The sequence below is a fragment of the Gottfriedia acidiceleris genome, assembly GCF_050457485.1.
Lineage (GTDB): Bacteria > Bacillota > Bacilli > Bacillales > Bacillaceae_G > Gottfriedia > Gottfriedia acidiceleris_D.
In genome coordinates this window covers 1-115,343 of sequence record NZ_JBCMJM010000011.1, presented here as the reverse complement: position 1 = coordinate 115,343, position 115,343 = coordinate 1, and the positions used below count along the sequence as shown (strand labels likewise).

The 115,343-nt window shown below is 33.2% G+C and carries 98 protein-coding genes, 1 tRNA gene, 1 other RNA gene and 1 pseudogene (1 of these 101 running past the window's edge); 19 read left to right on the top strand and 82 right to left on the bottom strand.

Features of this window, described 5'->3' with window-relative positions; all coding sequences use genetic code 11:
* The 5 genes from ABEY15_RS12785 to ABEY15_RS12765 form a co-directional block, all read left to right on the top strand.
* A protein-coding gene (locus ABEY15_RS12785; protein ID WP_429890464.1) for a HupE/UreJ family protein crosses the window boundary here: on the top strand, positions 1 to 503 show its 3' portion. The gene continues 718 nt to the left of window position 1, outside the view; 503 of the gene's 1,221 nt are visible here — the last part of the coding sequence; the start codon falls outside the window, past its left edge; the stop codon is at positions 501 to 503.
* Between the two features lie 47 nt (positions 504 to 550).
* Complete coding sequence (locus ABEY15_RS12780) at positions 551 to 745, top strand: hypothetical protein (RefSeq protein WP_429890463.1); 195 nt, start codon at positions 551 to 553, stop codon at positions 743 to 745.
* A gap of 32 nt (positions 746 to 777) precedes the next feature.
* Positions 778 to 1,623: a hypothetical protein gene (locus ABEY15_RS12775; protein WP_429890462.1), complete on the top strand. Its 846-nt coding sequence runs from the start codon at positions 778 to 780 to the stop codon at positions 1,621 to 1,623.
* A 261-nt stretch (positions 1,624 to 1,884) separates the two neighbouring features.
* Positions 1,885 to 3,525 carry a copper resistance protein CopC gene (locus ABEY15_RS12770; RefSeq protein WP_429890461.1) on the top strand — a complete coding sequence of 547 codons (1,641 nt, stop codon included), beginning with the start codon at positions 1,885 to 1,887 and terminating at the stop codon, positions 3,523 to 3,525.
* A 29-nt stretch (positions 3,526 to 3,554) separates the two neighbouring features.
* A complete protein-coding gene (locus tag ABEY15_RS12765) occupies positions 3,555 to 4,187 on the top strand; it encodes a YcnI family protein (protein ID WP_429890460.1) in 633 nt (210 codons plus the stop codon).
* Positions 4,188 to 4,439: 252 nt separating this feature from the next.
* Here the strand turns inward: ABEY15_RS12765 and ABEY15_RS12760 are convergent, their stop codons facing one another.
* From ABEY15_RS12760 to ABEY15_RS12710, 11 genes and pseudogenes are all read right to left on the bottom strand, one after another.
* Positions 4,440 to 5,009, bottom strand: coding sequence for a manganese catalase family protein (locus ABEY15_RS12760; protein WP_429890458.1), 570 nt, complete (start codon positions 5,007 to 5,009; stop codon positions 4,440 to 4,442).
* A gap of 15 nt (positions 5,010 to 5,024) precedes the next feature.
* Positions 5,025 to 5,288: a spore coat protein CotJB gene (locus ABEY15_RS12755; RefSeq protein ID WP_025569246.1), complete on the bottom strand. Its 264-nt coding sequence runs from the start codon at positions 5,286 to 5,288 to the stop codon at positions 5,025 to 5,027.
* 2 nt (positions 5,289 to 5,290) lie between these two features.
* Positions 5,291 to 5,497 (bottom strand): spore coat associated protein CotJA, encoded by a 207-nt coding sequence (locus ABEY15_RS12750; protein WP_429890528.1) that lies wholly within the window; start codon positions 5,495 to 5,497, stop codon positions 5,291 to 5,293.
* A 109-nt stretch (positions 5,498 to 5,606) separates the two neighbouring features.
* Positions 5,607 to 7,088, bottom strand: a pseudogene (locus tag ABEY15_RS12745) (flavin monoamine oxidase family protein).
* A gap of 172 nt (positions 7,089 to 7,260) precedes the next feature.
* A complete protein-coding gene (locus tag ABEY15_RS12740; protein WP_429890457.1) occupies positions 7,261 to 8,238 on the bottom strand; it encodes a ring-cleaving dioxygenase in 978 nt (325 codons plus the stop codon).
* A gap of 209 nt (positions 8,239 to 8,447) precedes the next feature.
* A complete protein-coding gene (gene cydC, locus ABEY15_RS12735; RefSeq protein WP_429890527.1) occupies positions 8,448 to 10,181 on the bottom strand; it encodes a thiol reductant ABC exporter subunit CydC in 1,734 nt (577 codons plus the stop codon).
* Positions 10,182 to 10,195: 14 nt separating this feature from the next.
* Entirely contained in the window at positions 10,196 to 11,899 is a 1,704-nt protein-coding gene (gene cydD, locus ABEY15_RS12730; protein WP_429890456.1) for a thiol reductant ABC exporter subunit CydD, read from the bottom strand.
* The gene (gene cydB, locus ABEY15_RS12725; RefSeq protein ID WP_429890455.1) at positions 11,899 to 12,912 is read right to left on the bottom strand and encodes a cytochrome d ubiquinol oxidase subunit II; all 1,014 of its coding nucleotides are present in this window, start codon (positions 12,910 to 12,912) and stop codon (positions 11,899 to 11,901) included. The genes cydD and cydB overlap by 1 nt, the downstream gene beginning before the upstream one ends.
* Positions 12,909 to 14,303, bottom strand: a complete 1,395-nt coding sequence (locus ABEY15_RS12720; protein WP_429890454.1) for a cytochrome ubiquinol oxidase subunit I — start codon at positions 14,301 to 14,303, stop codon at positions 12,909 to 12,911. The genes cydB and ABEY15_RS12720 overlap by 4 nt, the downstream gene beginning before the upstream one ends.
* A 357-nt stretch (positions 14,304 to 14,660) precedes the next feature.
* Entirely contained in the window at positions 14,661 to 16,841 is a 2,181-nt protein-coding gene (locus ABEY15_RS12715; RefSeq protein WP_429890452.1) for a YhgE/Pip family protein, read from the bottom strand.
* 137 nt (positions 16,842 to 16,978) lie between these two features.
* Positions 16,979 to 17,569, bottom strand: coding sequence for a TetR/AcrR family transcriptional regulator (locus tag ABEY15_RS12710; RefSeq protein ID WP_429890451.1), 591 nt, complete (start codon positions 17,567 to 17,569; stop codon positions 16,979 to 16,981).
* 288 nt (positions 17,570 to 17,857) lie between these two features.
* On the opposite strand from ABEY15_RS12710, the gene ABEY15_RS12705 reads away from it, so the two are divergent.
* Entirely contained in the window at positions 17,858 to 19,285 is a 1,428-nt protein-coding gene (locus ABEY15_RS12705; protein ID WP_429890450.1) for an alanine/glycine:cation symporter family protein, read from the top strand.
* A 66-nt stretch (positions 19,286 to 19,351) separates the two neighbouring features.
* Here ABEY15_RS12705 and ABEY15_RS12700 read toward each other — a convergent pair whose 3' ends face one another.
* On the bottom strand, positions 19,352 to 20,110 hold the full coding sequence (locus ABEY15_RS12700; protein ID WP_429890449.1) for an SDR family oxidoreductase: 759 nt from the start codon (positions 20,108 to 20,110) through the stop codon (positions 19,352 to 19,354).
* Positions 20,111 to 20,140: 30 nt separating this feature from the next.
* Positions 20,141 to 21,664 (bottom strand): DHA2 family efflux MFS transporter permease subunit, encoded by a 1,524-nt coding sequence (locus ABEY15_RS12695; protein WP_429890448.1) that lies wholly within the window; start codon positions 21,662 to 21,664, stop codon positions 20,141 to 20,143.
* A gap of 191 nt (positions 21,665 to 21,855) precedes the next feature.
* Between ABEY15_RS12695 and ABEY15_RS12690 the strand changes: the two genes are divergently transcribed.
* Both ABEY15_RS12690 and ABEY15_RS12685 read left to right on the top strand, forming a co-directional pair.
* Positions 21,856 to 22,437: a TetR/AcrR family transcriptional regulator gene (locus tag ABEY15_RS12690; RefSeq protein WP_429890447.1), complete on the top strand. Its 582-nt coding sequence runs from the start codon at positions 21,856 to 21,858 to the stop codon at positions 22,435 to 22,437.
* A 181-nt stretch (positions 22,438 to 22,618) separates the two neighbouring features.
* Entirely contained in the window at positions 22,619 to 23,839 is a 1,221-nt protein-coding gene (locus ABEY15_RS12685) for a helix-turn-helix domain-containing protein (RefSeq protein WP_429890445.1), read from the top strand.
* Between the two features lie 594 nt (positions 23,840 to 24,433).
* Here ABEY15_RS12685 and ABEY15_RS12680 read toward each other — a convergent pair.
* The 5 genes from ABEY15_RS12680 to ABEY15_RS12660 form a co-directional block, all read right to left on the bottom strand.
* Positions 24,434 to 32,494 (bottom strand): InlB B-repeat-containing protein, encoded by an 8,061-nt coding sequence (locus ABEY15_RS12680; protein ID WP_429890443.1) that lies wholly within the window; start codon positions 32,492 to 32,494, stop codon positions 24,434 to 24,436.
* Positions 32,495 to 33,479: 985 nt separating this feature from the next.
* Positions 33,480 to 33,881 (bottom strand): helix-turn-helix domain-containing protein, encoded by a 402-nt coding sequence (locus tag ABEY15_RS12675; protein WP_429890442.1) that lies wholly within the window; start codon positions 33,879 to 33,881, stop codon positions 33,480 to 33,482.
* The gene (locus ABEY15_RS12670) at positions 33,878 to 34,273 is read right to left on the bottom strand and encodes a TniQ family protein (protein WP_429890526.1); all 396 of its coding nucleotides are present in this window, start codon (positions 34,271 to 34,273) and stop codon (positions 33,878 to 33,880) included. The genes ABEY15_RS12675 and ABEY15_RS12670 overlap by 4 nt, the downstream gene beginning before the upstream one ends.
* A gap of 96 nt (positions 34,274 to 34,369) precedes the next feature.
* The gene (locus tag ABEY15_RS12665) at positions 34,370 to 35,194 is read right to left on the bottom strand and encodes a hypothetical protein (RefSeq protein WP_429890441.1); all 825 of its coding nucleotides are present in this window, start codon (positions 35,192 to 35,194) and stop codon (positions 34,370 to 34,372) included.
* A 149-nt stretch (positions 35,195 to 35,343) separates the two neighbouring features.
* Positions 35,344 to 36,051, bottom strand: coding sequence for a hypothetical protein (locus ABEY15_RS12660; RefSeq protein WP_429890440.1), 708 nt, complete (start codon positions 36,049 to 36,051; stop codon positions 35,344 to 35,346).
* A gap of 990 nt (positions 36,052 to 37,041) precedes the next feature.
* On the opposite strand from ABEY15_RS12660, the gene ABEY15_RS12655 reads away from it, so the two are divergent.
* Complete coding sequence (locus ABEY15_RS12655) at positions 37,042 to 37,167, top strand: DNA translocase FtsK (RefSeq protein ID WP_429890525.1); 126 nt, start codon at positions 37,042 to 37,044, stop codon at positions 37,165 to 37,167.
* Positions 37,168 to 37,353: 186 nt separating this feature from the next.
* Here ABEY15_RS12655 and ABEY15_RS12650 read toward each other — a convergent pair whose 3' ends face one another.
* From ABEY15_RS12650 to ABEY15_RS12615, 8 genes are all read right to left on the bottom strand, one after another.
* A complete protein-coding gene (locus ABEY15_RS12650) occupies positions 37,354 to 41,886 on the bottom strand; it encodes an NACHT domain-containing protein (protein WP_429890438.1) in 4,533 nt (1,510 codons plus the stop codon).
* Positions 41,887 to 42,359: 473 nt separating this feature from the next.
* Complete coding sequence (locus ABEY15_RS12645; protein ID WP_429890437.1) at positions 42,360 to 43,400, bottom strand: YaaC family protein; 1,041 nt, start codon at positions 43,398 to 43,400, stop codon at positions 42,360 to 42,362.
* A 494-nt stretch (positions 43,401 to 43,894) separates the two neighbouring features.
* Positions 43,895 to 44,662, bottom strand: a complete 768-nt coding sequence (locus tag ABEY15_RS12640) for a hypothetical protein (protein WP_429890435.1) — start codon at positions 44,660 to 44,662, stop codon at positions 43,895 to 43,897.
* A 29-nt stretch (positions 44,663 to 44,691) separates the two neighbouring features.
* Positions 44,692 to 45,549 (bottom strand): hypothetical protein, encoded by an 858-nt coding sequence (locus ABEY15_RS12635; RefSeq protein WP_429890434.1) that lies wholly within the window; start codon positions 45,547 to 45,549, stop codon positions 44,692 to 44,694.
* 1,122 nt (positions 45,550 to 46,671) lie between these two features.
* Positions 46,672 to 47,029: a transfer-messenger RNA gene (ssrA, locus tag ABEY15_RS12630) on the bottom strand.
* 213 nt (positions 47,030 to 47,242) lie between these two features.
* On the bottom strand, positions 47,243 to 47,710 hold the full coding sequence (gene smpB / locus ABEY15_RS12625; protein ID WP_025569157.1) for an SsrA-binding protein SmpB: 468 nt from the start codon (positions 47,708 to 47,710) through the stop codon (positions 47,243 to 47,245).
* 91 nt (positions 47,711 to 47,801) lie between these two features.
* Positions 47,802 to 50,240 carry a ribonuclease R gene (gene rnr, locus ABEY15_RS12620; protein WP_429890432.1) on the bottom strand — a complete coding sequence of 813 codons (2,439 nt, stop codon included), beginning with the start codon at positions 50,238 to 50,240 and terminating at the stop codon, positions 47,802 to 47,804.
* Positions 50,241 to 50,306: 66 nt separating this feature from the next.
* Positions 50,307 to 51,047, bottom strand: coding sequence for an alpha/beta hydrolase (locus ABEY15_RS12615; RefSeq protein ID WP_056469924.1), 741 nt, complete (start codon positions 51,045 to 51,047; stop codon positions 50,307 to 50,309).
* 276 nt (positions 51,048 to 51,323) lie between these two features.
* On the opposite strand from ABEY15_RS12615, the gene ABEY15_RS12610 reads away from it, so the two are divergent.
* Positions 51,324 to 51,815: a DinB family protein gene (locus ABEY15_RS12610; RefSeq protein WP_429890430.1), complete on the top strand. Its 492-nt coding sequence runs from the start codon at positions 51,324 to 51,326 to the stop codon at positions 51,813 to 51,815.
* Positions 51,816 to 51,934: 119 nt separating this feature from the next.
* On the opposite strand, the gene secG is transcribed toward ABEY15_RS12610, so the two are convergent.
* The 3 genes from secG to ABEY15_RS12595 all read right to left on the bottom strand — a co-directional run bounded on the left by secG (position 51,935) and on the right by ABEY15_RS12595 (position 53,397).
* A complete protein-coding gene (gene secG / locus ABEY15_RS12605) occupies positions 51,935 to 52,168 on the bottom strand; it encodes a preprotein translocase subunit SecG (protein WP_025569105.1) in 234 nt (77 codons plus the stop codon).
* Between the two features lie 85 nt (positions 52,169 to 52,253).
* Positions 52,254 to 53,183, bottom strand: coding sequence for an alpha/beta fold hydrolase (locus ABEY15_RS12600; RefSeq protein ID WP_429890428.1), 930 nt, complete (start codon positions 53,181 to 53,183; stop codon positions 52,254 to 52,256).
* Entirely contained in the window at positions 53,176 to 53,397 is a 222-nt protein-coding gene (locus ABEY15_RS12595) for a hypothetical protein (RefSeq protein WP_429890427.1), read from the bottom strand. Before ABEY15_RS12595 ends, ABEY15_RS12600 begins: the two co-directional genes overlap by 8 nt.
* Before the next feature lie 206 nt (positions 53,398 to 53,603).
* Between ABEY15_RS12595 and ABEY15_RS12590 the strand changes: the two genes are divergently transcribed.
* Complete coding sequence (locus ABEY15_RS12590) at positions 53,604 to 54,173, top strand: hypothetical protein (RefSeq protein WP_429890426.1); 570 nt, start codon at positions 53,604 to 53,606, stop codon at positions 54,171 to 54,173.
* 240 nt (positions 54,174 to 54,413) lie between these two features.
* On the opposite strand, the gene ABEY15_RS12585 is transcribed toward ABEY15_RS12590, so the two are convergent.
* The 11 genes from ABEY15_RS12585 to rpoN all read right to left on the bottom strand — a co-directional run bounded on the left by ABEY15_RS12585 (position 54,414) and on the right by rpoN (position 69,305).
* Complete coding sequence (locus ABEY15_RS12585; RefSeq protein WP_429890425.1) at positions 54,414 to 56,531, bottom strand: RNA degradosome polyphosphate kinase; 2,118 nt, start codon at positions 56,529 to 56,531, stop codon at positions 54,414 to 54,416.
* Between the two features lie 184 nt (positions 56,532 to 56,715).
* Positions 56,716 to 58,248, bottom strand: a complete 1,533-nt coding sequence (ppx, locus tag ABEY15_RS12580) for an exopolyphosphatase (protein WP_429890424.1) — start codon at positions 58,246 to 58,248, stop codon at positions 56,716 to 56,718.
* A gap of 234 nt (positions 58,249 to 58,482) precedes the next feature.
* Positions 58,483 to 59,730, bottom strand: coding sequence for an MFS transporter (locus ABEY15_RS12575; protein ID WP_429890422.1), 1,248 nt, complete (start codon positions 59,728 to 59,730; stop codon positions 58,483 to 58,485).
* A 600-nt stretch (positions 59,731 to 60,330) separates the two neighbouring features.
* The gene (eno, locus tag ABEY15_RS12570; protein ID WP_429890421.1) at positions 60,331 to 61,626 is read right to left on the bottom strand and encodes a phosphopyruvate hydratase; all 1,296 of its coding nucleotides are present in this window, start codon (positions 61,624 to 61,626) and stop codon (positions 60,331 to 60,333) included.
* A 63-nt stretch (positions 61,627 to 61,689) separates the two neighbouring features.
* On the bottom strand, positions 61,690 to 63,222 hold the full coding sequence (gpmI, locus tag ABEY15_RS12565; RefSeq protein WP_429890419.1) for a 2,3-bisphosphoglycerate-independent phosphoglycerate mutase: 1,533 nt from the start codon (positions 63,220 to 63,222) through the stop codon (positions 61,690 to 61,692).
* Complete coding sequence (gene tpiA / locus ABEY15_RS12560) at positions 63,222 to 63,977, bottom strand: triose-phosphate isomerase (protein WP_335410066.1); 756 nt, start codon at positions 63,975 to 63,977, stop codon at positions 63,222 to 63,224. The genes gpmI and tpiA overlap by 1 nt, the downstream gene beginning before the upstream one ends.
* A 79-nt stretch (positions 63,978 to 64,056) precedes the next feature.
* The gene (locus tag ABEY15_RS12555) at positions 64,057 to 65,238 is read right to left on the bottom strand and encodes a phosphoglycerate kinase (protein ID WP_331225331.1); all 1,182 of its coding nucleotides are present in this window, start codon (positions 65,236 to 65,238) and stop codon (positions 64,057 to 64,059) included.
* Positions 65,239 to 65,481: 243 nt separating this feature from the next.
* On the bottom strand, positions 65,482 to 66,489 hold the full coding sequence (gene gap, locus ABEY15_RS12550) for a type I glyceraldehyde-3-phosphate dehydrogenase (protein ID WP_429890418.1): 1,008 nt from the start codon (positions 66,487 to 66,489) through the stop codon (positions 65,482 to 65,484).
* Between the two features lie 40 nt (positions 66,490 to 66,529).
* Complete coding sequence (locus ABEY15_RS12545) at positions 66,530 to 67,558, bottom strand: sugar-binding transcriptional regulator (protein WP_429890416.1); 1,029 nt, start codon at positions 67,556 to 67,558, stop codon at positions 66,530 to 66,532.
* A gap of 192 nt (positions 67,559 to 67,750) precedes the next feature.
* Positions 67,751 to 67,990 (bottom strand): glutaredoxin family protein, encoded by a 240-nt coding sequence (locus ABEY15_RS12540; RefSeq protein ID WP_429890415.1) that lies wholly within the window; start codon positions 67,988 to 67,990, stop codon positions 67,751 to 67,753.
* Positions 67,991 to 68,003: 13 nt separating this feature from the next.
* A complete protein-coding gene (rpoN, locus tag ABEY15_RS12535) occupies positions 68,004 to 69,305 on the bottom strand; it encodes an RNA polymerase factor sigma-54 (protein ID WP_429890413.1) in 1,302 nt (433 codons plus the stop codon).
* 148 nt (positions 69,306 to 69,453) lie between these two features.
* On the opposite strand from rpoN, the gene ABEY15_RS12530 reads away from it, so the two are divergent.
* A complete protein-coding gene (locus tag ABEY15_RS12530; protein ID WP_429890411.1) occupies positions 69,454 to 72,174 on the top strand; it encodes a sigma 54-interacting transcriptional regulator in 2,721 nt (906 codons plus the stop codon).
* A gap of 64 nt (positions 72,175 to 72,238) precedes the next feature.
* Here the strand turns inward: ABEY15_RS12530 and chbG are convergent, their stop codons facing one another.
* The 11 genes from chbG to ABEY15_RS12475 all read right to left on the bottom strand — a co-directional run bounded on the left by chbG (position 72,239) and on the right by ABEY15_RS12475 (position 80,338).
* Positions 72,239 to 72,955, bottom strand: coding sequence for a chitin disaccharide deacetylase (gene chbG / locus ABEY15_RS12525; protein ID WP_429890409.1), 717 nt, complete (start codon positions 72,953 to 72,955; stop codon positions 72,239 to 72,241).
* Between the two features lie 78 nt (positions 72,956 to 73,033).
* Positions 73,034 to 74,371 (bottom strand): 6-phospho-beta-glucosidase, encoded by a 1,338-nt coding sequence (locus ABEY15_RS12520; RefSeq protein WP_429890408.1) that lies wholly within the window; start codon positions 74,369 to 74,371, stop codon positions 73,034 to 73,036.
* A gap of 71 nt (positions 74,372 to 74,442) precedes the next feature.
* Positions 74,443 to 74,763: a PTS lactose/cellobiose transporter subunit IIA gene (locus tag ABEY15_RS12515; protein WP_029715362.1), complete on the bottom strand. Its 321-nt coding sequence runs from the start codon at positions 74,761 to 74,763 to the stop codon at positions 74,443 to 74,445.
* A gap of 22 nt (positions 74,764 to 74,785) precedes the next feature.
* Positions 74,786 to 76,141 (bottom strand): PTS sugar transporter subunit IIC, encoded by a 1,356-nt coding sequence (locus ABEY15_RS12510; protein WP_429890406.1) that lies wholly within the window; start codon positions 76,139 to 76,141, stop codon positions 74,786 to 74,788.
* A 44-nt stretch (positions 76,142 to 76,185) separates the two neighbouring features.
* Positions 76,186 to 76,488: a PTS sugar transporter subunit IIB gene (locus tag ABEY15_RS12505; protein WP_056469857.1), complete on the bottom strand. Its 303-nt coding sequence runs from the start codon at positions 76,486 to 76,488 to the stop codon at positions 76,186 to 76,188.
* Between the two features lie 442 nt (positions 76,489 to 76,930).
* Positions 76,931 to 77,251, bottom strand: a complete 321-nt coding sequence (locus tag ABEY15_RS12500; RefSeq protein WP_429890405.1) for a PTS lactose/cellobiose transporter subunit IIA — start codon at positions 77,249 to 77,251, stop codon at positions 76,931 to 76,933.
* Between the two features lie 24 nt (positions 77,252 to 77,275).
* The gene (locus ABEY15_RS12495; RefSeq protein ID WP_429890403.1) at positions 77,276 to 78,631 is read right to left on the bottom strand and encodes a PTS sugar transporter subunit IIC; all 1,356 of its coding nucleotides are present in this window, start codon (positions 78,629 to 78,631) and stop codon (positions 77,276 to 77,278) included.
* A gap of 43 nt (positions 78,632 to 78,674) precedes the next feature.
* The gene (locus ABEY15_RS12490) at positions 78,675 to 78,977 is read right to left on the bottom strand and encodes a PTS sugar transporter subunit IIB (RefSeq protein ID WP_429890401.1); all 303 of its coding nucleotides are present in this window, start codon (positions 78,975 to 78,977) and stop codon (positions 78,675 to 78,677) included.
* A 333-nt stretch (positions 78,978 to 79,310) separates the two neighbouring features.
* Positions 79,311 to 79,604, bottom strand: a complete 294-nt coding sequence (locus ABEY15_RS12485; protein ID WP_429890400.1) for a DUF6509 family protein — start codon at positions 79,602 to 79,604, stop codon at positions 79,311 to 79,313.
* 313 nt (positions 79,605 to 79,917) lie between these two features.
* Complete coding sequence (locus ABEY15_RS12480; RefSeq protein ID WP_429890399.1) at positions 79,918 to 80,073, bottom strand: hypothetical protein; 156 nt, start codon at positions 80,071 to 80,073, stop codon at positions 79,918 to 79,920.
* Between the two features lie 192 nt (positions 80,074 to 80,265).
* Positions 80,266 to 80,338, bottom strand: a tRNA-Arg gene (locus ABEY15_RS12475).
* Between the two features lie 814 nt (positions 80,339 to 81,152).
* Between ABEY15_RS12475 and ABEY15_RS12470 the strand changes: the two genes are divergently transcribed.
* Together ABEY15_RS12470 and clpP are read left to right on the top strand one after the other, a co-directional pair.
* Positions 81,153 to 81,839, top strand: a complete 687-nt coding sequence (locus tag ABEY15_RS12470) for a hypothetical protein (RefSeq protein ID WP_429890397.1) — start codon at positions 81,153 to 81,155, stop codon at positions 81,837 to 81,839.
* Positions 81,840 to 82,326: 487 nt separating this feature from the next.
* Positions 82,327 to 82,920, top strand: coding sequence for an ATP-dependent Clp endopeptidase proteolytic subunit ClpP (gene clpP, locus ABEY15_RS12465; protein ID WP_025568718.1), 594 nt, complete (start codon positions 82,327 to 82,329; stop codon positions 82,918 to 82,920).
* 82 nt (positions 82,921 to 83,002) lie between these two features.
* Here the strand turns inward: clpP and ABEY15_RS12460 are convergent, their stop codons facing one another.
* The 27 genes from ABEY15_RS12460 to ABEY15_RS12330 all read right to left on the bottom strand — a co-directional run bounded on the left by ABEY15_RS12460 (position 83,003) and on the right by ABEY15_RS12330 (position 107,407).
* Positions 83,003 to 83,260: an HPr family phosphocarrier protein gene (locus ABEY15_RS12460; RefSeq protein WP_025568719.1), complete on the bottom strand. Its 258-nt coding sequence runs from the start codon at positions 83,258 to 83,260 to the stop codon at positions 83,003 to 83,005.
* A gap of 20 nt (positions 83,261 to 83,280) precedes the next feature.
* Entirely contained in the window at positions 83,281 to 84,231 is a 951-nt protein-coding gene (gene whiA / locus ABEY15_RS12455) for a DNA-binding protein WhiA (protein WP_429890395.1), read from the bottom strand.
* A 39-nt stretch (positions 84,232 to 84,270) separates the two neighbouring features.
* Positions 84,271 to 85,239, bottom strand: a complete 969-nt coding sequence (locus ABEY15_RS12450; protein ID WP_429890393.1) for a gluconeogenesis factor YvcK family protein — start codon at positions 85,237 to 85,239, stop codon at positions 84,271 to 84,273.
* Positions 85,239 to 86,123, bottom strand: a complete 885-nt coding sequence (rapZ, locus tag ABEY15_RS12445) for an RNase adapter RapZ (protein WP_098231993.1) — start codon at positions 86,121 to 86,123, stop codon at positions 85,239 to 85,241. The genes ABEY15_RS12450 and rapZ overlap by 1 nt, the downstream gene beginning before the upstream one ends.
* A 27-nt stretch (positions 86,124 to 86,150) precedes the next feature.
* Positions 86,151 to 86,609 carry an NUDIX hydrolase gene (locus ABEY15_RS12440; RefSeq protein WP_056469826.1) on the bottom strand — a complete coding sequence of 153 codons (459 nt, stop codon included), beginning with the start codon at positions 86,607 to 86,609 and terminating at the stop codon, positions 86,151 to 86,153.
* 497 nt (positions 86,610 to 87,106) lie between these two features.
* Positions 87,107 to 88,054, bottom strand: coding sequence for a thioredoxin-disulfide reductase (gene trxB / locus ABEY15_RS12435; RefSeq protein WP_025568724.1), 948 nt, complete (start codon positions 88,052 to 88,054; stop codon positions 87,107 to 87,109).
* Positions 88,055 to 88,322: 268 nt separating this feature from the next.
* Complete coding sequence (locus ABEY15_RS12430; RefSeq protein ID WP_429890392.1) at positions 88,323 to 89,822, bottom strand: tetratricopeptide repeat protein; 1,500 nt, start codon at positions 89,820 to 89,822, stop codon at positions 88,323 to 88,325.
* Positions 89,823 to 89,987: 165 nt separating this feature from the next.
* Positions 89,988 to 90,488, bottom strand: a complete 501-nt coding sequence (locus ABEY15_RS12425) for an acyltransferase (RefSeq protein WP_429890391.1) — start codon at positions 90,486 to 90,488, stop codon at positions 89,988 to 89,990.
* Positions 90,485 to 91,132, bottom strand: a complete 648-nt coding sequence (gene ppaX, locus ABEY15_RS12420) for a pyrophosphatase PpaX (RefSeq protein WP_429890390.1) — start codon at positions 91,130 to 91,132, stop codon at positions 90,485 to 90,487. Before ppaX ends, ABEY15_RS12425 begins: the two co-directional genes overlap by 4 nt.
* A gap of 13 nt (positions 91,133 to 91,145) precedes the next feature.
* Complete coding sequence (locus tag ABEY15_RS12415) at positions 91,146 to 92,087, bottom strand: nucleoside recognition domain-containing protein (RefSeq protein WP_429890389.1); 942 nt, start codon at positions 92,085 to 92,087, stop codon at positions 91,146 to 91,148.
* Positions 92,088 to 92,114: 27 nt separating this feature from the next.
* Positions 92,115 to 92,927, bottom strand: a complete 813-nt coding sequence (gene lgt, locus ABEY15_RS12410; protein WP_429890387.1) for a prolipoprotein diacylglyceryl transferase — start codon at positions 92,925 to 92,927, stop codon at positions 92,115 to 92,117.
* Between the two features lie 21 nt (positions 92,928 to 92,948).
* Positions 92,949 to 93,890 carry an HPr(Ser) kinase/phosphatase gene (hprK, locus tag ABEY15_RS12405; protein ID WP_429890386.1) on the bottom strand — a complete coding sequence of 314 codons (942 nt, stop codon included), beginning with the start codon at positions 93,888 to 93,890 and terminating at the stop codon, positions 92,949 to 92,951.
* A 283-nt stretch (positions 93,891 to 94,173) separates the two neighbouring features.
* Positions 94,174 to 94,548 (bottom strand): phage holin family protein, encoded by a 375-nt coding sequence (locus ABEY15_RS12400; RefSeq protein WP_429890384.1) that lies wholly within the window; start codon positions 94,546 to 94,548, stop codon positions 94,174 to 94,176.
* Positions 94,549 to 94,743 (bottom strand): PspC domain-containing protein, encoded by a 195-nt coding sequence (locus tag ABEY15_RS12395; protein ID WP_025568734.1) that lies wholly within the window; start codon positions 94,741 to 94,743, stop codon positions 94,549 to 94,551.
* Positions 94,744 to 95,023: 280 nt separating this feature from the next.
* Positions 95,024 to 97,882, bottom strand: a complete 2,859-nt coding sequence (gene uvrA, locus ABEY15_RS12390; protein ID WP_429890524.1) for an excinuclease ABC subunit UvrA — start codon at positions 97,880 to 97,882, stop codon at positions 95,024 to 95,026.
* Between the two features lie 14 nt (positions 97,883 to 97,896).
* Positions 97,897 to 99,882: an excinuclease ABC subunit UvrB gene (gene uvrB, locus ABEY15_RS12385; RefSeq protein WP_429890382.1), complete on the bottom strand. Its 1,986-nt coding sequence runs from the start codon at positions 99,880 to 99,882 to the stop codon at positions 97,897 to 97,899.
* Positions 99,883 to 100,169: 287 nt separating this feature from the next.
* Positions 100,170 to 101,441, bottom strand: coding sequence for a hypothetical protein (locus ABEY15_RS12380; protein ID WP_429890381.1), 1,272 nt, complete (start codon positions 101,439 to 101,441; stop codon positions 100,170 to 100,172).
* A gap of 13 nt (positions 101,442 to 101,454) precedes the next feature.
* The gene (locus tag ABEY15_RS12375) at positions 101,455 to 102,297 is read right to left on the bottom strand and encodes a hypothetical protein (RefSeq protein ID WP_429890380.1); all 843 of its coding nucleotides are present in this window, start codon (positions 102,295 to 102,297) and stop codon (positions 101,455 to 101,457) included.
* Positions 102,294 to 102,983 carry an ABC transporter ATP-binding protein gene (locus ABEY15_RS12370; RefSeq protein ID WP_429890379.1) on the bottom strand — a complete coding sequence of 230 codons (690 nt, stop codon included), beginning with the start codon at positions 102,981 to 102,983 and terminating at the stop codon, positions 102,294 to 102,296. The genes ABEY15_RS12375 and ABEY15_RS12370 overlap by 4 nt, the downstream gene beginning before the upstream one ends.
* Positions 102,984 to 103,376 (bottom strand): GntR family transcriptional regulator, encoded by a 393-nt coding sequence (locus ABEY15_RS12365; protein ID WP_429890378.1) that lies wholly within the window; start codon positions 103,374 to 103,376, stop codon positions 102,984 to 102,986.
* A gap of 211 nt (positions 103,377 to 103,587) precedes the next feature.
* A complete protein-coding gene (locus ABEY15_RS12360; protein WP_025568294.1) occupies positions 103,588 to 103,791 on the bottom strand; it encodes a hypothetical protein in 204 nt (67 codons plus the stop codon).
* 1 nt (position 103,792) lies between these two features.
* Positions 103,793 to 104,089, bottom strand: a complete 297-nt coding sequence (locus ABEY15_RS12355) for a DUF5345 family protein (protein ID WP_429890377.1) — start codon at positions 104,087 to 104,089, stop codon at positions 103,793 to 103,795.
* Entirely contained in the window at positions 104,082 to 104,621 is a 540-nt protein-coding gene (sigY, locus tag ABEY15_RS12350; RefSeq protein ID WP_429890376.1) for an RNA polymerase sigma factor SigY, read from the bottom strand. Before sigY ends, ABEY15_RS12355 begins: the two co-directional genes overlap by 8 nt.
* A gap of 149 nt (positions 104,622 to 104,770) precedes the next feature.
* Positions 104,771 to 105,376 carry a flavin reductase family protein gene (locus ABEY15_RS12345; protein ID WP_429890523.1) on the bottom strand — a complete coding sequence of 202 codons (606 nt, stop codon included), beginning with the start codon at positions 105,374 to 105,376 and terminating at the stop codon, positions 104,771 to 104,773.
* A 16-nt stretch (positions 105,377 to 105,392) separates the two neighbouring features.
* Positions 105,393 to 105,998 carry an alpha/beta hydrolase gene (locus tag ABEY15_RS12340; RefSeq protein ID WP_429890375.1) on the bottom strand — a complete coding sequence of 202 codons (606 nt, stop codon included), beginning with the start codon at positions 105,996 to 105,998 and terminating at the stop codon, positions 105,393 to 105,395.
* 2 nt (positions 105,999 to 106,000) lie between these two features.
* Positions 106,001 to 106,942: a ring-cleaving dioxygenase gene (locus ABEY15_RS12335; protein WP_429890374.1), complete on the bottom strand. Its 942-nt coding sequence runs from the start codon at positions 106,940 to 106,942 to the stop codon at positions 106,001 to 106,003.
* A gap of 21 nt (positions 106,943 to 106,963) precedes the next feature.
* Positions 106,964 to 107,407 carry a MarR family winged helix-turn-helix transcriptional regulator gene (locus tag ABEY15_RS12330; protein ID WP_429890373.1) on the bottom strand — a complete coding sequence of 148 codons (444 nt, stop codon included), beginning with the start codon at positions 107,405 to 107,407 and terminating at the stop codon, positions 106,964 to 106,966.
* Between the two features lie 305 nt (positions 107,408 to 107,712).
* Between ABEY15_RS12330 and ABEY15_RS12325 the strand changes: the two genes are divergently transcribed.
* A complete protein-coding gene (locus ABEY15_RS12325) occupies positions 107,713 to 108,423 on the top strand; it encodes a polysaccharide deacetylase family protein (RefSeq protein ID WP_429890372.1) in 711 nt (236 codons plus the stop codon).
* Between the two features lie 2 nt (positions 108,424 to 108,425).
* Here ABEY15_RS12325 and ABEY15_RS12320 read toward each other — a convergent pair whose 3' ends face one another.
* Positions 108,426 to 109,007, bottom strand: coding sequence for a VanZ family protein (locus ABEY15_RS12320; protein WP_429890371.1), 582 nt, complete (start codon positions 109,005 to 109,007; stop codon positions 108,426 to 108,428).
* 266 nt (positions 109,008 to 109,273) lie between these two features.
* Here ABEY15_RS12320 and ABEY15_RS12315 point away from each other — a divergent pair, with 266 nt between their 5' ends.
* Complete coding sequence (locus ABEY15_RS12315) at positions 109,274 to 109,930, top strand: glycosyltransferase (RefSeq protein ID WP_429890370.1); 657 nt, start codon at positions 109,274 to 109,276, stop codon at positions 109,928 to 109,930.
* A gap of 72 nt (positions 109,931 to 110,002) precedes the next feature.
* Here ABEY15_RS12315 and ABEY15_RS12310 read toward each other — a convergent pair whose 3' ends face one another.
* The 3 genes from ABEY15_RS12310 to ABEY15_RS12300 form a co-directional block, all read right to left on the bottom strand.
* Entirely contained in the window at positions 110,003 to 110,791 is a 789-nt protein-coding gene (locus ABEY15_RS12310; protein ID WP_429890369.1) for an EcsC family protein, read from the bottom strand.
* 291 nt (positions 110,792 to 111,082) lie between these two features.
* Entirely contained in the window at positions 111,083 to 111,967 is an 885-nt protein-coding gene (gene sigJ, locus ABEY15_RS12305) for an RNA polymerase sigma factor SigJ (RefSeq protein WP_429890368.1), read from the bottom strand.
* A 21-nt stretch (positions 111,968 to 111,988) separates the two neighbouring features.
* A complete protein-coding gene (locus ABEY15_RS12300; protein ID WP_429890367.1) occupies positions 111,989 to 113,290 on the bottom strand; it encodes an NAD(P)-binding protein in 1,302 nt (433 codons plus the stop codon).
* 233 nt (positions 113,291 to 113,523) lie between these two features.
* On the opposite strand from ABEY15_RS12300, the gene ABEY15_RS12295 reads away from it, so the two are divergent.
* From ABEY15_RS12295 to ABEY15_RS12285, 3 genes are read left to right on the top strand one after another with little or no spacing between them, the layout of a single operon-like run.
* On the top strand, positions 113,524 to 113,850 hold the full coding sequence (locus ABEY15_RS12295; protein WP_056469746.1) for a PadR family transcriptional regulator: 327 nt from the start codon (positions 113,524 to 113,526) through the stop codon (positions 113,848 to 113,850).
* Entirely contained in the window at positions 113,850 to 114,254 is a 405-nt protein-coding gene (locus tag ABEY15_RS12290; protein ID WP_429890366.1) for a permease prefix domain 1-containing protein, read from the top strand. The genes ABEY15_RS12295 and ABEY15_RS12290 overlap by 1 nt, the downstream gene beginning before the upstream one ends.
* A gap of 11 nt (positions 114,255 to 114,265) precedes the next feature.
* The gene (locus tag ABEY15_RS12285; protein ID WP_429890365.1) at positions 114,266 to 114,898 is read left to right on the top strand and encodes a hypothetical protein; all 633 of its coding nucleotides are present in this window, start codon (positions 114,266 to 114,268) and stop codon (positions 114,896 to 114,898) included.
* Positions 114,899 to 115,343: the final 445 nt, after the last annotated feature.

Below are 115,343 nucleotides of genomic sequence, written 5' to 3'. Positions count from 1 at the left end.
TACTTACCGGTTATGATCATTTACTATTTTTACTTTCACTACTGATTGCAAGACAAAGCTTTAAGCAGTTTGCTAAAGTAATTACTGCTTTTACAGTCGCACATAGTTTGACTTTGACACTAACTGTTTTAGGAATTATTTCAATTCCTTCTTATATCGTCGAACCTGCAATTGCGATTAGTATATGTTATGTAGCGATTGAAAATATCTTCCGTAAAAACATAGGTCATCGTTGGGTATTAACTTTTATTTTTGGATTAATTCACGGAATGGGTTTTGCAGATTTATTAACAGCAATGCATCTTTCAAAAAGTGAATTAGCAGCTGATTTAGTTAGCTTTAACCTTGGAATTGAAGTCGTTCAGCTTTCGATTGTACTTTTATTACTACCACTATTAACACAATTACATCGCTCGAAGTATTCGAGGAATGCCATTATATCTACCTCTACGATTGCTTTTATATTAGGTGGAATTTGGTTATTTGAACGGATCATATCTTAAACAGGAAGAGTGAAACCTTTGCGAAGAATAGCTACAAGCCAATTTAAATGCGAGAACAAGTTGCAGAATCAACCATTTCACAGCAATTTGTGAATGATTCTTGGGTAACAATTACAAGAGTAATCGGAAAAACAAGCTTTAATGGTCAGACAGTCACTAAAATAAACGTTCAACAATCAGAGCCAGCTAAATCTCCAAGTGTTCAATATGTTATCCCGATTGGAACTTCGAATCAAAGCTGAAGCTTAAAAACTAATTTAGAGGTGTTTTTTATATGGTATTGAAGTATGGAAGTCTTTTCTTAGTACTCCTTCTTACATTTTATAGCTTTCATCATTTTTATCGAAATAAAGAGAGATTTCCTAGTACTTTAGAATCATCGATTTCTTTATTGGTCGGTGTATCCTCTGCTACTATTAGTTTCTTAATCATGTTAACTACAAATTATAATTTACTACTGGTTTTCATTTTGAACCTATTGTTAGCCATTTTAATTTTTGTTCTATCGAAGAAACTATTTGGTAAAGGCATTACAGATATGTTAGCATCTCTACTCGGAGCGTTTATCGGGTTTGTCATCGGATATATGACATTCATTTCAAATACAACGTTTGTTATTGTGGATATTCTGTTTATTATTTTTATTTATCTATTGTTATTTTTCGTTGATCGAAAGCTAGTTTCAAATCAAAAGAGTAAGAATAAGAGTGTTCATGCCAGATCATCGAACAGTACTGTTGTATTAACTTCAATCTTACTTATATTTGTCATCATCTTTACCGTTAATTTGAATAAAGTAAAAGTTGGTGTAATTGGGCAACCACAAAAGCAAACTGCAAAACAAGATAATCAAAATGACCTTCAATACGCAACAATTCATGTAACACCATCAGGTTTTAGTCCGAAAAATACAATCTTTAAACCTGCGACAATGACTAAAATTATTGTTGATGTTGATCCAGATGTCGGGGGCAATGCAAGATTGGCCTCTGCTGACTTAGGTATTAACATTCCATTGAAAACTGGAAAAAATATTCTTTTATTAAATAATCCATTAAAAGGAGAATATAACATCTCTTTGGAGCCTTCTAAATCTGTTGGTAAGTTGCTTGTTAAATAAATATTTCAGACTGTTGACAAGCGCTTGCAATCAGTCTGAAAATCATTTTTTTGAACTTTGTCTAACACTGAAATCCACAAGTAATTGGTTTTACTTGTGGATTTTTTTTTGTATAAAGAGTAATACACCGTTGAATAATCTTACTATCTAATCCTAATAAAATTTTAAAATTTATCACATTTCTATCACAATTTTACTTTAGAATTTAGAAGTTGTTTTATTTTCTAATTTACTCCAATAGATATGAGGTGACGTAAAAAAATGAAAATCCGAATTATGGGGTTTTCTTTCTTAATATTATTGATTGCTGCCGCTTTTTTTCCGTCCTTAGCTTCAGCACATGCCTATATCATCAAATCTACACCTAAAGAGAATGAAGTTTTTATAAAATCTCCTCAACGTATTCAAATACAATTTGATGAATCAGTACAGTCTGCATTTCATTCTTTACAAGTTTTAGATGAGGTAGGGAATCGAGTTGATTTGCGAAATGGCAATATAAATAAGAAAAATCATTCAATTTTAGAAGGAAGCTTAAAACCTAATTTACCAGATGGAAATTATCATATTGTTTGGAAGGTAATTTCTAGTGATGGCCATTCAGTAAATGGTGTAATTCCATTCAGAGTAGGAAAAGTTGATGGTTCATCAACAATTTCGAATAAAGCAAGCCAATCCCTACCCAACACAGACGTAATGGGAACCTACTGGATTGAATATATGAGTTTACTTTTATTTGTTGGACTTTTATTTTTTTGTTTATTTATTTACAAAAGCGATCAGAACAATAGAACGATTGCTTTTAAAAATTCCAAAGCCTTAGTGTTAATCTTCTATTTTGGAATTTTATTTAGTGTTCTTTTAAGCCTTTTAGTTGAAACAAAAAACTATACAAATGGTTCATGGCAAAGTATTTTTCACAAAGATTTGCTATTGGAAACAATAAACAGTACAAAATTCGGAAGTGTATGGGTAATCCAAATTCTTCTACTTATTGTTCTAGCTAATTCACTGTATATGGCTTGGAGAAGTGAACAAAAAAGTTCTTTCTATTGGTGGTTAAGTGCTTTATTAATCGGCATTTTCTTACTAATCTCAAAAGCTTTTATTGGGCATGCTTCTATGCAAAATGAATTTTTACCAGTTTTCTTTGATTTTATTCATTTACTTTCTGTTTCGATTTGGATAGGAGGATTAATAGGCATAAGCTATATACTTCCTAAAACGCATAAGAAACATGACGGGAATGAGGTTTACTGGAAAACGATCCAACGATATTCTAGTTGGGCAACAATATCAGTCGTTTTACTAATGGCAACTGGTATTTACGCAAGCTTAAAGTATATACCTAACTTTTACTCTTTATTACATACAACCTATGGCAAGGTTTTATGCGGAAAAGTTATCTTATTTCTAGTCATGCTACTTTTAGGATTGATTCATTTTATCAAAGGAAAACGCAGAAAAAACAAATTAGGAAAGTCAGTTGGGTTTGAAATAAGTATAGGAGTAATCGTTCTAATCCTTTCATCCTTATTAACAAACCTACCAACCGCAATGGAATCACCTGGTCCTTTTAGTAACACAAAGCTAAATAAAGGTTATTCAGTTACATTACACGCTACTCCGAACATAGTCGGTAAAAACAAATTTAACATTAATATAAGAGATAAAAATAATAAGCCTGTGTCTACTATTCAACAAGTTACACTTACCTTTAAAAACACTGACATGAATATGGGAAATAACACTACTCAAGTTAAGAAAACTTCGGCAGGTGTTTATGAAACACAAGGATTTTATACTGATATGGCAGGGCATTGGGATGTAAAAGTCCACATTTTAACGAACTCTCTCGATTCTATAGATGTAGATTTTAAATATATAGTAGGTAGTAAATGATTTTTACATTAAAAGGAGACTAACAAAAAATGAAAAAATTTATTTTAAAAACGTCTAAAATTATCGCTTCAGCATTTGCGATGACAATGATCTTTACTGGGATTGCGAGCGCGCATGTTGTAGTTAATCCTAAAATTTCAACTCCTGGTGCTTGGGAAACATACACAATGAAAGTACCATCTGAAAAAGAAATAGCTACAACAAAAGTTACACTTAAAATCCCTTCAACATTTGAATTTGTTTCATATCAACCTGTCCCAGGATGGAAATTTAGCGAAACAAAAGATGCAAACGGTGTTGTTACATCTGTTACTTGGAGTGCAGAAAATGATGGTATTCTAGCGGGACAATTTCAACAATTCGTATTTATGGCCAAAAACCCAGACGCTGAAGTAAATGGAGCTTGGGATGCATATCAATATTATAAAGATGGCAGTATTGTTGAGTGGACTGGTGACGAAAAATCAGAAGCACCACACTCGATTACGAATATCGTAAAAGACACAATTGTAAAAGGTGAAACTGTTAAAACAACGAAAGATGAAGCGGTTAAGGAAGATACTGACAAATCAAATTCTAGTAATACCTCTTTAGTATTGTCAATTGGGGCAGCTGTACTATCAGTGATTGCTTTACTGATTGCGATTCTTAAGAAGAAATAAGATGTAGATACAATCATTAAATGAGGGTGCCCTAGAGCCCCCTTATTTTTTTATACTGAATGACGAATCAAGTCTCAGCTGCGATTACACCTTAAAAAATCGCAAATAAACTTAATAATTACCCATACTAGTAAAGGTATTATGACCTTAAAACTTGATAAAAAGCACTGTTCAAATACCTCACACTGCTATAAAATTAAAAACCTGTTCCCGATTAAATATAAGGAACAGGTTCAAAATAATATCAATCAACTAAAAAATCTTCCGCTGTTGTCGATCCTCTTTCAGAATTTCTACAGCTTCCCTAAATCTCTGTGAATGAACAATCTCACGTTCTCTTAAAAATCTTAAACTATCATTTAAATCCGGATCGTCAGAAAGATCAATGATCCATTGATAGGTTGCCCTAGCCTTTTCTTCAGCTGCAATATCTTCATACAAATCCGCAATTGGATCTCCTTTTGCTTGAATATAAGCAGTAGTGAACGGCACGCCGTCTGAATTATGGTAGAACAATGCACTATCATGAGATGCATAATGAGTATCTAATCCGGCAGCTTTCATTTGGTCTGGAGTTGCGTCTTTTGTTAGCTTATAGATCATCGTAGCAATCATTTCCAAATGAGCAAATTCTTCTGTTCCGATATCCGTTAAAAGTCCAATAACTTTATCAGGTATTGAATACCGCTGATTCAAGTACCTTAAGGCAGCCGCTAACTCACCGTCTGCTCCTCCATATTGTTCAACTAAAAACTTGGCAAGCATAGGATTACAGGTACTTACTTTAACTGGATATTGTAATTTTTTTTGATAAATCCACATTTATACTCCCTCCTTCTAAACCTGCCATGGCCATGGGCCCTTATGCCAGTTCCAGTTTTGATCTGAATAACTGCCACCAAATTGATATAACGGTCCATATTTTGACTCGAAATTAGCTTCAATTTGTTTTTTATATTGAACATATTGATTAAATTGGTTAATTGCATTTTGATCACCTGGATGAGTATCTAAATATAAGGTTAGTTCTACAAGTACAAAATCAACAGCTTGCAGTTCCTCTAAATCCTGATAATACTCTGGAGGAAGTTGCTCAGTCATTTTTAATCCCTCCTAGATTTATATGGATTTTCATAAAAGTCATAAAACACTTTCCATAAAGTACCTTTTTTCAATGCTTCTTTGTAAGAAAATTGCTCTAGTCCTGGTGGCTGAAATCCTAAATATAAGTGTGGAGGTGTAGAATAATATTTTGTACCAATTGGTGGGCACGGGTCATTTGGGCCATGAAAAACATTCCATGATTTCACAGGGGTAAATTGAAGTCCTTGATTGTTCTCGTTCAAACTGATCACTCCCTCAAATAAAAAGACATCCACTATTTTCACTATATTCAACGAAAATATGAAAAATGAATTTTTATCGTTCAACGAAAGTTCTGCTATTTACTTCAAATGCTGACCGAATGCCAGATTCGATTGCACCTTCTATCCATGCAGGCGCAGAAGATGTATGTTCACCGGCAAAATGAACTCTCCCCTCCGGAGTAGAAATATAAGGCGTTAGCTCTCTATTTTGTTCTGGCTTGAACATAGAAAATGCTCCCCCAGAGTATGGATAAAGAGCCCAACTATGAGTGTAACCTGTAATAAATTCTGTATAAACTTGGTTACCATGGTTCGTGGCCAAATTACTTAAAGCATTCATTATCCGATCATTTTCAGACATACTATCCCAAATTAATGCATCATCTTCCCAAGTATAACTAGCTAAAACAATTCCCGATCCATTTTTACCATTATGATTACTTGGATAATATGCAAATCGGATTGGTAAATCTGTGGTTAATTTCCCACCTAATGTCCCATCTTTCTCCCAAAATCTACTTTTAAATTGAAGCCCAATTTTTGTTGACGGAACATAGTGTAATTCGCGTATTGCCTTCCATTTATCATAAGAAAATGAATTTCTTGGAATCACTTCGATGAAGTTTAATAACGAAAAGGGGATAGTAATAATGGCATAGTTAGCAGTAGTTTGATAAGGCAGATGGCTTGTATAATGATCTGAGTGAATCGTTACTTGATTATTTTCTTGCACGATTTTATTCATTTTTTGTCCAAAGAATAGATTATCCTTCAATTGTGTTAAAAGCTTTTTAGGTAGTTGATCATTACCACCTGTAATCTCATAAAACTTAATTTCCTTTGAAAATAACACAATGAACTCTCTTAAAATAGCCGTAAAGGCAAGCTCAGGAAATCCTTCCATCCCTTGAAGTACTTTTACTTTCTCTACAGCACCAAGCGACAAGGGTGTTCCGATCGGATTATATCTTAAAAATGAATCCATCGAATGCTGATCATAATTTTCAATAATAGTTTTCCAATTTTCATCAGGGTTTTGTTTAATAAAATCCATTGCGGACTTTAGAGACCTTTCAATTAACTGGTCAACATTTACCCCTTTTTCATTGGCCGCTACACGATAACCTAAAATATCAGGATTTTGTTCATATTGCTTCTGTGTTGTTTTTATTCCGTTAACGAAGATAATATCCTCTGACTTCCCATTTACAAATTCATTTACTTTTAAGTTAAATTTATTTATATATTCAAGTACAAGTTTGTGATCAGAAGCAATACGCATTGCACCCAATTCCAACTATTGATCATTAATAAAAGGTGCTCTTTTCGTAAAAATTCGTCCACCCACTCGACCATTTGCTTCTAAAAGCGTCACTTCATGTCCTGCTTCCTTTAATAAAGAACCAGCCACTAATCCCGAAATTCCTGCTCCTACTATAACAATCTTTTTCGGATTATTTGTACTCTCTAGTCCATTTTGTATTAAAGTAACCATTTCATCCTTCGATAAACGCCTACCTGATGTACTATTCATGCTCCCTCTCCTAAAAAATTATTTTAGTTCATAAGATTTTTATTCAGTGGAATATTTCATTAGAATAACAAATCGTTTTATGCATTATTTTTTTCAGGAAATTTTTTACAATTAGATTAAGAGTTCTTTAATAAAAAAACACTCACTTCAAAAGAGTGAGTGCTTTCGGACATTATTCTTTCACAAATTCCTTCGTACTTCTTACAGTATCAATCTGACGTACCATTCCTTCAATTTCATCACGTTTTGGTTCTAAGAATGGAGGTAAAGATAACTTTTCACCAAGTGTCTCATAAGGTTCGTCTCCCATAAATCCAGGGCCATCTGTTGCAAATTCGAATAAGATTTGTGGAGCAACTCTTGCGTATAATGATTCAAAGAAGTGACGATCTACATAGCCAGAGTTTGGTAAACGGAACGAATCAAGACGTTTAATCCACTCTTTTAATACAGATGTATCTTCTACTCGGAATGCTACATGATGAACAGTACCGAAGCCTTGGTAAGCTTGTGGTAATATTTCATTATGCTCCGCAATAATTTGAGCTCCATTTCCTCCTTCACCGACTTCGAATAAATGGAATGAACCTTCTTTATCAATTTCTTTAAATAAAAGTACTTTTTCAATTACTTCTTTAAAGAATGCGAAATTAGCTACACGGATAAAAATTGGTCCAAGTCCTGTTATTGCGTATTCTAATGGGATTGGTCCTTTTTGCCATGGTGTGCCTGAAGTAATCCCTTTATTATGCTCATCTGAAATTAATTGATATTGCTGGTCGTCGAAATCTACGAATGATAATGTTTTCTTACCAAATTGTGTTTTTATTCCTGAGTGCTTTACTTCTAATCTGTCAAAACGCTTCACCCAATAATCTAATGCTACATCAGTTGGTACACGGAAGGATGTTTTTGAAATTTCATTTGTTCCATGTACTCCTTTTTGAATTCCAGGGAAATCGAAAAATGTCATGTCCGTTCCAGCGCTTCCCTTATCGTCTGCAAAGAATAAATGGTATGTTTGAATATCATCTTGGTTGACCGTTTTCTTTACTAAACGCATCCCTAAAACATATGTGAAAAATTCATAGTTTTTTTCTGCACTACTAGTTATAGCTGTTACATGATGGATCCCTTTTAAGCCGTTCATACTAATTCCTCCATATAAATTATTTAGATAAGCTTTTTTATTTTGTGAATCTATTGATGAAGAATACTGAAAAAAATTTATTAAAAATTATTTTGAATTCAAGATATCTCGAATTCGAGATAAATATATCATGTAAATCATTTACCGTCAAATTGTTTTTAATATCTAAAAAAACTCTGGCAATTATGCCAGAGTTTCCGGATAAACATCTATTCAATTACACTAAATGGTCGATCTAGCTCAAAAAGGTTGCGATATCGGTCCTCAGTTTTGAAAAGTTCTCCATGTGAGCCTTTCATAGCGATTTTGCCTTTGTCTAAGAAGAGAATTTGATCAGCCATTTCTGCACCGATTAAATGGTGTGTGATCCATAATAGTGTCTTTCCTTCTAATACTTTAAAGATTGTATGAAGAAGTTTTCGTTCTGTAATTGAATCTAATCCGACAGTTGGTTCATCTAAAATAACCATTGGTGTATTTTGAAGAAGTATTCTGGCCAAGGCAATTCTTTGACGTTCTCCACCTGAGAATCTTACACCGGTTTCTTGCATAGGTGTATGATAGCCTGCTGGAAGTGATGCTATATAATCATGCAGTTCTACCATTTTCGTAACTTCGATTACCTCTTCGTCACTTGCTGCTGGATTTCCTAATCGAATATTATTTATAACTGTAGTATCAAATAAATATGGCTTTTGATTAAGTACAGATACAACTTTCGAAATTTGGTCTCCTAAAACTATACTTTCAATCTCATTTATTTTAACGCTTCCTTCAATAGGGGTCTCTACTCCTTCAATTAGTTTAAGAATAGTTGATTTTCCTGAACCACTCGGACCTAATAAAGCAGTTTTTTTGTTTTCCTCAATTGTAAAAGAAACATTATTTAAGATCGTTTCATTTTCAGAGTAATGAAAAGATACATTTTTAAATTCGATTTTTCGATAATCATCGATATTACCTTCTATACTAGTTAAATTCTGATCACGATTCACTTCTTTAATCTCTTCTAAACGACTAATTGAATCAGCATATAAAGGAACACTTCCAAGAGAATTTGATAGTGGAATAAAAGCTTCTGTTAAAGGAAATAAAACTAAAACAAATGCAGCGATAAAAGTTCTTGGAATTTCTCCAGCTAAACTTTCATTCCCCGCCCAATATAGCATTATTAAAACTAAAATCGCTACAATACATTGAGCAATTAAATCGCGCCGTCTTCTAAATCTTTTTTCCTTGTTTTGGATATTTCTTAACGATTCATCCATTTCTCTATAATTTTTAATAAAGCTACTTTGTTTACCACTAAAAAGCCAATCACTAATCCCCATAACTGCATCAGCTAAATTTTCATATAAATGACTCTTTTCCTTTTTTATTTGGTAAGTTCGCGCCTTTTCAACTAATAATGAAAAATACGGTAAGACACCTACTAAAACAAAGGAAATGACTGCTGTTAATATTGCAAATGGAACAGAGAAGAATCCAAGTGCTACCACCGATATAAAATAGATAAACAATGAAGCAATTCCAGGGAAAATAGTTTTTAAATAAATATCCTGTAAATATTCAATGTCATTTGCTAAAAGACCTAAAATATCTCCTGTTTTAAACTTCGAATTAATCGTAAGTGCATATGGTTCCAGATTACTAAATAATCTTGTTCTCATTCTAGATAAGATTTTTAAAATTGTATTGTGTCCGACTAATCTTTCAACATACTTAGAAGCCGACCTTAAAATACCAAAAGTACGTACAGCTACGATTGGTACATAAATCATTAAAATATTTTCAGGTCTAGTTGCTGCTTTAGAAATTAAATAGCCGGAGGTGTACATAAGAGATGCCGCTGCAAATATAGTCAGTGAACTTAAAAAAATCACACCTATAAATAAACGACGATTTTCTTTTATATATGGTAAGATCCATCCATTTTTATTTATCATCTATTTACCTTCTAACTATGAATTAATCGATAATAATGTCCCTTTTTCATTAATAGTTCTTCATGGGTACCTACTTCAATGATGCTACCTTCATTCATCACAATGATTTGATCCATTTCTTTCATCCAATGTAAGCGATGTGTAGCCAAAAACACTAATTTACCAGAGAATAACTGAAGCATTGTTTGTTTTAATTCAAACTCAGTTTCAATATCAAGATGACTAGTAGGTTCGTCTAACAAAAGAAGCGGACGATTTTCTAGATAAGCTCTAGCAAGCGCGACGCGTTGACTTTGCCCCCCACTTAACGCTCTTCCACCTTCACCTATTTTTTCTTCTAATCCTTTTGGTAATTCTTCTATTAAAGATGTTAAGCCAGCTTGAACAGCTGCATTTTCAATTTCTTCTTTAGTAGCATTAGGTTTATAGAAGCTTATATTATCATTTAATGATTTTGAGAAAATATAAGGACTTTGTGGAATATAGATTAACTGTTTATGCCAATCTTGTATTTGCAGATGCGAAACCTCTTCACCAGAAATTTGGATAGTCCCGTTTGCTGGCTCTAAAAATCCACCTATTAAATCAATAAGCGTTGACTTACCAGAACCACTTTCTCCAACAATCCCGATTTTTTGAAACCCTTTAATACTTATATTTATATTCTTTAAGGTCGTTTGACCATCTTTTTCGGGTTTTACTGATATATCTTTAAACTTAATTTCGCTAGCATGATTCCAATCTGAAATAGGAGCAATTTCTTGAACCTTAAATTCTTGCTCATCTAAAATATCTTGCATTGCTTTCCCAGCTTCTTGACCATTTAATGTAGCATGATAATCAGCTCCAACCTCACGAACTGGTAAGAAATATTCAGGAGCTAAAATTAAAATTGTTAGTGCTGGGCCTAATAAAATTACTCCATCAATCAAACGAAGTCCTAAAAATACTGCAACTGTAGCGATTGATAGCATTGTGAATAAATCTAGTGCAAATGATGATAAAAAAGCTACTTTTAATGTGCCCATCGTTGCTTCTCTGTATCTTTCACTTACACTTTCTATTTTCTTTATATGTTTTCTACTTAATCCAAGAAATTTTAATGTTTCCAGACCACGTAATGAATCAGTAAAATGATTCGATAATATACGGTAAACCTTCCATTGTTTATTTGATTTCTTTTTAGCTGCCAAACCGAGTAAAATCATAAAAATAATAATGATTGGAAATGTTACGATTAGTATAAGTGCAGAAACTTTATCAACAAAGAAAATATAGATCACGATAACTGGTGAGACAATTGCTAAGTTAATCATTTTCAATGGAACAATTTCTAGGTAATTTCTTAGTTGTGTAGTTCCTTCCATAATAAGCGTAACAATATTACCTGTTCCTGATTTCCTTGCAAATCTAGGTCCAAGTTTAAAAAGCTTTTCTAAAACTTTCATTTTCATTTCGGATGAAGCATTATCTGCAAAATGCTCTGAACATTTCTGCTTTATAGTCGAAATAATATAACGACAGATAAATGCAAGGATGAAGAAAATAGTAGCGTATAAAATATCGCTACTATTTTTTCCATTGAACAATCTGACAATAGCTTGTGATAGCATATATGCCTGAATAATAATTGCCGTTACTTGTATAATTGTTAAAAAAGATAGGATCATTAATAAACGATTTATCCCTTTATATTTAATAAGATCTTTTCCCATTAATAAGTCAAATCCTTCTCATCCACTCTTTTTCTAAACACATAATAACTCCAAATTTGGTAACCTAATACGAATGGTAATAATGTACATGCAACTATTGTCATTACTTTTAACGAATAAGGACCAGACGAAGCATTATAAACAGTTAAGTCATACGTACTTTTGATTGAACTAATCATGACTCTTGGGAACAGAGAAGTAAACATTGTCCCGACTGTTAGTACAATCCCAAGTCCTGTCATCGTAAATGACCAGCCATCTCTTTTCTTAAAAATGAATATTGTAGCAAGAATATAAGAGACTACGATTAATAAAATTAGTGGAACTGTTATATATGCTTTTACTCTAAACATATCCGTTTCAAAATATGCCATACCAGTAAAGGCAACTAAGAATAAGAACACTGGCATGATTACCATACGTGCTAGAGAACGTGCACGGTTTCTTAATTCTCCAACCGTTTTTAATGTTAAAAACATTAATCCGTGTAAGAGGCACAGTAGTGTCACCGTTACTCCGCCAACTACTGTGAATAAATTTACGTAATCTGTAAAACCAGCAGATATATTCATATTTTGATCGATTGGCATACCTCTAAGGATACTCGAGAATAATACACCGAATAAAAATGGTGGTAATAAACTTCCGAAGAAAATGACCCAATCCCAAGCTTTTGCCCATTTGGCATTTTCAACTTTGCCTCTAAATTCAAAAGCAACACCACGTCCAATTAATGCCATTAGTACAAATACAAACGGAATATAGTATCCACTAAACATCGTTGCATACCAATTTGGGAATGCTGCAAAAATTGCTCCACCTGCCGTTAATAACCATACTTCATTAGCGTCCCAAAACGGTCCAATTGTGTTTATTAAGATTCTTCTTTCAGTATCATTTTTGGCTAGTAGCTTCGTAGATATACCTACACCAAAGTCGAAGCCTTCTAAGAAGAAGAACCCTATAAATAAAACTGCTACAAGTAAAAACCATAATTCATTTAACTCAATCATACAATTGTCACTTCCCTTTCAAACGGATCGACCGTAGGAACCTTTTCAGTTTCAACATGATGTGTTCCTTTTTTAATTTCTTTCACAAACAGGTAAACTAAAACAACAGCTAAAATTGCATACATAGTTGTAAAAGTTGCGATTGAAAAAATGAGTGATCCTTTTGAAACATTTGGTGATACAGATGCAGCAGTAGTCATTAAACCGAATACAGTCCATGGTTGGCGACCTATTTCCGTCATAACCCAACCAGCTGTATTTGCAATAAACGGTAAAGAAATTAGTAAAATTGATGCTTTTAAGAATAGATTTTTTGATTCTAATTTTTTACGATAGCTAAAATATAGACCTAGCATCGCCATTAAAATCATAACCATTCCTGCTCCTGCCATAATTCTAAAGCTCCAGAAAGTTGTATTAACTGGTGGAATATAATTTCCAGGACCATATAATTTCTCGTACTGCTTTTGTAATGTATTCATACCAGGTACTTTACCCTCAAACTTCTCATAAGCTAGATAACTTAATAAATATGGTACTTCTACCTCGTATTTATTTTCTTTCTTTTTCGAATCAATCAGACCAAAGACCATCCAGCTTGCAGGGTCACCACTGTCTTTCCATAGACCTTCACTTGCAGCCATTTTCATCGGCTGAGTTTTCATTAAATGCTTTGCTTGAGAATGTCCGCTAAATGCGACACCAATTCCTGCAATTAGCGCGAACACCATTGCAAGATTAAACGCTTTTTTAAATAATTCTGTTTCCTGTTTTTTTAAGATTTTATACGCACTTACACCAGCAACAAATAACGCTCCAGTTGCTAATGCTCCAGCAATTGTGTGAGGAAACTCAACTTTAAGTTGTGGATTTGTTATGATTGCTAAGAAGTCGGTCATTTCTGCACGACCATTTTTAATGGCAAAACCTACTGGCTCCTGCATGAAAGAATTGGCTGCTAAAATCCAAAACGCAGACATTAAAGTTCCGAAAGCAACTAACCAAATACACATTAAATGAATTTTTTTATTAAGTTTTTCCCAACCAAATATCCAAATTCCTAAAAATGTAGACTCCATAAAAAATGCTAAAAGTGCTTCAATTGCAAGTGGTGCCCCAAATACATCCCCAACAAAACGGGAATATTCAGACCAGTTCATTCCGAATTGAAACTCTTGAATAATACCTGTCACAACACCAACTGCAAAATTAATTAAAAATAAGTGCCCAAAGAATTTTGTTAACTTTTTATATTCTTCGTTATTTCGAAAAACATACAATGTTTCCATAATTGCTACCATAAATACTAAGCCTATTGAAAGTGGTACAAATAAAAAATGGAAAATTGTAGTGGAACCAAATTGTATTCTTGCAAGCTCTAACACACTCACAGTACATCCTCCTTAGGATAAAAATCATTTCAAAAAAATTTTCATTAAGCTCGAGCAAAACTTTGAACATTTTTTCACAAATAATTCAATAAGTAAATTTCAGAGAACCATTCAATGGTACCTGTTGTTACTTCTAGTTTACTTTTCCAAAGGGGTTTTTGACTTAATCTTTTTTGTCTAAATCGTGTCTATAAATTGTCTATTTTGTGACATAATTCACATTTTCTGTTGAAGTTCTTTTTTTATGATAAAATAGTCGTCACCTTTTTGCTTCTGTATATTAGGACTGATTAAATAGTAAAAAAGGATTGAAATCTTTTTTTATTAGACTTCAATCCTTTTTATTATTTTACCGTTTTAAGCCTCGATTTCACTTAATTGGTTTTTCTTTGATATTTTGACACGAACTGCAAAAGTTACATTTGTTAGGATAATGAATAACGCTGCAAATCCACATAAATAGTAGACTTGATCCCATACAAACCCTTTGCTAACAGAACTAGAGATTAATTCTCTGAATCCTTTTATCGCATACGTCATAGGTAAATATGGATGAATTGTTTGGAAAAATGTTGGTGTTAATGAAATTGGGAAAGTACCTGAAGTTCCTCCAATTTGTAATAACATCATAACAAACACTAAATATTGCCCTATATTTCCTAATGTAACAGTTAAGAATTGTATTAATGAATAGAAGGTCAAGCTAGTGATAATTGTAAACACTACGAATAACCACACGTTTTTCACATCAAGACCCATACCATAAATTAAAACCATATCTGCTACGATCGATTGCATGATTCCCACGAAGATTAGAACGCTATATTTACTAAAGAACCAAGCTAAACCAGTAGTCGGTGCAATAGAGTTCTTTCTCATTGGATAAACTGAAGTGAACATTAACCCACCTGCAAATAGTCCAATAGATAATATATAAGGTGTTAATCCTACACCATATTCTTTTACATTATTTAATTTATGAGAAACTAGCTCTGTTGGCTCTGCAAAGAATTTATCAGTTTCATCACTTGTTTTAACTTTATTTACTTCATCGCCACCATCTTTTAGGGATTTATGAAGTTCAGTTGTTCCTTTTGTTAAATCAGTTGCTCCTTTTAACAAGTCTCCAGACCCACTATATAACTTATTCGTTCCATTAGATAGTTGTTTAGAACCATCATTTAATTGATTGATCCCTTGGACTAATTGGTCCCCACCTGTATTTAATTTACCTAGGCCTAATGAAAGTAACGAACTTCCTTCACTTAATTCCTTTGTACCATTGTATAAATCATTACTTCCTTGAGCTAATTGATTTGCTCCATTAGATGCTTCTTTCAATTTACTATTAAATAAACTTAAATTTGTATTTAATTCTTTTTGTCCAGCAACTAGATTATTTGAACCCTCATATAATTGACCTTGTGCTGCTGCAATTTGATCAACACCAGTTTTAATTTGATTACTTCCTTTTGAAAGTTGATCTAAGCTATTCGAGATTGCTTGTAATTTCTGTAAATCTTCCTTACTTAATGAACCATCTTGCAATCCATTAACAATTGATTTAAGAGCATCATTAGTAGCACCAAGATTCTTATTAAATCCTGCTTCATTTTTTTGCAATTGAGTTGCGCCAGCATAAGATTGTTTTAGTCCAGCATTTAATTGGTTGCTTCCTGCTTCTAGCTTAGAAGAGCCAGCTTCGATTTTATTACCGCCTTCAGCTAGTTGCGATAGTCCATTATTTAAATCACTAGTACCAGCTTTTAATGTACCAGTTCCTTCTAGAAGAGCGTTTAAACCAGTATTTAATTTATTAGCACCATCATTTGATTGTTTAATACCATCTGATAATTGTGTCGCTCCACTTTTCAGTTTTGTACTTCCATTTTCAAATGTGATCATGCTGTCATTTAATTTTTTTAAATTTTTATTTAAAACATCTGTTCCATCTGTTATTTTTGCTGCACCATCATTGATTTTACCTGCACCATCAGATGCTTTTGTCATGCCATCTCCAATATCTTTGAAATTATCAAAAACTGTTTTAGCATATTGTTCTGTAATTTCCTTTGAGATAGTATCATTTACTTCTTTCATTGCATTTGTACCAATTTGTGCGCCTACATAGTTTTTACCCGCATTCGTGTAATAATTTAATTTCATTTTCTGCGGTTTTTCGTCTAATAGCGTAGCTGCATTTTTAGAGAAATTAGAAGGTAATTCGATGACTAAATAATATTTTTCGTCATTTAATCCTTCCATTGCCTGTTTTTTACTTGTAACTTTCCATTTGAATGACTTATTATCTTTCAATCCTTCTACAAAATCTTTCCCTACATTAAGCTTTTTATCATTAAACTCAGTACCCTTGTCATTGTTAACAATTGCGACAGAAAGTTTTTCTGTTTTATTATAAGGATTCCAATAAGCTGATAAGAAAATTAATGAGTAAAGCATTGGTACAAGACCAATCGCAATGATTGTTGCAATTGTCATTGGCTTCTTAAAAATATTTTTCCATTCTTGTTTAAACACATTCTCACTCCCCTTTTAGACCAATTGACCAAATGTGTATTTTGGTCAATTTACTGCAATTAAATAGTTTAATACCCCCTTTTATAAAAAATAAAAGGTCATACTAAACCATCTTCCCGTTAAACTCATTTTCATGTTTATTCAGGATGTTTATTTCCTATTAATCCAAATAAAATTAATTGCACCATTTTATTAATAGCGTCATCGGTAATATGCATTGGATCTTTATCTAGAACACTTTTTTGTAGATTTAGAATCGATATAATCGTCGTAATCATACTTAAACTTAGTATCGGAATTTCTAAATGAAAATTCGTTTCTTTCGCAAGCATTCTTGACTCTATTTCTTCTTCAATTGGTGTTTTACGATAAATCTGTTGGAAGAAAATTTCTGATAATTCAGGATGTCGTAAAGTTTCGCTAATCAAGATCTCAATTTGATTTCGATTTTTTTCCACCCACTTAATCCTTTTCTCAACATATAATCTAAGCAATTCTTCAATTGAAAGTTTACTAAAGTCCTCTTCCATCCAAACGTCTTGAATATCTGGTTTTACACAAGTAATCAATACATCTAGCTTGCTTTTAAAATACTTATAAATCGTCGCTTCGGAAATTTTACTTTCCTTTGCAATTTGATTAATTGTCGTACCATCATAGCCATTTTTCGCAAATAGTTGTATAGAATTTTCTAGAATATGATGTTTTGTTCTTTCTCCTTTATTCACTATTTACCTCCTTAAAAACCGTTTTTAAAAAGGAAACAAATTTCTTCGGTTTAGCATGAAACAAAAAAGTAAGTGTTTATTTACTTTTCTAGTATATGAATCAAATCGGATTTCGTCAACAAAAAGTAAGTGAACACTTACTTTTTTAATCTTTTTTTAATGTTATCTTTTTTTAATCAACAATAATTAAAAAAATGTTGCCTTTGTCAGCAGAATAATTTATTATTACACTTTGTAGTCAAAATTATCGGATAATTTTGCGAATATTCTTACAAAGGAGAGGGATTCATGACGGAATTGGTTTCAGTACTCAACGACTATTTATGGGCTAAATTACTTGTTATTTTATTAGTTTCAATTGGCCTATTTTTAACAGTTTATTTAGGATTTATTCAGTTTAAATTCTTCCCTGAAATGATTCGATTATTAGGTGATGGTCGAAACAGAGACAAAAGCAAAAAAACTGTTTCTTCATTACAAGCATTTATGATCGGAATGGCTGCACGTATTGGTACGGGGAATATTGCCGGTGTTGCAACAGCAGTGGCATTAGGTGGACCAGGCGCAGTTTTTTGGATGTGGTTAATGGCATTAATTGGTTCAGCTTCAGCTTTTGTTGAAAGTACTTTAGCTCAGCTTTATAAAGTGAAAGATGGTTCTTCATGGCGCGGTGGACCGGCTTATTATATGGAAAAAGCATTAGGTAACCGAAAACTAGGTGTTATTTTTAGTATTTTAATTACTTTATCTTTTGGTCTTATTTTTAACGCAGTACAAGCAAACACGATTGCTGCTTCTATCAATAATGAATTTGGTGTAAATACAAAAACAACTGCGATTGTACTGGCTATTATTACAGCACTAATTATTTTTGGTGGCGTACATCGAGTTGCAAAATTCTCAACTGTTTTAGTACCGATTAAAGCTGGGGTTTATATTATTTTAGCTTTATGGGTTATGATTTCAAATTTCGATATTTTACCAAATGTATTTGGTGCAATTTTCTCTGAAGGTATTTTTACGTTTAAACAAATGTTTGGCGGTGTAATGGGTGCTGCAGTACTTCACGGTATTCGTCGTGGATTATTCTCTAACGAAGCTGGTATGGGTTCTGCTCCAAATGCAGCTGCAACAGCTGACGTAACGCACCCTGTAAAACAAGGTTTTATTCAAGCATTAGGTGTAATTGTTGATACATTTATCATCTGCTCGTCTACAGCAATGATCGTATTAGTTTCAGGCGTTTATAAAACATCTGAGCTATCTGGTATTCCTTTAACACAGGAATCTTTACGTGTAAGTGTTGGAGACTTCGCTGCAACATTCGTTGCAATTTCAGTATTCTTATTTGCATTAAGTACAATTATGGGTAACTATTATTATGGTGAATCAAATATAAGCTTCATGAAGCATTCGAAAAAATCAATTTATGTATACCGTTTTGCTGTAATTGGAATGGTGTTATTCGGAGCATTATATAGCGCTGAATTAATTTGGTCTTTAGCAGATATCTTCATGGGATTAATGGTATTAGTTAATCTTTACGCTATTACGCGTTTAGCTAAAGTTGTAAAAGCTCTATTAAAAGATTATGTTTCTCAAAAGAAACAAGGTTTGGATCCTGTTTTCTCTGCTGATAAAATCGATAACTTACCAGGTCGTGATCAGTTAGAGGCTTGGGTTGATGAGAAGGACGTAAAGAAAAACGTTGGATAATACAAAAAAACCATCATTCATTTGCGAATGATGGTTTTTTGTTGTTTATATAAAATTTGTATTAACCTAATAAGCAGTCCAACCTGCATCACCAGTAATCACAGTACCATTAACAAAGCTAGATTCATCTGAAGCAAGGAATAAAGCAATCTCTGCAATCTCTTCTGGTTTACCTACACGTGGATTAACTCCTAATCCTGTTTGAATACGTCCCATACCAAAATGATTGATATTTGTCATGGAAGAACCGATATTTGTTTCGACTCCACCTGGGGCAATTGCGTTGCATCGGATTCCATTCGTTGCATACATGAATCCAGTATTCTTTGTGAAACCAACAACGGCGTGTTTAGAAGCTGTGTAAGCTGCTCCTGCTCTAGCTCCTTGAAGCCCACCTGCTGAAGCTACATTAATAATCACTCCATGTTGTTTCTCTAAAAAGATCGGTAGGACTTTACGAGTTGAGCGCATTACACTTGTTGTGTTTACCGCAAAAACTCTTTCCCACTTATCATCTTCAATATCACCAGCAGGCTCAAAGTTATCCATAATTCCGGCATTATTAACTAGAATATCTACTGTGTCAAAAGTATTTACGGCAGTATCGATTAAGTTTTGAATATCATTTTCGATTGAAACATTGGCCATAACAGCTATGGCATCTCCACCATTTGATTTAATTTCATCAACGGTTACATTTGCTGCTTCTACATTAATATCAGAAACGACTAATTTTGCACCTTCTTTTGCATAAAGGACAGCAATCGCTTTTCCCATTCCTGAACCTGCTCCAGTTACTACCGCTACTTTATTTTGAAGTCTCATCTTTATTCCTCCAATTAGTTTGTATTGTACTTAAGCTTTTACTGTTACCTTTTTTAAATGAGTTGTCGTCTCTTCAGAAGCTGCTTGTTTACCTCTCTTGATAAAGAAGGAAAGTAGTAAGCCGATAATCCCGATTCCGACAATCACAAGATAAGCATCGTTAATTCCATTTATTGAAGCTTCTTTTATAAGTTGAGCTTGAGTTAAACCTTTAGAAGCTGCAGTAGGAATTAATTCCTGTATATGTGTTTTTGTACGGTCTGTCATAACTGTAACTAGAAGTGATGTACCAACTGCTCCAGCAACTTGGCGAATTGTATTCGTAATGGCTGTACCGTGTGCATTTAATTGCTTTGGTAGTTGATTTAAACCAGCAGTCTGTATTGGCATCATCATTAATGCCATACCGATTCGGCGTCCTGTGGACATTAGAACTAGATAAGTGTAGCTCGTCGAGTCCGTTAGGTTTGTAAAGCCAAGCGTTGTTGCGATTGTAATAATCATTCCTACTATTGCTAGCCATTTAGCACCAACGCGGTCGAATAGTCTACCTGTAACTGGCATAAGGAATCCCATTACTAATGCACCTGGTAATAGTAGAAGACCAGACTCAACTGGTGTGTACCCTCGAGCATTTTGTAAATAAAGAGGAAGTAACATCATATCAGCATACATTACCATTGTTACTGCGATATTAATAACTGTTGTTAAAGAGAACATACTAAACTTGAATGCACGCAAATCAAGTAAAGGATTTTGCGAAACCATTTGTCTCCATGCGAAGAGTACAAGTGATAATACGCCAACAACAATCGTACTAATCACTTCTGAATTTGACCAACCTAGACTTCCAGCACGACTAAATCCATAAAGCATTGCACCGAAACCAATTGTAGATAGTGTAACGCTAAGAAGATCAAATTTTGTTTTGATACGATCGGATACATTTCGTAAATAAATGAATCCTAGTACAATCACAAGAATAGCAAATGGAATCATCCCGTAAAACATCGTCTCCCATTTGTAATTTTCCATAATATAGCCTGCAAGTGTAGGACCAATCGCCGGTGCGAAAATAATCGCTAAACCTACCATCCCCATTGCTCCTCCACGTTTTTCTGGTGGAAATAGTGTCAAAATAACGTTTGTTAGCAATGGCATAATAATCCCCGCACCTGCTGCTTGTATTAAGCGTCCCGTTAACAAGACTGGAAAATCAGTCGCTAGTGCAGAAACAATGGTCCCCGCTAAAAATATAATCATAGATGCTTGAAATAGTTCACGTGTAGTAAATCTCTGCATTAAATAAGCAGTTATCGGGATTAACACACCATTTACTAGCATGTATCCTGTTGTTAACCATTGTGCTGTTGCTGCCTTGATATGAAAATCAACCATTAGCTCAGGTATGGCAACACTCATAAGCGTTTGGTTTAATGTTGCCAGAAAGGCACCTAAAATCAAAATGAACATAATTGGTCCCTTTTTTATCGAATTTGTGTCAATTACAGAAGTTTTACTCAATCCCCCATCATTCCTTTCTCTCTTTATCATGGACATAATTTACAAAGTGTTTAATAATTAACATGATATAAATTACATTATAATTCGTTAGTTCATTCTTACAACCGACAATAATTGAAGAAATGTATTGTAGTTATCACACTTTTTAGTTCTGTAGTTAAAACCAAACTTAATAAACACATTTAAAAGAATTGTAAATTTCATGGAAAAGGTGATTTGATTTGAAGGATAAAACAAAAATAGATCCTAGGATCATTCGTACGCGACAATTAATTAAAGACGCTTTTATCGATCTACTTCAAGAGATGGATCTAAACAAAATTACGGTTAATCGAATAGCCGATCGTGCAACAGTTAATCGAGTTACATTTTATCTACATTATCGAGACATACAAGATATGATGGAAAATATGGCAAACGAAATGGGAGAAAAGCTTGGACACATTATGAGAGGGTCAACAAACATTAAATCTATTGAAGAAACTGATTCGGTGAGACTTTTAAACCTGCTTGAACATATAGCTGAGAATGCAAAGTTTTATAAAGTAGTTCTTGCTTCTAAGAAAACTCCGATCTTCACGGAACAATTATTAAAAATCATTACTGAAACAATCACAAAACGAAGAGAAATTGATTCTTTGCACATTAAGACGGATATTCAAAAGGATATTATTATCTGGTACGGTTCATCAGCTCTAATCGGTACAATCGTATCTTGGTTAAGAAATGATATGCCCTATACTCCTCAATATCTTGCGAAACAATTATCCTTACTTTTTAGAATTGGTAATAAGGTCGAATAATAAAAAAAGGAGAAGGGACTATCTACCCTTCTTTTTCCTATTTTACCTTTCCTTAACATATCTTTAAGTATTACTTCACATACTACACGGGTTTTCTAAATATACTATTTTTGTTGTTAAATGTAGAATTTTATTATTAGGTACTATTTTTAACATCATGGAATGGGAGGAGGACTTAGTTATGTATGAAGGAAAAATCATTAAATTTTATCGTGAAAAGTACAAACTAACACAAGAACAATTAGGCAAAAACATTTGCTCCGTTACCCATATTAGTAAAATAGAATGTGCACAAACAAAGTACGCACCTGAAATTATAAATTTATTATCCAAAAGACTCGGAATTGACATGGAATTAGAAGTAGCTAATTTTATGAATATAAAACAGCGATTACTACACTGGCATGATGTGATTATCATGCAGTTATTTGAAGAGATGGATCAAATTTATTATGAATTTGAAATGGAAGAATTAATCCAAATCTCAGAATATAATGATATGTATCAGTTACTAAGAGCGAAATATTTTCTTGCACATGCTAAATGTAATGAAGCATTTAAAATCATAAAAAAGCTACAAAAGAAAGAAGACAAATTAGCTCCATATGAAAGAAATCTATTGAAGCATATTTTAGGCATCTATTATTTGGCAAAGCAAGAATATGGTAAAGTAATCCAGATTTTAAAGTCGATCGATAATACAGTTTATAAAAATCCTGAATATTATTACCATTTAGCTACGGCATACCATACTCTAAGTGCACCTGTGTTAGCATATTATTATGCTGAAAAATCTCATCTGTTTTTTAAACAAATCAATAACTATCTCAGAGTTATTGATGCTGAAATGTTAATGATCATTCAAGTTCAAGGTGACACATTAGATGAAGAGATTATCAGCCGTTTTAAAAATTTGATTAGAAGCTGCGAACTATGTAATGCACCTGATCGAAAAGCAAAAGCTTTGCATAATTTAGCTTATGAATATTTAAGAGGTAAAAAATATAAGGAAGCAAGAAAATATTATAAAGACTCTATGTTACTAAAAGATCCTGAGTCTTTATCTTATTTATTATCATTAGAAGGCTATATCCGTAGCTCTTTTGAAGAAAATTATTCAAACGTAGAAGAGTTAGTTCAAGATGCTGAAGCTGGATTGTTCGTAGCGAAAAAGAATAATTATATTTTATATATCCATTTATTTAAACTTTTACTTTATTTATTAAAATCCAAAGAAAAAGAGTATCATAATTATTTAAATAATAAAGCGTTACCAATGTTTATTAAAAATGGTTTTACTTTTTTAGTGGAGCGTTCTAAGAAGGAATTATTTAATTATTATAAAAAGATGAATTTAAATGAACAGGCAATGGAAATTGCGCAGTTAATTGTCAATGCTTAAGAACTTATATATATTTTATATATTTTGGATAGCTGGCCTCTTCCTGAGTGCCGGCTTTTTATTTTTATTTAACTGTTTTAAGGCTTTTATTATGTTGCGATTTACTTTTACAAAAAAAAGAAGACAAGAATACTTAATTTTATTCTTGTCTTTTATTATTTTTAAGGGAAAGTTTTTTGAAAAAAGTCAATCTAATCGTATCACTTGAGAGAAGGGTGTTTATCGATCTTCTCAATATCTTAAACACCCAATCTAAAATTTTTCATGCTGATTGCTGTATTTCTTTACTTACATTTTAATGACCATAACGCTTGACCAGTCGCTATAGATTTTCTTCGATCCAATCAATTTGTAAGAACGAATTTTGTAATAGTATGTTTTACCTTTACTTAATCCTTTGTTTGTGTATTAGCTTGTTATCACGCTACTTAGGTGAGTATATGAACCTGTTTTTGAAGTTGATTTAACAATTTCATATCCTGTTGCACCTGAACTTTACATTCAGAATCTTTGTACCATCCAGCAAATGTTTGAATTTTCGACAATGATTCAAATTATTTCGAATCATTGTCATCAATTATATTATATTTTATTTCATTTTGGTTGTGTATGTTCTAATACTTTGACCTTTGTTGCAGAACTTTCATTTCCAGTTGAATCTTTTGCATAGATAGATAACTCTGTACCTACTTTTTGTTGTTTAATTTGAATACTAAATATTCCTTTAGAATCCGCTTTTCCTGTTGCAATTACAACATCATTGATTTTTACAGTAATTGTTGCATTTGCTAAAGTTGTTCCTGAAATCTTTGGATCATTTTCATCGATTTTGTTAACGATTGGTTTATTTAGAGACCATTTTGCGTACATTGTTGTGTCACTCGTTACTTTATCAGTTGCAAAATTCCATGGTGTTTGACCTGCAGCATCCTTGTACCATCCAGCAAAAGTGTAACCAGTTCTTGTTGGTACAGTTGGCTGAGCAATCATAGTGTTATAATTTGCTTTTATAGCATCTACTGCACTTCCACCTTGGCTATCAAATTTAACTGTGTACGAGTTAATGTTCCACTTAGCAAATAACTCTGTATCTGCTGTTACTTTATCTGTTGCAAAATTCCATGGTGTTTGACCTGCAGCATCTTTATACCATCCAACAAAAGTATATCCAGTTCTTGTTGGTGCTGTTGGTGCTGTCATTGTTGTGTTATAATCCACTTTCTTTGTTTCTACTAAGCCTCCATCTTGCTTGTTAAATTCTACTGTGAACTTATGAACTGACCATTTTCCATAAATTGTTTTTGCAGAATAAATTGAGTTTGTGAAATCCCAAGGAATTGTGTGATCACTATCAATAAACCATGATAAATCGTAACCGTAAACTACTGGTTCTGTAATACGACGTGTAACGATTTGGTCTTTTACTTCAAATGGTGCCTTATCACCTGTTAATACGAAATGAACGTTGTACCCATTCAAAACTTTTTGTTGAACTGATACATCAGCATAATCCTTCGCACTAATCGTGATATTGAAGTCTCCAACTTTTTTGAAGGCAGACTTATCAATTGTCAGAGTGCCGTTTGTTGCATCGATTTTGTATGTTAATGAATCAATAACTGAACCGCCAACTTTGATACTTGTAATCGCATTTGCCCAATCTTTATCACTAAATTCTAGTGTGATATCATTACCTAAAGCATTATCAGTTGTATCTGGTGATACGATTGATGTTGCCAATGCATATTTAGCATAAAGTGTGATTGGTTTTGTTACAATACTTGCGAAATCGTATGGTGTTGTTAATGCTTCATCACTGTACCATCCCATAAACTTATAGCCTACTTTAGTAGGATCAGTTGGTTTTGTTACACGAGAGTCAACGATGACTGGTGCAACAGAATCACCACCATTTGATTCGAAGTTTACTTGGTAACCGATCAATTGATCGATGACAATTGCATCTCTATAACCTTCAGACGTAATTGTCACATTAAATTTTTGACCAGCCTTGAATAACGACTTATCAAGTGTGAATGAACCCTTATGAGTATTTGAATCATAAGTGATTTTGTAATCCGTTCCAAGTACTAAGTTTTTCGAACCAATACTTACTTGTTTGATATTGTTTTTCCAAATTCCATCGTCCGTGAATGGTAATGTGATGTCGCTTCCAATTACATTTCCTAACACATCTTTTGAAACTGTTGGTGCTGGTTTTACCCACGAAATATATACATTCGTATTATCCGTAATAACCAATGCTTTTGATTGATCAATATCTAAAGCCGCTCCGCTAGTACCTGAAGCGTTTGAATACAATTTTGGCATAATTGTCAGATCGCCATTTACTAATTTAGCCGCAGCTGAATCCATACTAATTCCGTACATTTTTCCATTGATAATACTGTCGTAGAAGAATGTGTCGTTTAGATTCTTTAATGTTCCACCGTTTAAATCAATGTGACGTCTGTATCCTAACTTTATGTCCGGAATTGTAACCGTTTGACCACTAATTGATGTGATTGTGATTTGGTATCCAGCAGTTGGAGTGAAATTGATATACGGTGCTGCACTAAACGCAAACTTCTCCGTTGGATGATCTGCTGCATACTTCTCTGTTGCTGTTGTGAATGAAAATGTTCCATTTCCACTACCATTTCCTGTGAATGTATACGTGCTTGGATCGATTTGCTCTGTTGTTGTTGTCGCTTCTCTCGCTCCATCTGGTTTTAATTTATAATACGTTTTTTCGATTTTTTGAATATCATTTTTACTTGTTAACCAAGAAACATTCTTCGTGTAATCTGGAATTGTGACTTGTAGGTCACCTTCACCAAGGATCCAACCTTTACCACTTACACTAGATGTATTTCCGTCAAATTTTGGCCCGTTAGGATTTGATGGGTCAACAAGTGAATAGTTTTGTGTCACATTCATTTGCCATTTTGCATAAACCGTCTTATCTCCAGTTAACATAGCATTTGAATCAAACACACTCGTATAAGCTGAGTCATTGTACCATCCCATAAATTTGTATCCCGGTCTCGTTGGAGTCGGTGTTGAAGATGAAATATAAAAATCAGAACTATTAGGTCCAGTTTTGTTTCGACTTGGGTTATATGAGACCGCCGTAGTTGGAATCGCTGAACCACCTTGACTATCGAATGATAATGCGTATCCGACAGGTTGTGCAGCGGTAGGTGTACTACTTGTATCACCAGTATATTTCCCGATCGTTACTCCTGGATAAATCGTACCATCCGTACCTGTTGAGTACACAACAAATTGATACGTTTGCGGTAAGTAGTTTGCCCCACCAGGATTAATTAGCGCTGTATTGATTTGAGCTGACGTACCAACTGCCGAATTTGTTTTAAATAACTCTTTATTAAAAATAATTTTACCTGATTGTGTGATGTCATAATACGAACTCGGTACATCAATTGTTCCTGCACTCGCATTATATTGACGCATCGTGATGCGATTAATACCGTTTCGCCAGTTTGCATCATCTGTAAATGTAACCGTTAAATCTTGTCCGATATGCGCCTTTGCTCCGTCCTGTACAAGTGAAATTGTAGGCGTTGAAATTGGGATTTCAGACACTGTAAAGCTTTTCGTTACATCTTGGTACCCAGTTGCTTTGATCGTAACATTGTACGTTCCTGCTGTTGCGAATAATGAACCTGGGAACGTAATTTTTGACGGAACTGTAGTGTAACCTTTTTGTGAGTCAAAATACGTATAACCCTCTTTAATCGTTATGTTACTTGTTACATCTGTAGATCCAAGTAATACTTTCGTAATTGCTTTTCTCCATACTTCATCATCTAAGATGTAACTATTATTTGGTACAAGTGAAATCGTAGCACCATTTTTTAAGTCTTGTAACATTGGCACAGTTGAGGACGATGTAGTTTGTAATGGTCCTGCGAAATTTAATTTAGTCATTACAGCAGATAAGTTATCACCAGCTTTTAAACTAATCGAACCACCATATGTCGTTGTAATATCTGTATCTTTATCAATCGTTAATTGTGGTGATGGTACAGATTTTCCTGAACTGATTGCACTTTGATTTTGTTTTCCAAAGTTTTTGAAAATAAAGTAGAAGTCATTATAATCAATTACTGCCTGTCCAAAACCACCCGGTGCTATCCAACGAATATCCGCATTGCGGTTCGCAGCAAGGAATGCATTTTTAGCAGTTGTACCTGCTGGTACTGGATTGCTTAGAGACGTTAAATCTTTCCAATTATAATATGTTGTGACTTCTGAAACCAAGTCTTTCATATCGATGACATCATCGCCATTTACATCTCCACCTAATAATAGAGGTGTTTGACTTGATGGGAAATCATAGCTACTTCCGGATTGGTACCCATATCGGCTATTCCCAATTGCAGGTGTTTTTTGATAACCTTTAAAATGACCTGGCATCGAAACCTCTACTGAATAAGGTTTGTCACTTACATCTGCAACTACCCCATACGTACCAGTTTGATTACCTTGATATTGAATACTGTTGTTATTATCTGAATTTGGTGAATCTGTTGTAAACGTGTTTCCTTTGTCATCAGTTACAGTTACTTTCCCTAATGATTCTTTCGTGATTCCTGTGAAGCTTCCACTTAAACTGTTTGCCTTGAAGGATTCAGCGAACATACCGCCTGTAATACTTGATTTTGCTGCTTTCACATATGGCCAATTCTTCATAAATGTCGGAACTTTTGAATCGACGCCAGATAAGTTTAATTTTGAATTATAAACAAAATAACCTATTGGTCCAACAAGTGAAGAGTTTGAACTAGAATACGTTACATCGATGTCAAATAAGTTGATGTTTTGATGGTCAGCATCGAGTGCTCCTGTTGCTCCAACATTTGGAATCGTTACATCCGTTGATGTTCCACCATTTCGATTATCATCATACGGTGCTCCAATCGTTAGAGTAGGAGGTGTTATTCCTTTACTATTTAAATAATCTTTATATTCTTGTGAAAGACGGATATTACTAAATGTAAATATATTACTATTCAACGTTAAACTTCCGCCTGTCATACCTAAAGCATATTTTGCCGCAATTTTACCATTGAATGGCTTATCCTTTTGAACAACTGTTTTTCCTTGGCCTTCAAGCGACTGGTCTACTCCACCTGTTGATTGTAACGTCAGATATGGGGAGCCTTTTTTAATAAAGTAATACATTTGTTGTGTCGAGTTAACATCGCCAGCCTGTGCATAGTCTGACGGATAGAGCCAAAATTCGCTTCCTTGTGGCGTAATATCTTCTTTAGAAATACCAAAATTGAAACGACCTTCTGCATCTGTACGGAAAATCTTACTCACAAATGGTCCATCTTGGTATCCCCAAACCAAATTCAACCCTTGGTCAACAGGAGCTTGTTTATTTGGATCTTCAATGTCTCGTACCGATGTCTCACCATTATTTTTCATTCGATCGACGTTTGAATCATAAACCTTACCATAGAATTTTTTGATTTCTTGTCCTGGTTCCCAACCTGTTGGATCAATTTCATAAATTCCTGGTTGAGAATCTTGATCCATTGTAAGTGTTGGTGCTTGGTAATCGACATAAAGAGTATCTTCTTTTTTGTATTGTTTTCCATTTGCGTCTGTCGCGATCATCTCAATGGAGTAAGCACCATCTTTGATGACAGCTGGTGTTGATGAAATACCTGATTGATCCAACGAGCCATTGTAGTCTTTTGTAAACGGTAGGTAATTTCCTCCACTTAACATGTAGTAAGGACCATATACAACTCCTGGCCCTGCTCCATTAATCGGCATAGCATTTTGAATAACACCTAAATATTTACCGTCTTGATCTTTTAATAAGATATAAAGACTTTCCATTGCACTGTTCACAGAGAATGTATAACCTGATGCTGGTGCGCCCATATTCGGGTTATAGTTTCCTGTGTATCTTTCTAAACCAGTCATTGCCTTAATATCAACTTTAAAATTAAGGCCTTTTTCAGAAATCGTAATCGTGAATGGAAGTCGGTAGTGTTCTGTTGCATCATTTGCATTGACTAAATTTACATATCCTTCGTACGTCCCATCTTCAGCATTTGAAGGAACCGTAATTTTTGCCGATGCTTTAACTGTGTTTCCTCCATCAACTGTAATGCTTTGTGCGTTTGAACCATTTACTGACACATCAATTTTCACATCATTTCCAGTTCCAGGTCCAACTTTATTTGATTGAGCAAATTTTGTTGATAGAAACTCAGTGCTAACTTTAAATGTTTTGCTTCCAGTTCCTGAATTGCTCACGTTAAAGTCCTTTGATTGAACAACATCATCCGAACCATTTGTTGCGCCTTCTCCGCGTCCCTTAAATCCAAAATTTAGACTTCCAGTGATATCGTCAACTTGGACGATCTGATCTGGACCATCTGAGCTATCAACAGTATTGGTTTTATCTAAAACTTGAATTTTGATATTAGCATGAACTGCTCGGTATGCATCAACACGGCCCGCACCAACTTGGTATACACTGTATGTTTTTGAATCCGTATTAATATCTTTTGCTGTATTCATTAACGCAGTTTTTACATCTGCCGGCGTGTAATCAGGATGTGCTGCTAACACTAGTGCACTAATACCTGCTACATGTGGCGTAGCCATTGATGTACCGGACATCGATTCGTATGAATTTTTATAATCTTTTTTCTCATTTGGTTCCCACACATCATATGGAACAGTTGAAAATATATCTACACCAGGTGCTACAATATCCGGTTTAATTGTCCAGTCTCTTACTGGTCCTGTTGAACTAAAGCTTGCAAGTTCATCCCCTTTTACAATCGTTGGAGCATCTAAAATTGTAGGGAATGTAATACTTGCCGTTTCTGGTTTTGCTTTAATTGCATCAACAAGTGCTTTTCCTTGTGCATTTGTTAAGGAAATTGAATAAATATTATCCATATTCACACCTAGGAAACTTGGAATGTACCCGCTCGTTTCAGTATCATCCCTATCATTCCAAATCAGCATTCCTTTAGCTCCTGCAGCTTTCGCATTTGCCATTTTAGTTGACAAATAATCACCACCGCGTTTAACTAATGCAATTTTACCGGCCATATCTTTACCTGAGTAATCATCTGGCGTCCCTGAACCAACATCAACTATTGGTAATGTTTGGCCTTTAAACTCATTATCTGCTTGTGAAAAGTCTTTTCCAAATAAATGCGCTGGGTACGAAGTTGTTCCAAACTTTACTGTTAATGCCGCAATTTCTTCTTGAATCGAGCTTGCACCAACTGTGATCGCTAATGGAGAACTTCCTGGTGATCCAACAGTCGCTTGACCTGGTCCTGCATTTCCTGCAGCTACCGCACAAACAACTCCTTGTAATGTAGCGTTGTTTATTGCAACACTTGTTGGGTACAATGGATCATTAACGTTTGCACCTAGTGAAAGATTAATTACGTCCATATCGTCTTTTACCGCTTGATCAATCCCATTAAGTACGGAATCTGCTGTTCCACGTCCACCTGGACCTAATACACGGTAACCATGGAGTTCAACATCTGGCGCAACACCATTTGCCGAGTACCCTGCATTGTTAGACGTTGTGTTCGCTGCAATTGTTCCAGAAACATGCGTTCCATGCGATGTTATATAACTTTTATAGTTTGATGGTGGCGGACCTATTAGTGGATTTGGATTTTCTTTATCATTTAACCAATCCTGGTAGGTTGTTTCCATTGGATCATGGTCATCAACATACGTGACATTTCCATCACCATCTACTTCTGAATTGACAAAATCGTGTCCTTCATAAAGATGACCGTTCGCATCATGTGTTACTTTATATAAATCAGGATGATTGTAGTCAATCCCCGTATCAAGGACGCCTACTTTTACTTTTTGCCCAGCACGAGGACCAGACTTGATTACTCCAGTTGTTCCTTCTGCTTGCAGTTTGTCTGCTCCGACTGTTTTCAGACCTTCAGTCATTTTTCCAGTTGTTGCTTCTGCTTGTGTAGCCGCTCCTTCATCTACATTAAAATCCATCACTGGCCAGACAGAAGCCACTTCTTGATTCTCCGCTATCTTCGTCACGAGGTTTGTTGGTACAGATAATAAAACCCCATTAAAACTATCCTTATATTCCTTATTAATTTTTATATCCAAATTTACTGGTTTTCCACTGATAACTTGTGAAGTTGGTTGTGCATTTACAAACTTTTTAAAGTTCGCATGTGATGCCTCTACTTTATTTTTTGCTGCTGAAAATTCAGATGCGAAAGCTTGTGTATTTGCTGTCGCTCCACCTTTTTCTAACGAATCTTTGATGATTTGGATTTTTGCTGGGTCAGTTTTAAATTGAACAATAACATCAATGTTTCCACCTTTACGTAAATCCTTTTGATCAACACGGATTTTTTGTGTGTTATCCGCTCCAGTTAACTTATTAATGTTTGCTTTTTGTTCTGGCGTCAAGCCTGCCAGAATTCGGTTCACTTCATCTGCTGTAAATTTTCCATTCGATGGACTGTTTTGATCGATATTCGACTCTGCATGTGCAAGTATAGCACTTTGAGGTAATACAACATTTAGTAACATTGCACTACTTAAAGCAACAGCCGATAACGTTCGTTTCTTTTTCTTCTTGCTCATAATTCTCCCCCTACAAAAGTACTGATTCCGAATAAGTATTTAAGTATTTAAAATATTCAAACACTAATCTACAAATTAATCATACTGTAAAAAATCAGTAAACTATATTGGGGGAATTTGCAGTAAAATGTCATCAACTGGCGAAAAAAAACGTCTCATTATCTATAAAAAGAAACTAATTTAATAGTTTTTAACGGCTAGAAGATCAGTTTTCATCCTATAATTAGTTCCAAGTCAAATTTGGGGGAATTTTCAATATTTTATAAAACTTTTCGACTTAGCTTATGGGTTCAACATTTTTTCCATTATTAAAAATTACTAATGACAATAATAATTTATTTATAGCCTTAAAATATAAACGTTTGTTTGCTTGTCCTGTTATTAAGAAGGGAGAAATAATTTAAAAATATCGAACAATAAATAATAAAAATCCACTTAAAACACTGATTCAATGTTTTAAGTGGATTATTTTATACCTATAAACATGTGATTTGAACCATAATCTTGCCATTTATTTACCCATAACTTTGCCAACCCTTGGTATTAAAAATATTATTAGTGGTTTAATATGTAATTAATTCAATTTGATTGGATTTAATAATCAAGTATATATATTTAATTGATAATTTATTAAACTTTAGGCAATTATATGATTCAATAAAATAGTTCTATTTCTTTTTTCCAGATTTCTCTAAGTACCGGATTACGTAGACAATTTGGAGAAGGTAATATTTTAATAAGAGCTACTTGACTAGCGTATATCCCTTCTTTATGCAATTTTAAAACAGCATTTCTAACTTCATTCTTGAGTCTTTCATCATTATTCCTTTTTAATTCTTTTTTATAAGAAGAATACCTTTCTACAACTTTCAATGATAAATCAGGATAATATTTTTTTGCATCACTAATACTAATAAAAATTTATCGGAAAACTGTTGTAAACCTATCGGTGGTAATATTTCCAATGCAATTAATAGGCTCTTTTCTATCTTGTTTTTTTATGGTTTAATATTTTTTCATTTTGCTTTAAATAAATATCACTAATCTTTTTAGATAAAATCGGAAAATTTTTTTTTGCTGTTCTTTCATCAAAACTATGTTCTCTTGAAAGTTTAAATAGTCCATTATTATAATTATTGTTTATCACATATTCTAAATCTTTTAATTTTATTCCACTTCTCACCATAGAGGGTTTTTGAAAGTTAATATTTATATCGAGATCTAAACAAACCAACTCATAGATTGATAGATTTAATTTTTTACAAATTTGAAATAGTGACTGCAAAGTAGGTTTTCTAGTACCTTTAATCCAAAATTGAATCACTGCTCTATTCACATCTAAATAACTAGCAAACTGGATATTGCTTCTAAAATTGTTCTCTATCATAATTTTTTTAATACTGCCCCTATTTTCAAATTAGTAGGCAACACATTTATTTTTGGTGCATTTGTTAATAAAGACTTAAATGAATTTATCAAAAAGCATTGATATTCAGTTAAATTAATAGTATTTTTTTCGTAATTGCTACCAAGCCACGTAAAGCAATATTGACAATGACCAACTGAATAATCTCTATGTAAGAATTGTAATTTTTTATCACATTTCGGGCATCGATCTTCTAACTTAACCTGATGTTTATCGCAAAATTCAATATCTTTAATGGACCAGATAAGTGGTTCATATATCTCATCGCCTTTGATTTTTAGTTCCTCTAAACAAGATGTACACCATTTTCTGTAATTATTAATTAAGTTGCTTGAAAATAAACCCTTCCACATATTCAACGTTAAAAAACCTATATCTTTTCTATTTGTTAATTCAGATCAGCTCCCAAGGAATTGTTATTATTTTACTAATTTAGACAATAAATAAACTTAATTAGACAGGTCTATGGCACATGAAACTTCATAATTGGAATCAGGTCGTTTAAAATATTTGAAGTTTTTTATGTTGCTAGATAAGTAACCTAATCCAATGACCATATCACATAATTGATTTTTAATAATATCTTCTTCGTCAATCTCTTTTAAATTATAGTCAAACTTGATAATCGAAAAAATATTATTAGTTGATAAGGTAAAGCTAATAACCTCACCAAAAGTCGATTTCTTTATATTATCTGAAACTAATACAAGAATAAATAAACCAAAAGACAACTGAGTAATACCATCATTCACTGCATCAGCTATATATTTTACTTCTGATGAAGTTCCTGTAAAAAATGAAATGAAAATTATTAAATACAATATGAAAGAACCAATATTTAAACATTTTTCGGGTATAAATTTCGGGAAAACCTTTATGAACACTTCTCTTAATGCAAAAATAAATGGAATCATTTGAGCAAACGCTGTAATTTTAAAATACCCTTGTATAAAAGGTAAAACAAAGTAAACGGCTACCCATATAACCAAAGTAGGTATAATGTAACCTACAATTATCACTCTTATCCAATTTATTTTGCTTATACGTAATATTTTAAATTGTAATATAAGTATTGGATACATTAGAGCAATAATAATAGGAATTTGTTTTAACTGAAGAGGTGATTCAGTTAATCGGTTAATTTCTTCAGAAGTAGTATGATAAATATAATCATATAATGATACATACAGATTAAAAGTACCCATTACTATAAAAAAGGTCCCCAGTAAACCAAAAAATAAAGTATTTTTATTGAATATTATTTTTTCAAACACTTAAAAGCCTCCATTTATTTACAATATTTTACCATCTGATAACTACGATTAAAGTATATAAGAATACAAAAGAATGTAAATGAATTTTTAAAAATTATTTTTTCATACAAAAAACCACTAATGCATGTAGCATGAGTGGTCTACTTATATTAATGTTGATGACGAGGACAACGACTATTCCATTCCTTTAACTTACTGTATGGTATTTTAGCAATACAACCATCCATAATACATTTTATGTATTTTTTATCCGTAGTAATTGATTGTGTTTCGCTTTTATGAACAATATCGTTTACATTCATTTTTAACGCTGGATATTTCTTATCAATTATTTTTGACTGACTTTCTTTTGAGCATCCGAATCTACATGCGCCACATGAACATATAAGCCACTCACAATTTGAGCATGTACTATAAATAAAAGAATTCAAGAAAGCTCCACAACTCCAACATCTAGTATTTCGTATTTTACCTTCCTGATATAAATTAGTCATCTTTTCAAAAATACCAGAGTCTTTTAATTTCTTATCTATTGCTTGTCTTTCCTCTAAGCTTTTTTGAATTAATTTTTCCTTTTTCTTTTGGTCTGCATCAAAATCTTGTTTTGTTAACTCAGGTATATATTCCATAGTAAAATGATAACCTTTAAATAATGATTCCCTTTTTTTTACAATAGCGTACCCTTCAACTTTTTCTTTTGATGGAGTTGAACCTAGCAAACCCTCATTTGAATAAAATTCAATTCGTTCTTTAATTACATTATATATTAATTCTACGATATTTCCTTCATGAGTAAGGAGTGCAGATTTATTATTTTGCCCTTCCTTAATTGAGTTAACAAGTTTGTTAAATTTCACTATTAGATACCTCTCATTCAAACTACCTAATTTAAATATTTACACTATTCTTAATATTTTTTTTTTTAGATTATTTGTTATTTCGAATAGAATACTCGTAACATAATAAAAACCACTAATACATAAAGATTTTTGCATTAATGGTCTATTTAATTATTAATTAATTATTACATTTGGTAAAGAACTTTTTATTCAATAACGACTTTATTCTGTATAAAAGTTAATCGATTACGAATAATAACTGCGCCAATTTCTTTATTATTTCCACTTAATAACCAAAATGTTAATGCTTAAAGCTATTGCAAAAAAATCAAAACAACCTATTAAAAAGAATCTTACTAATTATCTCTAGGATTATATTATTTAAATAACCCTTCCGATTACAAAAAAAATCAACATTAACTTCAGGAATTGTTCAACTACCGCAGCGAATATTTGCAAAATCTCACAAATACTCCAAGAGATATGAATGAACAATGTATGCATTGTAAATCGTAACTCCAAAGTACAATACTCCTATTCTTTTCATGGTGGTATCCCCCTCTGATTTTTAATTACTTAGTAAAATCCTAACCATATTTATTCTACTTACTAATCAAAGAGTCATGTCTTAGTTAATTATCTTGCCCCAATAACAAAATCGGCTTTTCAGCCGACCACATTGTTCAAATAAAGCTCTCATTAGTTGAACAACAAATAGGAAACGGTTCTTTTTAGTTTAAAGAGTTAGATAATTAAGGAGTTTCCTATCCTTTTCTTCTCTAATACCTCTACCGTTTACTTTCCTAGTTTCACCATCAAAATATACTGTAATATCTCCTATCAAATTATTATCATTCACTTTAATTGAAGAACAGAAAATTACTCAAAAAATAAATGAAGCTGAAAAGATATTACAACTTACAGTAGTGGAAAATGCAGAAAAGACAAATGGGAATGATGAACTTTTGGAAGATGCAATTAATTTAGTGAAAGAAGAAAAAGGAGCTTCTGTGTCTTTATTATAAAAAAAGATTTAGGATTGGATACACAAGAAAAGCTCGACTTATCGATCGTTTAGAACAATTGAATATTATTGGATCTTACGAGGGAAGTAAAGCGAGGGAGGTACTATAAATAAATTAAATAAAAAACAGGACCTGGTTTCCTCCATGTCCTGTTTTTTAAGTTGAAAGGTATTAGTAAAAACTCCCTGATAGTTATTTAGATTGGCTTCCGAGAGGTCGTCTGACAATATTATTGTATCTTTACTTCTAATATTAATTATATATCAAAAGGATGACGTGATTAGATGTTATTTACTTATTCTTCTAACCTATCATTTGGTTCCTCTATAAACCACATCTCGCCATCTATCCTATTATCTATATGGGTAAATATCCCACTGTAAACTAGTCGACCAAAGAATTTGCTTGCCATACTAGTAAAAAGTTGTTTTTCTCCCCCAATAAGCCAAATCAATTGAAAGTTATTTTCTTCTAACCAATCGTTTAATAACTCAGAATTTATTAGTGCAAATGATGGCCCAGTATTTTTTGCACTTGGATCTATAAAAGCCAAATTACCTTTTCCATCTACCCATTCTCCAAATTCATTCTTTTTTAATTTTAAATCTAATTCACTTAATAAATATTTATTTGGTAAGTATAATGAAATTGATTTTTTTATAGATTTATCTGTACTGCCAGACTCCCAATCATACTCATTTGTTGGAACTAAAAATTTGACGTTTATTAATTCTCTCCAATTATCATTAGAGTTCGGCTGATTCCAATCAATCATTTCTTCATAACATGGATGCCATGGATATTCTTTTATAAATCCCTGATGTCCTGTCGATTTTGGTTTTGAAATATCTGGATCACATAAATTTTTACCTTTAAGTTCATTAATAAGTGTATTTACATCATTTTTGTGTACAATACAAGTATTAATCCTAAACCAAGCATCTTGACCAGGTATGTTGTTTTCGTCTTTTTCTGCTTTCTTACTCCCTTTAGCAAAACCTCTTAAAACAGTCCATTTTTTATTATCAATAGGATTTGTCCTTATTATTAATTCTTTAAATGAAGGAATGTTTGTCTTATCCCAAAGCCAAGACTTTTGGTGTTGTAAATTATCATCAACAAATGGAAAATTAAAAGGTTGCCACCAAATATTACTGAATTCATCCCAACCGGAATCACCAGTTTCACGTAACCACATGGTTGGATCCAAATCACGAAGATGAATTTGCCATGGACCCCAATACTTTGAATCATCAACATCACTATAACCCCTGTCTACCCAATACAAGTTATCAGACATTATAGCTAATAATTCATGAAAAGCAATCCATTGATATTTTTTTCCTATTCTTTCAACCCTTGAAGATGATCTATCATTATTTTTTAAATATAATCTCTCAAAATCTGCGAATAAATTTGATTCCCACCCCAATTCATACGCTCTTTTACATACCCACCTTTGTGCCCATTTTCGACTAAACTTTGCAGGCCTTTCATTAATACCTAACCCACTTACCCACCTGAAATATTCTAAATGATTTTCATCTAAACTAGCTTTTACATCTTCTTTTAGAACTTCCCAATCATCTTCCATTTTTATCTTATTATCTTCAAAATTATTTTCATTAACTTTGAGAGACTCCAAAAACTCTTTAAGATTAAACTGTTCATTCATATTTTTTTCTATTTGTTTATTTATGTGTTTTATGTATCTATCTTTTAGTTCCTCAGGTAGTGTTTTAGCGAATTTGAGATGTATCTCATATGAACTTTCAGGCTTTTCTTCAGCAAGTGGCGTTGGTGACCAATCATGTACACAACCCATAGAGTACTTCCCAAAATCACCTAAATAACCAATTACTGAGTTCTTGATTGCAGATGATAATTCATTGACTACTAATTTTTCTATATCCTTTTTAGATGGATTTTCAATTGGCCAATCACTACTATAGGGAGGTCTAAACACCTCTGGGTTTATATCACTAAGGAAAAGCCCCTTATTAAATGCAAGTTCTAATACCCCCCTTGCATAATCTCGCATTAAAATATGTGGATATGGTTTTCTATTTTCAAATACATTTGCAAATACACACATTGCAATTTCTTTAATTATTTTTTCATTGTTTATAGCACAAACAGCCCCGTAGATAGCAGCATATAACCTTTCAACTAAATATGGATCATCACAGCTATTATAATTAGTTATTAGATACTCCACTAATTGAGGTGAATACGATAAAATCCTTGCTAATGATTTCGTAGATTGATCACGAACTCTTCGGTTTGTAGTAGTAGTCAACCACAGTAATGTTATTGCAGTAAGTCGTAATCTTTCTGTTTCCACTTCATTTAAATTTGCCTTAAGAGACCAATCAATTATTGTTCTAACTATAGACTCAGAATTCTCCTCATTTTCTTCCCAATCACTAACGGCAACATGCGTTGACCAAAACGCATCTCGCTCGACTAACTTCATACGTTGTAAGTTTTTATTCAAAAAGTCAGCATTCCATGGGTGAGCTGGTTCAGTAGATAACATTAATAGCTTATCAATCGACTCTTTATGAACTCCATAACTTGGGATCATGTTAAGTAGTTCAACAGTTCTATCTGTAAATGAATCAATTGCTCTCCATTGAATAACGTCTGTAAATGAACTAGAAAATAACCAATCATAGTTAAATGAATCTTCGTCAATAAAATCAATAAATTCTCTTTGTAGTTTTTCAGGGAAACCTAAACCTAGTGCCTCAATAATTCCCGATTTATTTGGACCATTTTTTATCAACTCATTAATAAGGCCCTCGTCCACAAAACAAATTTCTATTTCATTCTTGTTAATTTGGTCTATAATATATTGCGCAATGAAATGATCACTGAATCTTTCATAAGTAAAACGAAGAACTTCTACTCCACGTCCATTTGGTTCTGGAATTATATCTAATGATAATAGTCCTTCATCAATTAATAAGGAAGTCAAACTATCATCACTTTGAGGATTGGTATCATGCTTATTAATTTTCATTAACGCCTCTGAAACAGTAATCCCAAACAAGTTATTAGGATACAGTGATTCCACAAATTCATTTAAGGCATTTTTAACTACCATTTGACCAGAGATATATTTCTTTTTCCTGTTTATTATTTTTTCAACACTGTCTAAATAAAAATCAAATAGCTTACTCTGCCCATGTAATCCCTTTGGAAAAGATGTATATCCATTTACTTTTAATGCTTTGCAGCAAGTTTTTAAAAATAACGGATTACTAAATTCTGGTAATGTTATTGGAGCACTTGGCTTCGATATTCCTTGATTAGCTAAATAAATCATTGCTGCCCTGTGTTCATATCCCTTGAACCCTGTATGATTTATTCGAGTTAATCGGTGTTCCGATAATTCAGGAATTATATAATTTGCATATGTACTGCGACAGCTTAGTAATATAGAAAGATGAGGATAATTAGATATTTCTGCAAGTAAAGGAGAAAGATGATGTATCCATTCATCCTTGTGGTTACCTTCATTTATTGCATCAATTATTATTAGCGTTCTAGTTTTTTTAGCTTCACCTGCGGCATCTAAAGCACCTAGCACTTGTTTATATGATCCTCCTCGGATATCTAATTGATCTAAAATAAAATTAAATGGGTTACCTCCGGAATATTGTTGTCCTAGTAAAAAAAGTGTAGGTAATGAATTTTCTAGCCTTTTAAGAGTAAGATCACATAACAAGTGAGATTTCCCAATTCCAGCTTCTCCTAAAAGGACTGCTGCTTTACTTGTCATCGCTTGAGCAGCTTTACCAAATAAAAAAGACTTCATTTCAACGAACTTGTTCTCTATTTGTTGGAATTTATTATTAAATTCTCTCCATTGATTTTTTAGTTCTTTCCCCTGTTCCTTTTCCAAAATGCTATAAATACTAGAACTACATTTTTTAAAAATACTTTCTAACTTACTATAATTTTCTTTAATATTATTAAAATTAGTAAAGTCTCGTTCTAACGAAATAAGTAACTCGTTACTCATTTTTTCGAGTTCTTCATATAATTCAGTCCAAAAAACCTCATTTTTAGGAAAATTTCTATTGCTAAAAAAATCCATATCAAGCTTTTTTAAAATATTTTCAATTATACTTCTATTTTCCATTAATCGATTGTTCCATTCTGGACTTAGCCCCAAACCATCAAACTGAGCAGAAATCGATAAATGAACGTGATTTTCAGGTGTAAAACGTTCTCCCAAAGCTTCTCTTGAATTTAAAGCTAATTTATTAAGTAATTGTGGGTGAATTACTGGTTCATTAAACCAATATAAAGATCTTCCAGCAAAATGTGAATCATCGGTCTGAAGCATTAGACTAATCTCATGCTTACACCAGTATAAAAACTCAACATCCATCCCCTTTGCTTTTGCTTTTAAATTCCACTTCTTTACATGTTCTTCCCATTTTACCCAGGCAGATTGTACTAGCTTTCCAGATTTAGATAACTTTCTACTATCTGTCCAATCTCTCGGCAGACAAACATAATATTTTGTTAATTTAGGGTGTTTTTCCAAAGCGGTAGTAACTGACTTAGAAATCTGACTCCATTGGTCATCTTCCATCCTATCTGGAAAATATTTAGCCTGCCACGCGTGTTCTGAACCATCATGGAGCTTCCAATAACATTCAACCCCTGCATCCCCTCCGGCCCCCTCTTTCCTTACAAAATAAGAGGCATTTTCAGGTTTTTTTAAGTGCGCAAGCTGACAGATTAATTCTTCAAATCCATTATCCTGACTTCCATCAAAGCTTCTAATTTTAGAAAAATCTAAATCTATCAAAATAAAGTTCCTCCTTATAAAAAATTAAAACAAATATATAATTTTACTGGTTTATATAAAATACATTTTGGATATAACTTCCAATACATTATATCAAATTTCCAAATAAGCAAAAAAGAGTACGCTTATCATAATATCGATTATTTAAATTCAAACTCATCTATAAATTATCCATGTTTGCATAAAATAAGATGTACATTAAAAAAATAGAACATTCACTATCTGTAAACAGTTCTCTTTTGTGGTACCACAACTATAAAAGCAAGTTCGTATAAAAACAATATAAAAAGCAGTGGAATTCACATACGAATTCTCACTGCTTTTAATGTCCTTCAAATTTTAGTTATTCTTTTGAAAAAAAGATTATGAGTATTAAACTAACAATAAATTGAAGTATGTAGCTCTTTGAAATAACTAGAGATTTTTTTTCAGTCAATTGGCGTTTTGGCATGGAATCACTTCTTAAATAATCATTAGATTCCTCTACGTGGAACTAAAAATTCTTCCCCTGTAATTTCAGAAGCAATTTCATGAATAAATTGATAAGGAGCACTTTTTATAAATTCTGATAACAACCAATTTTGTTGGCTATTTAAATGTTTTGATAAAGTAATTGGCTCATATCTAGATAATTCACTCAATCTATGCATAGCTGCAAAAGTAATTGGTAACGAACTCAAAGGGATACTCTCCTTGATATTTGTTCGTTTTATATACCACCTACTAGATGAGCCAGCAATGTATTGTACATTCTTTCTAACTTTTTTATGATAGTTTATAAACTTAGTAGTTGTAACAGTTTGATTACCTTTCCATTTAGAGCGACCTTTAAAACGAACTATAAATTGATCTTCGAAATTGACATCTCTTTCAAAGAAATTATCTATTTTGTTTAGGGTATGTTGAGTTGCATATTTATCATCTATTTCGGCACTAAACCAACATTCACTCGATTTTTCTTTCTTAACAAAGAATACATCATCTAAAGGAATAAATAACTCTTTACTCGCCTCAGATGTATACGTTAAACAGTATGTACGATGAATATAAACGAGATTTCTCAATAAATCTTTCAATGTATATTCAACTTTAGAGTCTCCTGAAGGTGTAACATCGTCAAAACACCTACATAAAGCCGGCATAATGCCACCTGATTTCAAAATAATCATTTCATTACTCAAGGCAAGCTTAGATTTTTTCCGATAGCCTGAAATCCCATGCATATCTGAAAAATTAATCCCTCGAATCAATAGTAAAGTTTTAGTTGCATTTAAGAAGCAGTAGTAAGAGGTCAAAGGGGCTGAAGTTAACGGTAAAGATAAGGTTGCTTCATAAAACTGTTTAGCTTGTTGCCAATAAAAAAGTGCATCATTACTATTATTATTTCTCTTAAGCCATAGTTCTACATATTCCCAAGGGTCACTAACCAAGATACTCTTACTATTAAACTGGGGTTCATTATAAGATTTTTTTATAGTTATGTTTCTACGATTTATTTTAATAGTGCTAGCCATTAATATCCCCCTAAAAAAACATCCGTTCGATTATTTTATTATAAGTGAATGGATGTTGAACTTCCATATTTAAACAACTTTTTTATCTTTTAAACGATTATTCATCAAATAGGATTCGATTATTCGACACCTGCGACTATATAACTACTATGGAAGTAAGTTATAAACTTCCATTCACTGTGGTGAATAATCGATTCATGGTTGGCTAACGCATGCGTTACTTTAAGTATATTATTTCGCAATTTTTCAGAATAATAATCAATTCTTTTAATTTTCGTGGGGATATCCAACAATAAATAATAAATATTAAGGACTCATAAGTTAAAGTTTTTTTGTCCGAGGAAAAATAAATGTTAGACTGGTACTGAGAAATAAACAGCTGCATACTAGAACTCCAAAAAAAGTCTTTGACTGGAGTTATATTGGGCCAAACCGTCCTTTTATTTTTGAAAAACACGTTACCCTTTAAAAAGCTTTTTTGCAAAACAATTACTTTACTTATTATTGCGATTAATTCTATTAAAGTTGTCATTTGCATGATGAATGCTTGTCATAAGTTGTGTTAAAGGAGTGAAATCATATATACTTTGTTTTGAAAAAGCCATAAGACCAATTTCTTTTAGAAAAAAATATGCTTGAGGATCATTTTTTTCTGCACTTGGTACAATAAATGTCCAAGCGTAACCTCCAAATATAATTATGTAAGTCTTACTATTAAATTGTCCAACTCTTCTATATGTATTTCCATTAGAAATTATTCCATCACATTTGAAATCACTGTCTTGTGGGTTTACTAAAGAAATGCCTACAACCGGAATAACATTTTCTTTCGGTGCTTGTCCACTTTTAATTGATTCAACAATCAGGTTTTCTACACTTTTCTCTAAAGTAATACCCGTGTGAAAATTTTGAGCAATATGTGCTCTCCATAAGACAGATAATAGAAAAATTTTGAATTTATTGTAATCTAATCCTACCCAAATTTCCTTTTCATAATCGATAAATGTTCGAATATGCAACCGAGCCCTAATAACTTCAATACCATATTTGTCATATTTATTACCAATTAGATTACTATCACATTCTGTACATAATAGTTCTTCTCTCTGTCCTTTTTGCATAAGAGTAAAAGCGTCTCTAGACTTTGATGTTAAAAACAATCTTCTTTTATCATCATAAATATTCTTATAAAATCCTTCGGGAACTATATGGGACTTAATAAGTTTTTTTTCTTCACCACATAATCTGCACTTTTGTAACATTTGAGTCTGTTCCACCTTTACCGAAAAAATTAATCAATACGCCTTCCTGTTTTAACGTGAATAAATGTTGACAGTGATTTTTTTAGCATCCATTTTTCAAGTTTTTTGTAACTGTAGGTGTGATAATTTTTGTAAATATCAATGCTTGGTATAGGTATTAATAACTTATTTTCTCCGTCTTTAACTGAAACAAAACGGGTACCTATATTTTCCTTCTTAACATCTGTTATATCTATTTGTTTGCCTTTGTGACATAAAAGAATTTCATTTATAACGTCACCTAAATTTACACCTTTCTTCACAAGATACTGAGCATCCTCTTTTTTCCAACTACTACTGTTCAGCAGCCTATTTCTATTATTTTTATTAAAAACATAGTCTAATACAGTGTCAGACCAAACATTAGTTGTACCTTTTAAAGAAAAACTAGGAAAATCTATATTTTTAACATCTAAATCTTGCATTGATTGAAACATTGTAAACACAGCAACTTGACTGGGAATTTTCAGCTGTTTAATTAATTCATTAGTATATCTAGAGAAAGCTTTTTTTAAATTATTTTCATCCCAACTATCGCGATATTTCCCATTGTGTTCAATTAACCATTTTGCTTCGAACATTCCAATTTTAACAGTTTTTAAATTTTGATTTTCAAAAATAATTATGCCATCGGCACCTAAAGTCCTTTCCGGGCCAGCAGGCATTTTTACAGTGTAAATGCCAAAATCGGAAATGCTCATTTTTTCCTTTTCTCTTTTTAAGTTAGAAGTAAGATCAGTTAAATATGAGTTTTCATCTAGAGATAAGTCATTTCTAGTAAGTGAATCAGCTTTATAAAACAACTCTACTATTTTTTTACGTACATCGTCAGAAATAAATTTAGCCAAATTAAAAACCTACCTTTTAAAATATTCTAAGAAAACAAATGTATTCACAATATTCTACATATAAATTCATATTTTGCAAATATAGTATAATAATTTGATATTTTAATAGGAAGGTCAATCTTTTTAGGAAACAAACAAAAAAGGATATCTAGAATTAATAAGAATTTATTTCTTTAGTGATAAGCATAAACCAAGTTTTTGTATTACGATCTCGATAGTTAGCTTAATTATATATATAGGGAGGAGTCTATATGGAAAAGAAATATGCGATTAAACCATTGTATCCCGATTGGCATAAGACAGATGATTATTTTAAAATGCAATCCAACTTGAATTAGAACATAAAGATTGATGGAAAACAAATGAAGTAACCAAAGATTTAAATAAATATATAATACAAAGCTGACTATCGGAAGCAATCTAACCAAAAAGCTAATATGGATGTCAATACTAATTAGACCTTCTTAAGGTGAACAAGTTTATATATAATTGGGCTTAAGTAGCCAAGTGTCGAGTAAATGCGAATAGTTGAATGATTTTAAAAAACAACTCGCCAATTCTGTGACGAGTTGTTTTAAGGCTATTATTTAAAGTTTGTTACTTTGGTGTAAAGTGATTTCTTATTTACTGTTTAATATATTCTCTGTCTTCAGAGTACTGTGCTGCTTCATGGGTTCTATTTCCTTTGTTTGAAAGGACTTTATTAAAACTATTCATCACAGATAAATAATTTGTAGTGGGAGTTTTTACGAAATGGAAACAAAATTCCATCACCATTTTTTCTTTTTTCAACTTTTTCTCTAATTCCCTAGATACAAGATCACTTCGAACACTACGACTCCAATCTTCTTTTCTTTATGAACTATAAAACACTTACATATTTGTGAAGTTATTCAGTTAGTTTAAGTGAAAAACTTCACAAAAGTGAATTAATCTTAAATTAATTTCTGTAAAATTCGATACTATATTTAAAGGGGGCCGATTCATCTATATTTGTCTATATAATTTATTAATTAACTACTTTCAAAGTTGCTTCTGCATTTTTTGAAGCATATCTTTGCCGAATAGGCAAAATTATGGTTCAAACCACAAAACATAAAAAAACCACCAAACAGTATGTATTGGTGGAGACGGTGGGAGTCGAACCCACGTCCAAGAATATCGGCACTTAAGCTTCTACGAGCGTAGTCACTGTATTAGAATTTCGCATACCATTCAGCCCAATGACAGGCTTCCTGATAGCTAGTCTGATTAATCTCTTCCTTTCCCCTCAGACGGCGAGGTCCGGCGTAGCCCACTAATGAGTGAACCCCTCTAAGCTATGCACATGGGCGATACATAGGAGGAGCCTTTAGTGCAATTAAGCAGCTAAAGAGAAATTGTTGTTTTTGCCAGTTATTGGCTTTTGCGTTTTAACGAGGCCGACCCCTCGACTCGCAACTTAAGCTCGAACTACCCCTGTCGAATCCGTAACGTCCCCATATAAAATGCTCACAAAACTTATTCAGTTCTGTTCGCTATGAGTGACTTACGAAGCATAAAGCAAAGGCTTCATAATCTATAAAAACTGCACATCGTGCAATTTGTGTTGCTGATTAACTTACAAACTTATTATAGCATAATGTGTCCAAGTTGCAATTAACAATTGTTTCTAAAAGTAAAACAGAATTCCAATGCTTCAACATTTATCCAATTAGATTCGTTGACGATCCCTGAATGCACGCTCTACTTCGCGTTTTGCTTCTTTTTTCTTTAAATCATCACGTTTATCATATTGTTTCTTACCTTTACCTAATCCAAGTAATAGCTTAGCATAGCCATTTTTTAAATAGATTTTTAATGGAACAAGAGTATAACCTGTTTCCTTTGTATAACCAATCAATTTCACGATTTCTTTATTATGTAGTAGTAACTTTCTAGTACGTAATGGTTCATGATTGTATCGATTACCTTGTTCATATGGACTAATATGCATATTATGAAGCCACACTTCTCCGCCTTGAACACGTGCAAAGGAATCCTTTAAATTAGCTTTTCCAGCACGTAATGATTTTATTTCAGTACCTTGTAAAACGATACCTGTTTCATACGTTTCTTCGATAAAGTAATCATGATAAGCTTTTTTATTTTGAGCAATTACTTTCCCTTCACCTTTTGGCATAAATAACACCTCTCTATCTTTACTTATTTTACCATAAATTATGTTTGTATACATAAAGCAGTGGACAATTTTGTCCACTGCTTTTTACTTACTATCGTTTTTTATTACCTTTTGCTACTTTTTCGTAAAAAGGCTTGTTCTTTTTGCTCTTACTTTTGCTTTTCGTTGGATTAAAACGATCATCGCGTTTATTTCTCGATGATTTACCGCCACGTCCACTATCTCTCTCTTCATTTCGAGGTGAACTATCTCCTCGTCCTCCTCGAGAACGGCCACTGCGAGAGCTGTCCCCATTTCGATCTGAAGACCCTCTGCCGCGTCCACCTCGTCCTCTGCCACCGCCAGAGCCACCACCAAGGTTAACTGGTCCTCTACCGCCACTTCTACGAGGTTTGTTCGATTTCATGCCAACAATTTCAAAATCGATTGCTCGTTCTTCTTTATTAACATTAACTACTCGAACTGATACTTCATCACCGATTCTGAAGATTTTCCCAGTTCTTTCACCAATCATCGCGTACGTACGCTCATCATAGTTATAGTAGTCATCTGATAAATCAGCAACTCGAACTAAACCTTCAATTGTATTTGGCAGTTCAATAAACATACCGAAATTCGTTACAGAGCTAATAATACCTTCATATTCTTCACCAATTTTATCAAGCATGTACTCTGCTTTTTTCAAATCATCAGTTTCTCTTTCTGCTTCAACAGAGCGACGCTCCATATTAGATGCATGCTCAGCGATAGCAGGTAATTTGTCATCCCACTCACGCTTTGTCTCATTATCCATTTTTCCTTCAATTAAATATTTACGAATTAATCGATGGACAATTAAGTCTGGATAACGACGTATTGGCGATGTGAAATGAGTATAATACTCCGCTGCTAATCCAAAATGGCCAAGATTATCAGCCTCATATTTCGCTTGTTTCATTGAACGAAGCATAACTGTTGAAATGACTGTCTCCTCTGGTTGCCCATGGACCATATCTAGAACTTGTTGCAACGCTCTCGGGTGAATATCATTTCCAGCACCTTTTACTGTATAACCAAATGATGCAATAAATTCAAAGAATCGTTGTAACTTTTCTTCTTTCGGATCCTCATGAACACGATACATGAATGGTACATTTAGCCAATGGAAGTGCTCAGCAACTGTTTCATTCGCTACTAGCATAAATTCTTCAATTAGTTTTTCAGCAGTTGAGCGCTCACGAATGACGACTTCAGTTGGATGACCATCTTCATCAACTAATACTTTTGATTCTTTAAAATCAAAATCGATTGCTCCACGAGTCATTCGTCTATTACGTAAGATTTTCGCTAACTTGGCCATCTCCTCAAACATTGGGACTAACGGATCGTAATGTTCACGTAATTCGGCATCTTGCTCATCTAATATTTTATTTACATCGCTATATGTCATTCGTTCAGTTGTTTTAATGATACTTTCAAAAATTTCATGCTTAACAACTTCACCTTTTTGGTCAATTTCCATTTCACATGAAAGTGTAAATCGATTTACTTTTGGATTTAATGAACAAATTCCGTTGGATAAACGATGCGGAATCATCGGTATAACTCGATCAACTAAGTAAATACTTGTTCCACGATCATGAGCTTCTTGATCAATCGGTGAGTTATCTGTCACATAGTATGAAACGTCTGCAATATGTACCCCTAACTTGTAATGACCATTTTCAAGCGCTGTTACTGTAACAGCATCATCTAAGTCCTTTGCATCCGCTCCATCTATCGTTACAATTTGTTCATCACGAAGGTCGCGACGAGTACCAATTGCTGATTCGTCAATCTCATCCGGTACAGCATTTGCTTGATCCATTACTTCCTTAGGGAATTCTTGCGGTAAATCAAACTTATGAATAACAGATAGAATATCAACACCAGGATCATTTTTATGTCCTAGTACTTGGACTACAATACCCTCTGCATTTTTCCCATTCTCAGGAAACTGAGTAAGTTCTACAACAACTTTGTGACCTTCCACAGCGCCTTGAGAATTACTCTTTGTTATAAATATATCACTTCCGAATCGCTTATCATCAGGAATTACGAAACCGAAACTTTTCTGAGCCTGGTATGTACCGACCATTTTCGTTTGACCACGTTCAACAATTTTTACAATTGTCCCTTCTCTACGTGCATCACTTTTTTCTTTTGTAATACGAGCTAAAACGATGTCTCCATGTAAAGCACCATTTAAATCTGATGGTGAAATAAATACATCTTCTGCCCCTGTTTCTTCTGGAATGACAAAAGCAAAGCCTTTCGCATGGCCAGTTAATTTACCTCTAACTAAATTAGATTGATCAGGTAAACTGTATTTATTATTTCGAGAACGTACAATATAACCCTCATCTTCTAAAATAACGAGCGTTTTTACTACTTCTCGAAAGTCACTTGCATCAGTCAACTCCATAGCCTCTTCAATCCCTTGGATATTTAAAGGCTTATAATCTTCACTTTTCATCAATTCCAATAATTTTTCTTTCCATTGTTGATTCATACTTTTCCCTCCTTTTTCTTACTGTTTAAGGGTATTTATTTTCAGTTTGTCCAGAAAGATTTCATTCTACCATTCCAATTCATTAAGAAATGCTAGTACATCTTCATGTAACATGTCTTTTTCCTGTCCAAGTGTAATAACATGTGTTGAATTTTCGTACCACTTTAATTTTTTCTGATCAGATTGCACTTCATTATAAATAATATTTGCGCTGTCAGTATTAATCATCTCGTCTACAGTCGATTGAACGACAAACGTTGGTGCATATACAGTATCAACATTTTCACGCACTTCTTTTATTAATCCTTGAAGAGCTTTTAATGTATTCATCGGAGTTTTTTTAAACTCTTCCATTTCTACTTCAATTTGTTCAGGAGATTTCCCTTCACGTTTTTTAAACTCTCTTGTGTAAGCTAAGACACCTTCATACATAATTTCTTCACTTTTTATGTACATCGGCGAACACATTGTGACAATTCCATTCAAAGGAACAGTATAACCTAGCTTTAGTGCAAATACTCCTCCTAAAGATAGACCTACCGCTGCAATTTTTTGATGTCCTTTATCTTTTAAAAATTGATAAGCTTCCATTACATCCTTCCACCAGTCCTCTGGTCCAGTATGAACAAGCTCATCTGGTGGTACACCATGACCTTTATAGTGCGGTGCATGACAAGTATATCCTTGTTTTTCTAAAAAACGTCCAAGCATACGAACATCCGCAGAATGCCCTGTAAACCCATGTAATAATAAAACTGCTCGATCTCCACCTTCAAACGTAAATGGCTTCGGCATTGTTACTCTCATATATACTCACTCCAAAACTTTTCTATCCATTTTTCTTTCGTTACTTTTATATTATCTATTAATGATTTTGTTTATTTAAATTAATAATCGACATCTTCAATATAAATAATGAATAATAATATTTAACTAGTTTTACGTAAAGAAATTGTTCTTTTATTTTACCTTTCAATTCAATAATTTACCAATAAACAGTTTTTTTAATTAACTAGTTATGATTTAATGAAAGGTGTGGTAATAATAATGTTGGTCATTTAACCAACAAAAGGAGGATACGTTATGTTTAATAATGTTGAAGAATTTATTACTGAATGGAAAATGGAAGAAGCAAACACAATCAAATTACTAAATGCTATGACAGATGATTCACTTGATCAATCAATTGGTGAAGATTTTAGCTCATTAGGAGAATTAGCTTGGCATATAACTACTGCAATTAAAGCGATCATTTCACAATCAGGATTACAATTCGAAGCATCTATGAGCAAAGAAGAAATGCCTGCAACTGCAAAGGAAATTACTGAAAAATACGCGGAAGCTAGTAAAGCTATGATTGAAGCTGCACAAAAAGAATGGAAAGAAAAAGATTTAAATCAAATCATTAACGCTTTTGGATTCCTTGAAATGCCTATCCATGCATTACTACGTATGGCAATTTCGCATCAAACGCATCATCGTGGCCAAATGACTGTATTAATGCGACAAGCTGGGCTAGCTATTCCAGGAATGTACGGTCCAAGTAAAGAAGAATGGGCTGCAATGAAAGGTTAATATTTAGAACATAATCTACATACCAAAATACAGCCAATAACCTGGCTGTATTTTTTTGGAAGTTCTATTTATTATAATTTTAACAAAATAAAAAGCCACCCTTTTAGGCAGCTTGTTTATTACAGTTTAAAATATGTTACAGCAATCGTTAGAATGAAGAATAAAACTGCTACAACAACTGTTATTCTTTGTAAAACTAGTTCAAAACCACGAGCTTTTTGCTTGCCAAACAGTTGCTCAGCACCACCAGATATCGCACCTGATAGGCCGTTACTTTTACTAGATTGAAGTAGAACTAAAACAATCATAAGTACTGAAACAATAATTAAAAGTACAGATAAAAACGTATGCATTTCTTCACCTCCACAGTAAAAAGACTGTTACTTCCTATTCTACTATGAAGAATACTATACTTCAATATGAGAGTACAACACTTATTTAATGATTTAGTATAGTTTCTTCTATCCAAGTTTTTACATCTTGATGAACTTCATCTTTATTGGTTTCATGAAGCATCTCATGGCGGCCTTCTTCATATAATTTCAACTTTACATTTGTACATCCCATATCTTTATATAGCCCATAAACTTTCTTAACACCGTCACCATTTTGACCAACTGGATCTTTATCTCCAGAAAATATCAAAATTGGAAGTGACGTTGGTGTTTTCTTAATTTCCTCTTTACGATGTATGATTCCGATCCCTTTCAACAGCTCACGATAATAACTAGAGGAACATATAAAACCACAAAATGGATCTTTTATATAGCGATCAATCTCAGTTTCGTCTCTTGTTAACCAATCATATCTTGTTTTAGGAAACTTAAAATGATTATTGAAGTTTCCAAAAGTTAAAAAGTCTAAAATTTTACTTCTCTTATTGGCACCTAACAAAAATGCCTCTGCGCTTGATATAAAGACCCCTAATTTTCTTAGTATTCCTGGATCGTATCCAGTTCCAGAAATAATTAGCCCATCGTAGAGTCCTCCCTTTAATTGAACTACTCGTCTGCTCAAATAAGATCCCATACTATGTCCAAATAGAATTAAAGGGATATCTTTTACTTCTTTTCTAATCATCTTACTTATAAAAATGATATCTTTAGCAACTTCATCCCAGCCGATTTCTTCACCAAAAAATCCTAGATCATCTTCAATCGCCGCTGATTTCCCGTGGCCTCTTTGATCATGAATAAAAACTGCAAACTGATTATGAACTAAATATTCAATAAATTTATCATAAGCTCCACCATGCTCTGCCATTCCATGTACAATTTGAATCACAGCAATTGGTTCAGCAGGAATATATTTTCGCAAATAGATTTTTGTTCGATCCTCCGCCGAAATTAATCCTTCCCAATTATTCATTTTTATGCCCCTTCATCTCATATGTTGTAAAAGATACTAATAAGAAAAAACAAGTGAAATAGATTATTTCTAATCGTATGTATTTAAATGTAAATTCATCACCTAATAATCTCCAAAAAACAATTACTATTGAAATAATTACAATAATAAATGGAAGTAAATATGTTTTTATAGTATACCAAATAAAATCTTTTAAGTATGCGAAAAAGTTCATAATTATCCTCCCAACTAATTGCCATTCATATCCTTAATTCAATACTAATCCAAATTTCCTAATTCTATCGGTTAATTTTTAACAAATTTTCATCAATTTGATGAACTTTTTATGTCAAATTTAAGCCCATTTTTAGATTTTAAACTAAACATGTTTTATATTGATGTTTGATTTGAGATAAAAACAGGATGAATGGGGGATTCGAAATGAAAAGAGGCATACAAACAATTTTATGCATTATCTTTGCGATTGTAATGCTTATCTTGTTCGTCATTTTCTTCATGAAGGACGATTCTTATCGATATCCAATTGCACTAGGTGGCTTCGCTTGTTCACTTTTGCCACTCATATTAGATAAGTTTTTCAAAATTCGATTTGCATTTTCATTTATTATCTCTTATTTTGCTTTTTTAATAGGGTCCCTATGTCTTGGTTCAATGCTTAGATTTTATAGTTTAGGCTGGTGGGATACGTTTTTACATTTTTTAAGTGGCACGCTAGTCGCTTTTTTAGCAATTGATTTAATGGGAAAATTGACAACAAAACAGTCTCGGAGTGAAATGTCCGCTGGATTCATTTTTTTATTTGTATTTGCTTTTGGAGTATTTTGTGGAGCCGTATGGGAGATTTGGGAATTTAGTAGCGACCAATTCTTTGGAACAAATACTCAAGGCGGTGGTAATTTTGATACAATGACAGATATAATCGCAGACTCAATTGGAGCACTCATTATCGCATTTTGGTTTGCTAGAAGGTCGAAAAAAAATAAAAATTAGGATGAAATATACAAAAAAAGAGAAGGACTAAAAACCTTCTCTTTTCAGTGTGTAGACAAAGCACTTTAAATTTGGTTTTCAGACTGATTGCAAGCGCTTGTCTTTCGAGGCGCGAAGCCTGGTGAGGAGCGGAGTTACCCTAGACGGTAATGAGCACCGCAGACAGGCGAAGCAACGAAGAAAGCGAGCGTTTGTCAACAGTCTGGAAAGAGAAGGACTAAAAACCTTCTCTTTTCTTTATTATCCTTTATCATCCCACACATTATATGCCAAATTAAACAATTCACTCTGACTATTATATTTCTCTTTTCCAATGCTTTTCACATAATGATAAATACCATTTTCATCTTGCTCACGTGCCTTTGCTGTATCAAAGAGCATCATAAGTAGAATATTCATAATTCGCTTTTTTAAATGATCAGCGAATATTGGAAAAAAGATTTCAACTCGTTTTTCCATATTACGTGTCATTAAATCCGCAGAAGATAAAAAGATTTTCTGTTCTCCGTTATGATAAAAATAATAGATTCGACTATGCTCCAGAAATCGTCCAACGATACTAATGACACGAATATTTTCGCTGACACCTTTTATTTGAGGACGCAAACAACAAGTTCCGCGTACAATTAAGTCAATCTTTACCCCAGCTTTAGATGCTTCATATATCTTCATAATAATTTGCTTATCAGTTAAAGAATTCATTTTGGCAATTATTCGTCCATTTCCATACTGCTTATGAAAAGCAATTTCCTCATCAATCATTCGAATAAAATCATGACGAATACTATACGGAGCGACCGATAAATGCCTAAAGTCTGGCTTCTCCATAAACCCACTTAAGAAGTTAAAAAAATTTGTAGCATCTATTCCGATTTGTCGATTAGCAGTCATTAGTCCCATATCTGTATAAATTTTTGCAGTTGCATCGTTATAGTTACCAGTACCCAAGTGGACAAACCGCTCAATTCTCCCATTCTTTTTACGAACAACAAGTGTGATTTTACTATGCGTTTTTAAATGAGTCATTCCATAAATAACATGACAGCCCGCTTTTTCTAATTCCTTTGCCCAATGTACATTGTTTTCTTCATCAAATCGAGCTTTCAACTCTACAAGAACAGTTACTTGTTTACCATTTTCCGCTGCACGTTTTAATCCCTCGATAATTGGGGAATCACCACTTACTCGATACAAAGTTTGTTTAATCGCTAAGACGTCCGGATCATTCGCTGCATCTAATACAAAATCTAATACTGGTTCAAATGAGTCGTATGGATGATGAAGCAATATATCTTGTTCCATTATTTTGCTAAATATATCCCCATCGGATTCAAGATCATGTGGAGGCTGTGGGATTAATGTTTCATACACTAGATCCTCTTTATACTTTTCTAATTCCTTATAAAAACTAAATAAAAATGTTAAATCTAATGGACCATCAAGCTCATATATATCTTTTCCATGTACGTCTAGCTTCTCTAATAAGTAATTTAAAATATATTCGCTTGCGCCTGGTGGTCCAATTTCAAGTCGAATCGCAGAACCCCATTTACGTTTTTTTAACTCTTTTTCTATTTCAAGAAGTAAGTCTCTAGCTCCTTCTTCATGAATCGTCAAATCAGCATTTCTAGTAATTCGAAACTGCGCTACTTCTCGTACTTTAAAACCACGAAACAATAGATGTATGTATGCAGTAATCGCATCTTCCAATAAAATATAACAATGCTTTTCATCAAGTGTAGGGATTGATATAAATCTTTTTAATAAAGAAGGTACTTGTACAATCGCAAATTTATTACGCTTCTCTTCTTCCTCTGCCAGATCTTCTAAATAAACAGCTAAATTTAAACTTTTATTTAATAGCATTGGAAAAGGTCTATAAGCATCGATTGCCATAGGTGTTAGAACAGGAAGTACTTGCTCTTCAAAATATTTTTCTAAATAATTTTTTTGTCCATCACTAAGTTCATGATATTTTACTAAATGAACATTCTCTTGTTTTAATTTTGGTATTAATGTTTCTCGGAAAGTTTTATATTGCAAATTCACTAGTTCATGACCAGCTGTTGATATTTGTGAAAGTTGCTGTTTTGGTGTTAAACCAGCCTTATTTTCTGGTTTATTAAAACCAGCTTTCACTTGATCCTTTAATCCAGCAACGCGTACCATAAAAAACTCATCTAAATTCGAACTAAATATCGCCAAAAATTTCAAACGTTCAAGCAAAGGATTATGTTCGTCCAATGCCTCTTCTAAAACACGTTCATTAAACGCTAGCCAACTTAATTCTCGATTATTATAATATTGTGGATCTGCTAACTCTATATTTCTACCACTATACTCTTTTGTCGCTATCATCATTTACACCCTTTTTGAACATATTCTAGAAATACGATCTCTTTATTTTTTAATAAATATCTACACCATAATCCTACAATAATAAAATTTACCTATTATTAACGCTATGTTAATAAATTGTAAAGATATGAAAAAAATGTTAATTCCTGACAGTTTGCGATTAAAATAAAAAAGCACAATCTGATTACTCTGATTTGTGCTTTTCAAAATATATATTAATTGTTTTATTAAATAGTTTTTCTAATTGCTTCTTATGCTTTTCAGATTCAATTTCTTCAACTGGTGCATCCTCAATACAGTTAAGTTGTATAATCAGATTATCATCGTTTATTTTAAGCTCAATATTCTTTACTACCTCTCTTTTCGATGCGTTTAGACTATTAGTAAACTTTAAAAGAATCCCTAAAAAGCGTAGTTTCTTAAGTTCATCCGTTGTAAACCATTCAAGAAACGGTTTTACATATTGTTTAAAGCTATTTTTATTCTTATATGAAGCTATTAACGCTACTTTTATCCGATCCTTGTGGCTCAATCCTTCAATTGTACGATTAGATAATAAATAGAATGTATGCTGACTACTCGATTCTTCGTCTATGTATTGTCCAATATTATAGACCCGTGCTGCTAGATTTAGATCTAATATATCTCCAGAATTTATTTGATTTAAATTGTATAAATTAATTTGCTCCACTAATTGGTTTACTAAAACCTTAATATAATTTACGTGATTAATATTTATTCCATAGTCTATCTCTAAATCACTAAAACTTTTGTCTAATACATTAGGAGGCAACTTATCTCTGTTTAATATAAAATCTTCCATAAATATTCCATCTCTCAAACCTTTATTGCTTAAAATAAAGCTCTTCGCATTAACAACTGAATAAAGTTCTTTAAAGACCTCAATTGCAGGAAGAATGATATCAGCACGATCTTTTGATAGACCCTCAGTTCGTAAAATGTGATCAAACTCTAAAGATAAGAGGTGTTTTTTTATATAGTTTATTTCTTCAAAATTCATCTCATATTGATGAATACCTGAAATCGGATAATTAACTAAGCTTTGATGTATTTGCACTACATTCCGAGCACTTCCCCCAACTGCGACAATCGGAACTTGCTTATCTCTGAGCCAATCTAAAGATTCAAATTGCTTTTGTATAAATTGAGTAAGTTGTTTCATTTCTTCAGCAGTTGGCATATTACTTGATATAAAGTCTTGCTTTAAAGATAATGCTCCAAATGGAAAACTATGAAAATGGAGCATTTCACGATTCTTAAAATAAGTTACCTCTGTACTACCTCCACCAATATCAATTGTAATTCCCTCTTGTATTGGAGTAGAATTTAAAACAGCAAGAAATCCATAGTACGCTTCTTCATGCCCAGATAAAACGCGTAATGTAAAATCAGTATTTTCAGCAACGAGTTGAATAATCTCATCTTGATTAACTGATTGCCTAATTGTCGCAGTTGCTACACATTTTATTTCACCAATTTTATGATGGCGAGTGATTTCTTGAAACATTAGAAGGGTATTAAGTAATATATTCTTTCCTTCAGTATTCAAAACTTCTTTATCATTTAAGTATTTACGTAAACGAGCTACCGTTTTAATATTCTCAACTTCTTTTATACGCCTACTATTACTTTTTTCATATATAACAAGTCTGATTGTATTTGAACCAATGTCAATGATGCCGTATTTCTCCTTCATGCTTCTCACCCTTTATCTCAATAATTAGTAGACTATTTGGTTCCTCCATTATATCAATATATAGGTAAGTAATAACCTTCTCTTTGTGAAAAGGTACTTTTGGCATATTTAACATGTGAATTTTTCACATAAAGAGGCCTACTTCAGATTTCCGCTCTAAGATTCTTTTTTACATTGAACAAAAAACCTGACTATCTTTAACAGAGTAATCAGGTTTTATTAATTGATTTACTTTTATGATTTTGCTTCAACTACCACATTTTTCATCTTGAACATCGGAACCATAATCAATATTCCGATGATGAATAGTACTGCTGAAAGTTGATAAATAGTGAATAAAGAAAATTGTTCTTTTAAAACGCCTGATAAGCTCATTGTAATGACCATAGAGCCCATAAATAATGGAGTTAATATACCGTTCACTCTACCTACAAACTTTTCATCTGTATTTTTTAAAATAATTGTATTAATTCCAATATGAAGTGCAGGCATAAACAGCCCTATAAAGAACTCGGCCAATAGTGTAAGCCAAAATAATTGAGACCAACCTATTACAAAAATTCCGATAGCATTGACAGCCATACCAATCAATAATAAAACATGCGGTGCCAGTTTATTAGAAATTACCATAATCAGGCCACCCCCAATAATCATAGCTGCACCATTTGCTGCGAATAACCATTGTAAATAATCTTTATCTAGTCCTAATCGTTCAGTAACTAGAAAAATTGCTAATGGGTGAATAAAACCGATGCCAAGTCCTGCTGCTGCAAAAACCCCGCCTAAAAGGACTAAAATTTTTCTTGTCCAAACATATTGAAATCCTAGTTTCATCTCTTCCCATAAAGAAGAAGCTTGATCAACTTTTTCCTCTTCTTGATCTTTAGGTAACTTTGTTAATACTAGAGCTGATAAAAGAAAAGCAATACCTACTATACCCATCGATACAAACATTCCTGCTTGTTGAAATACAAATGTTCCTAATACAGGACCTAAAATCATAAAGATTGCCATCATTGTTTGAAATAAAGACATACCAGCTTGCATTTGCTCCATTGGTACATGAACCTTAAATAACTTCATATTAGATGGCTGTGAAAACTGTGACAAAATTGCAGAAACCAGTGTTGCAAAAAATACGAACTTCCAAGTCCCATACGTTAGCGCTAGAAGTATAACAAAAATTGAAGCCGCACTTAAAAGATCACACCAAATCATTGTACGCTTTGGTTTCCATCGATCCGCAAAAGTACCACCGATAAATGAAAAGATAAAAATAGGTGCAAACTCAGCAACTGAAATAAGTGACACGGCTGTAGCATCGCCATTCGTCTTTTCAACAACAAATAATAAAATTGCAAAATTACGAATCCAAATTCCGACTTGGATAAACAAACCTGCGGTGAGAATCGTCTGGATAAAGCGATTTTTTAGCAAGGAAGCCATTGAAGGATTTGAAGGTGTTGAAGTTGTTGTCGTCATTTTTTCCTCCTCTTATTTAATTTTCTTTAAATCAAAAATTGTATAAAAAATTTACAGTTCATTACAAATCAACACAGGAACTTATGTTCTCGAAAATTAAGAACATATATTCTTATATTAACATTAAAATCCTTTAATAATCAATCTATTTATTTAAATTCTTTTATTTATCTATAGTAAAAAAATGTTCACATATCAACCAGTTATTTCTCAAAATACTCTGCTAAGATGTAATAATTTCCATATTTAATACCATTTACAACATAAAATAGGAGCAACCAATGAAAAAGAAAAATAGAAGGACTATTTTAATAGCTAGTGCAACTATATTTTATTTAATCTCTGTCGTTTTAACTGTATTTATTATTCAATTCCTACCAAATTTTGCCCATCCAAACGATTAAAAAAGACTAATAATATTTGATATCTCAAGTATATTCATTGCTGTAGTTGGAACATGTAGAATTTGGGTTTTAATTAAAAAGAAAAGGTTTTAAACTGTGTTTTTCATGCAAAAAAAAGAGAAGGTGACGATCCTTCTCTTTTTAACGTGTCTATAATGGATTATGTTTTTTGTTAATGCACTTAGTTTTGATTAAATTATTTTCTTAAGTTGTAGAAAGATTTTAATCCTTGGTATACTGCGCTTTCGCCTAACTCGTCTTGAATACGTAATAATTGGTTGTATTTAGCGATACGGTCTGTACGAGAAGCAGAACCTGTTTTAATTTGACCAGCGTTTGTAGCAACTGCGATATCAGCGATTGTGCTATCTTCAGTTTCACCAGAACGGTGAGAAACTACTGCTGTGTAACCTGCACGTTTAGCCATTTCGATTGCATCGAAAGTTTCAGTTAATGTACCGATTTGGTTAACTTTGATAAGGATTGAGTTTGCGATACCTTTTTCAATACCTTCAGCTAATTTTTTAGTGTTTGTAACGAATAAATCGTCACCTACTAATTGTACTCGGTTACCTAAACGTTCTGTTAATAATTTATGACCATCCCAGTCATTTTCATCTAAACCATCTTCAATTGAAAGGATTGGGAAATCATTGCAAAGTTGCTCGTAGAAATCAACCATTTCTGCTGAAGATACGCCAGTGCGTCCTTCACCTGCAAGATCGTATTTACCAGTTTCTTTGTTAAAGAATTCAGAAGAAGCAACGTCCATTCCTAAGAATACTTGCTCTCCAGCTTTGTAACCAGCTTTATCAATTGCTTCCATGATTACTTCTAAAGCTTCACGGTTTGAACCAAGGTTTGGAGCGAATCCACCTTCGTCACCTACAGCTGTGTTTAAACCTTTGTCATGTAATACAGCTTTTAGGTTGTGGAAAATTTCAGTACCCATACGAATTGCTTCTTTAAAGCTATCAGCACCTACAGGTAAGATCATGAATTCTTGGAAGTCTACGTTATTATCAGCATGAGAACCACCGTTGATGATATTCATCATTGGAACTGGTAATTGTTTCGCATTAAATCCACCAAGGTATTGGTATAATGGTAAACCTAATTCATCAGCTGCTGCACGAGCTACTGCCATAGATACACCTAGGATTGCGTTAGCGCCTAATTTACCTTTGTTTTCAGTACCATCTAGCTCAATCATACGACGGTCGATTGAAACTTGATCAGTTACTTCGAATCCTACGATCTCTTCAGCTAAAATATCATTAACGTTAGCTACAGCTTTCTCAACACCTTTACCAAGGTAACGAGATTTGTCTCCATCACGTAATTCAACAGCTTCATATTCACCAGTTGAAGCACCACTTGGTACTAGTGCACGGCCAAAGCCACCATCTTCTGTATAAACTTCTACTTCAACAGTAGGGTTACCACGAGAATCTAATACTTCGCGAGCATAAACATCAATAATCATTGACATAATAAAATCTCTCCTTTTGTTGCGTTATACGCATAATTAAAAACTTTTATATTAACTGTTCACTTATTTAATAAGTGATTTACCAGTCATTTCTTTTGGTAGTTCTACTTTTAATAAATCAAGAACAGTTGGAGCTAAATCACCTAAAATACCATCTTCACGTAACGTAATACCTTCTTCAGTAACAATAACTGGTACAGGGTTAGTCGTGTGAGCTGTCATAGGTTCACCCTCTGGTGTAATTTCCTCATCAGCATTTCCATGGTCAGCAGTAATGATTGCTTTTCCGCCTTTAGCTAGAATTGCATCAACTACTTCTCCTAAACATTCATCAACAGCTTCAATTGCTTTAATTGTCGGCTCAAGTTTTCCTGAATGTCCTACCATATCTGGATTTGCAAAGTTTAAGATGATTACATCATGCTTGTCTGCAGCAATCTCTTTAAGTAATGCATCTTTTACTTCAAAAGCACTCATTTCAGGTTGTAAATCGTAAGTCGCAACTTTTGGCGAGTTAATTAAAATACGTTCTTCACCTGGGAACTGTGCTTCACGGCCTCCACTAAAGAAAAATGTAACGTGTGGATACTTTTCCGTTTCAGCAATTCGTAATTGTTTTAAGTTATTTTGAGACAGAACTTCACCTAAAGTGTTATCTAGGTTTGATGGTTTAAATGCCACATAACCTTGTACTGTTTCGCTAAAATGTGTTAAGCAAACGAAATGAACATTTTTCGGGAACTTACTTCCACGATCAAAGTCACGGAAATCATCGTTTGTAAATACATTTGAAATTTGAATTGCACGGTCAGGTCTGAAGTTGTAGAAGATAATTGAATCATCATCACTTATTGTTGCAACTGGTGTTCCATCTTCTTTTACCATTACAGAAGGTAAAACGAATTCATCGTGGATACCGTTCGCATAGGAATCTTTAATTAATTCATACGGACTTGTATAAGTTGGCCCTTCTCCATATACCATTGCGCAATAGCATTTTTCTACACGATCCCAACGTTTGTCACGGTCCATGGAATAATAACGGCCAGAAATTGTTGCAAATTCTCCGACACCATATTCTTTAAACTTTGCTTCAGTTTGATCGATATATTTTTTAGCTGTAGTTGGACCAACATCTCGTCCATCAAGGAATGCATGTACATATACCTTTTTCATGCCTTCTTCAGCAGCTAATTTTAATAAAGCAAACATGTGATTAATATGGCTGTGAATACCACCATCAGACAGTAGACCAAAAATATGTAATGCTTTATCTTTTTCTTTTGCACTTTTAATTGCATCGATGAATGTATCATTTTTTTCGAATTCGCCTTCACGAATTGCCTTATTTACGCGCGTTAAGCTTTGATAAACAGTTCGTCCCGCACCAATATTCAAATGACCTACTTCAGAATTACCCATTTGTCCTTCAGGTAGACCTACTGCTTCACCGCAAGCAGTTAATTGTGCGTGAGGATATTTATTCCAATATCTATCATAATTTGGTTTCTTCGCTTGTGCAACAGCATTTCCAAATGTTTCTTCACGCAAACCAAATCCATCAAGGATAATTAACGCTACTGGTTGTTTACTCATTACTTAACAGCCTCCAATAATGCAAGGAAAGAAGCTGGTTCTAAGCTTGCTCCACCTACTAACGCACCGTCAATATCAGGTTGAGCCATATATTCTTTTATGTTTTCAGGTTTTACACTGCCGCCATATTGTACACGTACAGATTCTGCAACAGTTTCATTATAAAGGCTTGCTACAACATCACGAACAAATTTACATGAATCTTGTGCATCTTTTTCTGTAGCAGATTTCCCTGTTCCAATTGCCCAAATTGGTTCATATGCAATTACTAAATTCTTTACTTGCTCATCTGTAAGACCTGCAAGATCAGCTGTTAATTGAGTACGAATAACTTCCTCAAATTTACCGCCTTCACGTTCTTCAAGCGTTTCGCCACAGCAAAGAATTGGTGTAAGTCCATGTTCGAAAGCTTTTTTTGTTTTACTATTAATAAACTCATCTGTTTCGCCATAATATTCACGACGTTCTGAATGTCCGATAATAGCATAAGTTACACCTAAATCTTTAAGTGCTACTGGGCTAATTTCTCCAGTATAAGCTCCACTATCTTGATTACTTACATTTTGAGAACCAATTTTTAATTCAGTTCCTTTTACACTATATAACATAGGTGCAATAAATAATGCAGGAGCACAAACTGCTGAATCTACTTTATCAGATGATGGAATGCTATTTTTTACTTCTTCAACGAATGTCATCGCTTCGTTAAGCGTCTTATTCATTTTCCAGTTACCTGCGATAATTGGTTTACGCATGAGAAACACCTTCCTAACAATTGGTAAGACATAACATCTTACTCTATTTCAATTACTAAATGTTGTAAAGCTATTAGACTTATTTATCGTTTAATAATGCAACTCCAGGAAGTTCTTTACCTTCCATAAATTCTAATGAAGCACCGCCACCAGTAGAAATATGGCTCATTTTATCTGCTAAGCCGAATTTTTCAGCAGCAGCAGCTGAGTCTCCACCACCGATAATTGAGTATGCGTCAGAATCTGCTAATGCTTGTGCTACTCCTTTAGTTCCCTGTGCAAATTTATCGATTTCAAATACACCCATAGGTCCATTCCAAATGACTAATTTAGAGCTTTTAATTACATCTGCATAAAGAGCAGTTGTTTTTGGTCCAATATCAAGAGCTTCCCAATCTGCAGGAATGCTATCAATATCAACTTCCTGAGTATTAGCATCTTCACCGAATTTGTCAGCAATAATTGCATCAATTGGCATATAGAATTTAACACCTTTAGCTTCTGCTTTTTGCATAAATTCATTTGCTAGATCAATTTTATCTTCTTCTAAAAGAGATTTACCAATTTCATAGCCTTTAGCTTTTAAGAAAGTATAAGCTAGTCCGCCACCAATAATTAAGTTATCTACTTTTTCTAATAAGTTTTCAATTACGCCAATTTTATCTCGAACTTTCGCTCCACCGATAATAGCAGTAAATGGGCGCTCTGGATTAGAAAGTGCTTTACCTAAAACATTAATTTCTTTTTCCATTAAGAAGCCTGCTACAGCAGGGATATGTTTAGCAATACCAGCAGTTGTAGCATGTGCACGGTGTGCAGCACCAAAAGCATCATTTACATATACATCTGCTAATGAAGCAAATTCTTTTGCTAGAGCTTCATCATTCTTCTCTTCGCCTGGGTAGAAACGAACGTTTTCTAATAATAAAACATCGCCTTCGTTCATTTTGCTGATTTCTTCTTGAACTTTAGGACCGTAAGCTTCATCAGCTTTAATAACGTTTTTACCTAATTTTTCACTTAAACGTGTAGCAACAGCATTTAAACGCATGTCTTCATTTACTTGCCCTTTTGGACGTCCTAAGTGAGATGCTAAAATAACTTTTGCTCCGTTTTCTATTAAATACTGAATCGTAGGAAGAGCAGCACGAATACGAGTATCATCTGTTACTTCACCATTTGCCATTGGTACGTTAAAATCTACACGGCAAAATACGCGTTTTCCTTTTACATCAATGTCATGTAATGATTTTTTGTTCATAGTAGGTGCCTCCAGTACTGTTTTTATTCATCCATGTTCAATTCCACTGGTCGATCCGTCTCATACAAAGTCGTATCTATTCTGTGATATTGTCACCGCAATTTTAACAGATTATGTACATCAATTGGAATTTATTTCTAGAGTATTTTTTAATATTGTGTTGGATTAGTGACAAAAGAGGATTTTTATCAAATAAAAGAGGGGAGGAAAATCCCCTCGCCCTCATATTAATTTTTATTAAAATTATAGACCTTGTGAAGCGATGTGAGCTACTAAGTCAACTACACGAGTTGAGTAACCAGTTTCATTATCGTACCAAGAAAGGATTTTAACCATGTTGCCTTCCATAGTCATTGTAGATAATGCATCGATTGTAGATGAGTTTGAGCAACCGTTATAGTCGATTGATACTAATGGCTCTTCAGAATATCCTAAGATACCTTTTAATTCGCCTTCAGAAGCAGCTTTAAATGCAGCATTTACTTCTTCAGCAGTAACTTCAGCATTTAATTCTACTACTAAGTCAACTAAAGATACGTTAGCAGTTGGTACACGTACAGCGCCACCATTTAATTTACCTTTTAATTGAGGTAATACTAATGAAACTGCTTTAGCTGCACCAGTAGTTGTTGGGATCATGCTCATTGCAGCAGCACGTGCACGACGTAAATCTTTGTGTGGTAAATCTAAAATTTGTTGGTCATTTGTGTAAGAGTGAACAGTTGTCATCATACCACGTTTGATACCGAATTTTTCGTCTAATACTTTAGCAAATGGAGCTAAACAGTTAGTTGTACAAGAAGCATTAGAAATTACATTATGGCTAGCAGCATCGTATTTGTCATCATTTACACCCATTACGATCGTGATATCTTCATTAGAAGCTGGTGCAGAGATGATTACTTTTTTAACTGATCCACCTAAGTGTTTTTCAGCATCTTTTTTATCTGTGAAACGACCAGTAGATTCTACTACAACTTCTACTCCGTAATCGCTCCAAGGTAAAACTGCTGGGTCACGCTCAGCAATTACTTTAATTTCGCTTCCGTTTACAACGATTGAATCGCCGTTAACTGTTACTTCAGCGTTTACTGAACCGTGAACTGAATCATATTTTAATAAGTGAGCTAAAGTTTTAGCGTCTGTTAAGTCATTAATTGCTACAACCTCTACGTTTGGGTTGTTTAAAGCTGCGCGGAAAACCATACGTCCGATACGTCCAAATCCATTAATACCAATTTTAGTTGCCATTTTTAATTTCCTCCTTTTAATAGGTAGAAGCTTTTTTATTTTAAAGGGTACATCCTTTAATTAACTCTTTTGCTGCTCCTTCGTCTGTGACGAGGATGTTTATATGACCTTTCTTTAAGAAAGAAGCCATTGCTTTTGCTTTAGAAGACCCTCCAGCTACTCCTAGTACATAAGGTATATTCTCCAATTCATTCAGTTGTAAACCGATTGTTCTTACTCTGTAAACAACTTCACCATTTTCATTAAAGTAATATCCAAATGCCTCTCCTACAGCTTCAGATTCAGTTAAGATTTCTAACTGTTCTGATGAAGATTGTCTTCGTTTAGCCATCGTAAATGCATCTCCTATGCCGTGTACGACAATAGAAGAAGATCGAATTAAATTTAGAACCTCTTTTACTCTTGGTTCTTCCATCATAGTTACATAGGCTTCTTCACTAAGTTCATCTGGCAAGTGAAGTAATCGATAATTACCTTTTGCCATTTCAGCCATTTTTGCACAAATCGTATTTGCTTGATTTCTTACTTCTTCACCTAAACCGCCTCGCGCTGGTACAAATAAGGTATTTAGATCTTTAGAATCATCATTCATCATTTCAGCTACGGCAGCTAAAGTGGAACCACCAGTAACAGCAACAATATTATTTGTTTCTAGCCTTTGGTTTATACAGCCAACAGCCGCTCGACCCATCTCCTTTTTTACCCAGTCCAGCTCGTCACTATCGCCTGAAACAACGATTACTTCCTTAAGATTAAATGTTTCCTTAAGCAAGTCTTCGATATTTTTCAAACCGAATAGTTCACGCATTGGTTCTTCTAGGTCTAGAAGTAAGCTTAGTCCTTCATCCGTTAATGTCATGCCAGAAGATGCGACATTAATCAGTCTTTGCTCTTTTAATAAAGCAACTTCTGATCTAAGTACTCTTTCTGTCAATCCTACGCTAGCAGACAAATTCCTTCGACCGATCGGCTGCATAATTCGTATATATTGTAGGATTTGAAATCTCTTTTGGATAACAGGTATTAGATCAGGTAATAATTTTTGTTGTAGCTTTAAAATATGGTTCATTTTCATCTCCTCTTTCACAGAGTATTCACTTGGGTCTAAATGTGTCCCACTATGACATATTATGTCCCACTTGTTTTAAAAAAATTACAGCGTTTTGCAACGTTGTTTTTTTGAACAAGACTTACTCCAGAAGTGAAATAACCCTGCTACATTTATATTGTAACAGGGTCATTCATTTCTTTCAACTGATAACTACCCATTTATGGCATTTAATATGTCAATCTTATGAATTTTTCCGTATGCAACAGTTTCCCCATTAATTTGAATAACAGGAATCATCAGTTGATATTCCTCTAATAATGCATCATTAGAATAAATATCAATTTCATTTACATCGATTTCATATTCAGATTGGACCAAACGAATTGCATCTTTTGCTTCTTCGCATAATCCACAATTCTCTTTTGTAAATAAGGTTAACTTAATCGACATCCCATTCTCCTTTTTAACTAAAGCGCTTTCGTTTTGATGAACCAGGAATCCTAAGTATATCTCTATATTTAGCTACAGTTCTTCTTGAGATTTCTACTCCATGTTTTTCAGCTAATAATTCTACTAGCTTTTGATCTGAATATGGTTTTTCTTTGTTTTCATCATCAACTAGTTGCTTGATGAATACCTGTACACTCGTTGATGCAAGCTCCTCACCATCTACACTTACACCTTGATGGAAGAATTTCTTCATTTCATATAAACCAAACGGTGTCTGTACATATTTGTTTTTACATGTACGGCTAATTGTCGATTCATGTAATGAAAGTTCTTCTGCTATCTCTTTTAAAGTAAGAGTTTTTAAATTTGCAGGACCTTTTTCAAAAAAAGCAATTTGCTTTCGAAGAATACAATTCATTACTGCTAACATTGTTGATTTTCGTTCTTCCAAGCTTTTCATTAACCAGTTAACTTGTGTATTTTTATCCTTTAAATAAGTTGAAACTTCCTTCTCATGTTGACCATTTAAAATTGAAGAATATTCATTAAGTACTTTTAAACGCGGCATAATTTTATCATTAATCAGTACAACAAATTCCCCGCCTATTTTTTCAACAGTTAAATCAGGTGCTACATAATTTACTTGGTCTTGGAAATAATTTAAACCTGGCCTTGGCTGAAGGGTTAAAATTAAGTCAATTTGCTTTTGTAAATCGGGTAAGCTAATCTTAAGTTTCTTTGCTATTTCTTTCCAGTTTTTATTAACAAATAGATCAAAATAATCTTTAATGACTTGTTTTGCAATTGTTGTATCAACTTCAAGGCCATTTAGTTGAATTAATAAGCACTCTTTAACGGATCTTGCTCCAACTCCTGAGGGTTCAAAACGTTGAAGTGTATCAATGCAGATTTGTAATTGAACGAATGAAATATTTAATTCGTGTATGAGCTCTTCATCTGATTCCATCAAAAATCCATTTTTATCTAAGTTATAAATTAAATATTTTATAATTTTATATTCCTCATTATCAATTTTCAACTCATTTAACTGACTAACAAGTTCTTCTTGTAATGTTTCTGTTCTTCGAGTATATAACTCCATTCCTTGTCCGCCTACAGTAGTTTGTTGTTTGATTTTTGAAGAAGTGTAATCGTTATGAGGAGTTTCAACTTCAATTAAAGGATTTTCTAATGATTGCTCAAATAAAAAATCAGTAAGTTCTTGGGCATTAAATTGAAGCATTGTAATGGCTTGTCGTAGTTCCTGAGTCATCGCAAGTTTCAATGATTGTTTTTGCATTAAATTCATTTCCATACTACTTCACTCCCTTAATACTATTTTACTCGATATTTAACTTTTTCATAGTACTTGACGAATTGTTATACTAATTTAAATATAGTGAAAACGTTTACTTTTTCCTGTATAGTAAAAGTATACAACTCTTTATGATGGGTGGGCCATTATGAACAGAAAAAATCAGATTTATGAAGTTTTTCTTCAAAGTAAGGAGCAAGGTTTTACTGCTAATGAGATTGCTCAAAAGCTCGGTTTAGATAGAGCAAACGTTAGCAGTGATTTAAATAAATTAGTTAAAGAAGAATTATTAATTAAAACAAATTCTAGACCTGTCGTATTTAAGCTTTTATCTCATACTTTACAACAAACGAATCAATCTCAAATTAAGATAGCAAGTTCAGACTATAAATATGAATATTTTTATGAAGAAAATATTAGTTTAAGACCTGCCATCGAAAAAGCAAGATCAGCTATTCTTTACCCACCTAATGGTATGCATACATTAATACTCGGTGAGACTGGTGTTGGTAAATCTGCTTTTGCTAAAAGAATGCATGATTACGCAATTCGTTCGAATGTTTTAGAAAAGGATTCTCCATTCATTATTTTTAATTGCGCAGACTATGCAAATAATCCACAACTATTATTAGGTCAGCTTTTCGGTGTAAGAAAAGGTGCTTATACAGGTGCTACAGAACAAAAAGGTCTACTCGAGAAAGCAAATAATGGAATATTATTTTTAGATGAGGTTCATCGTCTTACTCCTGAAGGTCAAGAAATGTTATTTACGTTCATTGATTATAAGTTGTATAGAAGACTAGGAGAGACAGAAAACGAGCGAACATCGAATGTATTAATCATTTCAGCAACAACAGAGGATCCCGGGTCCACTTTATTATCTACATTTACGCGCCGGATCCCTATGGTCATTACATTGCCAGCTCTTCGTGATCGAACATATGAAGAAAGATTGACACTGATTAAACGATTTTTCACGGAAGAAAGTGTTCGTCTAGGAAAAGAGATCGTTGTAAGTGCAAATACGATTCGCTCATTTCTATTTTATCCGTGTCAAAACAATATCGGACAACTTAAAGCCGACATTCAATTAGCTTGTGCAAAGGCTTACGCAGATTTTATTACTCATAAACATGACAAAATACGAATTTATAGCACTGATTTGAACTGGTATGTGAAGGAAGGCTTATTCATTGAAAAAAAAGTGAAGCATGCAGTTACACTTTTAAACGAGCATTTTGAATTTTCACCAACAAAGGGTATAACCAGTAACCACCAATTGGATCATTCTGCAGATACAATTTATGACCGAATTGATACGAAGTATGAAGAACTGAAACAACGTGGCGTTGCTCAGGACGAGTTATCCTTACTAATGGAAAACGATATTGAAAGTTATTTTACGCATTATTTAACTTCTATTAATCGCAAACTATCTAGTAAAGAAAATGTCTCAAAAATAATCAAGCCTGAAATCGTTACATTAAGTGAAAAGGTACTAAAGCTAGCAGAAGAAAAATTAAGTAAGAGATTTAATGAAAAAATACTCGTTGCACTAAGCCTACACATACAAACCTTATTACAACGTATACAGTCAAACAAGAAAATTTATCATCCAAATATAACGCAAATCCGAGAGCAATATAAGAATGAGTTTTCCGTTTCAATTGAATGTGTAAAAATGATTGAAGATTTCTCAAATGTTTCAATCCCATTTGATGAAGTAGCATTTATAACGATGTTTTTTGTATATGGAAATGAAGATTTTAAAGTGACTAGCTCCAATGTAAAAGTAATTGTATTAGCTCACGGTAACGGTATTGCTAGAGAAATGGCAAATGTAACAAATGAACTGTTAGAAAATGAGGAAGTTATTGGAATCGATATGCCATTAAGTGAACCACCACAAGATTTTTTAATTCGAGTAAAGGATTATATTAAATCTTTAGGTAAATTAAATGGAATTCTACTTTGTATCGATATGGGATCACTATCTTATATCGGCGACATAATTGAAGCTGAATTTTCAATTCCTGTACGAGTGATTCAAATGGTAAGTACTGCACATGTAATCGAAGCTTCTAGAAAAGCGACACTAGGTTATAATTTAGACGAGCTTTATCAAGATGTACGAAACTTAACTACTTTCTTCATCAATTCTCATTCGAATAAAACGAAACAGCCTGAATTTAATCGTTCTGTCATTTTAACTGCATGTCTGACTGGTCAGGGAAGTGCAATAGCCATTAAAAATATACTAGCGAATAACTTGGTCTATGATAAAGAGATGCTTGAAATCGTACCAATTAGCCTTTTAAATAAAGACGAATTACAAAAAATGTTAAATGATATATCTAAAGAACGAAGTATCGTTTGTATTGTTTCGAATTTTGATATAAATGTTCCATTTAATACGTTTCATTTACAGGATGTATTAAATATGAAGGCAACAAAGACAATACAAGAATTGATAACTTATGAAGAAACGTATTTAAAAATGGCTGAAACACTACAGGAGACTATTTCTTTAAAGGATGCTAAAAAAGTAATTAGTGTGATTAGACGTGCCTTAAATGATATACAAGTCCAAACAGACAAATTTTTCAAAAATGAGGATCTAATGGGAATTGTTATTCATATGAGTTGCATGATCGATCGAATTCAAAACTCACAGCCTCTAATCCCATTTAAAGATAAAGAAGATAAAATAAATAGTGATTACATGCTATATTTAAAAATCAAAAAAATAATGCAACAAATTGAGGATGCATGTGACATTATCATACCTGATGATGAAATATGTTACTTAATGGAATTTTATTCTAGAAACGATATAAGTAGGTTAGATGAAGACTTTTATATAAATTAATTTATTTAGTCAAAAAAGCCAGTTACTTCGGTTGAAGAAACTGGCTTTTTACTTTTACTCTATATTAACACTTTACTAACTCTACTCCATCAGGAAGTTTTGAGTTCGTTAAAATATCTAGTTCTGTTAATCTCTCAAAGCAATAGGATGTACCATTTTTTAAATGATTATCGACTAATGCAGGATGTACCATAACCTCCACTGACTCAACACTCTTATTTATTCTGTCTTCTATTGTCTCAAAATAGTTTATTGGAATATCACTACCATAAAAATCAGTTAATAATTGATCCGTAAAAGGTGTGATTCCGTCTATTTGACTCTTTGGAGAAATACGGACTGGAAGATCATACTTTTGAGATAATTTTGCAATTACTGGATGTAGAATTGGGAACATGTGTACATGGTGATGACTATCTAGATGTGAAGGATTCAATCCATAAGAAAGAAACTTTTGAATTTGAGCATCCCATTCCTTTTCAACTTCTTCAACATTAATAACTGGATTGTCATACCAGTAACTATTTTTAAGGAAATCCCCATTTTGATCTACGATTGTTTGTAGACCTGTTAATAAAGGTTTGCCCGCAGTTAATACAAGATGTACACCTAATCCTAATGTAGGATGTAATTTTGCTAATTCAATTCCATGCTCTACCGCATACATATTCATCATCATAGTCGCGGAGTTCACTATTCCATTCAAATGCGCTTCAATAATGCCATAATTTACACCTTTTGAATAGCCGAAATCATCTGCATTTACAATTAGCTTCGTCATCATTCATTCCCCTTTTTCTTTTAGTATGATAAAAAGGGATGCACTCTTTCAATCGAGCTACATCCCTCTTTTTAATCGTTAATTTGCTACTACTTTTTCGTTTTTAAAGAATTGAGGTAAATGCTCTTTGTGAGCCTCTAACATTTCATCTAGAATTTGTTTTGCTAAATTATCAGATCCAACTAGAGGGTTAATACACATAGCAAGTAATGCTGTTTTATAATCCCCGGTTACTCCAGCTTCCGCAGCAACACGTTCGAATGATTTAATTTGTTGAACTAAGCCGCGTACTGCAACCGGCAAGTCACCCATCGTAAGCGGTTTTGGACCATCTTTTGTAATAACGGCACTTACTTCAACAGCACAATCATCTGGAATTGATGCGATAGCACCATTATTCATTGTGTTAACAGGTTGGATATCACCTTTATTGTTATATAGAGATGAAATTAATCGGCATGCAGCGTCACTATAATAAGCTCCGCCGCGTTTTTCTAATTGTGGTGGCTTAATATTTAAATTAGGATCTTTATATAATTCGAATAATGATTCTTCTAATTTTTTTACAACCTCAGCACGAGTACCATCTTTTTTCGCTGCTTCAAGTTCTTCCTCTAGCATTACTTTCGTTTGATAGTAGTAACGATGATACGGACATGGAATCGCTCCAAGTGCTTCAATAAAATCAGGATTCCAATCCATTGCCTTAATATTTTGCATCGTCATACTTTCAGCAGGGCGCGCAAACTCACTTACAACACGACTTGTTACATCTTCACCATCTAATAATACTTTCGTTCCGTAAACCATATGATTTAATCCCATAAAATCAATATGCACACGCTCAGCTTCTACCCCTAGACCTTTTGCAATGTTCATGTGAATATGAATTGGTACATTACATAAACCTACTACTTTACGGAAATCTGTGTATCTTAAAATCGCTTCTGTTAAAATGCCTGTAGGATTCGTAAAGTTTACTAGCCAAGCATTTGGACAAAGCTCTTCAATATCCTTAACGATATCTAAAATAACCGGAATTGTACGAAGTGCTTTAAATAGACCACCTGGACCATTTGTTTCTTGACCAATTACCCCATATTTTAAAGGAATACGCTCATCCTTCATACGAGCTTCAAGTAAACCTACACGAAATTGTGTTGTGACAAAATCAGCATCTTTAAGAGCAGCACGTCGATCAAGTGTTAAATGAATTTCCATCGGTACTCCTGCTTTTTCTACCATTCTTTTTGCAAGATTTCCAACGATTTCAAGTTTCTCTCTACCTTCTTCAATATCAACTAGCCATAATTCTCTTACAGGTAGTTCATCATAACGTTTAATAAATCCTTCAACTAATTCTGGAGTATAACTTGAACCGCCACCAATTGTTGCTATTTTAATACCGTTTCTCATTTTCTTCACTCCTTCTAAATGATAGGAGAAAAGTAGCCCGGTCATTCTAGGAAACTACTTTTCTATTTTTCTTATTTATTTAATTTTTCATGTAGGAAAATTATTTCTGTTACTAAATCTCTCATCGTTAATGCATTCATTAAATGATCTTGAGCATGAATTAATAAGATACTTAATTCAACATTCTCTCCACGTGCTTCACCTTGAATTAATGATGTTTGTGCCTGATGCGCAAGATTTAATTCTTTCTTTGCTTCTTCAATCTTACTATTTGCTTCTTCTAAATTACCCGCTCGAGCAGCTTGCATACCTTCCATTAATGAGCTTTTTGCGTTTCCTGCGTGTAAGATTAATTGGAATGCTGTTTGCTCGATTGTCGTTAAAGTACTCATTTCGTATCCTCCTCAAACTGCCTTACATAGCAGCACTTTGATTATTTGCTGCTTCTCTCATTTTTTTAGATTCCATACGTCTTTGTAGTGCAACGAAAGGTAAATAGATGACCACTGAGATAACTAAGTTAAATGCTGCTAATGCTGCACCTGTCCAATGTCCTCCTGTAATCAACCACCCACCTAAAATTGGTGGTGTTACCCATGGAATATTCGTCGTTACTGGGTGAACCATACCTAAAGAAATCGCTAAATATGAAATAACTGTTAAGATAATTGGTGTACCAATGAATGGAATTAACCACATTGGATTTAACACGATTGGTAATCCGAAAAGAACTGGTTCATTAATTTGGAATAAACCTGGTGCCCCACCTAATCCAATCATTTGTTTATTACGTTTTCGATTAATTAATATCATTGAAATGATTAACCCTAATGTAGCACCTGATCCACCTAAGAATACAAATGCATCAAAGAACTGGCCTGCCATTACATTGTATTCACTCCACTTTGTAACACCTTTTGCTGCTAAATCAATATTCTCATTTCCTAAAGCTGTAAATAAAGGTGTCGTAATTCCACCTAGTATATTTGGTCCATGTAAGCCAAGCATCCAGAAGAAATGAATAAAGAATGCTATACCGATTGCAAACGGTAAAGAGTCTGCAGCATTCGTTAATGGTTTAACAAGTACTGAGCTTAACCAATCATTAAAATATACTCCATCCGATAAATATAATCTGAATAGTAATCCGACAATCGCGACCACAAAGATTGTTAGCATACCTGGTAATAGCTTTGCAAATGCTTTTGAAACTGCTGGTGGTACACCATCTGGTAATTTAATTACTAATTGTTTTACTCTTGATAAGCGAACAAAAATTTCTGTTGCGATAATGGCAACGATTATTCCAGTAAAAAGTGCAGTTGAATTAGTATAAGTAGAGTTCACTAATCCCCAAACACTACCAGTAGCTGTTTTTCCATTTTCTAATGTAACTGTTACAACATTTAATGATTGAGGCACTAGTACAAAATATGATGCTAATGCGACAAGCATTGCTTCAAATCCTTCATCACCATAAGAACGAGCCAATTTATAAGCAATCCCTACAACTGCAAAAACAGTCATGAATGCGAATGTTCCCCACCAAATGTCTCCACCTAATGTCTTCCAATTTACTCCAAAAAGAGCTTCCATCATTTTGTCGTAACCTTTGATTGCTCCACCTAAATTATTAAATAAAACTGCAAATGAACCGACCATTGTAATGGCAATCATCCCGATTAACGCATCGCGTATTGCTAATAAATGACGTTGGTTACCGAACTTTGCTGCAGCTGGCATTATATATCTATCTACAAAATTCATCATTGTTTAAGACTCCCTTTTGTTTAAAATGTATGCAACGATCATGACTATTTTTTTAAACTAAGTGCCAATTCTAAAACAGCTTCACCATTCATAAGTCCATAATGCACTGGATTGATTACATCAACTGGTATCCCTTTTGGCTCGGCAACTTTTTTCATTTCAGAAGCTAAATAACGTACTTGTGGTCCTAATAAAAGAACATCTGCTTTATCTAAATTTTCTTTTGCAGCATCACCTGAAACTGCCCAAATCTTTACCTCAATCCCTTTTGCTTTTGCTGCATCCTCCATTTTAGTTACTAGTAAACTAGTAGACATTCCTGCTGAACAAGCTAATAAAATATTCATTGTTATTCCTCCAGTTTTAGAATTAGTGTAGCGCTTACAGGTTTGTTTGATAGAAAGAAACTGTTCCTTGTAGCATCTACTAATTAATTTATTTTGTACACTCTTTATATAGCAAATGGCGTGCCAACTTTTTCTGGTATATTGAAAAATATATAATTTACTAATTGAAGCCTTGTCCTATAAGGAATCATCGTCATTAAATCTTTTTCTTTGCTTTAAAAGGAAAGTAACTTAAAACGTCTAGTGTGTTAAATATAGTTCCTCAACCTTCTTAAATTGTTTTAGTGTGTTATTACCCTGTTAGTGTGTCGTAATTTATATAAACTATATTGTAGTGTTTTAAAACACTTTTAGGATTCTTACTTAAATTATACATTTTGTTCTATGTAATCTAAAAAAAAAGTGATGTAGAATTAGTCTACACCACTTTTTTTATCAATTATTAAAGTGAAATTTTTTCATGTAAGTAAATAATTTCCACTACTAAATCTCTTGTTGTAAGAGTGTTCATTAAATGATCCTGTGCATGTACTAAAAGAATATTAATTTTGTATTGTTGCCCACCCGCTTCACTTTGTATAAGTGAAGTTTGTGAATGATGAGCCAGCTTAAGTTCCACATTCGCCTCGTTTACTTTCCTACGGGCTTCCTCGAACTTCCCATCACGAGCTTTATACATTGCTTCCATTAATAAACTCTTAGCATTACCGGAATGTAATATAAGTTGAAATGCAATTTGTTCATTATTTGTGTCGGTAGGCATTTTCACTCTTCTCCTTCACATTCTTTATACATTTAATGAATTACTACTTGTCGTTTCTGTCGACTTTCTAGCTTCCATTCTTTCTGCTACTACAACAAACGGTAAGTAAATAACGATTGAAATCACTACGTTAACAAGCGATAAAACTGCACCGCTCCAGTGACCACCAGTTGCTAAATAGCCACCTATAACTGGTGGAGTTACCCAAGGGATTGTAGAAACAACTGGGAAAACAATATGTGATTGAACAGCTAAGTAAGAAATAATAGTTAAAATAATTGGAGTACAGATAAATGGTATTAACCATACTGGGTTTAATACGATTGGTAAACCGAAAATAATTGGTTCATTAATATTAAATAATCCTGGAGGTGTTCCTAAAGCAATCATCTGTTTATGACGCTTACGGTTAACTAAGAACATAGCAATAAGTAAACCGATTGTAGTACCTGATCCACCCATATATACGAATGCGTCTAAGAATGGACCTGCTAAAACAGAATACTTATCTAGATCTGTCACACCTTTTGCATATAAATCGATGTTATGGTTACCTAGTGTTGTTAATAAAGGAGTTGTAATCCCCCCTAAAATATTTGGACCATGTAATCCAAGCGCCCAGAAAAAATGTACAAAAAATGCAATTGCAACTGCAAATCCTAATGAATCTGCTGCATCGGTTAATGGTTTTACAAGAACTGAATTTAACCAATCATTAAAGAATACGCCATTCGAAATGTATAATCTGAACAATAAGCCAACTAATGCAACGATAAAAATTGTTAACATACCTGGTAATAACTTTGCAAATGCTTTTGATACTGCTGGTGGAACGCCATCTGGTAATTTAATAACTAATTGTTTCACTCTAGCTAAACGTACAAAAATTTCAGTTGCAACAATCGCAACGATAATTCCTGTAAATAAAGCCGTTGAGTTTAATGAATTCCAACTAATAAATCCCCAAGTTCCACCTGTAGCTGTTTTACCACCGTTTAACGTAACTGATACTGCAGCTAATGATTGTGGAACTAGTACAAAGTAACACGCTAATGCAACAAGCATTGCTTCAAAACCTTCATCACCATAAGAACGAGCTAATCTATGCGCGATCCCTACTACAGCAAATACGGTCATAAATGCAAATGTTCCCCACCAAATATCACTGCCTAGTGTTTTCCAGTTTGCACCAAAGACTGTTTCCATCATTTTATCGTAGCCGTGGATAGCTCCACCTAAATTATTAATAAGTACAGCAAAAGCTCCAATCATCGTAATAGCAATCATTCCAATTAACGCATCACGGATCGCTAATAAATGACGTTGATTACCAAACTTCGCTGCAGCAGGCATTATATACTTCTCAGCAAAACGCATCATTCTAATACACCTTCTTTTCTCTCTAGATTTTTAATTCCCCGTTTTATTTTTTCAAATTTAAAGCCATTTCCAAAACAGCTTCACCATTCATCAATCCATAATGAACTGGATTAATCGTATCAACTGGTATCCCTTTAGGTTCAGCCAGCTTCTTCATTTCTGAGGCTAAATAACGAACCTGTGGACCAAGTAGTAATACATCCGCTTTGGCTAAATTTTCTTTTGCCTCATCACCAGCAACAGCCCATATTGTTACCTGAATTCCTTTTGCCTTAGCTGCTTGTTCCATTTTTGTAACTAGCAGACTAGTCGACATTCCTGCAGAACATACCAATAAGATTTTCATCCTACACCTCCTCAATTATCCCTGTCGATGAAACGCTTACATTTTTACAAATAATGACAAAAGAATTACGCGTTACAAGGACAAGTTGTGTAATCAATTTAAATATTGCAAATACTGTGCCAATATTCTAAAAAATCTATCTATTTAAAAACACAACAAAAAAACCTTGATTTATCAAGGTTTTCAAAACGTAACATTTATTTAAAATATTAGTGTTTTATAAGTGTGTAGGCACAATTGATACTGTGTTTACAATTACACAATAGTGTGTTGAGAAATACCCAAAATAGGATATCTCCTAGCTAAAGTGTGTCATTCGACAACACATTAAGTTTACTCTTCAATTGTTAAATGAGTTTTACAAAATTCAAATACTTCTTTTTCTTCATCTTCTTCCAAATCAAAATCTAAATACTGATTTGACTCAGCTTCATATAAGTCATATTTAATTAATTTCGATTCGTCACCATTTACTCCAAAAAGTACTTTTATATATATACCTTTTTCATTAAATAATTCATCATCCTCTGGTACATTGATATAAAGAATAAACTCATATCGATCACCTTCAATGATACCAAATGGATCTTTTATTTCTTCTACAGTGTATTCTGCAATCGTTAACACAAAAACATTCCCTTCAATATTAATATGTACTATTATACACAAAGGAATGGACAAAAAGAAAGACGCCTGCCGCAGCAGACGTCTTGATGCGTTTGAGGCGAGAGACCGGGCGGCCACATCCGCGCGTTTAGCTTGCGCATATCTCTCGTCTTACTCAAATTAGCTCATCGCAAAGAGTAATATATCATATATTTAGGAAAAAGGATAGAGGAAAAAAATAGAAGGAACGAAAAGAACCGAATAATTTTTATAAGTATGAAATTACTCGGCTCTTTTTTTAGTAAATTTAAAATGATTATAAACATTCTCTAGTTTAGATACAGAATTTAATGATTTTTAAGTCGATGCAGTATTTTTTCTTTTTAGATGTTGAGTACAGTTTATAAGTTTCATTAAATTTTAATTCTCTTTCTATTTCATCCTTATTGATTTGTGCCATTTCTTCAAGAAACCAAGAATTCATATCCATTTGAATGACCTCCCATTATTTACTTTAAATATATGATTTTAAGTTAAGGGAACCCATTCTTCATTGGGTGGAGTTTTAATACATCTTTAGTTGTAGGGTAAAAGTAGGATTCAAGGGTTACAAAAGGAATAATAAAAACCGAGCGATATGTCTGTTATTTTACAGATCTTATCACTCGGTTTATTCTTTTAGCGCGCTCGACAGGATTCGAACCTGCGACACACGGTACCGGAAACCGTTGCTCTATCCACTGAGCTACGAACGCAAAATTATAAATTTTAAAAATAAGTGTAACGTATTGGTCGCCACAATCTAAGTAAGTTAATTCAAGGTGTGGCTCGATTGGTGCGCTGATGTTTCGCTTTGTAGCTTATTCGGTCGTGCTCTATCCACTGAGCTACGAACGCATAATAATATCTAATTAAAATAAATATAGCGTATCTGTCGCCCCAATCTCAGGAGGTAGTTGAAGGTGCAGCTCGATTGGTTTTGCACCAGAAATATGTTTACTCTGTCCCACCCTTGCCTCAGTATGTAATTACAAGTAGCGGCTCGGCAAGTGCGCTCGAAGTAGTTTCATGGGTGCATATTCATTCGTGCTCTATCCACTGAGCTACGAACGTATTTTTAATAAAAAGTTAAAATATGTATTGTGTATCTGTCGCCCCAATCTCAGTAGGTTAATGCAAGGAGTGGCTCGATTGGTGCGCTGTAGTTTTGCAATGTAGCCTACTGGTAGGTTTACAAGAAAATCTTATGTTTTATTATATCGTTAGAATGTTCTGACCGCAATGATTTAGGTTTCTTTTTGAGTACGAAATTATCTTTGATGATCATTATTTTATAGGTTTTTTCCGTTTTTTGATGACTTGTTGATACCTGTAAAAGCATTTTTTCTTGAGTCGTTTTAGTATGCCTTTCCTTCGTTGTCTTTGACTAGAATATATACTTATCATTTTTTCATTACCCCTAGCACTCATTAATAACGAATAGTTTCGTTTTTGATATATTGTCACATTTACCTCCATTTTTCTTGTTAAATTTTGCTAAAATTATTTTAGGGAACGTTTCCAAATTAATTGAATTGGAGATTTTGTATAAAAAAAATATTATATTTATTTCCTATTTTAATTTTATGTGGTTTTTTCTTCCTGTTTCCTAACTCATCTCATGCAGAAAATAATGATAGCTCAGTAGATTTGCGACTTTTTTCTGAAAATCTTGATTTGACTCCTGAACAAATTGATGAACGTTTTAATTTAATTAATTCTACTTATAAGGTTGGGGAACCATTTAATAATTCTGATACAGATTTTATAAAAAATTATGCTCAAATTTCAGCTGAACCTACTATACAAGGCCGTTCTATAAAATGGGTGCCATTGGGAGGCACAGTTAATAAATCCTTTAATAAATCTAAAACATCACAAGGAGTAAATGTTAATTTTTCAGGCAAGGTATATTATACTTCAGGTTTGTTAACAAATTCGTATAAAGGAAATATTAAGGCTAGTATTGCATCAGGTTCTTCTAAAGTAAAAAGTATGAAGTTGGTTACAACACACTCTGCTTATGGAGTAGTAGGTAGTGGGGGTACTTATGTTGGATTAGTACACGATTCTAATCTTAGTACTAGTTTAACTGGAAAAAGTATAGCTATGGATAAAACTAAAAAATATAGTGCTGCGTTAGTTGTATATACATATACAAATGCGTATATTACAGTTAATACCACATTAGGTAGTTTTAATTTGTATGCTTTTTAAAACTAAAGGAGATAAAAAATGGGGTCTATAAATTTATTAAATTTAATAATTATACTTGGTATTTTAAGTGGTATAGTTTATTTATGTATGAAATTAATAAGAAAAATTAAGCAAAAATTTAATTTAAACAAAAAAATATAAATTCATGACGTCCTCTGTTTATAGGGGACTTTTTTTATGATTTGCTTCTTTCTTTCGTTCTCATCTTGGAAGAACTACGTTCAGTCCATATGCCTAAAATAAGCCTCAATCACTTAGTTACTAGTTTTTTAACTTATCAAAAGAAAAACTACATAAAGTTACGTTTAATAATAGGAAAAGTCGTTAATGATGTTGAAGTATTAGATAAATAGATATGTTATAAAAGGTCAATATTTTTTAGTTTAAATAATACATTAAATATAGCATCTCTTTTATTTGACCTTTTCTGACCTTAAAGGTATTATTGTATTAATCATTCATTTGTTTTAAACAAGGAGGAGAAAAAATGAATTTAATTCCTACAGTTATTGAACAAACAAGTCGTGGTGAGCGTGCGTATGATATATACTCTCGTCTATTAAAAGACCGCATCATCATGTTAGGTAGCGCAATCGATGATAACGTAGCTAACTCAATTGTTTCACAACTTTTATTTTTAGCAGCAGAAGATCCAGATAAGGATATTTCATTATACATAAATAGTCCAGGAGGAAGTATTACTGCTGGTATGGCTATTTATGATACGATGAACTTTATTAAGCCTCAAGTATCTACAATTTGTATTGGTATGGCGGCTTCAATGGGTGCGTTCTTATTATCTGCTGGGGAAAAAGGAAAGAGATATGCTCTTCCAAATGCAGAAGTCATGATTCACCAACCATTAGGTGGTGCTCAAGGTCAAGCTACTGAAATCGAAATTGCAGCTAAGCGAATCTTGTTCTTACGTGATAAATTAAACAAAATTCTTGCAGATCGTACTGGTCAACCATTAGATACGATCGAGCGTGATACAGAGCGTGATAACTTTATGACTGCAGACCGTGCATTAGAATACGGATTAATTGATAAAGTAATTTCTAATACTGCAGCTATTAAATAATAATAAAAAACTAGCCGTAATTTTTCGGCTAGTTTTTTTATAGAAAAAAATTGGACATCCAACTTGTGAATGTCCAATTACATCAGATTTCTTCTCCAATAAAGTCCATTACGGCTTCCATCGCTTCAACTTCATCGTCGCCAGTAACAGTAATTACTATTTCTTCTCCATGTGGTACAGCTAAACTCATAACACCCATAATACTCTTAACGTTTACTTGTTTACCTTTGTAAGCTAATAATACTTCTGAACGAAATCTCGTAGCAACTTGAACAAATTGTGCTGCTGGACGAGCCTGTATTCCAGTTTCTAATAGTACTCTCCCTTTTTTCTCAATCATTTTTTCTTCCCTCTTAACTTTTATTTTATTTTTATTGGTTCTCCCGCTCTTAGTTTATCAGCTATTTCATCAATTTTACGTAGTCGATGATTGATTCCTGATTTACTAATCGCTCCGCTAGATACCATTTCACCTAACTCTTTTAATGTTACATCCTCATACGCTACTCGAAGTTCTGCAATTTCACGTAGCTTTGGCGGTAATATATCTAAACCAACTGAGTTTTGGATATAACGTATATTTTCAATTTGCCTGAAGGCTGCACTGATCGTTTTATTTAAGTTCGCAGTTTCACAATTTACTAGACGATTAACACTGTTTCTCATATCTCTTACAATGCGGATATCTTCAAACCTTAATAAAGCTGAATGTGCACCAACAACGTTTAAAAACTCTGTAATTTTTTCTGCTTCTTTTAAGTACGTAATATAACCTTTACGTCTCTCTAGTGTTTTAGCATTTAATCCAAACTCATTCATTAGACGACAAATTTCTTCCGTATGCTCTTTATATAGTGAAAAAATTTCTAAATGATATGAAGATGTCTCTGGATTATTTACCGAACCACCAGCTAGAAAAGCACCTCTTAAATAGGAGCGTTTACAACATTTCTTTCCAATTAGCTCTTTCGCTATTTCATTCGTAAAGGTAAATCCTTCACCAGTTATATAAAGATCATTTAAAATATGTTTCGCTTCTTCTTTTATTCGAACAATATATACATTGTTCTTTTTAAGACGCATTTTTTTACGAACGAGCAATTCAACGTCCACATCATAAACACGTTTAATTAATACATATATTCTTCTCGCAATTGCTGCATTTTCAGTAACTACATCTACAATAAATTGGCGACTCGCAATTGATAATGAACCATTCATTCGAATTAAAGAGGATAGCTCAGATTTTGAACAACAATCTTTGATCTCAATCGTTGTTAATTCTTTTTTCGTTTCAGATGCAAAGGACATTTGAATCACCCCCTCCTTCTAGCTCTATATATTTTTCCATTATTCTTTTATTTTTGTCGGGATTAGATCACATAAGATTTCAGCTAACTTTACTGTATCATGCCTAATCACATTATCATCATACTTAACGATCGACTTATGAACAATTTCTAGATTTAAAGAATTAAGCTCATTTATATCTAGTTTTACTTGTTGGGCATGTTCTTCTTTATAAAGTTCTAAAATATTTTTAGGCATTGTGCCTTCATTTACAATAATTGTATCGATAAAACTTGAGTCTAAATGTTGGTATAGAGCCTTTACATGATCACTTGCTGTATAATGCAAAGTTTCACCCGCTTGAGTCATCACATTACATACATATACTTTTTTAGCTTTTGAATTTACAACAGCCTTCCCAATTTTAGTAACTAATAGATTAGGAAGGATACTCGTATATAAACTACCCGGTCCAATTATAATTAAGTCAGCACGATTAATTTCATCAAGCGCCTCTTTTAAAGGCTCAACATTTCCTGGTGCTAAAAATACTCTTTTAATCTTCTTACCAGAATAAGGAATTTTCGACTCACCTGAAACAATTGTGCCATCTTCTAATTCAGCTTTTAATACGACACTTTGATTAGCTGCTGGTATAACTTTCCCTCTAACATTTAATACCCTTCGCATTTCAATGATTGCACGGTAAAAATCACCTGTAATCGCAGTCATTGCACTTAGCATTAAATTACCAAGAGAATGTCCAGAAAGGTCTCCAGATGTTGCAAATCGATGTTGGAATAATTCTTCCAACATCGGTTCCACATCTGATAACGCAGCAAGTACATTTCGTACATCACCAGGCGGTGGAATTTTTAACTCATCACGTAATCGTCCAGAGCTACCACCATCATCTGCGACTGTTACGATTGCGGTAATATCAACGGGATGTTTTTTCAACCCACGAACTAAAACAGATAGTCCCGTTCCGCCTCCAATTATTACTATTTTCGAACGTTGACTAACCATTACTTATGACTCCTTTTTTCAACGTCCCGATGACTAACATTCGTATCATATTGATCCTTATAGTAGTTAGCTAAATACTCCGCTAAAGTAACAGAGCGATGCTGACCACCCGTACATCCGATCGCAATGATTAGTTGTCGTTTACCTTCTCTTTTATATTGAGGTAACATAAAACTAATTAAATCAATTAATTTCAGCATAAATTCCGTTGTCTCATTAAATTTAAGAACATAAGAGGAAACTTCTTCATCTAAGCCAGTTAAAGGACGCATTGATTCAATATAAAATGGGTTTGGTAAAAATCGGACGTCAAATACTAAATCCGCATCAATCGGTATTCCGTACTTAAAACCGAATGACTGAATATTTACTGAAAAACCTTCTTGTTCATTTTCTCTAAATTGTTCAATTATTTTTTCTCGTAATATTTTAGGTTTTAAATCTGATGTATCATAAATTAATTGTGCACGCCCTTTTACCTCGGCTAAAAGAGTACGTTCCAACTCAATTCCTTTTAATGGAGAACCCGTTGGAGAAAGTGGATGTGAACGACGAGTTTCTTTGTAGCGAGTAACAAGTGCAGCATTCGTTGCGTCTAAAAATAAAATTTGAGGGATGATTGAAGGAGTAGACATTAATTGATCTAATGAATTCCCTAACTGATCAAAAAATTCTCTTCCTCGTAAATCCATAACAAGAGCAACTTTATCTGTTGTATTGTGATCAGGGTCCTTTAATAGCTCTACAAATTTTGGAAGTAGAGCAGGAGGAAGATTATCGACACAGAAATAACCGATATCTTCTAACGCTTGAACAACGACAGTCTTTCCGGCACCTGACATTCCAGTTATAATAACCATTTTTACATGTGATCTTGTAGGCATTTAACTCAACCCTTTCTATAATTTAGGTTAACTAGGATTTAAACGATATCTTAATAATTCAAAATCCGGTGTATATACAAAGGTACCATGTAAAATTTCTTTACCCTTTAGTAAATAATCAATAATATGATAGTCACCTGCTGCCATAGGAAGGTTTTTCACTTCATCTATTGCATGCCAGCGAAGAATTCCTTCTTCACACTCATCTTGATTTTCACCGTCAAACTCGGTAGCCAAAAATGAAAACATCATCCATTCATTCACTACCTTAGCATCTTCTTCTATAATAATTGTAAAAACACCTTTTAATTTTGGGTTTTTTAAGTATACACCTGTTTCTTCACGATATTCACGAACAACTGCTTCTCTAATGTTTTCACCTGGCTCCATCTTACCGCCGGGTGCAACCCACCAGTTTCTTCTAGGTTTTTGTAGCAAGAGGATATTATTTTCATTTACCAAAACACAATGTGTAACTCTTTGCATTTCTTATACCTCACTTACAATTTGGACTTGCAGTTGGTTGAAACTGCCCAATCTATATTATACCGTTAAACTAGTCAGACAACAACTTGTTAAGAGTGGGAATTAGGGTAGAAAGGTCCTGACTAAAGGAAAAAATTTTGTGGGTTCGAACAACGGTTTTAGGAACAAAACCGATCATTTTCGGAGACAAAAAAGAAAACTAACTGATTTACGAGCTTTAAAACGAAGACTAAAGGAGTGTAGTTACACTTATAATTGATTGCTAAAATTTGCAAAACGTCAGTTCTCCTTTGTGGTTGTATACTTTAATGCACAAAAAAAGGGAACATGGACAAGCGCATATCCATGTTCCTATATATATTAGGGGGCTCTCTGGTTATTGTCTATATTACAGTAACTATATTTCAAGAGAGTTACACCCTAATTACATATAAGTTTCAGAATATTACAATTTTGTTCACAATTCTAAAACTTAATTTTATCGGTTTTAATCAGGATTAATTAGTTTTAGATAATTCTTCTTTTAATTCTTCAATATAATGTTGTACTGCTTGAGCAGCAATACTTCCGTCTCCAGTAGCCGTTACAACTTGACGTAAAGTTTTTTCACGAACATCACCAGCAGCAAAAATACCTGGTACTCTTGTTTCCATTACATCATTTGTTTCGATATATCCATTTTCATTCGTAATACCTAGACTTAAGAATGGTTTTGTTAATGGCAGCATTCCAATATAGATAAATACACCATCTGTTTTAAATTCAGATTCTTCACCATTTTGAGTATCTACAAGCGTTACGCTACTTACTTTACCATCAGTTCCGTTAACTTCTTTAATTGTTGAATTCCAAATAAATGAAATCTTTTCATTTGCAAATGCACGGTCTTGAAGAATTTTTTGAGCTCGTAATTGATCTCTACGGTGAACGATTGTAACTTTAGAAGCATATCGAGTTAAATATACGCCTTCTTCTACTGCTGAATCTCCGCCACCTATAACAACTAATTCTTTATCCTTAAAGAATGCGCCATCACAAACTGCACAGTAAGATACACCACGTCCTCCAAGCTCTTGCTCACCTGGAACACCAATTTTTTTGTATTCTGCACCAGTTGAAATAATAATTGCACGTGTTTTGTATTCTTTTTTACCAGCAATGATTGTTTTATATTCTTTACCGTCGATAATTTCTTTAATGTCACCATAAGCGTATTCAGCACCAAATTTTTTCGCATGATCAAACATTTTATTTGATAAATCTGGACCTAAAATACTATCAAAACCTGGGTAGTTTTCAATTTCTTCAGTATTTGCCATCTGTCCACCTGGAATACCACGTTCCATCATTAATGTAGAAAGATTTGCACGAGATGTATATACAGCTGCAGTCATCCCTGCAGGACCAGCTCCAATGATAATAACATCATAAATTTTCTCTTCCATTTCTTAATCACTCCTTGTACTTAAATGGCTAATTGCCCTACTTCATTAACTATCACTATCCTAATACGCGATGACATAAAACAACAAATCATATGCTCATGATAAAGAAAACTCTTCGACTAACGAGCCTTTTAGGCGAAGTCAGAGGCGTAGTTGCACTTATACTTAATTCCTAGAATCGGCTACCACACTGGGTACAAATCCTTGTTGCCAATTTATACTCACCTTGATGAGAAATAAAGAAAGCTTGCATTAACACCATCTGGTATTAAAACAAGCTTCGAATGGCGCTAATGCCTTTATTTAATAAATAGGTAGAGATATTATAGTTTGCTGCAATTTTCTTTTGTGATACACGTTTTACTTCATTTTCAACAAGATAATGTGTAGCAGCTAATAAAACATCTTCATGTACAGGTAATTCTTTATATTTTAATGTAAGTTCACAAATAGCGAAAAACCATAATTGAAGATGATTACGTAGTATTATATAATCTTCTTCCCAAGTTGTCTGTACTTTCTTTGCTCCGTTAATTGCAATATTCAATGATGGATGAGGCTCTAGATAACACATATTATTCAAAAGAACTTGTTCTAATTGTTCATCAAGGCCAATATTTTCTAATGGATTTAAATCTTGAAGGATTGAACTGAATTTCTGTTCATAATAATATTCCTTCATAAAATAGATTAATCCCCATCTCTCACTATTCGAATTGGAGTATTTTGCTTGGTACTCTGTTTCAGCCATTAATTGTTCAATTTCATTCGATGAATGTTTCTTTTCAGCCCATGGAGCCAATTCCTCATGATCATCAAATTCACTTGTCATTTCAAAATTCCAAATACGCTCCGCTGTTTCAATTCTTCCAGATTGATAAGCTGCATCACAGAACATATAATAAAACTGTATTTCACGATCTGGTCTTTCCATATAAAGTAAATTAAATAACTTATAAGCTTCTTCATATTTCTTGAATTGATAAAAAAGTACACCAAGCTTGTGGCGGTGCTCTTCAGAGATTGGAAGAATATTTGATAAGCCTTCAAGATATTGCAGAGCAATTTCTTGTTCGTTTAATATTCTTTTTAGCATTGTTAAATGAATTAAAGCTGATAAATTACCTGGATTTTGTTCTAAAACATATTGTAATACTCTTTCAGCTTCCTCAGGATTACCTAAATGAAGCTCAACTAAAGCTAGGTTATTATAAGCTGGCCAAAATTCTTGATACTTATCAACAATTGTAAGTAAAGTTGTTTTAGCAGATTTCCAATCATGATTTGCCAAATAGGTTGTAACTCGCTCTTGAAGCACTAATAAATCATCATTAATACTTAAATCATCATCTTCTTCACTATGAATAATATCTAAATAGTCTTCTAGTTCCTCTATTTGCTCTTCATCCGTACCAATTTCTAAATACTTTTGAGCATACAAATTTGCTTTTTGGAACAATCCTAATTCAAAAAATGCAAATGCTAATAAATAATATACATCCTCATTTGTCGGATATTTATCTAAAATATATTCTAAAATTGTTATTGTAGTTTGATATTGATGTAATGATAAAAGCTTTCTAGAAATATCTATAAGAACTGTTTGATTTTCTTCATTTTCAGCAGCTTTTTTCAAATAATAAATCGCTTGCTCAGAATCGTTACTATTATAAGCTTTCATCCCTTTTTCGTAGAAATAATCTTTCGGTAACGAGAACGAAACGACATTATGAAATTGATTTGTTTGATTCCCCAAATTTTCAGACATTCGATCCTCCAGTTTTTCAAGCTTATCACAGTATATCACATAAAAAGAGGAAATAGTCGCCGTCCAAATTATAAGAATTTTAGACGAACGTACAATTTCCACATTATCTAAATAAGTTGTCAAAGTATTATTTTAACCGAAACAAAAAATATTGAAAACCACTTTTTAAATAGTAGTTTCAGATTGAGGTAATGAAATAATAATCATAGGATTACCTCCAACGAATGCACCGGCTGGAACATCCTTGTTGACTAGTGTTGAAGCCGAAACTTTCGCACCATCACCTATTGTGATACCCGGCAGAATTGTCGTATTTGCACCAACTAACACATTATTACCAATAATGACTTCTCCTAATCGATATTCATTAATTAAATATTCATGCGCCAAGATTGTTGTATTATAGCCGATAATCGAATTCCTTCCAACTGAAATTAGTTCTGGAAACATTAAATCAGGCGTTACTTTAAATGCAAAGGCTGCATACTCTCCTACTTTCATTCCAATGAGATTCCTATACATCCAGTTTTTCAGTCTAAAGAAAGGGATATAACGAGCTATTTCAATGACAATAGTATTTCGAAATGTTTTCCAAAATGAAACAGTCTTGTACACTTGCCAAAGTGAATTCTCACCTTCAATTAGGTAGCGCTTCGTTTTCCTCAATTCTCATCAATTCCTAAAATTGGTAAGAGATCACTCATCTTTTCAAGCATAAAATCAGGTTTAAAAGTAGCTAAAAATTCTTTTCCTTTTAGTGACCAAGCAACCCCTGCTGTTTTCGTTCCAGCATTTTGACCACCTTCAATATCATGGTAATTATCGCCCACCATTATACTCTCTTCAGGAATAGAATTTAATTTTTTAAGAGCTAATTGAATCGGTTCTGGATGTGGCTTTGCATTTTGCACGTCATCAATTGTGATAACAGTATCAAAGAATTGCTTTAATCGACTAAAACTTAAGCCCATCTCAACAACATTTCGCGCCTTTGTTGTTACTATCCCAATTTTATAGCCTAATTTGTGTAAAGTTTCTATCGTCTCATAAACCGTTTCATACTCCTCAACAAACTCATCATGCATCTCCATATTAAAACGTCGATATTCAGAAATGAACTCTTCAACTCTTTCTTCATCTACCGTAGAGAAGGATTCAGTTAAAGTTGGACCCATAAAAGGTATAACATGTTCACGCTTGTATTGTTCAGGATAATATTTATTCAAAGTATGCAAGAATGAAGCAATGATTAATTCATTTGTATTAATTAAAGTACCATCTAAATCAAATAGTATCGTATTTATTTTCATAAGAATTTCCTTTCTATTTCACTTCAGCTTTTAAACTTGATTCAGTTTTTCTACCAACTCTTCCTACGATTCTTGCAACTATACAAGTAACAACTAATGCGACAAAGAAACGTATTAAAAATAAGTATAAAACTGGAATCCCTAAAGGAATAAAGAGAAGTGTATCTTCAACAACAGCATGACAAGCTACTAAAAATAAGAAAACGAGGTATAAATCTCGTTTCGAAACACCATCTTCTTTAACGGCTTGAATCATAACACCTGCTCCAAAAGCTAATCCAAAAAACAATCCCGCAGCCAATGTAACTCCAGCTTTAGCTTCAACACCGATTAATTTAGTAAAAGGAGATAATGCTTTTGTTATATAATTCATCCACCCAAAATCTTTTGCAATTTGAATAACTAGCATTAATGGAAAGACAATTTTAATAAGGTTTAAAATACCTATTAATGACGAAATGATGGCATTATAAACGATATCCCATCCTGACTGGTTAACGCTTTCTGCAACTGCAATGCCTTTATGAACAATTTCTGTTCCACCAGACCAAAAGAAATGGATACAAATAGCAGATATAATTGCAAATCCTATCCTTACTAACACAACAAAAGATGCTCGAACCCCTACAGCAGTAGCTACTGTCGTTTCAACAAATAGATTATGAGAAAAACTTAACATAACTGCAAGGATTAATGCCTCCTTAACAGTTAAATCCATCGGTAGCATTGCTCCAAGGGCTGCATATAGATTTAAAACATTCCCTAAAACTAATACTAATGCTGCATCTCCCTTTAAACCGATAAAACTCATTAATGGTTCAAGAATATTAACAAACCAGTCCATTAGTGCAGTTTCTTTAATAATCGTTAAAATGAAAGAAATAGGGAAAATTATTTTCCCTATTTTCCAAGAAGTTTGTAAACCAACTAGTAACCCTCTCTTTAAAGTTTCCAACGTGCTCCCCACTCCTGTTTTACAAACTTATGCGTCTAAATAACGCTCATTCGATAACCCTTTAACTCTACGATAAACAAGAATGAAAATAGATAGTATGATAATGACGACTGAAATAAATTGAGCCATTCTAATTGTACTTGTTAACATTAAACTATCGGTTCTTAGTCCTTCAATAAAGAAACGACCAACTGAGTACCAAATTAAATAAGTTAAAAACATTTCACCACGTCTTAGATTCACTCTTCTTAAAATTAGTAAGAAAATAATCCCTAATAAACTCCATAAAGATTCATATAAAAACGTTGGATGATAATACGTTCCATCAATATACATTTGATTAATGATCCAATTAGGTAAATGAAGACTTTCTAAAAATGATCTAGTTACTGGTCCTCCATGAGCCTCTTGGTTCATGAAGTTTCCCCAACGTCCAAGCATTTGACCTACTAAAATACTTGGTGCTGCTATATCGGCAAGCTTCCAAAAAGAAATGCCTCTTTTCTTTGAAAAGAAGTAACTAGCAATAAATGCTCCAATTAAACCACCGTGAATAGCTAATCCACCATGCCAAATAGCCGGTATTTCACTAACATGCTTAGAGTAGTAGCTCCACTCAAAGAGCACATAATAAATTCTAGCCCCTATAATTGCTGAAGGTAGAGCTACTAAAATAAGATCCAAAAATGTATCATCAGGTATTCCACGTCGTTTACTTTCACGAATTGCCAACCATAAACCTAATACAACACCTAAACCGATCAATACCCCATACCACTTTATAGAAAGAGGACCTAAGTGTAAAAATACTTTATCTAATGGCTGAATATTTGACTCCATTTCAACTTCCCCACTTTTTCATTAAATTAAATCACTAACATTATTACCGCCTTGAATTACTTTCTCTAAACGATCTGCAAATTGCTGCGCAGCATTCACACCCATATTTTTTAAACGGAAATTCATCGCTGCTACTTCAATAATAACAGCTAAATTTCTACCTGGTCGAACAGGCAATGTGATTTTCGAAATATCTGTATCTAATATTCTAAGTTTTTCATCGTCTAAGCCAACTCGGTCGTAAACCTTTTGGGAGTCCCAAGTCTCTAAATCAATGTTCAACGTAATACGCTTGTAATTACGCACAGATCCTGCTCCGAAAAGGGTCATTACATTAATAATTCCTAATCCACGAATTTCTAATAAATGCTCAATTAATTCTGGCGATGAACCAATTAGCGTATCCTCATCAGTTTGACGAATCTCTACTGAATCATCTGCTACTAATCGATGACCACGTTTTACTAACTCTAGAGCCGTTTCACTTTTACCTACTCCACTTTTACCAGTAATTAATACGCCAACACCATAAATATCTACTAGTACACCGTGTAATGCTGTAGTTGGAGCAAGTTTAGCCTCTAGATAACTCGTAAGTCTACTATACATTTTAGTTGTCTTACTGTTTGAGAGTAAAATAGGTACTCCAGTTTCTTCACCCGCTTCAATTAATTCGGATGGAATTTCTAAACCACGTGTCACAATAATACAAGGTGTATCATCTGCACAAAGTTTTCTTAATCGATTATGTTTTTCTTCGTCAGTTAAGCTATGATAAAAAGTTAATTCTGTTTTCCCTAATATTTGTACTCGATCAGATGGATAGTATGTAAAAAAACCAGCAACTTCTATACCTGGGCGAGATAAGTCAGTCGTGTTAATCGAACGATTCAAACCCGCACTTCCACTAATGACCTCTAATTTAAAATACTCAACTAAATTCTTTGTACGTAATTTAGCCATACAAGCCTCCTAAGGATTAATAATTATATATTATCTCTCATATTGTACCATTTTTAAACTTTGTGGGAAAATGTCGACAAGTCACTAACTGCGCTAAAACGATTAAAAATCATTAATGTAAAAGTGAATTTATCACGATATTTAGTAACTTCAATCAGTTTTAGCATTTAATGATAATCAGTTAAATAACAACGGAGTTCACATAATGTTCGAAAATCCAATTAATCTAAAAAACAAAAAAGAGACTCTCAAAAGTACTTTAACTTAAGAGACTCCTCTTTTTCTACCGATGACTATTCTTTTTTTTATCCTTTGAACCAAACACAAAATATTGAATTAACATACTGAATGTACTAATTAAAATCGATGCGATAATAGCAGTTCCAAAACCATTTACTCGTAAGGCATCCCCTAATAAATAATCAGTAATTTCAAGCGTAAATGCATTAATAATAAACAGGAATAATCCCATTGTAAAAATGGTTACAGGTAAAGTTATTAAAATTAAGATTGGACGAATAATTGTATTTAAAATTGATAACACCAACGCAGCAATGATCGCCGTTGGAATATTTTTTACATAAAAATCTGGTTGCAGAAATCCTGCTACTACAATAAAAACTAAGCTATTAATAGCTAATGAAAATAACCATCTCATTTATTTCACGTCACCTTCTTCTGGAACAACAAATATCCAAATTAGATACACGAATAGAAGTGCTCCAAATCCTACGAAGAATAATATAACAAATAGTAAACGGATTAATGTACTGTCCAAATTAAAATATTTACCCAATCCACCACAAACACCCGCAAGCATAGAATCTTTAGAAGATCGATATAGTTTTTTCACAAAAATCTCCTCTCTATCGATACGCCCTCATTTTTTTATCATTACAAATTTATCTATTTCATTATTTATTCTATGTTAAAACATTAAAGAAATGTGGACTACTTTTCAAGTAAAAGGAACTATGAATGACATTAACAAAGAAAAAGAAGAATAGTTGATTTCCGTTGCAGAATGCTCGCTTTCCAGCTAATTCAACTGGAGTTGAGCACCCTTTTCGTTCAATCAACTACTCTATCACATCAATATTTCAATAACTATATACTTATAAAAAGAGACTTTTTTAAGATTCCATCAATGCTAATCTTTTTTCCATTCTAGCCTTGTCACGTTCTAATACAGCTTTTAAATACTTACCTGTATGAGACGCTTCGACTTTACATAGTTTCTCTGGTGTACCAGTTGCTACGATCGTACCACCTTTGTCTCCACCTTCTGGTCCTAAATCGATTAGATGGTCGGCTGCTTTAATGACATCTAAGTTATGTTCAATTACAAGTACAGTATCTCCATTATCTACTAGTCTTTGTAAAACAACTAATAATCGTGCAATATCATCAACATGAAGACCTGTAGTAGGTTCATCTAGTATATATAAAGTTCTTCCGTTCGTACGTTTATGGAGCTCAGAAGCTAGTTTTACACGCTGAGCTTCTCCGCCAGATAAAGTTGTAGCAGGTTGACCTAATGTAATATACCCTAAACCTACATCGTTTAACGTTTGAAGTTTACGCTTAATTTTAGGAATATTTTCAAAGAATGAAACTGCATCCTCAACTGTCATATTCAAAACTTCAGAGATTGATTTATCCTTATACTTAACTTCTAAAGTTTCTCGATTATATCGTTTACCATGACAAACCTCACATGGTACGTAAACATCAGGTAAGAAATGCATTTCTATTTTAATAATTCCATCGCCTCGACATGCTTCACATCTACCGCCTTTTACGTTGAAGCTAAAACGACCTTTCTTATAACCTCGAACCTTTGATTCATTCGTAGCAGCATATACATCTCGAATATCATCAAATACACCAGTATAAGTAGCTGGATTTGAACGAGGAGTACGACCAATTGGTGATTGATCAATATCTATAACCTTCTCCAATTGTTCAATCCCTTTAATTTCTTTATGCTCCCCTGGACGTACTTTCGAACCATTTAATTTTTGAGCTAATGATTTATATAATATCTCATTAATTAATGTACTTTTCCCTGATCCTGATACACCTGTTACTGCAACGAACGTACCTAATGGGAATGAAGTTGATACATTTTTTAAATTGTTTTCTTTTGCTCCAACAATTTTAATTTCACGTCCATCGCCTTTTCTACGCTCAAGAGGTACAGGAATAAACTTCTCACCGGATAAGTACTTCCCTGTTAATGAATTTTGATCATTCATTACTTCATTTGGCGTTCCTTGTGAAATAACCTGTCCACCGTGAATACCAGCTCCCGGTCCAATATCAATTAAATAATCTGCTGCTAGCATCGTATCTTCATCATGTTCTACAACAATTAATGTATTTCCGATGTCTCTCATATTTAACAATGTTGAGATTAAACGATCATTATCTCGTTGGTGTAATCCAATTGATGGCTCATCCAAAATATATAATACACCGGTCAATCTCGAACCAATTTGAGTCGCCAAACGAATCCTTTGAGCTTCTCCACCAGATAATGTACCAGCAGCTCGGTTCAATGTTAAATAATCTAAACCTACATTTACTAAAAAGCCTAAACGCTCTCTAATTTCTCGAAGGATTAGATTTGCAATTTTTTCTTGTTTTGGCGTTAAATCAAGCGATCCAAAGAAATCAAACGCTTCTTTAACTGACATTTTTGTTACTTCACCGACATGCAAGCCACCAATAAATACAGCAAGTGCCTCTTTTCTTAGACGATGCCCTTTACAAGTTGGACAATGTTGTTGAGCCATGTATTTTTCCATTTGCTCACGAATAAAATCTGAAGATGTTTCTTTAAAACGTCTTTCTACATTGGAAATAACACCTTCAAATTCAATCATTGCTTCACGAACATGACCTTGCTCGTTATCATATTTAAAATAGATTTGTTCTCCATTACTACCATAAAGAATTTTATCTTGTTGATCTATTGGTATGTCTTTAAATGGAATATTCATATCAATTCCGTAATGATTACAAACACTTTCTAGTAATTGAGGATAATACATCGAGCTAATTGATTCCCAAGGTGCTATTGCATTTTCTTTAAGTGACAATTCATCATTTGGGATAACTAAGTTTAAATCTACTTCTAATTTGGTTCCTAATCCATCACATGAATGACATGCTCCAAACGGGCTGTTAAATGAAAACATGCGCGGTTCTAATTCCCCAATTGAGAAACCACACAGAGGACATGCATGATGTTCACTAAAAAGTAATTCTTCTTCGCCTATAACATCAATGATTACTCGACCTTCTCCTAGTTTTAATGCTGTTTCAAGAGAATCAGCTAGTCGAGATGCCACACCATCTTTTACAACAATACGGTCAATTACAACTTCGATTGAATGCTTCTTATTTTTCTCTAATTCTATTTCATCAGATACATCAAATAGCTCACCATCAACACGAACGCGAACGAAGCCTTGTTTTTTAATTTCTTCAAATACTTTTACATGTGTCCCTTTTCGACCAGATACCACTGGAGCAAGCACTTGAATTTTCGTTCGTTCAGGATACTCCATTACACGATCTACCATTTGTTCAACTGTTTGAGAAGTAATTTCGATACCATGATTTGGACAAATAGGTGTTCCTATACGAGCATAAAGAAGTCGCAAATAGTCGTAAATCTCTGTTACAGTACCAACTGTCGAACGAGGATTTCGGCTAGTCGTTTTTTGATCAATTGAAATCGCGGGTGAAAGCCCTTCGATTGAGTCAACATCAGGTTTATCCATTTGACCTAAAAATTGACGAGCATACGCAGATAGTGATTCTACATATCTGCGTTGACCTTCTGCATAAATCGTATCAAATGCTAGAGATGACTTACCTGATCCAGATAAACCAGTCACAACTACTAATTGATTACGAGGAATCGTAACATCGATATTTTTTAAGTTATGCGCTCTGGCTCCTTTAATAATTATTTCATTCATACTTTTCAAGTTCTTCACCTCTCAGACTTCAATTCTAATATTAAGTCACGAAGTTCTGTTGCTCGTTCAAAATCAAGCGCCTTCGCTGCGTCCTTCATTTCCATTTCAATTGATTGAATAAATAAATGACGTTCTTTTTTGTTCATTTTCTTATATTTAGCACTAATGCCGTTTTCATAAACTTCTTCTTCTTCGGCAACAGAAGTAGCTCGAATTACATCACGAACTTGCTTAATAATCGTTTTAGGAGTGATTCCATATTTTTGGTTATATTCTTCCTGAATCTCACGACGGCGTTTTGTTTCATTAATCGCGATATCCATTGAGTTCGTCATTTTATCGGCATACATAATAACATGACCATTAGAATTCCTTGCAGCACGACCAATTGTTTGGATTAAAGAACGTTCAGAACGTAAAAATCCTTCTTTATCTGCATCTAAAATAACGACTAATGAAACTTCAGGAATATCAATACCTTCACGTAAAAGGTTAATACCAATTAAAACGTCATACTTACCTAAACGAAGATCACGAATAATTTCAATTCGTTCAAGTGTTTTAATTTCAGAATGTAAATAGTTAACTTTAATTCCGATTTCTTTCAAATAATCTGTTAAGTCCTCAGACATTTTCTTCGTTAGTGTAGTAATTAGCACTCTCTCATTTTTAGCAATACGGTTACGAACTTCATCGATTAGATCATCAATTTGACCTTCAATCGGGCGAACATCAATTGTCGGATCTAATAGACCTGTTGGACGAATAATTTGCTCTACTTTTTCTGGGCATAGGTCTAGCTCATATGGTCCAGGTGTAGCAGTTACGTAAATAGTTTGTTGAACTTTTTCTTCAAACTCTGCAAACTTTAATGGTCGATTGTCCAATGCTGACGGCAGACGGAATCCATGATCTACTAATACTTGCTTTCGGGCTTGGTCACCGTTAAACATTCCTCGAATTTGCGGAACCGTAACATGTGACTCGTCAATCACCATTAAGAAATCTTCTGGAAAATAATCTAATAATGTATAAGGCGTAGAACCTGGTGGTCTCAGCGTCAGATGACGGGAATAGTTTTCAATTCCTGAACAAAATCCCATCTCGTTCATCATTTCTAAATCATATCTAGTTCGCTGCTCAAGCCTTTGAGCCTCTAGTAACTTACCGTTATCTCTCATTCCCTTTAATCGTTCTTCTAACTCAACTTCAATATTTTTAATGGCAATTTTCATTTTTTCTTCACGTGTAACGAAGTGGGAAGCCGGGAAAATTGCAACGTGTTCACGGTCACCTAAAATTTCACCTGTTAAAGCATCCACTTCTCTAATTCTCTCAATTTCATCACCAAAAAATTCCACACGAATACAGTGCTCATCACGTGATGCCGGGAATATTTCAACAACATCACCACGAACTCGGAATGTACCACGAGAGAAGTCAATATCATTACGCGCATACTGAATATCTACTAGTTTATGTAATAAGTCGTCTCTACTAATTTCCATTCCAATACGAAGAGAACAAACTAATTCACGATATTCTTCAGGAGAACCTAAACCGTAAATACAAGATACACTCGCTACAATAATGACATCCTTACGTTCAAAAAGGGAGGAAGTCGCAGAGTGACGTAATTTATCAATTTCATCATTAATACTTGAATCTTTTTCAATGTAAGTATCCGTTTGAGGTACATAAGCTTCTGGCTGAAAATAATCATAGTAACTAACGAAATACTCAACTGCATTATTTGGAAAAAACTCTTTTAATTCACTATATAATTGCCCTGCTAATGTTTTATTGTGAGCAAATACTAATGTTGGTTTTCCTACTTCTTTAATTACATTTGAAATGGTAAACGTTTTTCCCGTACCTGTTGCACCTAACAAAACTTGATGCTCTTTACCATTTTTAACCCCATCAACTAATTGCTTAATCGCATTTGGCTGGTCACCTTGAGGTGAATAATTAGAAACTACCTCGAATTCCTGCTCCATCTTCCCCGCCTCCATTTCCAAAACATACCTATCCTTCTATTTTACCACAAAATTTCAAAAATCAATCAAAAACAGAACAAACGTACTTTAAATTTTAATCATCATTACATATTATCGATGTTCAAGTACGAAATCAAGTAATCAAACTAGAACGTATATTCCTTAAGTGTAGGATGAGGTAAAGAAAAAAGACCAGGAATAAAGAAAGAAGAAGGAGTAGGAAAAGATTTTATAAGTTTTATAAAATCTTTTCCTATAACCCATGTCTTTTCTTTTTCCTGCCCTACTTATTCAACCTTAAAATCATATATCTGTAATTTTTTTAATGCTTTACTAGCATTTCCTTTAATATTCTTTACTTCAATCTTACCTTCGAAAACACTTTGTCCATTTACTAAGTCAGCAATAATGAATTCTTTATTGATCTTCCCTGGATTTTCTACATTATTCGTAATTACATATAGTTTTCCATTAATGATAGTATAGTTTGAAAGGTTATTACTATTTACTTTAGAAATAAGTACTGGTTCACCTTCGACTTTTTTATTGTTTAGATTATACTTTAAAACTGAAATAGCTTTATCTCCGTGCGTTATAAAATACAAGTTATCTTTTTCATGTATGACATTACTCTGAATCACTTGTTTTTTTTGTTCATTCGATAAATTTAAAGTCTCTTCTTTACCAGTTTCTAAGTTAAATACAACTACTTCATTACTAATCTCTTCAGTTGTTGTTTCTCCATTTGATTGAACCGTATCTTTTAGTTTTACCTTTTTGTAAACATTGTATATAGAAGGAACTGTTTCATCTGATTCTTTGATTGAATTTTGAATTTCAGTATGTGTATGAGTTTTTTGATCATTTGTTGTTTTATTAATAACAGTACGATCAACAATTTTCTTTTGGTTTACATTAATTCGATACATTACTTGCTCATTTTGATCGACATACACACTTGAATTTGTAGTATTATTATTCACTACATTCGTTTTATTTTGAGAAGTAATGACAACTAAATCTTTTCCAATTAGCTGTACATCATTTACATTAATATATGAGAAGTTTTCTTCACCTGGGATTTCAAGTTTAAATTTATAACGATCTTTATTTTGAAGATCAAGACCATCTATATACATTTTAAAGTGATTATTTTTATTCTCATAAATACCACCAAGTTTTCCACCTTTTACATCAGCATGCCATGCATAATCTTTATCGATATAAAATTGAGAAGAAGAAATTTTTCCGCGCATAAAGTTTCTTTCTTTCTTTTTTAAATCATTTAATTTCTTTAAATCATAGTATTCACTATCAAGCTCGTTAAGCATTGAATTACTGTCTTTATATTTACTTCCATCAGTAGTAATACTTAAGCTCCTACCTTGATCATATCCAGCGCTAATAATTAAATCTTTAACGTATTTTGAATCTCCATTTTCAGTCTTTAAGTAAAACTTAGGTAACTTACTTTCTGACATTGCTACTTTCGTAAAAAACGTACCTAAACTGATCGTCGTGACAACAGCTATTATTGCCAAATTACGATATCGCTTCATTCTTAACTCCTCCTTACACCGATACTTTGTTTTTTAATAAATATTTACTAAATAAGATTGAGCCTATAATGATAATTGTAAAAAGGCCTAATTCCATATAGATCACTTCACTTGGATAAAATGAAAAGTCATCTTCAAACATGTAGGATTGAATAAAAGCTGGTATAAGAAGTAAACCTACAATTGCAACCACGTATAAAATCCCAAATAATATGCCTTTCCATCGATAACTACGTTCTAAAAGAATGAATGTGAAAAGAGTAAATACTAAGCCCATTCCAATAAGATACCTAAAAATAAAATCCACAAAATTACTTGGTAAAATCATTTGAAAAATAGTAGGACTCATAAAAAGGTCTATCGTACTCATTTTCCCTAAAAGTTCACTTGGAACTATTTGTTGAAATACGTTTATTTCAATCGGTAAAAGTATTAGTTGAAAAGCGAGCAAACTCAATACCATAATTAAGATTGTAGTCGCTTTCGCAAAGTAAATTGTCATTCTTGAAGTTGGTAACATGAATAAACGGTAAATAAATGTGTTTTTCCCGAAATAATCTCTGTACCAAATCATAAAAACATAGAACATCATTAAAGCGATACAGATTATAATTGGCCCAATAAATAACGGATGATTAGCAACCTGATTAAAGTTAAGTAATCCATTTGAAGAGATAAACTCCTCTGTTGCTTTCAAAGAACTTGCATAGTTTGCATCATTAGCAGCTTCCATATAGTTGGACTTTACTACAAATAAACTTACAAACTGTGAAATAGCTACTACAATTAATAACCCTATATATAATTTAAAAAATCGATTAACTTCAAAATTAACTAGTTTTAAATATCGATTCACGATTCATACACCTCTCTCATTACATCCATAACTGATTTACCTTCTTCTAATCTGATCTCTTCTGTATAAAACTCTTTTAGTATTTCGCCGTTATCTAATAAAACGACCTTATCGATTAAATGCTCAATATCACTAATTTCATGCGTTGTTATAATCACGCCTCGATCCTCAATTAAGTGACTCGTAAACACTTTTGCAATTTGTTCTCTACTAAACATATCGATACCAGAAAAAGGTTCATCCATCAGAACATAATCAACATCTAGTCCTAAACCAAAAAGTAAATTTGCTTTTGCAGCATTCCCTTTTGAAAGCTCACCTAGTTTCTCGTCTTCCTTTAAACGGAAAAAACCAAGTAATTCTTTTGCACGCTCTGAATTCCAATTTACATAAAAATCCTTCATAAACTGCATTGCTTCTCCAACTGTAAAACTAGGAAGCATTGTAAGTGTATCTGGAATAAACGTGATATTTTCGTACATTGTATGATTCATTTTTTTATCATCTATTAATATTTCACCGCGATCAATTGGCGTAATCCCCATAATTGCCTTCATTGTTGTAGACTTACCAACACCGTTAATACCAATTAAACAAGTGATTTCTCCTTTATTTGCAGTGAAAGAAATATCACGTAAAACATTTTTCCGACCATATTTTTTTGAAACATTCTTTACTTGTATCATTTAAGCCTCTCCTTTCCCTTCATCTTTTATCTTTTGTTCATAATTTTGTTTGACCATTGTAAGTAACTCTTCAACCGGAACATTTATTACTTTAATTGAATCGACAAATTCATTGACAGCTTCCATAATCAATTCATTTCGTACACCATTTAACACTTTTATTTCAGTCGTAATCTTACTAGGGAAATTTCGTTCAGTCGTAATCAATCCTTGTTCCTCCATTTCCTTGTATGCTTTTTGTACAGTATTCGGATTTATATTAAATTGAACAGCTAATTCTCTTCTTGATGGTATTTCTTGACCAGCCTCTAATAGTCTTTTGGCAATTTGTTGTTTAAAATGCCTAACTACCTGTAGATAAACCGGTTCACGGTTATTCACTATAAATTCCATCAATCCACCTCCTCGTTCTTTATACGATTTTTGTAGTATATGTGTGTACTACTTAGTTCATACACTCAGTACGTAACGACGTGTATTACTTAATTAATACACCTTATACGTGTACTATACATGTAGTACACCAAAATTGTCAAACACAAAATTTAAAAATACTAGACTAAAATTGAACCATTCCAATTAGTCTAGTATTCCTACACGATCCTTAATTTAGTTTTTTTCGATCTTTTCGAACAACTAAAAAGTAAAAGAAGACACTTGGCCAAGGGAATTGAATCATTCCTAACAGCCCCCATAACCAGGCTGAACGATTTCTCTTTTTAGCGTTTGTAAAAAGTGTGATACTTTGAGTTATTAAAATTATAAAGACTAAAACTAATATGATAATATTTTCTGTTGTCCATTCCACTTTAGATCAACTCACTTTCAATTTTCTTTTTATCTCGTTTAAAAATAATCGGTAGTGCAATAAAGCCTAAACCTTGAATAATAACAATGCTTACTGGTGCCTCTAAAGCAATAAGAAGTGCCCCGATGAATAGACTGCATGCTACACAAATGAATACGATTAGTTCTTTAAGAAAAATGGTTTTCTTTTTTTCCTGATGAATACTAAGTTTTTCTGTAATCGTACTGATTGAAGGTACATGTACATTCGTTAATTCATCAAACTGCTTAAATGCTGAAACAATTTCTTCTTTATCCATCTTGCATTAACTCCTTTCTTAATTCCTTCATTCCATTATGAATTCTTGATTTAACTGTTCCTTCTCGAATTCCCATCATATTTCCAATTTCTTCGTTCGTATAGCCGTAGTAATGCTTTAATAATATAGCCGTTCGCACGTCTGATTTAAGCTTTTCAAAGCCCTCCATAATTTCACGCCACTCAAACCCTTTATAGGCTAACTGCCAATTTAAGGAGCGCGATAACTTTTCAGACTCATTTTTTTGCCAAAACCATTCGCGCTTTTTCCTTCTTTGTTGATCTAAATAAAGTCTAGTAGCGATTGTAATTAGCCAAGTTGAAAATTTGGATTGTCCGTTGTATTTCTTTATATTGTCATAACCTTTCAACATCGTATCCTGCACTAAATCTTCTGCAGTTTGCTGATTTAGGGTCATCTTTAAAACGTATTTATATAAAAAGGAATAATGGATTTGAAAAAGTTTAGCAAATGCATCTTGGTCACCTTGCTGAGCATCTTTAATAATTTCTAATTCATCTAAAGCAGCCATTTCTTCCTCCTTCCTAGCTAACTTATACAATAATTATTTAGTTTTCATTTGTTATACGATTAGGTTCTACAAATCGTTCATTTTTCTTTAATTTTTTCAAAAAAAAAAATGAAGGGTAAATTCGACTTTACCCTTCACTTTTATTAAACTTATTTAGGACGATCAATCGTAAACATTTCCCCAACTTTAGCATAGTCATTCCCTGCTAATCGACTAACTGCTTTTAAGCCATTAGCATCTATACGTCCATTTTCATAAATTTCATCTTCTATATGAAAATAAACAACCTTGCCAATTAATAAGTCACAAGCTTCATTATCTTTACCTAATGGAATTGATTGTTCTAAAACACATTCCATTCGAATTTTTGACTCTTTCACTCCTGGTACTGAAACCTTTACACTTTCCACAGGGGTTAATCCTGCTAACTCAACTTCACTCTCGGTAGATGGCAAAGCTGCTGCTGTTTTATTAATCGCTTCTACGTTTGATTCATCAACAATATGAACGACAAATTCTTTTTTCTCAATAGCGTTTTTAGCTGTATCTTTTTGTTTGCCATTTTGTCGTTGAACAGATACAGATATCATAGGTGGATTAGACGTTACAATGTTGAAATAACTAAAAGGTGCCCCGTTTAAAACTTTCTCATTTGATTCTGTTGTCACAAAAGCAATTGGTCTTGGAATAATCCCACCAATTAAGAACTTATAATTATCACGTTCACTTATATCCGCTGGAGAAAAAGATTTCATCATTATTAATTACCCCCTAAAAGTTTTTTTGATACCAATCACTTGCTGCTTCAATTTCCGATCTAGTTAAGCTATGCCCCATGTTTTCCCAATGAATAACCACTTTTGCACCGGCACCGTCTAACAATGATGCTAATTCTTCTGTTTCTTGCGGTAAACAGATTGGATCATTTTTTCCTGCTCCAATGAAGACCGTCACATCTCTCATATTTGGCAATTCTAAATCACGAATCGGTACCATCGGATGCAATAGCATTGCGCCCTTAAATACATTTTCATAATGGAACAGTAGACTTCCAGCAATGTTTGCACCGTTTGAATAACCAATTGCAATCATATTGTTTGGATCAAATCCATGCTCTGCCGACGCCGATTCAATAAATTCTTTTAATTCTTTTGTACGGAAAACTAAATCTTCCATATCAAATACACCTTCAGCTAATCGCTTAAAAAAACGTGGCATTCCATTTTCACTCACATTTCCTCTTACTGATAATACAGAGGCTTCATCATCGATCATACCTGCAATTGGTAATAGATCAAGTTCATTCCCACCTGTACCATGTAATAATAAAAATGTTGGCTTCGATGGATTACTCCCTCTATTAAATACGTGCTTCATCGTCATTCTCCTTTCACTTCTCTAACAACAATAGGTTGTAAGTGATTTTCTATTATTTCACGATTTGGTTCCTGCCATTTTGGTAGCATTAACTGTTCTCCTAAATGGTCTTTATTCTCATCGATCGTAAATCCTGGTGGATCAGTTGCAATTTCAAATAACATTCCACCATTTTCACGAAAATAAATTGCATTAAAGTAATTTCGATCTTTTATTTCAGTAACTCCATAATGATTATCATATAATTTATGTTGCCATTTTATATGTTCTTCATCATTACTTGCTCTCCAAGCAATATGATGGACAGTTCCAACTCCCATAACGCCTCTTCCTACTGCTGCTAATTCAATATCGATAATATTTCCGATTTCACTAGCAGCTTTAAAACGTAAATAATTACCCTCTTGACCTAGGCATTCTAATTCCATTACGTTTTCCAACAGTTCAGCTGTTTTATTTGGTGCTCCAGAATATAAAACTGCACCACCAAACCCTTTAATTGCTACATCCTTTGTAACACCATTAAATTCCCAAGTATTTTCCTGGCCAGCTTCCCTTTCCACTAATTCAAGTTGTAAGCCATGAAAGTCTTCAAATTGAAGAAATATTTCTCCAAATCGACTTACTTTTTTTGTTTGAATTTTAAAAGATGCTAAACGGTTTTCCCAAAATGCCATTGAGTTAGTTGGGATTAAGAATGTTGTGATTCCTACTTGCCCACTACCTACTTTTCCTCTATACGCATTTGCCCAAGGGAAAAAAGTCATGATCGTCCCTGGTTTTGCAGTTTCGTCTCCAAAATAAAAGTGATACGTACCTGGATCATCAAAATTAATTGTTTTTTTCACAAAGCGTAAACCTAAAATCCCAGCGTAGAAATCCATATTTTCTTGAGGATCACCAACTATCGCAGTGATATGATGTATGCCTTTCATTTTCTCCATAAACTTTTCCCCCGTTCTAAGTCATTTTTTATTTAATTTCCTTAATAAAGTAAGTAATTGTAATTGCTCTTCATCGGTTAATTTGCTGAATTGAGCTTGTTGAAACTCATCTTGTGAAGGTACGATTTCTTCATACATTTTTTGACCTATCTCTGTTAAAGAGAGATATTTGTTTTTCCATTCTACTTCTCTTTTAATCCACTGAAGCTCTTCCATTTTCTTTAATAGATGAGTCACATTTCCTTTTGTAACAACTAATTTATCGGCTAATTCTTGCTGAGTAAGACGCTTATTTCTCCCCACATGTACAATTACATCAAATTGAGCAGTCGTCAGTCCCCATTTTTTCAATTGATTATTTGATTCTCTAACATTTTTAAGATAAAAACGAGCTAATCGAAACCAAAGTAATACTGCTAAATTTTTTGATTTGTTTGTAGAAGCTTCATTATGACTATTTAACATTTTTGCACCTCTTTGATCGATCTTGTTATCAGTTTAATACTAAACTGATAACTTTGCAAGTAGATTGTTTGAGCTAAATAAAAACTTATTTTAAAAAAAATGCCCCTCAAAAAGAAGAACGTTGATCTCCACTTTAGGATGCAATCTTTGTGGCGAGTCCTACGTCTCCTCGTCACATTCTTCCCTCTTTCACTATTTCTTTCAACAGACTTAAAATTCCTTTAATTTCCTTCTTTTATTCTTTTTTAAATTAGTGATGATATAATTATGTTTAACTTCAATAACTAGAAAGACGGGTAAAATAGATGAAAAAGAGACTACTGAAAATAAGTGCAAGTATTCTAATTTTATTTCTTATCTTATTTGGATTGTACAAGCTAATGAATGCGAGATCTTTTCAGCTTTTTGGAGGATTAACAAACGAAGTACATACTAACCAAAAAGTAGTAGCTCTAACATTTGATGACGGTCCAACTAAAAATGTTGATGACATTCTACCACTTTTAGATCAATACAATGCAAAGGCTACTTTTTTTCTAATCGGTAATGAAATTGAAAAGAATCCCGAAGAAGCTAAAAAAATTGTAGATGCGGGACAACAAGTTGGAAACCATACATATTCTCATGACAGAATGGTGCTAAAATCACCTTCATTTATCAAAAATGAAATAGAAAAGACAGATAAACTAATTCGAAAAGCTGGCTATAAAGGGGAAATTGAGTTTCGTCCACCAAATGGGAAGAAACTATTTGGGTTACCGTATTACATGCATAAACATAACCGAGAAACGATCACATGGAATTTAGAGCCAGATACATTTTACACAAATCCTCAAGACAAATTAAACTATGTAAAGAACAATATTAAACCAGGCTCAATTATTTTAATTCATCCGATGTATGATAAAACTGGCAAAGAATTAGAGACAATTAAGGGAATTTTGGATTTATTATCGAAAGATGGATATAAATTCGTGACAGTGAAAGAGCTTCAGAAGTTACAAAAAGACAAGTAGCATTATGCTCCTTGTCTTTTTATATACTGATTATCGATTTTCTTCTTTATAGAAAATTTAGCGCTTAAACTAAAGACTATAACTCCTAACACAGTGCCAAATGTATTTAATAATAAATCATCAATGTCACAAGATCTATAATTGTATCCTAGGAAAAAACCCGTGGATCCTTGTATTATTTCAATCCCTAAACTTACAGTAAAACCAACTAATATCGCTTTACTTTTCGTAATCTTCAGATATAGAACTGGCAAAGCAAACCCTAATGGCATAAATAATAAAATATTTCCTCCAACTTGCTTTAGAGCAATTGAAAATGATCCATATCTTATTGAATCTACAACTACTTTAAAAGGGACAAAATTATTTGTATATCCCAAGTGATCCTCAACCATGACTTGAATTAGATATTTCTGATAAGGAAATGGGAATAAAGTAAAATCCACGAGGCAAGTAATATAGATTCCAAAGATAATCCAATATAAATATTTTACTAGAGTAATATAACCTTTAAGGAATCTATAACCAAAAAATAAAATGATTAAAGTCATGTTAAAGATACTAGGATATAAAAAATTTAACAAAGCTTTCCTCCCCTTCACCTACCAAGGAATATGTATCTCCCTCGAATTATTTTTACATTTTTTACCAATAGATAATATGCTATATCAAAATCTCTATTTTTTATATAGTACATCTTATCCTTTTTGATGTTTTCCACATAAGTAGGTTTTTTCTTCAGAATAATAACTTTCCAAATGAAGTGATAGTAAAAACTTTGAATAATACTTTTAAAAAAAACCAAAATAATACTGGTACATTTTGAAAACATCTCAAAGGAGACATCTAGATGAAGAAACAATTACTTAAATTTACGTCACTATTTTTATGTTTTGCACTAATTTTATCCCCTATTAAATCCAGTGCCGAGCAAGTAGATACTCGAGTTCATGCAAAATGCATAAGTAAAGCAGCATGCAAATTCCAAGGTGATATGAGAAAGCTTTGGATGGATCATACAATTTGGACTAGCAAATATATTGTTAGCGCGGTTGCTGGTTTACCAGATAAGGACAAAGTACTTGCTAGACTTTTAAGAAATCAACAAGACATTGGAAATGCTGTTAAGCCTTATTATGGTGCTGCCGCAGGAGATCAACTTGCTAAATTATTAACCGACCATATTGTACTCGCTGGTAAAATTATTGATGCTGCCAAAGCAAATGATATGGCAACCTTAAAAACTTTAAACGACCAATGGTTTAAAAATGCAGATGATATTGCTGCATTCTTAAGTAAAGCAAATCCAAATTGGACAAATCAAGCATTAAAAGACTTGCTATATACGCATTTAAAAATGGTAACAAATGAAGCTGTAACTAGAATTAAAATGGACTGGGACGGAAATGTAAAAGCATTTGATGACGGTCTTCACCACATTATCGTTCTAGCAGATGCACTGTCATCAGGCATTATGAAGCAATTCCCAAATAAATTTAAAAATTAAACAAACGTTTGATTTGTGAATTTAACAAAAAAGATGAATTTAGCTCAAAACTAAATTCATCTTTTTTTATGCTTATTTTAAATCATGCAATCTTTCCATGATCCGTCTTTTTTTATAAAGCATTCTACCAGCCTCGCCAACATCTTCAATTGCTTGTTTATTTACATATGCACCAAATATTAAACCTGCAATTGGAACCATTTGAAACAACTTCTTCCATCCCATGTTATCACGATATGTATAAAATACTTCTCTCCAACCTTCAATTTGAGAAAAGGCTTTTTTTCCTTCAATATTTGTTAACTCTTCTAATATCGCTTTTTTACCAACTATATCAGCTGATGTAAATTGTAAGCATTTAATAATGAATACTCTTTCCATTTGATCGTTTGGATCATAACCATAAGAAATCGCAATTTCTTGAAGTGTCTTTAATGTAAGTCCTAATAAGATTGGGATATCGATCGCAATCGTAAACATTCCACCAAAACCTGTGGTCGCTCCTTGGACCTTTGCAAATTGTTTACGACTAGCAATAAAATCATTCGAAACGCGATCCATTTGCTCAAGACTAAGTTGATTGACCATTTCAATTTCGGTTAATTCTTGAATAGAAAGCTCCTTACTCATCCTAGAAAGAGTTGCCGGAACACTAACTAAATATTGACCACCAGCATTCACATACTTAGATAGCTCATCTAAAATAACTCCAATCTTATCGTGAATGAACTTAGGTGTAATTTTATCCAAGATCATAAATGGAATTCTACCAATTTTCTCCCAAAAAAATACGCTTTTTTGATCCTTTTCCCATTTTTCAATTTCATTAAGCTGCGTAATTAGATACTCTTTCGTTTCCATAAACACTCCTATAATTTTTAATCTAAACATAGTGACTACTAAAACTATAAAGCTTTTTGTGAAAAAAACCAAAAATAAAAAGGGGCTATCTCATAACCCAGGCTAACTGACAAATTAGCTCCTACGTATTTTTTAAGACGTTCAGCAGATTTTTAATATATAAGAATTTTTGCTTTTTCCTACTTATGAACACCTTATGAGTTACTGAATCTCATCTAACTGCATAAAAAAAACAAGGAATCCCATAAAAAATGGGAGACCCTGTTCTAAGGTTTAAAATGTTCTAATACCTCAACTTAAAAATCTTATTTTTTCAGGATTTCGAACCATATATATACTTCGATAACGGTCTCCTTCTGTTTCAAAACAAATTACGGTTGGCTCTTCCCCTTCACTTTTAACAACTAAACCTATTTGATTATTGATCAAAGCAATTTCGATTTCGGATGGAGAGTTAATTTTCTTCCTTACACCAATAAGGAATGCAATAACATTTTTCTGTAGATTGATTGGACGAAGAGCAGCCTTCGTTTTGCCACCCGCGTCTGTAATTAGTACGATATCTTCCGTTAAAAGTGATATTAGCATATCTAAATTACCTGTTTCCGCAGCTTCAATAAATCGTTTTGCAATGGCTAGCTCTTGATTTAGATTTCGTTTTTCAACTACATCCTTACTTTGAACTTTTCGCTTAAGTCTACTGAATATTTTACGGCAATTCAATTCGGTCTTATTTAAAATATTTGCGATTGTACGGAAGTCAAACTGAAAGGCTTCACGTAATACAAATACTGCTCTTTCGGTTGGATTTAGCTGTTCAAGTAAAACTAAAAACGCATAGGTTATCGTTTCATCTAAAATCATCTTTTCCATCGGATCATCATTTAAATCTTCAGGTAATTTTTGAATAATCGGCTCTGGAAGCCACGGTCCTATATAAACTTCGCGTTTATTTTTTGAGGATTTTAATAAATCCAAGCAACGATTTGTCATTATTTTACATAGAAATGCTTTTATATTATTCGGCTCTTCTTTTGAGGCGGATTGATTCATCTTTTGAACTGTGAGAAAAGTATCCTGTACCAAATCCTCCGAATCCTCAACCGATCCTAGCATACTATATCCTATTGAAAATAGAAGTGGTTTGTATTGAGAATATAGATGATCTACTTCCATGAAGTATCTTCTCCTCTATTTTTAAATTAGTTGAAATGCAAGCTTCTCATTTATCAGTTTAGTAGCATTTTTAGCACTCGTTAGCGATGCATTCAATAAAAGTTCTGTCTCCCCTACCCAGTCTCCTGCAATATAAATACCTTCTAAGCCAACTTCACTATTTGAAAAATGATTGTCTAATTTATTAAATGGCTTTTTTATGTCATTAGAAACAACAAGCTTAGGAAGGTAGCGACGTGAAATGACATGCTCTCTCCAACCTGGTTGAACTAAATCAAGTAAACTTTCTAGCTCTTCCTCATCTTTTGAGGAATCTGTTTCGTTGACCGAGTTTAAATATTTCATTACATGGACTACACTTTCGCCTTCTTTCGATAATTTAGCCACTGATGAATGATTTGAAAAATACCATGGTTGATCAACACCTAATGCAAAGTTGAGTTTTGGATTTGGTAAACCATTCATTACAAGGTCAAGACATGCAGCTTTTACTGGAATCATTTGATTACATTTTTGTATAAATGAATCTGAGATTGGCTCATCTATTAACTTAACTAAATCAATTGGATTAATTGTCGATAACAAACAGCTGGTGTTGATCCTAGTATCATTTTTCAAAATAAGATTTATGTTTGGATAAGAGCCAGTAATTTTAGATACTACTGTACTATTTTGAATCGTAACTCCAAGTTGATTCGCCTTTTTAATTAGGTCGTTAACAATTGATTGCCATCCTTCGTTTATATACAATACTTTAGCACTACGAAGCTGACCAATTGCCACTCCGGCACTTATTATTTCAGAATTACTTGTATACGTAGCTACACGTATAAAGGCTAAAATTAAATTCTTTACATTCAAACTTGTTATTTTTCTATTTAAATATTCTTCTAAACTAATATGATTGATTTCATCCAAATCCATTTTACGAATATGTCGGTAAAATCGAATAAATTCCATTTTTTCTTTCCATTTTAAATGATTACCCAAAAATAAATTAAAAAACTCGATTATTTTCAATTGATTAGATTGATTTCCAAGAATAAATGCACCACCAAATTTTGGAAGCTTACCAGAAACATTTACACCTACTTCATTTAAAATTTCGATACAGTTTATATATAATGCGTGTGCTCCAAGATTTAAATGTGCATCGCCAATTGTATTCGAAATACCTCTCCCTCCTAATTTAGATGCTTTATCCAATAGAAGTACTTTTTTACCTGCTTGAGCTAAGTAGATCGATGCAGTTAACCCAGCAATCCCACCACCTAATACAGTAACATCCCATTTTTGACTAACATCTATTTGATTTAAATTCATAATATTATCTCTCCCTTTCCTTTTCTTCACTAATTAAGACGAATGAAATACAAAAAATGTGACATAAAGTAAAGCAGTACACAGAAAAGAATTATTTTATTTTGGCTTCGGACGGGCTTATTTCACTTCTCTCGAATAGTCGTAAACAAAATCACATAAAATTACTTTGACAGATAGAGTAATTATTGTTAACATTACTCTATCAGATAGAATAATATTATAGAAGGTGAATTATGGTTAGAAGTGACATCATACGCGGACATCTTGACTCAATCATATTAAAACTAATTTCTGAGAAAGACCGCTATGGATATGAGATTTCTCAAGAAATTGGATTACGGACAGACAATCGGTTTCAAATAAAAGAAGCAACATTATACGCTGTATTTCAGCGCTTAGAAAAAAAGGAATTAGTGGAAGCTTATTTCGGCGATATTACACACGGTGGAAAAAGAAAATATTACAAAATAACTTCATTAGGCAAAGCATATTTAAGTGAATTAGTAAAAGAATGGCAGGAAGTAAAAGAAATTATTGATCTATTCATGGAGGAGATATAATGAAAAAAATAAGAAATCATATTGAAGAACTATTTAAAGATGTTCCTAAAACTGAACAATCAGAAATAGTTAAACAAGAGATTATTCAGAACTTAGAAGAAAAAGTCATGTTTTTAATGGAAAATGGTAAGGAAGAAGAAGATGCTATAAACAAAGCAATTGTAGAATTTGGGGACATTGAGGAATTAAAGAGTGAACTTGGTGTTAAAAAACTAGATAGCAAGAAGGCAAATTTTGCAAAACTAAATTTATCCTATTCAATTTGGGGCAGTGGCTTACTAATCGCTTTCTTCTTATTTATTAATTTTTACTACACTCCACAAACAATATGGTTTGTGTACCCAACGTTTGGTCTATTATGGTGGCCTCTTTCAATGTATTTCTACTGGCAACGAAAAAAGTGAGGTGAAGCACAGTGAAAAATTATATCGGATTTGCAACTGCAGGCTGTATTATGACGATGGTCTTTTTTATGCTCGTTAATTTTATTACATCTCCTAGCACGATTTGGTTCATTTACCCATGTTTTTTCATTTTATTTTGGCCAATAAGTTTATATTTCATAGGAAAAAGATCGATGAAGCAATTCTCACTCTTTAGTAGTATCGTACTCCTAGCTTTCTTGTTAACGGAGAACTTAGTTCACTCACCTGATTATCTTTGGTTTTTCTATGCTGCCTTTCCAATTATTAGTTGGCCAATTCTCATGCATTTAGGTAAGAATGCTAGAACATTACCGATTGCTCTCCTTGGCACTATCATTACGATCGCGTACTATGCGTTTTTAAATTTTATCGCTTCTCCAGGTTATCCTTGGGTCATTTATCCGGCATTTGCAATTATTTGGTGGCCATTATCCATTTATCATGCGAATAGAAAATCGTTTGTAGCATTTTCTTTTACAGCTAGCATACTAATTAGTCTTTTCTTTATCATTGTAAATATCATTTCGTCCCCAGATACAATTTGGGCTGTATATCCAATTTTTGCAGTTATTTGGTGGCCTCTAAGTATGTATTTTTATGGTTATAAAAAGAAACAAATATAGGCAAAAATTGGTGGACTTCATATTATGGGGTCCATTTTTATTTTTATAAATAAGAAAAGCGATTCTCATAAAGAATCGCTTCAGAGTGTTGAAATATAAAATGGTCAATAGGGAAAACGGACATTAAATGAACATTTATTAATGATGAAATTATCATTTTTGGATGTTCTATTAATGGTTTTAAATGTTAATATGTTTGAGCAATTTTATTATTCTAATCACACTAGTAATGTTTTTTTTCAGAAGTTAAAAATATTATGAGCTAATTTTTAGAAAAACATATTCAATTGCTTATTTTAATTAATGTTTGATATTAATTGACCTACAAACTGATTAATAAACAACTGTTAGGTTACTCTAAGTAGAGGCTATTTGATTAGGATTTATTGCAGACTTCTTTAGATTGAATAAGTTGATTGGAACGAAAGGGGTGCTCGACTCCTAT

Excerpts from the sequence above, each read along its gene's own strand:
- ABEY15_RS12780 (WP_429890463.1), top strand. The coding sequence starts at position 551 with ATGCGAGAACAAGTTGCAGAATCAACCATTTCACAGCAATTTGTGAAT.
- ABEY15_RS12775 (WP_429890462.1), top strand. The coding sequence starts at position 778 with ATGGTATTGAAGTATGGAAGTCTTTTCTTAGTACTCCTTCTTACATTT.
- ABEY15_RS12770 (WP_429890461.1), top strand. The coding sequence starts at position 1,885 with ATGAAAATCCGAATTATGGGGTTTTCTTTCTTAATATTATTGATTGCT.
- ABEY15_RS12765 (WP_429890460.1), top strand. The coding sequence starts at position 3,555 with ATGAAAAAATTTATTTTAAAAACGTCTAAAATTATCGCTTCAGCATTT.
- ABEY15_RS12760 (WP_429890458.1), bottom strand. The coding sequence starts at position 5,009 with ATGTGGATTTATCAAAAAAAATTACAATATCCAGTTAAAGTAAGTACC.
- ABEY15_RS12755 (WP_025569246.1), bottom strand. The coding sequence starts at position 5,288 with ATGACTGAGCAACTTCCTCCAGAGTATTATCAGGATTTAGAGGAACTG.
- ABEY15_RS12740 (WP_429890457.1), bottom strand. The coding sequence starts at position 8,238 with ATGAACGGCTTAAAAGGGATCCATCATGTAACAGCTATAACTAGTAGT.
- cydD (WP_429890456.1), bottom strand. The coding sequence starts at position 11,899 with ATGGGAAAAGATCTTATTAAATATAAAGGGATAAATCGTTTATTAATG.
- cydB (WP_429890455.1), bottom strand. The coding sequence starts at position 12,912 with ATGATTGAGTTAAATGAATTATGGTTTTTACTTGTAGCAGTTTTATTT.
- ABEY15_RS12705 (WP_429890450.1), top strand. The coding sequence starts at position 17,858 with ATGACGGAATTGGTTTCAGTACTCAACGACTATTTATGGGCTAAATTA.
- ABEY15_RS12700 (WP_429890449.1), bottom strand. The coding sequence starts at position 20,110 with ATGAGACTTCAAAATAAAGTAGCGGTAGTAACTGGAGCAGGTTCAGGA.
- ABEY15_RS12695 (WP_429890448.1), bottom strand. The coding sequence starts at position 21,664 with ATGATAAAGAGAGAAAGGAATGATGGGGGATTGAGTAAAACTTCTGTA.
- ABEY15_RS12685 (WP_429890445.1), top strand. The coding sequence starts at position 22,619 with ATGTATGAAGGAAAAATCATTAAATTTTATCGTGAAAAGTACAAACTA.
- ABEY15_RS12680 (WP_429890443.1), bottom strand. The coding sequence starts at position 32,494 with ATGAGCAAGAAGAAAAAGAAACGAACGTTATCGGCTGTTGCTTTAAGT.
- ABEY15_RS12675 (WP_429890442.1), bottom strand. The coding sequence starts at position 33,881 with ATGATAGAGAACAATTTTAGAAGCAATATCCAGTTTGCTAGTTATTTA.
- ABEY15_RS12670 (WP_429890526.1), bottom strand. The coding sequence starts at position 34,273 with ATGTGGAAGGGTTTATTTTCAAGCAACTTAATTAATAATTACAGAAAA.
- ABEY15_RS12645 (WP_429890437.1), bottom strand. The coding sequence starts at position 43,400 with ATGGCTAGCACTATTAAAATAAATCGTAGAAACATAACTATAAAAAAA.
- ABEY15_RS12640 (WP_429890435.1), bottom strand. The coding sequence starts at position 44,662 with ATGTTACAAAAGTGCAGATTATGTGGTGAAGAAAAAAAACTTATTAAG.
- smpB (WP_025569157.1), bottom strand. The coding sequence starts at position 47,710 with ATGCCAAAAGGTGAAGGGAAAGTAATTGCTCAAAATAAAAAAGCTTAT.
- rnr (WP_429890432.1), bottom strand. The coding sequence starts at position 50,240 with ATGAATCAACAATGGAAAGAAAAATTATTGGAATTGATGAAAAGTGAA.
- ABEY15_RS12615 (WP_056469924.1), bottom strand. The coding sequence starts at position 51,047 with ATGAGAGTAACAATGCCGAAGCCATTTACGTTTGAAGGTGGAGATCGA.
- ABEY15_RS12610 (WP_429890430.1), top strand. The coding sequence starts at position 51,324 with ATGTTTAATAATGTTGAAGAATTTATTACTGAATGGAAAATGGAAGAA.
- secG (WP_025569105.1), bottom strand. The coding sequence starts at position 52,168 with ATGCATACGTTTTTATCTGTACTTTTAATTATTGTTTCAGTACTTATG.
- ABEY15_RS12600 (WP_429890428.1), bottom strand. The coding sequence starts at position 53,183 with ATGAATAATTGGGAAGGATTAATTTCGGCGGAGGATCGAACAAAAATC.
- ABEY15_RS12595 (WP_429890427.1), bottom strand. The coding sequence starts at position 53,397 with ATGAACTTTTTCGCATACTTAAAAGATTTTATTTGGTATACTATAAAA.
- ABEY15_RS12590 (WP_429890426.1), top strand. The coding sequence starts at position 53,604 with ATGAAAAGAGGCATACAAACAATTTTATGCATTATCTTTGCGATTGTA.
- ABEY15_RS12585 (WP_429890425.1), bottom strand. The coding sequence starts at position 56,531 with ATGATAGCGACAAAAGAGTATAGTGGTAGAAATATAGAGTTAGCAGAT.
- ppx (WP_429890424.1), bottom strand. The coding sequence starts at position 58,248 with ATGAAGGAGAAATACGGCATCATTGACATTGGTTCAAATACAATCAGA.
- ABEY15_RS12575 (WP_429890422.1), bottom strand. The coding sequence starts at position 59,730 with ATGACGACAACAACTTCAACACCTTCAAATCCTTCAATGGCTTCCTTG.
- eno (WP_429890421.1), bottom strand. The coding sequence starts at position 61,626 with ATGTCAATGATTATTGATGTTTATGCTCGCGAAGTATTAGATTCTCGT.
- gpmI (WP_429890419.1), bottom strand. The coding sequence starts at position 63,222 with ATGAGTAAACAACCAGTAGCGTTAATTATCCTTGATGGATTTGGTTTG.
- tpiA (WP_335410066.1), bottom strand. The coding sequence starts at position 63,977 with ATGCGTAAACCAATTATCGCAGGTAACTGGAAAATGAATAAGACGCTT.
- ABEY15_RS12555 (WP_331225331.1), bottom strand. The coding sequence starts at position 65,238 with ATGAACAAAAAATCATTACATGACATTGATGTAAAAGGAAAACGCGTA.
- gap (WP_429890418.1), bottom strand. The coding sequence starts at position 66,489 with ATGGCAACTAAAATTGGTATTAATGGATTTGGACGTATCGGACGTATG.
- ABEY15_RS12545 (WP_429890416.1), bottom strand. The coding sequence starts at position 67,558 with ATGAACCATATTTTAAAGCTACAACAAAAATTATTACCTGATCTAATA.
- ABEY15_RS12540 (WP_429890415.1), bottom strand. The coding sequence starts at position 67,990 with ATGTCGATTAAGTTAACCTTATTTACAAAAGAGAATTGTGGATTATGC.
- rpoN (WP_429890413.1), bottom strand. The coding sequence starts at position 69,305 with ATGGAAATGAATTTAATGCAAAAACAATCATTGAAACTTGCGATGACT.
- ABEY15_RS12530 (WP_429890411.1), top strand. The coding sequence starts at position 69,454 with ATGAACAGAAAAAATCAGATTTATGAAGTTTTTCTTCAAAGTAAGGAG.
- chbG (WP_429890409.1), bottom strand. The coding sequence starts at position 72,955 with ATGACGAAGCTAATTGTAAATGCAGATGATTTCGGCTATTCAAAAGGT.
- ABEY15_RS12520 (WP_429890408.1), bottom strand. The coding sequence starts at position 74,371 with ATGAGAAACGGTATTAAAATAGCAACAATTGGTGGCGGTTCAAGTTAT.
- ABEY15_RS12515 (WP_029715362.1), bottom strand. The coding sequence starts at position 74,763 with ATGAGTACTTTAACGACAATCGAGCAAACAGCATTCCAATTAATCTTA.
- ABEY15_RS12510 (WP_429890406.1), bottom strand. The coding sequence starts at position 76,141 with ATGATGAATTTTGTAGATAGATATATAATGCCAGCTGCAGCAAAGTTC.
- ABEY15_RS12505 (WP_056469857.1), bottom strand. The coding sequence starts at position 76,488 with ATGAATATTTTATTAGCTTGTTCAGCAGGAATGTCTACTAGTTTACTA.
- ABEY15_RS12500 (WP_429890405.1), bottom strand. The coding sequence starts at position 77,251 with ATGCCTACCGACACAAATAATGAACAAATTGCATTTCAACTTATATTA.
- ABEY15_RS12495 (WP_429890403.1), bottom strand. The coding sequence starts at position 78,631 with ATGATGCGTTTTGCTGAGAAGTATATAATGCCTGCTGCAGCGAAGTTT.
- ABEY15_RS12490 (WP_429890401.1), bottom strand. The coding sequence starts at position 78,977 with ATGAAAATCTTATTGGTATGTTCTGCAGGAATGTCGACTAGTCTGCTA.
- ABEY15_RS12480 (WP_429890399.1), bottom strand. The coding sequence starts at position 80,073 with ATGGATATGAATTCTTGGTTTCTTGAAGAAATGGCACAAATCAATAAG.
- clpP (WP_025568718.1), top strand. The coding sequence starts at position 82,327 with ATGAATTTAATTCCTACAGTTATTGAACAAACAAGTCGTGGTGAGCGT.
- ABEY15_RS12460 (WP_025568719.1), bottom strand. The coding sequence starts at position 83,260 with ATGATTGAGAAAAAAGGGAGAGTACTATTAGAAACTGGAATACAGGCT.
- whiA (WP_429890395.1), bottom strand. The coding sequence starts at position 84,231 with ATGTCCTTTGCATCTGAAACGAAAAAAGAATTAACAACGATTGAGATC.
- ABEY15_RS12450 (WP_429890393.1), bottom strand. The coding sequence starts at position 85,239 with ATGGTTAGTCAACGTTCGAAAATAGTAATAATTGGAGGCGGAACGGGA.
- rapZ (WP_098231993.1), bottom strand. The coding sequence starts at position 86,123 with ATGCCTACAAGATCACATGTAAAAATGGTTATTATAACTGGAATGTCA.
- ABEY15_RS12440 (WP_056469826.1), bottom strand. The coding sequence starts at position 86,609 with ATGCAAAGAGTTACACATTGTGTTTTGGTAAATGAAAATAATATCCTC.
- trxB (WP_025568724.1), bottom strand. The coding sequence starts at position 88,054 with ATGGAAGAGAAAATTTATGATGTTATTATCATTGGAGCTGGTCCTGCA.
- ABEY15_RS12430 (WP_429890392.1), bottom strand. The coding sequence starts at position 89,822 with ATGTCTGAAAATTTGGGGAATCAAACAAATCAATTTCATAATGTCGTT.
- ppaX (WP_429890390.1), bottom strand. The coding sequence starts at position 91,132 with ATGAAAATAAATACGATACTATTTGATTTAGATGGTACTTTAATTAAT.
- lgt (WP_429890387.1), bottom strand. The coding sequence starts at position 92,927 with ATGGAGTCAAATATTCAGCCATTAGATAAAGTATTTTTACACTTAGGT.
- hprK (WP_429890386.1), bottom strand. The coding sequence starts at position 93,890 with ATGGCTAAATTACGTACAAAGAATTTAGTTGAGTATTTTAAATTAGAG.
- ABEY15_RS12400 (WP_429890384.1), bottom strand. The coding sequence starts at position 94,548 with ATGAGATGGTTATTTTCATTAGCTATTAATAGCTTAGTTTTTATTGTA.
- uvrA (WP_429890524.1), bottom strand. The coding sequence starts at position 97,882 with ATGAATGAAATAATTATTAAAGGAGCCAGAGCGCATAACTTAAAAAAT.
- uvrB (WP_429890382.1), bottom strand. The coding sequence starts at position 99,882 with ATGGAGCAGGAATTCGAGGTAGTTTCTAATTATTCACCTCAAGGTGAC.
- ABEY15_RS12380 (WP_429890381.1), bottom strand. The coding sequence starts at position 101,441 with ATGAAGCGATATCGTAATTTGGCAATAATAGCTGTTGTCACGACGATC.
- ABEY15_RS12370 (WP_429890379.1), bottom strand. The coding sequence starts at position 102,983 with ATGATACAAGTAAAGAATGTTTCAAAAAAATATGGTCGGAAAAATGTT.
- ABEY15_RS12365 (WP_429890378.1), bottom strand. The coding sequence starts at position 103,376 with ATGGAATTTATAGTGAATAACCGTGAACCGGTTTATCTACAGGTAGTT.
- ABEY15_RS12355 (WP_429890377.1), bottom strand. The coding sequence starts at position 104,089 with ATGGATAAAGAAGAAATTGTTTCAGCATTTAAGCAGTTTGATGAATTA.
- sigY (WP_429890376.1), bottom strand. The coding sequence starts at position 104,621 with ATGGCTGCTTTAGATGAATTAGAAATTATTAAAGATGCTCAGCAAGGT.
- ABEY15_RS12345 (WP_429890523.1), bottom strand. The coding sequence starts at position 105,376 with ATGAAATCTTTTTCTCCAGCGGATATAAGTGAACGTGATAATTATAAG.
- ABEY15_RS12340 (WP_429890375.1), bottom strand. The coding sequence starts at position 105,998 with ATGAAGCACGTATTTAATAGAGGGAGTAATCCATCGAAGCCAACATTT.
- ABEY15_RS12335 (WP_429890374.1), bottom strand. The coding sequence starts at position 106,942 with ATGGAGAAAATGAAAGGCATACATCATATCACTGCGATAGTTGGTGAT.
- ABEY15_RS12330 (WP_429890373.1), bottom strand. The coding sequence starts at position 107,407 with ATGTTAAATAGTCATAATGAAGCTTCTACAAACAAATCAAAAAATTTA.
- ABEY15_RS12325 (WP_429890372.1), top strand. The coding sequence starts at position 107,713 with ATGAAAAAGAGACTACTGAAAATAAGTGCAAGTATTCTAATTTTATTT.
- ABEY15_RS12315 (WP_429890370.1), top strand. The coding sequence starts at position 109,274 with ATGAAGAAACAATTACTTAAATTTACGTCACTATTTTTATGTTTTGCA.
- ABEY15_RS12310 (WP_429890369.1), bottom strand. The coding sequence starts at position 110,791 with ATGGAAACGAAAGAGTATCTAATTACGCAGCTTAATGAAATTGAAAAA.
- sigJ (WP_429890368.1), bottom strand. The coding sequence starts at position 111,967 with ATGGAAGTAGATCATCTATATTCTCAATACAAACCACTTCTATTTTCA.
- ABEY15_RS12300 (WP_429890367.1), bottom strand. The coding sequence starts at position 113,290 with ATGAATTTAAATCAAATAGATGTTAGTCAAAAATGGGATGTTACTGTA.
- ABEY15_RS12295 (WP_056469746.1), top strand. The coding sequence starts at position 113,524 with ATGGTTAGAAGTGACATCATACGCGGACATCTTGACTCAATCATATTA.
- ABEY15_RS12290 (WP_429890366.1), top strand. The coding sequence starts at position 113,850 with ATGAAAAAAATAAGAAATCATATTGAAGAACTATTTAAAGATGTTCCT.